Here is a 97,897-nt window from a genome sequence, read left to right as displayed (position 1 = left end):
CCCGCACCCAAAACCCAAACCCTCTCTCACCTCCCGCACCCAAAACCAAACCCTCTCTCACTTGTTTGAAGGGAGTAAGACTCACTTGTTTGAAGGGAGTAAGAGAGGGTTCGCTGGAAACGGCCGAAAGATGAGAGAGCGTCCACTGGAAAGGGCCGAAAGGTGAGAGAGGGTTCGCTGGAAACGGCCGAAAGGTGAGAGAGGGTTCGCCGGAAACGGCCGAAAGGTGAGAGAGGGTTCGCCGGAAACGGCCGAAAGGTGAGAGAGGATCCGGGCGGCGGATACGGGGAAGGGACCGGTTCAACAGAACCGGTCCCTTCCCGTTTGCTTACAAGGCCGCTAGGCCGCGGGCGTCATTAGCCGCGGCAGAGCTCGCCGTACTTGGTGCCGGCTTCCTGGAAGCCCGCTGTGGCCTCTTCAAGCTTTGCCTGGTGGGCTTCCTTCTCCGCAGCGTCCTGTGGCTCGTCCTTCGCCAGCTCGTCCAGGTACGCCAGGATTGAGGTGACAACCGGCTTCATGTCAGCGGATGCTACGTTCACGATGGGCCGGACCGCGTTGGCTGCCCGGTTCGCTGCAGTCTGGCCGGGGCCCTGCGGGAAGCTGGGTACCACGACGTTAATGCGGTCGCAGGTTTCCGCCGTGGTCAGCTGCTGCTGGGCGGAACAGGCAGATGCTGAGGCAATGAGCCCGGCAGCGATCAGGACAGTGGTGAGTTTCTTCATGATTCCCTCAGTGGTCGACGTCCCTTTGATTCTAATCAGAGCCTAGGCGAGGCCACGCATTAGGTCTGGCTTGCCCGCCATGGAGTCCGCCGTCAATTCCGTTACAGCGCCGGCGTCCGGGCTGGGGCCGTCCGTCGCGAACCAGTCGCTTCGAAGGCTGCGGCCAGCGTCAGCAGTGCCGTGTCGTCATAGGCGCGGCCAGCAAATGTCAGACCCACGGGCATGCCGATGTCCGCCATGGTTCCCATGGGCACGGTGACGGTGGGGATGCCCAGATGCCGTGGAACGAGGTTGCCGTTGGCCACCCACACTCCGTTACGCCATCCCAGATCTGCCGACGACGGGTTCACGTCCATGTCGGCAGGTCCCACATCGGCCGCCGCCGGGAACAGAACGGCGTCAAGTCCAAGCCGGTCCATCCACTCCTCCAGGTCAACGCGGCGGGTCTCTTCCAGACCGCGCACGCCGTCTTCCAGCAGGGGAATTTCAGTAAATTGGGAGACGCCGTATTCGCGGACATGCCGGGGATAGCCGGCGATATGGTCGTCGAATCCGGTGTAGCGGTCCTCGAGGGCGCCCTTCGGATGGGGGAAGATCGCTGCACCATCCACATCTGCAAGCCTGTTGAGGGCGGGATCGCCGTTGGCGCGCAGGAAGTCGTCCCACGCCCAGGCTGCGAGATCCTCGATTTCACGTTTGAGGTACTCAGGGCTGACCAGTCCGCGGGTGGCGATGGTGGGCGTTCCGGGACGGTCCCCTTCGTAGTTTGAGACCACGGGGAAATCCACCAGCACAACCTCAGCCCCGGCAGCCTCAAGGTCACGCCTGGCAGCCTCCCACAGCTCAATCACCGAAGCCCGAGTCTCGATACGCTGCCCGGTAGGCCCGCCAATGCCAGGCTTCGCGCTGGTGCCGGCACCCGGATCTGCGTTGATGTACATGCGCGGCACTCCGAAGCGCTTGCCCCGCAAAGCCAACCGTCCGCCGTCGAGCGTTTCCGGTGCCAACGCCACATAGGACTCCGGCCGGACCTCGGAGGACTTTGGAAGCGGAATCCAGGGCTGCGCGCGCCAGAAATCGCCGCGTGTCTCGGCGTCGTCGGCCACGATGACATCCAGCAGTTCCAGCATGTCCGCCATGGTGCGGGTGTGCGGCACCACCACGTCCATGGTGGGAACCAGCGGCCAATTGCCGCGCACCGAGATGACGCCGCGCGAGGGCGTGTACGCACACAGAGCATTGTTCGACGCCGGTGCGCGGCCACTTGACCACGTCTCCTCACCAAGGCCGAAGGCCCCGAAGCTGGCCGCAGTTGCGGTGCCGGAACCGTTGGACGATCCGGAACCAAACGCTGCGGTCAGAAAGTCTGCGTTGTAGGGGCTTTCGGCGCGTCCGTAAACGCCACGCTGCATACCGCCGTTGGCCATGGGCGGCATGTTGGTGAGGCCAATCAGCACCGCACCGGCGTCCCGGAGGCGCTCGATGGTGAAGGCATCGCGCTGTGCCACCAGGTTCTCGAAAGCCGGCGAACCGGCCGCGGCGGTGAGACCCTTGGCCAAGTAGCTGTCCTTGGCCGTGTACGGAATGCCGTCCAGCGGACCCCTTGCCGCGCCCTGTGCCCGTCGTTCGTCCGACGCCCGGGCATCCGCCAAAGCGTCGGGATTCATGACCACCACGGCGTTGAGCTTGGTGCCGTTGCGGTCGTAGGCCTCGATCCGATCCAAGTAGGCCTGGGTGAGCTCCACGCTGGTCACCTCCCCGGCGTGCAGAGCCTCACGCAGACGATCGATGGAGGCCTCAACGACGTCGAAACGAGCCATTACGCTGCACCCCTGGCGAGCTGCGCTCCGCTGAGGCGCGGCTGCTGCTGGGTGATGCAGTGGATACCGCCGCCACGTGCCAGGATGGGGCGCGCATCCACGGTGACCACGCGGCGGCCAGGGTAAGCCTCGGCAAGGATCTCTGCGGCCAGCGAGTCAGCCCGTTCTTCGCCGTAGCCACAGGCGATGACGCCGCCGTTGACCACCAAGTGGTTGACGTAGCTCCAGTCCACAAAACCGTCCTCGTCGCGCAGCGTTTCCGGTGCGGGCAGCGGCACAATCTCAAACGGCTTGCCCGCAGCGTCGGTCTGCGTTTCCAGGAATTCCTGGAGCGTGCGGCTGACCTCATGGTCCGGGTGCTCAGGGTTGGTCTGGGAGTGCAACAGGATACGGCCGGGGGTTGGAAGGGTGGCCACCATGTCGATGTGGCCGCGCGTGCCCAGGTCCTCGTAGTCGCGGGTCAGCCCGCGGGGTACCCAAATGATTTTGGTGGCGCCGATAGTGCGGGCCAGCTCAGCTTCAACAGCTGCCTTGTTTGCGTAGGGGTTCCGGCCCGGATCCAGCTGCACCGTTTCGGTGACCAGCACTGTACCTTCGCCGTCCACGTGGATGGCGCCGCCCTCGTTGACCAGCAGTGAGCTGACCAGTTCGGCACCGGACTGTTCTGCGACGAAGCGGGCCATCCCGGCGCTCTTCTGCCACTCGGACCACGCCGGGGCACCCCATCCGTTGAAGATCCAGTCCACGGCACCGAGCACGCCGGGACGTTCGCCGTCCACCACAAAGGTGGGTCCGACGTCGCGCATCCAGAACTCATCCAAAGGCGCCTCAACCTGTTCGATGCCGCTGCCCAGCATGCGGGCGGCGCGCTGGCGCTCGCTGGGGTCCACCACCATGGTGACCGGTTCGAACTCGGCTACCGCATGGGCGACGGCGGTCCAGGCCGCGTAGGCCTCTTCGGCGGAGGCGGCGTCGTCGCCGAGCGTCAGGCCGGGGCGGGGAAACGCCATCCAGGTGCGCTCATGCGGTGCGGTTTCGGCCGGCATTCTCCAAGCCATGGGTGACTCCTTCGTCGTCAGTGCAATCCTCTTGTTGATCGCACGATCAACAATGCTGAAAAGGTAATCTAGACTGGTCCTTGATGTCAAGCACTCCACAGAAGCGCGCTGTCCGGAAGTCGCCGGCAGAACGCGCCGCAGAAATCACCGAAGCCGCCCGCGAGATCGCACTCGAGGCCGGGCTCACCGCTCTTACGCTGCGCAATGTTGCCGCCCGCGTGGGGGTCGCCTCGGGTCTGGTGGCGCACTATCAGCCCAATATGGACGCGCTGGTCTCCAGCACATTCGCCACCATCGTGGCCGCGGAAACACAGGAAGTGGCAGGCTTGCTGAGCCAGCGTCCCGGACCGTCTGAGCGACTTGGCCTTTTGGTGGATACCCTCCTGGACAACAGCCGGCTCGACGTTACGGCCATCTGGGTGGAAGCCTGGACGCTGGGACGCCGCAACGAACCCCTGGCCGCCTCGGTGCGCGAACAAATGGACGCCTGGCAGAAGGTCTTCCAAAGTGTCGTTGAGGACGGCAACGCCACGGGAGCTTTCAACGTTTCCGATTCCGCCGCCGTCGCATGGCAGATCCTGGGCATGGTGGACGGCCTGAACGCGCAGGCCTTGGTCCGCTGGGACGGCGTCAACGACCGCGGCACACACCTTGCCCGCGCCGTCGAGGGAATGGTGGGGGCAGCCCCCGGATCGCTGGTTGCCGGCCCCGGTTCTTAGCCTGCCCTAGGCTGGAGACCATGGCGATCATTCACAAGGCAACCCTGTCCCCGTCCAAACTCGAACTCATCGCTGACTACCTCCCGAAGCAGCCCTGGTTCATCCAGGATGGCGCGCCGGAGCTCATCGGTGCCTACCGCTTTGACGATCCCGCCGGCGAGGTGGGGCTCGAAACACATGTGGTCGCAGCCGGCGAGCGCATCTACCAAGTCCCGCTCAGCTACCGCGGCTACGAGCTGGCCGGTGCCGAAGAATGGCTCATCGGTACCATGGACCACTCGGTCCTCGGCAAGCGCTGGGTGTACGACGCCTGCGCGGATCCCATCTACATCAAGGCCCTGGCCGCCGCCATCCTCACCGGTCAGGAGGAGGCCCCGCAGTTCGTGGATGGCGAGCCGGAGCCGCGGCCCAGCACGGTCACGGTGAAGGGCAGTGGAAAGCTCGACGGCGACCTCCCCGCCCTGAGTGCCTCGGCGCCGGTATCGGGAAGCGGCGTGACAATCATTGACGCCGGAGGGCTCCGGTTGAAAGTAGCCCGCGTTGTGGACGTAGCGGCGGATGCTTCCGCCAACACGGCCGCGGCCCCGGAACTCCACACGGAGCTGACCTTGAACGGAACGTGGGCCGGGCTGGAAAAGCCGGTGGAGTTGGCGGCCGTGGTCCGGGACTGATTCTTGGCGCGGCGGGAACACTTGTTGGCCGCAGGGACTCCGGGCGTAGGCTGGCACACAGGGCCATCTACTCTGTGAGGGTGCACCATGAACAAAGCACAAAGCATCATTCCCGCCGCGCAGGACCTTGCCCGCGAGTGGGTGACACACGCGGCAGAGGGCACATCGGCACAGGCAGACGCCGTGGTGAAGTGGGCGTTGGCACGGATCAACCATGCCGACGTCCCGTCTGTGGTTCAGGGCGTGATACTCACCCTGACCGGCAACAAGAAAGCTGCCAAGGAAGCGCAGCGCACCGCTGCGCGGGCTGTTAAGAGGGCCACATCGGCACTGAACCGAAACTCCCCGCAACGCCCATCACGGGTTGGCGCGTTGTTCATCGCTTTGGCCGCTGCCGCTCTGGGCGCGGGCGCTGTTCTCGCTTGGCGGATGATGGTTCCCCCGGGCGAGCCGGAACCGGCCAAGCAGCCGGAGATGCATCTGCCGCCAGTCCCCCCGGTTCCGTAGCTACAGCCGGGCGCTCATCAGGTGCCGGGGCCGCTAAAGCTGCCTTGCCCGCTAAGGCGACGGTTCGCCGTCGTGCCTTTGAATACGTCTCCTCAGCGATCTCCCGGCCAGAAGCCAATAAGCCCCTGAACTGGCCAGCAGGAACCCCACCACGCCCAGAACCACCAGCTGCGTGATAATTCCGGCGATCACCATGACGAAGCCGGCCAGTACAGCCAGGCTTCCAAGGATTGTTCGGGCCATGGCCCCGCGTGGGCGGCCCGACGTCAGCCGAAAGGCAAGCTCAGGATCCGCTGCAGCGAGATCCCGTTCCAGCTCTTCCAAGCTCCTGCGTTCTTCATCCGACAACGACACCGGAATTCCTCACCACACGAGCAGTCGGTGCTCAATCCACCAGCACGTGCGCTGCATGCCGTGCCATGCCTTCATTATCTGCCCGTCAGGGTCTGCTGGCCACTGGTTCCGGCGGTAATGCTCCTACTCCGTGTGGCTGGCCGGGGCGGTTTCGTTCAGCATCCGCAAGGCGTTGAGTGTCCGCGGGTATCCGATGTATGGCAGCAGGGTGGTGAGGACCTCGAGCATCCTCGCACGGTCATTTCCGACGTTGAGATTGCCCTGGATATGACCCTTCACTTGGGGTTCGCAGCCGCCCAACGAAACCAGCATCGAGAGGGTGAGCAGCTCACGAGTGGGTACGTCGATGCCCCCGCGGGTGAGGTAGTCGCCAAAGCAGTTGCCGGCGAGGTAGTCCTGGAAGTGCATTTCGTCGTTGGCTGCGGCGGCGCGCATGGCGTCCACCTTGGCGGTACCCGCGATGAATTTCTGGACTGCGAGGCCCTTCTCTGCGCGGTCTGCCGGTGTAGTGCCGGACTGCCCTTGGAGGGGAAGTTGTACGCCGTGTTCGGTCAGGACCTCGTTGCTTGCGTGCAGGAAGTCGGAAACCTTGGCCATGCCAACATATGGCACGGCCTGGTAAAGGACTTCCTTGACCTGGACGGGAGTCACCCCAACGGTGAGGGCCGCCGTGAGCATGGTGCGGTACTCTCCCAGTGCCTGGCACGCGATGAGTGATGCGAGCTGGACCATAACCCGGGTTCCGGTATCGAGGTTTCCGTAGCGAAGGGTCTCGTCAAAAGCGAAGTTGTTAAAAATCTCCACTAGTTCGGGATCCGTGACAGCGAGTGCTGGCGGCTGTCCCGGGAAAAGTTCCTCGTGGTTCTTGCTGGCGGTTTGGGTGGGTGCCAAGGTGTCTCCTTTGATGACGTGGATTAGTTGTGGGTCCGGCGAATGAAAACGCTCGCAACCGCAGTCGCCAGCAGGAGCAATGCCGCGATCAGCAGACTCGTCTGCAGCCCTGGAACGAACCCTGCGGGGCCCGCCAACAGCGCGCCGAAAACTGCCACGCCCACGGCTCCACCGAGTTGCCGGAAAGTATTGAAGACCGCGCTGGCCGTCCCGGCGCGATGAGCTGGAACGCTGTCCAGGACGTGGGCCGTGATGGGAGGCATAGCCAGTGCACCGCCCACGCCGATCGGCACCAACAGCAGTGTGACGGCCAGGAGTGAGCCCAAGGGTGCTGCCAGGAGCATGCCCAGCAAACCTGCCACCATGAGCAACTGGCCAAGGACGGCCGGAACCCTCGGGCCGAACCGGGCAGCCATCCTGCCTGCCACCACATTGCTGACTGCGATGAGGACGGACGCCGGGAGGAACGCCAGGCCGGCCAGCAGTGGGGACAGGCCGAGGTGCTGCTGGAGGAAGAGGCTCATGACAAAGACCATTCCGTACCAGCCAACCATGAAGCTGAATCCCACCGAGAGGGCGATACGTAGCCCGGCCGAACGGAACAGGTCCAGGGGCATCATGGGGTTGCGGACCCGGGCCTGGGTCAGAAGGAAGACGGTGATGGCCACGGCGGCTGCGCCCAAGGACAGCAACACTTGAGGCTCCCCGAAGCCGAGAACCCCGCCCTCGATCAGCCCGAAGATGAGCGCGCCCACGCCAATGAGTGCTGCCACCTGCCCCCACCAGTCGAAGGGTGCGGGCCGGACCGGCGAGGCAGGGACTTTGCCCAGCAACGCAACGGCCACCGCCCCAACGGGAACGTTGATGAGGAAAACCAGCCGCCAGTCAATGGTCGTCAGCAGGCCACCCAGGGTTGGCCCTGCCGCAGCGGCCACGGCTCCACCCAACGCCCACAGGCCTATTGCCCTGGAGCGCAGCAGCGCGTCCGGGAAAGCTTCCCGGATCAAAGCCATCGACGGCGGCAACATCAGTGACGCTGCGGCACCCTGCACGAACCTGGAGAAGATCAGAACCCAAAGGACGGGAGCGAACGCGCAGGCAGCCGATGCCAGGACAAACAGCACCAGACCGAGGGTGAAGGCACGCTTGGCCCCGATCCTATCTGACAGGTTGCCGGCAAAGAGCAATAAGGACGCGAACATCAGTGTGTAGCCGTCCACGATCCACTGCTGGCCTGCCGTGCCGCCACCCAGCTGGGCGCCGATGCTGGCCAGAGCAACGTTGACGATCAGGGCATCCAGTGTGATCACAAAGAAGCCGAGAGTGGACACGGCGAGGGCCACCCGGCTTGTCGATCCTGGAGCCGGGCTGGCCATCTGAGTCGGGGGGATGTGGGTAGAGGTCACTTATCAATGACACCCGTGTTTGGAACCACGTGGGAGAGTCCCTTGTTACAGGGTCCGGCAGTACCTCCCTCGTGTGGCCTGGCCCGGTGACTTACCCAAGGGTGCTAAGCCTGCTTAGGATGGACAGACAGCGCCCTTGAGCGCCGACCCGCACGGACACCTGAACGCCCACCGGAAAGATGAATTCCCATGGCAAAGAGAACAGCAAAAAAGACTGCCCTGCCGAAGTCGACAGCCGCGGGGCGGGGACCTGGACGAACGCTGTGGCTGATCGCTGCAGGACTCGTCGCTGGGGTGGCCGGCGGGGTTTTCGCTTTCCGTATGCTGGTTCCAAAGGCCACGACGCCGGAGACCTCGCCTACCGGGCAGCCCGGGGAGATCCTGGTCCGTGAGGAACCCGTGGAGATTTCCACGAGGATGCGGCCGGGCGAATGGACTGAGGAGTCCTTGCAGGAGCACGTGGAAAACTATCGGCAGCAAATCCGGGCCATGGGAGCTCCCGATTCCCAGATCGTCACCAACGTCGAGCGGACCGAACAGGGTGCCGCCCGCGTGGTGGTCAGCTGGGATCGAAGCCGGGCGTAGATCCGGGAATTAACGCGCGTCCCCCGACCTCGGACGCCACACCACAACAGCCTGGGACCTTGCCCTGGGCCGTTGCCCGCGGGCCAAGCTGACGACGTCGCCGGCCGCGCCTGCCGCGAAGATGCGGGTGTCCACCGGTGTGCGACGGCGGGTTAGTTCTTCAGTCAGCTCAGCCACGCGGTACTGCAACGCGGCTACCTGGTTTTCGAGGTCGAGGATGCGTTTGATGCCCTCGAGGGAGACGCCGGACTGCGAGAGACGCTGGACTTCCCGCAGTCTGTTGACGTCATTTTGCGAATATCGGCGGGACTTGCCCGGTGCGCGGCTGGGCGAGACGATGCCCAGGCGATCGTACTGGCGCAACGTCTGCGGATGCATGTCGGCAAGCTCCGCGGCAACGGAGATGACAAAGATCGGCTGATTGACGTCGATGCCCATGACCGCCTCCTTACAACCGGGCCTTCGCGGCCAGATCGTGACGCGGGTTGGCGTCAGTGGTGGCAGCAGCAAACGCCTTCACGGCTTCTTCGGCTTCCTTGTTCAGGTTCTGGGGGACCGCGACGTCGATAGTCACCAACAGGTCGCCGGTGGCCTTGGACGTCTTCACGCCCCGGCCCTTGACCCGGAGGGTTCGGCCAGCCGGAGTTCCTGCCGGGACGCGCACCTTGACGGTGTCCCCGTCGAGCGTCGGAACGTCGATGGTGGCACCCAGCGCCGCTTCAGCGAACGTGACCGGCACGTGGATGCGGATGTTGTCGCCGTCGCGGTGGAAAAATTCGTGCGGCTTCACACTCACCGTGATGATGAGGTCGCCATTGCCGGCCGGGCCCACGTTGCCCTTGCCGCGCTGCCGGACTTTCTGCCCGTCCTTGATACCGGCCGGAATCTTGACGTCGATCACGTTGCCGTTGCTCTCGCGCAGGCTCACAGTGGTGCCCTTGATGGAACCGGCAAACGAGATGGACGTCGTCGCAGTGCGGTCTGAGCCCTTCTGTGGTGCCCGCTGGAACCCGGTTTGGTTACCGCCGCCGAAGCCGCCGCCAAACAGGTCCGCGAACTCCGGAGGAATTCCCCCGCCGCCCGCAGGCTGACGAGCACCAGGCCCGCCACCAAACAAGCCACCAAACAGGTCCTCAAACCCGCCATTGGCACCAGCACCACCACGTCCAGCTCCGGCACCCGGAGCGAACCGGGCACCACCCATGGCACGGATGGCGTCGTACTGCTGCCGGTCCTCAGGACTCGACAACACCGAGTAAGCCTCGGAAATGTCCTTGAACTTCTTCTCCGCAGCAGCATCCCCGGCATTGGTATCCGGGTGGTACTGCCGGGCTAGCTTGCGGTAAGCCTTCTTAATATCCGCGTCGGACGCGTCCTTGGCGATACCAAGGATCGCGTAAAAATCCTTTTCAACCCAGTCCTGGCTGGCCAAGAGCGTTTCCTTTCAAGTCAATAAAAAACGTGCGGCTGCAGTCATCGCGCCTCTGGCGAGCTTACAACCGACGCGGAACCGGATATGGGGCGGCGGTGTGGAGGGCACCGCCCCATATCCGGTGAAGCGTCTGCTAGTTACGCCGGAACCGCGACGATCACCTGGGCTGCACGCAGGACCCGCTCACCTGAGCGGTATCCGGAGCGCAGCACCTGGCTGACCGTGTCAACCTCGATGTCTTCGCCGGGCTGCTGGATGAGTGCTTCGTGGATGGTGGGGTCGAATTCGACACCGGTATCCGCGATGCGTTCCAGTCCGTACGTTTTCAGCGCATTCTCCAGCTTGGTGGCGATGGCGGCGAAGGGGCCGTCTTCGAGGTCACCGTGCTGGCGGGCGGCGTCGACGTCGTCCAGCACCGGGAGCAGGGAGTTGAGGACGCCAATGACGGCCATCTCCCCTGCTACGGCACGGTCGCGTTCCACGCGCTTGCGGTAGTTGACGTACTCAGCCTGAAGGCGAAGGAGGTCGTTGCGGAGCTCCGCTGCCTGGGCTTCAGCCGCGGCACCGGAGGCTACCGATTCCTCAGCCGGCACCTCTACCCCGTTGAGGATTTCCTCAGCTTGGGAGAGGGCGTCGCCGTCTGTGGGAGCGGCGTTGCCTTCGGTGGGAGCCGCAGCTTCGCTATCGGGGTGACGGGCCGCACCGGTCTCCGGGTCAACCTTGCGGTTGTCCCGGATAACGGGCTTGCGCGGCTCGTTGCCTTCAGAGTGCTCTGCTTCGTTGCCGTGGTGAGGCATGGCTACTTCTTCGCTTCGTCTTCGTCGATGATTTCGGCGTCGACGATGTCTTCGTCGTCGGCAGCCTTTTCACCGGCGGGAGCGCCTTCTGCACCGGCACCCGGAGCATCAGCTGCGGCGGCCTGCGAGTAGATGGCTTCGCCGAGCTTCGTCTGGGAGGCCTGGAGCTTCTCGAACGCAGTCTTTACAGCGGCGTCGTCGGTGCCTTCCAGCGCGGACTTGAGGGCGTCGACGTCGGCCTTGACCTCGGTCTTGACTTCCTCGGGCAGCTTGTCGTCGTTGTCGGCGATCAGCTTGTCCACGGAGTAGGCCAGCTGCTCGGCGGAGTTACGGGTGTCCGTAGCTTCGCGGCGGGCCTTGTCCTCTGCAGCGTGTTCTTCGGCTTCACGGACCATGCGGTCGATGTCGTCCTTGGACAGCGCCGTGCCACCGGTGATGGTCATGGACTGTTCCGTACCGGTGCCCTTGTCCTTGGCGGACACGTGGACGATGCCGTTGGCGTCGATGTCGAAGGTGACCTCAACCTGCGGAACGCCGCGGGGTGCCGGAGCGATGCCGGTCAGTTCGAACGTGCCCAGCGGCTTGTTGTCGCGGGTGAATTCACGCTCGCCCTGGAAGACCTGGATGGCCACGGACGGCTGGTTGTCGTCAGCGGTGGTGAAGGTCTCGGAGCGCTTGGTGGGGATAGCGGTGTTGCGCTCGATGAGGTGCGTCATGACGCCACCCTTGGTTTCGATACCGAGGGACAGCGGGGTGACGTCGATGAGGAGAACGTCCTTGCGCTCACCCTTCAGGACACCGGCCTGGAGTGCGGCACCAACGGCCACAACCTCGTCCGGGTTGACGCCCTTGTTGGGCTCCTTGCCGCCAGCGAGTTCCTTGACCAGCTCGGAGACAGCGGGCATACGGGTGGAGCCACCGACGAGGACGATGTGGTCGATGTCGGAAACCTTGATGCCGGCTTCAGCGATGACGTCCTGGAACGGCTTCTTGGTGCGGTCCAGCAGGTCCTTGGTGAGGTCCTGGAACTTGGCACGGGTCAGCTGCTCGTCCAGGTGAACCGGGCCGTCGGGGGTGACGGACAGGTACTGGAGGGAGATGTTGGTGCTGGTGGAGGAGGACAATTCCTTCTTGGCCTGCTCTGCAGCTTCGCGGAGACGCTGGAGGGCGATCTTGTCCTTGGAGAGGTCGATGCCCTTGACCTTGAGCTGGCTCAGGAGCCACTCGACAACACGGTTGTCCCAGTCGTCGCCACCGAGGCGGTTGTCACCGGCGGTTGCGCGGACCTGGATGGTGGAGAAGTTGTCTTCGTCCTTGCCAACCTCGAGGAGGGAGACGTCGAAGGTTCCGCCACCGAGGTCGAAGACCAGGATGAGTTCGTCTTCCTTGCCCTTGTCCAGGCCGTAGGCCAGTGCGGCCGCGGTGGGCTCGTTGACAATGCGGAGGACGTTGAGGCCTGCGATTTCGCCGGCTTCCTTGGTGGACTGGCGCTCGGCGTCGTTGAAGTAGGCCGGAACGGTGATCACAGCGTCGGTGACCTTTTCGCCCAAGTAGCTCTCGGCGTCGTTCTTGAGCTTCATGAGGATACGCGCGGAGATTTCCTGCGGCGTGTACTTCTTGTCATCGATGGCGACGTTCCAGTCGGTGCCCATGTGGCGCTTGACGGAAGCGATGGTGCGATCGATGTTGTTGACGGCCTGGCGCTTGGCGATTTCGCCAACCAGGACTTCGCCGGACTTGGAGAACGCAACGACGGACGGCGTGGTGCGGCCGCCTTCTGCGTTGGCGATAACGGTGGGCTCGCCACCTTCGAGAACAGAGACCACGGAGTTGGTGGTTCCGAGGTCGATACCTACTGCACGTGACATATCTTGTTTTCCTTTCAATGGCCGATGTTGGAGATCGCGCCTGGCAACGGTCCGCTGGGCGGTTGACGTGCTGGGAGCCTGCTCAACAATCGGCTAGTTGAGCGTTCTGCACTCAACTGTACTCAGCCTCCGAATTAAGTCAATCCAAAGTTGAGTCAAGTACGCTCAACTCTGCTTTAAGTGCCCAGGAAAGCCCCGGAATCACGCGGCTGAGGGGCTGGTTTCGCCCACGGTGAACTGGCAAACTGGCGCGATGGAGTTCGCTGGATACCTGCCGCCGGATGAGTTCTGGGCGATGAATGACCGCATGGATGAGGAGGTTCGCAGTGGCGCGCATCGGTTCCCACTGTTCTCCATGGAAGACCAGGAAGGCCCTGTGATGCTGGGATCCTGGCAATTGGACGGCAGCGAGGGCTCGGTGTCCCACGGCGACGGTTTTTCGCAGGCGGGCCCACTGGTGGAGGTGATCACCACCCCCCAAGACCCGCGCGGGCTTGCCAGGAACCGGTGGCGTGCTTCAGCGGGAATCCCCCACACCCTGGAAGAGCTTCAACGCCAGGACGCAGCCTTTGACGCCCTCATCGCCGAGCGGCTCACTATCACCGTTGACGGCACGCCCACGGATGTAACGCTTTGGCGCGGACTGAACTCATGGCTTGCGGCCGGCACATTCGGCGGCTTCGGCATCGTGATCAACGCCCAACGCAACCCGCCTCCACCGGAAGCCCTGCGCCTGAGCCGGGTGTCCGACGTCGAGCCCTTGCTTCAGGCGCGGCGCGCGGCCCTCAAAGCGATACGCGGCGAAGCCTAGGCAGCTCAGCGGCGTCAGCGTCAAGGGGCTCGGGCTTGTACACCCACGCCACCAGCACCACGGAGATAATCATCAGCAGGAACCAGGCCAAAAGCTTGTCGATGGAGACCGCCTGCCACCCGTTCAGCTGGTTGGGATACAGCCACGCACGGGACCACGTACCGATGTTCTCCGCGAACCAGATGAACAGCGCCACCAGCAGGAACGACACCAGAATGGGCATCTTGAAGCGACGCCGGAACACCCGGAAGTGCATCACGCACCGTCCGTAGACAAGCACGACGGCGGCCAGCAGCACCCAGCGCGCGTCGAAGATGTAGTGGTGCGAGAAGAAATTCACGTAGATCGCAGCCGCTACAAGGGCGGTGATCCAACGCCGCGGGTACCGGTCGAAGCGGAGATCGAACAGCCGGAACACCCGCACCATGTAGGACCCCACGGCCGCATACATGAAGCCGCTGAACAGTGGAACCGCCCCGATCCGGAGGAAGCCCTCGGCCTCGTATGCCCAAGATCCGACGTCCGTCTTGAATAACTCCATCACTGTCCCCACCACGTGGAAGAGCAGGATGACCCGCAGCTCCCGCAGCGTTTCCAGCCTGAAAGAGATCATCAGAATCTGGATGACGATGGCGGCGATGGTCAGGAAGTCGTTCCGGGCCAGTGCGGCGTTGTCCGGATACCAGAGGCGCGCAGCGATGATCACGGCAAGCAACGCCGCACCGAACACACAAGCCCACGCCTGCTTCAGCCCGAACACCACAAACTCGGTCAGCCCGGCCCGCAGTCGACCCCCACGGGCATTGTCCAGATACCGGTGCGCCAGATCGTCGATGTATTGCTCAACCGACGTGGAGTTACGCATGGGGAACCTTGGGTTCCACAACAAGGTGTCCCAGGTAGTAGTCGCGGGGCCAATGCCGGACCCGCTGCGGAAGGCGAGGGTAGACGCGACCCACCAGCCGCATGGTCCGCTCGAAGCGCCGCGCCTGGCTTTCGCCCCACGTGAAGCCGAATCCCTCACGGAGGTGATCGGGCAACAGCCCGGCCGTAAGGAATCGTGCCAGCGGCATGGCCAGGCGCAGCAGCCGCGGTCCGCCGGCGGGATGGAGCAGGTCCCGGGCCACCTTGAGCGCTTTGTCGTCCGGATACAGTCCGCGCACGTGGGACTCCCAGTACGTTTCAAAGGCGATCCGATCCGCCGGCCACTTGTCCGCGGGAAGCTGCAGTGCGGTCCCTATACGCGCATACTCGCGATAGATGCGATCGGCCGCCTCGTCGTCGAGCGTTCCATGGACGTGCTGGTAGACCGTTACAGCGGTGTCATAGAGGGTGGCCACCACCCAGAGTTGGGACTCCGCGTCGAAGGCACTGTATCCAGTGGAAGCCCCGTCCGGTCCGCGACGAACGGGCGCGTGGGCACGGTTGACGGCGCGGCGAACGGCCTTCAGTTGCTCCTCCGATCCGTAGACCACCGCGTACACGTACGTCATGGTCGCGCGGAGGCGATCCATGGGCCGCTCGGCGAAATTACTGTGCTCGGCCACGCCATGACCCACTTTGGGGTCGGCGATCTGAAGGAGGATTGCGCGGCCCGCACCAGCGAGGAGGACACCCTCCGCACCAATATCAGCCAGTCCACGAACCATCTGAATACTGTAGCGCCCTAGCCTTGGAGCCCCACGACGCCCTGGAGAACGCTCAACTGATGCTCAAAAAGTTCGTCGCGGGCAGCGAAGGTATCAGCGCCGTACTGCCCGAAAACCTCAAAACTGATGGCCCCGAACACCGACGTCCACACCAGGACACCCCGCGCCAATGACGTGTCCGGTGCCGCGAGATTCATCTCGGCGCGAATGGTCGCCAAGTCTGCGCCCAGCCCTTCCGGAATTACGACGGCGGGAGTCACCTCAGCGGCCAAGGCACCTGCACGGTAGGCGGCATCGAAGATCCCGACGAGGCGGACGATGACGCGCGTGCCGGGGACGGTGGTGCGCTCCCCCGGCGCCTGATACCCGGGCACTGGGCTGCCAAAGAGCAAGGCGTAGCTGGCGGGTTCGCGGACGGCCCATGACCGGACGGCATTGCCAAGGGCCCTGAACTGCCCGGAGAAGTCATCCTCCGGGACGGCATCTACCGCAGCATCCACTGCGTCACCGAGCTCGTTGTACGCATCGATGAGCAGGAGAGTGAGAAGCTCGTCGCGGTTCTCGACGTAGCGATACACGGCCGAAGATACGACGCCTAGATCCCGCGCAACGGCGCGCAGGGAAAGAGCCGCTGCGCCATGAAGCGCCAGATGCTCGCGACCCAGGCGGATGATGTCAGCGATGGTCTGCGTGCGCGCCCGTTCCCGCGGGGTCGGGGGCTTCGCCTTGGTCTTGGCTTGGGTCTTGGCTGCGTTGGATTCAGCTGACGTCATGTTCTTAGCATGCCACAACAGAGAGCGCTGCAAACAAACAAGAGCACCGCTCTTGACTTTAATTCATTCGACGGGCATTCTGACTTCAGAGAGCACTGCTCTTGTTTTGAAAGTTCCCACCGAACCGAGAGAAGGCACAGCATGTACGTCGTTACAGGAGCAGGACCCGTCGGTTACACAATTGCCGAACAACTGGCCGAGCAAGGTCACCAAGTACGCGTTTTGACGCGCTCCGGCAGCGGCCCGGAGAACCCCCTGGTGGAGCGGATGCGGGTAGATGTCTCCGATCCCCTACGGCTCGCCGAAGCGATGGCAGGTGCCACAGCGGTCTTCCACTGCATCCACGGCTCGGCCTACCGGGCAGCATCATGGGCCGCAGAACTCCCCCGGGCCGAGCAAGTGGTGATGGACGCCGCGGCAGCCGCGGGCGCCGTCGTCGTCTTCCCCGAAAGTCTCTACTCGTACAGTGAACCTGACCGGGTCATGACCGAAGCAGGTCCCCGGACAGCCACCGGCGGGAAGCGCGGCATCCGGACCGCGCTGCTCGCAGCACGGCAGGCGCATGCGGCCAACACCGTCAGCGTTGTTGCCGGCGACTTCTTTGGGCCCCGCGTGAAGATGGCACATGCCGGGGAGCGCATGGTGACGCCCATCCTGGCCGGCAAGGCAGTGCAATTCATCGGGTCAACAAACCAGCCACACTCCTTCACGTACGTCCCGGACCTGGCCGCCGCCATGATCGCAGCAGCACAGCAACCCGAACTATGGAACACCGTGCTGCATGCTCCTACCGGCCCGGCCGTCACACAGCGGGACATGGCCTTAGCCCACGCGGAGGCCGCCGGCGCTGCTGCACCCAAGGTGAGCGCCGTGCCCGGATGGGTGTTGCGAGTGGCGGGCATTTTCTCCACCGATATGCGCGAGCTGGCCGAACTGCTATACCAGTTTGAGCGCCCGTTCGTGATGGATTCCTCGCAGAGCCAGAAGCTCCTGGGCCTCGAGCCGACTCCCTTGGCGGAAGCTGCTGAAGCAACCATGACGTGGTGGCGCAGCGCCGTCCCACAGAACACGTAGGTGCGGAAGGCTAGAGGCCGTCGTCGTAATTCCAGTGCTCCTGCCAGCGCCAATCGATGGGTTCGCTGAGGCGCTGGTAGCGGATGTCGGTGGACAGGCGCATGGTGCCGTTGGGGTCGGTGTTGTCCAGGGCCGCGTGGACAACATGCGCCGAGTGGACCACCACGTCACCAACCTCGTAATCGGTCACGAGCCACCGGGCGTCGCGCTCGTCCGCCAACCCGGGGAGATCCGCAGTGATGGAAGCGGCAGGCACCTTCAGCGTTCCCTCACGTTCCTGGGCCATCACCCAGTGGTGGCTGCCCTCAAGGTACGCCAGGCCGCCCCGCTCGCGAGGGCAATCACCCAACGGAATCCACATGGAGAGCACACGATCGCTGCCTTCGCGGAGATAAACCAGATCGTAGTGAGCCTGGGTGGCCGTTCCAATACCGTTGTCACCGGGCTTGGTATGGCGGATGATTTTCCGCCGGTGCAGATGGACGTCATCTTCGAGGAACCAGGCGAACCAGTCGGCAATCCCCTCTGCAGTGCACAGTGCTTGATACTCCGGCCCGGGAACAATGTGGTCGAACAGGCCCCGGCGCAACGCAGCACGATCCACGTCACCGGGCGCCGCAATTCCCTCGCGAGGGTCAGTCCCATCCGCGTACACGTTGGCTCCGCTCAACGAGTCAAAGTAGAACTCCCTGAAATCCAGCAACTGTTCCGGGTCCAACTGACCCTTCAAGTAGAGGTACCCGTCCCTGCGGAGCCTGGCCCACAGCGCTTCACGGTCCAATCGATCGGAAGGGGGCACCGGTTCCAGCTCGGCGAGGCGGGATTCCGATTCATCCAGGACGTAGCCATTCGAAGTCAACATAGTCCCCACCTTGTCAGTGGTGGGCGGCCACGTGAATGGACTCCGATTCCTGAAAACTTGGACTTTTGTGCGGCTTCTCTTGCGGCTTGTCTTGCGCCCCTGGCCGGGGCAGCATAGGCCCATGGACGATTGGTCTACATACCGGCATCCGGCGTCTCCCCTAAGGGATCTTGGCCTGGCATGCCTGGGTGCCGGTGAGCAAAGTGGGATGTTGCCGTCCTTTGCCGGACGAACCCTCAGCAGCCACGCCATAGTGCTGGTGAGCGAAGGATCCGGACATTTCACTGTGGGCGGCAGGCGTTTCACGGTCCGGGCTCCTGCGATCATTCGGCTCTTTCCAGGGGTAAGCCACGGGTACGGACCAGGGCCGATGGGATGGAAAGAGCATTGGCTGTTGTTTACCGGACCTACGGCAAGAGCGCTTGAGGAGTTAGGGTGCTTCGTGAGGAGCCAGCCTCTTGTGCAGCTTGATGGCTCCTCGGAGATCGGCCTGGAGGAGTCTCTTGGACTTTTTGTGGCCCTTCGCGAAGCTCTCCTAACAGGTGGACCGCAAGGAGATCTGGACGCTTCCGTTCTCTGCCAGCGGGTACTGATCCAGACGGGCACGCAGCCCAGTCCTGGTGCCATCGACGCCCGTGAAAAAGACACCAGGCTACTCTCCGCACTTCGCGAAGCGGCAAACCTACCGTTGACGTTGTCCCAGTTGGCCGCCTCGCTCAAGGTCCCGGTTCCTGAACTCCGGCATGCGGTGCAGAGCGCTACCGGTGTTGGCCCCAAGGAGCTCATCATTCAACTCCGGATGCAGCGCGCCCAGTCGCTGCTGGCTGACACGGACCTTCCGGTTCAAAGGATCGCGTCCCTCACCGGCTATGACGATCCCGCTTACTTCAGCCGGCTCTTCACCAAGAAGACCCGCTCCTCGCCAAGCCAGTTCCGCCGGGAACACCAGCGTGCAGAGCGGGCGGAGCAGCACACGTGGGATGTCTGAAAATGTTCGAATCATGGATTTTCTGAGGGTCCACTGAAACGCTGGGTGGAGTGCACAGGACGTCTCCGGAGCGTCCCCCAACAGCACGAATACCACTCTTGGAAACACCCCACGGGACACTCAATGAGGAGACCTTCCATGTCCACTTTCGCCATCAATCGTCGTCAATTGCTGCAGACCGGGGGCATCGGCGGACTCGCCGTAGCACTGTCGGCAATGTCCTCCGGCACCGCCCAAGCTGCGCCAGCCAGGACGACCACAGGCGCCCCGCAGATCACCGACCTCGGACCCGCCGTCGTTCAGTTTTCCCTCATGAGTTCGCTGCTGGTGGGCGACACCGTCTACATCGGGTCCCGCAACCTGAACCCCGTACGGGTCATTGGATACCACCTCCCTACAGGCACCATCACGTCACGGACAGACCTCGGCTCGGGGTACAGCATCCAGGCTCTGGCCGCCGACTCCACCGGCCGGTATCTGTACGCAGGTGTGCTGCGCGATGGAATCGACGGGAAGCCGAACCTTTATCGCTGGGACCTCAGCACGCCAACCCAACCGGCCGTTGGTGTGGGCGAGACCGGAGACCGCGACATCCGGGCCCTGGCCGTGGCCCCTGACGGAAAGGTCTACGTTGCCGGCGGAGGGCTAACCACCAATGCACCCTCCTTGTGGGAATACGATCCCGCCACGAATGCCATGACCAGCTGGGGCATACCGGACCCCGGAGCCACCATTGCCCAAGCTGTGGCCGCCACTGCCAGCCACGTGTATTTCGGCACGGGCAGCACGCTGGGAGGCGGCAACGGATCAAGTCCCGGCCGCCTGTTCGCCTTCGATCGGACCACCAGGACGTCCACCAACATCCTCCCGGCAGAAGTAGCAACCGGCGTCTCGGTCACTTCCCTCAGCGTCCTGAACGGGCAGCTCGGAGTGGGGGTCAAGGGCCCCGGTAAGTCCGTGCTGATCAACCTTGCCAACCACGCCCAGTACACCATCATCCCCAAGACCGGTGTGATGTTCAGGCAGCTGGGCAACGACGTCTTCTTCGTCAAGGAACCGGGCGTCTGGTCCTACAACATGGTCACCAAGAAGATCACCCAAATCCTCACGGAGGATGTGGGCGCCATGTGGGGCCTGGATGTCTACGGCAGCAAGGCGCTCACAGTGTCTTCCTATGACGTTATTGAGATCGATCCCGTGGCGAAGACCGCCGTCAAGCATGACCTCCAACAAGCCGGGGCTCCGGGCGGACCCCAGCTATGCATGGGCCTCGCAGCCGGAGCGGGCCACGTCTACGTAGGCGGCACCGGAACCATTGCCCGGCACCAACTGGCCACGGACCAGGTGTCCTATCTCCGGGCAACAGGCGAGGCCAAGGACGCTGTGGTCGTAGGCGGTGTCCTCTACACGGGCCAGTACAACTCGCGAGGAATCTACGCCTACGATCCCGCCACCGGGCAACTGCCCTACCAAGTGGCCGCGTTGCCCGCCGGGCAGAACCGCCCCTTGGATGTCTGCTGGGACGCAGTCAACGGGCTGGTCATTGCCGGAGCCCAGAACGACACAGGAGGTGGCGGCTGCTTCGCCGCCTACAAGCCTTCCACCACGCAGGCCATCACCAAGGTCAACCCGATCGATGCCCTCCAAATGGTCCGTGCCGTGGCTACCAAGGACGGAGTCGCTTACCTGGGTGGCGACAACATCTACGCCACCGGTCCCCGCAGCACCGTGGTGGCGTGGGACCCCGTGGCAAACCAGGAGTTGTGGCGTCTGGATCCGGGGCAGCCGCAGGGCATTGCGGCGATGGCGATCCATGGCAAATTCCTTTACGGCATGTCCCGCAAGGCTGCCGGTCTGTTCGTGATCGATCTGGATACCCGGCAGGTGGTTCATCGGGGTGACCTGAGCGCGGTGTGCACGGACTTCGGAGCTCTTCAGGTCAGCCGCGGGATTGTCTACGGCGTCTCCGACACCACGGTGTTCCGCATAGATCCGATCACTTTCGCCGTCTCTGTTGTTGTGGCTGACATCAACGGCGGCTGGTACAGCGGACCACACATCACGGCGGATGAGGACGGCTTGCTGTATACGCTGCGCGGCCCGAACCTTGTCCGGATTGACGATCAGCAGGCCATGCAAACCATGCGGCGTTAGCCCCAGGTCAGTAGCAGTAGATGCCGTTCCGAACCCTCAAAACGGCATCTACTGCTACCCAGTTGGGCTTGCTGTGAACAAGCCACCCAGCACCGAGCACGCAGCACCTCGGGCCAGCGCTACAGGATCGGCAACGGCTGCATCAAATGACGGAGGCGGGGTGTTCGCGTGGAGGTACTGACCCAAAAACGCGCGCTTGGTCTGCTCGGCAAACGTTCCCAGATTAGCTTCGGGGGCGAAACCCACCACCACCTGCTCGGGCCCGAGGACCTTGGCGGCGTTCGCCATGCCAATCCCCAGATGCAAGGCGGCGTCGGCGATCAGGCCGGAATCGACGTCGGGGTCTATTTGCCGGTTCTGGCCGTTCCGCTCCAGTTCCTGCTGCATGCCCCACAGGCTGCCGCGGGTTTCACAGCAATCTTCGGCTCCGCAGTGGCAGGGCCTGGCCGGTCCGGGTCCGGTGATCGCACGCGAATGGGCGAAGCCGCCCGCCGCGCCGTTGAAGCCGCGCTGGATGCGGCCTTCAATCACGACGGCGGCCCCCAAGCTGGTGCCGACGCTGAAGATGAGCATTTCGCGACCCTTGAAAACGTCGTCGAACAGCAGACCGCGTGCGTAGGCGTTGACGAAACTGTCCACAACTACGGCTTGGCCCACAGCCTCTTCAAGAAGCATTTGGAATGTGATGTCAGTCCAGCCCATCGCCCCGCTATGCCGCACCAGACCGCCGGCCTGATCCACCACGCCGGAAACGGCTGCGCCCACCCCGATCAGCCTGGACTCCATCTGGCCGGCCGCAGATCGAACAGCCCGGGCAGCGGCCGCTGCCGCCTCGCCAGGCCCGGTGGACGCCAACGGCTCGCTGTGCGTTGCTACCACGTCACCGCGCAAATCAACCACGACGGCGTGTGCCTCCGTGGCGGAAAGCCTCACCCCAGCCGCGAAGACGCCTTCGCGCCCCAGCTCAAGAAGACGCGCCGGACGTCCACCCGTGCTGGGCGCAATCTCGGTTTCCACCAGCAGCCCGGAGTGGACCAGCTTGCCGGTGATCCCTGTGACGCTGGCTGCGCTCAATCCGGTTTGGACCGTGATTTTGGCGCGGGAGACCGGTGCCTGAGTGCGGACGACGTCCAGCACCAGTGCCTCGTTGATCTCGCGGATCAGGGCCTTGCTGCCTGCGCGTGGCTTCATAGCTGGTGGCTCCTGTTGTTGCGTCGCAAGGGATCTCCCCCATTCTGGCATCCGCGGTCCGGATGTCTTCACACTGTCCATTGTACTTACTTTAGTCATTGACAAAAGATATTGAAACTGGCAATCTCGGTCCCATGAACATCAACAAAGGCGTTGCATCACCCTCCTCGCCCCCTACAGCACTCCGGCTGCGGATCCTGCTGAGCATCCCGGACGCCGAACGGGCAGCGTTCATCACTCCCGAAACCCGCACTGCCCTCAGCGAGCTGGGCGACATCACTGAAATCGCCCCCGCCGAACTCCAGTCCTTGGATGCTTTCGCGGCCGCTGCCCCAGATAAGGATGTGTTCATCACCGCCTGGGGCTTCCCCCGTCTCGACGCCGAGCACTTGGCAGCGGCGCCGAACCTCAAATGCGTCGTCCATGCAGCGTCTTCGCTGCACGCCCTGGTCAGCGACGCCTTCTGGGCCAGCGGCATCCCCATCTCCCAAGCGGGCGCAGCCATGGCACCGGCCGTCGCGGAACTATCACTGACGTTCACGCTGAATCTGCTGCGCCGTGTGCACCTGCTCGATCACAGCCTCCGGACCGGTGCCACTTGGGACGACGCCCGCAATGTCAACAGGGCCCGCGAAATCTCTGGCGCCCGCATCGGCATAGTTGGAGCGTCCAGGACAGGACGCCGCTACATCGACGCCTGCCAGGCACTCGGCGCCAAGGTGTCCGTCTACGACCCCTACATTCCCGCGGGAGATCCTCTCGCGGCCCACTCAGCAAGCCTGCACGATCTGATGGCTGGCAGCGATGTGGTGGCTATCCATGCTCCGGCCACCCCGGAAACCGAGGGTCTCATCGGCGCTGCCGAACTTGCCCTGCTTCCGGATGGGGCCGCATTGGTGAACACTGCCCGCTCCACCATCGTGGACATGGAAGCCCTCTACAAAGAGGTCCACTCGGGCCGGATTGATGCAGCGCTGGACGTCTTCAACCAAGAGCCCCTGCCCACGGACAACCCCTGGCGTTCGCTGCCAAACGTGCTCCTCACGCCCCACCTCGGAGGGGCCACCGTGGACTCCCGACGCCGGGCCGGCGGCATTGTGGTTGACGAACTCCGCCGCTACATCAGCGGCGAACCCCTGGAACACGCCCTCACCCGCACCGACCTCGAACGAATGGGCTGAAAATGCGCAACATTCTCCTGATCCATTGCCACGATCTGGGCCGCTTCCTGGGCACCTATGGAGTGGAGACCGTCTCCACACCCAACCTGGACGCCCTGGCCGATGAATCCACCCTCTTCGAACAGGCCTTCGCAACGGCCCCGCACTGCAGCCCTGCCCGCGCCTCACTGTTCACCGGGACGTATCCGCAGAGCAACGGCGTCCTGGGCCTCACCCACGAGCCGTTTGGCTGGGACCTGAACGAGCCCTCCCAGCACATCGCCTACAGGTTGAAGTCGGCCGGCTATCAGACCGAGCTGGTTGGTGTGCACCATGAATCCCGGGTTCTGGCCGACGACGTGGTGGCCAGCAGGCTTGGTTTCGACCGCGCCCGTACGGGAGGTGCGCGGGACGTCGTCGTGCATCGCGCCACTGACGCACTGCGGCGGATGTCCGGCAGCGACCGTCCCTTTTACCTGCAGGTGGGCTTCACGGAGCCGCACCGCGTGCCGTCCGAACGGGACCGCCCAGGCGTCATGGGGTTCCTGGCCGACGGCGTGAACCCGGACGTCTCCCGGGGGCACACAGTCCCGGCTCATCTGGTTGACAACGACGGCGCCCGCGAGGAAATCGCCGAACTGCAGGGCGCTGTGAAGCACATGGACGAAGGTGTGGGCAGCATTCTCGCGGAACTCGATTCGTTGGGCCTCCGAGACCAGACACTGGTGCTGTTCACCACCGATCACGGCCTTGCGCTGCCCCGCGCCAAATGCACCCTGTACGACGCCGGACTGGGCGTTGCGCTGATGCTTCGCCACCCCGGCAACGCGGCATGGTCCGGGAGACGCGTGACGGACATCGTCAGCCACGTGGACGTCCTGCCCACCTTGCTGGAGCTTGCCGGACTGCCCCTCCCGGAAGGCCTCGCCGGTGCCAGCCTGCGTCCGGCCGTCGAAGCAGGCGAGGCTCCGCGAAGCCACTGTTTCAGCCAGTTGAGTTACCACACGTATTACGACCCCAAACGATCAGTGCGGACATCCACGCGCAAGCTGATCGTCAACTTCTCCAACGCACCACGCGCCATGGATCCCACCCAATCCTGGATTCACCGCAGCCTGCCGGCAGACCTTGGCGGCCCAACCATCGGCACCAGTCCGGCCCTGGAACTCTACGACCTCACCGTGGATCCAGAGGAACTGGACAACATCGCCGGCCACCCGGAGCAGTCGGAAATCCTCAGGGATCTATCCGCCACCCTCTTCGACTGGATGCGGGAATGCGGCGATCCCCTCCTTACCGCCCCCGTAGCAGCCAGCCGCCACAAGCTCGCCCTCGACGCGATCCACGAAGCCACCCTCACCCGAAAGTAGTCACCATGTTTACTCGAAAAATGCGCACCACCACTTTGGCCACAGCCGTCGTCGTTACCGCGGCTTTGACGCTCACCGCTTGCGGTTCGGCCGGTTCGTCAACGTCCGACGGCGGCCAGGCCACCGGCAAGGTGACGCTCTGGATGTACCCCGTCATCAAGGACGAGACCGCCAGCAAGAAGTTCTGGCAGGACACTGAGGCAAGCTTCGAGACGGCCAACCCCGGAATCGACCTGACCATCGAGCTCCAGACGTTCGACAAGCGGGACGCCCAGATCTCGGCGGCACTTGCCGCAGGCTCGGGACCCGACGTCGTACTTATTACGCCAGACCAAGCAGCCACGTACCGTAACGTCCGCGGGCTCCTGCCAGTAGATAAGGCTGTTGAGCAGGACAAGGACAGCTTCTACCCCGGCACGCTGGAGGCCGCGACGTTCGACGACGAAGTATTTGGCGTTCCGCTGTTCCAGAACATCAACACCACCGCTTACAACACCAAGATCTTCGCGGACGCAGGAGTGCCGCTGCCCAAGACCTGGGATGACCTGCGCAGCGCGGCGCCGGTTCTGGCGAAGAAGGGCGTCGCCGTGATGGACTACGCCGGAAGCCCCGAGCAGACGCTCAACCTGTCCTTCTATCCGCTGCTGTGGCAGGCCGGCGGAACGGTTTTCACCGATGATGCCAAGGACATCGCGTTCGATTCCGAGGCCGGTGTTTCGGCACTCCAGTTGCTGATCGACTTGAAGAAGCTCGGCGGGCTACCCGCGGACGCGACCACCGATGGCCCCAAGGTTGAAGGTGCTCCGATCGCCACCGGCAAGGCCGCGATGCGGGCCACCACGTCGTTGCCGGAATTGAAGCAGATGCGCGCCGCACTCGGAGCCGAAAACGTTGCACTGGGCGCTCCGTTGCAGGGCAAGGTCCAGGCGACCTACGGCAACCCTGGTTTGCTGGCACTGACCTCCATCAACAAGAAGGAAAACCGGGAAGCCGCCTACAAGGTGATGAGCTACTTGAGCTCGGCCGAGTCCCAGAAGGCCCTCAATGCCGCCGCGGGAAACCTCCCCACCCGGACCGACGCCGCGGCATTGGGCACGGACCCGGACTCCCTGGCCATGGCAGAAGCTTTGAAGACCGCCAACCCCGGCGAATCGTCACCTGTTGCACGCCAAGTCATGGGTGCCCTCGCGCCCAACATCCAGGCCGCCCTCCGCGGTGATGTCACCGCCAAGGAAGCCCTTGACCGTGCAGCCACGGAAGCCCGCGGCATCCTGCAGCGCTCGGCATCCTAAGCCCGGCCCCACCACCGATTGGTCACCCCATGTCCATAAACACCCGTACCAGAAACCCGCTGGCCGGCCGACATCCCGAGTTGACGGCCCCCCAGTTCAAACCCTTCGGGGCCAAGAAAGCCCGTAGCGGCGAGGCGCTGGCCGGCATCCTGTTCGTCCTTCCCACGCTGATCATTTTTGGCCTCTTCAAATTCCTCCCCATCTTTGGGGCCGGAGCCATGAGCCTGACCGAGTACAGCCTCAACGGTGACTTCGAATTCCTGGGCGCAGATAATTACGTGCGCCTGGCCGAGGACCCCAACTTCTGGCAAAGCCTGCGCGTGACATTCCTGTACGTGGCGATCTTTGTTCCGTTCATCATCGCCGTGTCACTGGCCGGGGCCGTCCTCCTGGACAAACTGGTCCGGTTCACGGGCACCTTCCGGGCGCTGCTGTTCATTCCGTACCTCAGCTCGTTCGTGATGGCCGGGATCATTTGGACCTGGATCTTCTCCACAGACGGTCCGCTCAATGCTGCACTGGGCAGCCTGGGCATGGGGCCCATTCCCTTCACGTCAGGCCCTCAACTGCTGGTCCTCTTGTCCCTGGCCGTGGTGTCAGTGTGGAAAGGCTTCGGCTACTCCATGTTGATCTTCCTGGCCGGCCTCAAAGCCCAGCCCGCTGAAGTCCATGAAGCCGCCCGCATTGACGGGGCCGGTGCGTGGAAATCGTTCTGGTACGTGACGTTGCCGCTACTGAAACCCGTGGTGTTCTTCGTCCTGGTCATCGAGACGATCGTGGGGTTCCAGGTCTTCGACACCATCTACGTGATGACCGGAGGCGGACCCGCCCGGGCCAGCCACAGCCTCATCTACTTCCTGTTCGATGAAGGCTTCAAGTTCTTCGACTTCGGCTACGCATCGGCCATCGGCGTGGTGCTGTTCGTCATTGTGCTCATCCTCTCGCTCATCCAGCAGCGCTTCTTCGAAGGTAAGGACTCCAAGTGACTGCCACCGTTTCAACTCCAGCTGGACGTCACCCCGCCGGACGTCCCGCCCAAGGCCCCGCCGGGCACAGCCCAAGGCGCAATACCGAGAAGCGCCGCCAGCGCACCCTGACGTGGGTGTTGGCAGTAATCTCGCTCTTCACTGTTGCACCCCTCATTGCCGTGGCAGTGCTGGCGCTCTCCCCCGCCGACGCCCCCACCCTGCCGTACGCGCTGCCGTCGTCGCTGACATTGGACAACATTGTCCGCATCTTCAACGTGGGCGAGTTCCCACTCTGGCTCTGGAACTCGTTCCTGTACTCGGCTGTGTCCGTGGTGGTTGTGTTGCTCACGGCATCCATGGCCGCCTACGCACTGGCCCGCAAGAGGTTCCCGGGACGCAACGCGCTGCTGTGGGCCATCATCGCCACCATGATGGTGCCCGTCCAAGCCACCCTGATCCCCACGTTCATCCTTATCTCCAAAATGGGCGGGGTGAACACCCTCTGGGGGCTGATCCTGCCCACGCTGGCCAACGCCCAGGCGATCTTCCTCATCCGGCAGTTCGTTCGGGACATGCCCGAGGAACTCTTCGATGCCGCCCGCATCGACGGTGCCGGCGAGTGGCGGACGTTCTGGCAGATCGTCCTCCCCTTGATCCGCCCCGTCCTGGCAACACTCGCAATCTTCGTCTTCCTGTGGCACTGGAATGATCTCCTGTGGCCCTTGGTGGTGGGCCAGTCGGACGCAGCCAGGACGCTCACGGTGGGCTTGGCAACGTTGAACACCGAGACCGCCTCCACGTCCAACGTCATGGCAGCCACTCTGGTCAGCTTCATACCGTGCCTGGTGATCTTCGCCCTCCTGCAAAAGCACATCGTCGCCAGCATCACGCACAGCGGGGTCAAGGGATGACGTCTGCCGAGCCCATCCGCTTTGGGCTCATCGGTGTCGACTCCCCGCACGCGCCCTCCTTTACGCGCCTCTTCGGCAACGGTGTGGACGGGGCGGTCCCCGGCGGCACGGTGACGCACGCTTGGAAGGGGGAACCGGCGTCGGACTTTCCGCTGAGCCTCCGCGTCGACGCCTTCGCGGACGAGGTCTGCAGACTTGGGGTCACCCTGTGCGACTCCCCGGAAGCCGTGGCCGAGGCATGCGATGCGCTCTTGATCGTGGCCTCGGATGCACGGACCCACCCGGAGTACTTCAGGCGGGTTGCCCGGTACGGAAAGCCCATTTACGTCGACACCCGTTTTGCGCCGTCCCTAGCTGAAGCGCGGAGCATGCTGGCTTTGGCCGAGGCCTCGGGTTCGTTGGTCCTGGCGGGTTCGCCGAAGCGCTTTGCGCGCGAATTCCGAGCGGCTCTTGGGGCTGCCGACGCGCACCGGGTATCGCTCACTGGACCGCTACCCACTCAGCCTGGCCATCCCGGCTTCTCGTGGTACGGGGTGCATTTGGTGGACCTCGCCGTCGCGTCGCTGGGTTCGGTCGCCACCCGCTCCGGAAAAGTGACGGTCGACGCCGGGCGGCCAGGACCTGCTGCAGGCCAGGTTGCCGTGACGGTCGACTGGGGCGACGGCCGGGTGGCGATCATGAGCGGCGAAGCTGAATGGAACCCGTACACCCGGGGCCGGATTGAAACCACCGAGGGTCTGGCCACTTTCTCGATCGAAGCCGGGCCCCCGATGCTGGTGGGCCTCCTTGAGGACATTGTGGAATCGTGCCGCAGCGGCAGGCCCAATGTGCCGCTGCCCGAAATCCTCAGCATCGTGGCCATCGTGGAAGCAAGCAACAAGAGCCTCGAAACGGGAGTCCCCGTGACAGTAGGCAGCTAGTTACGCACCCAAAAGTTAGGAAACCCATGGCAGAAATCATCATTGTCCGCGACCAGGCCGAGGCCGGCTCCCTCGCCGCTTCCATCATCATTGGAAAGGTCAGTTCGAACCCCACTACCGTGCTGGGCCTGGCGACGGGCTCCACCCCACTCTCCACTTATGCAGCGCTGGCGCGGGCCGTCCGTGACCATCGGATCGATGTTTCCGGCGTACGTGGCTTTGCCCTGGACGAGTACCTCGGGGTTCCTCCGCAGCACCCGGAAAGCTACCGCTCGGTCATCACCCGGGAAGTGGTTGAGCCGTTGGGATTGAATCCGGATCAGGTTTTCACCCCGCGCGGAACTGGCGCAGACATTGGCCAGGCCGGGGCAGAGTACGAAGCCTTGATTGCCGAGGCCGGTGGCGTCGACCTGCAGATTTTGGGCATCGGTTCCAACGGACACATCGCCTTCAACGAACCGGGCTCGTCGTTGGCTTCACCCACCCGAATCAAGGCCTTGACGGAGCAAACCCGCAGGGACAACGCCCGATTCTTCGGAAACCCTGACGAGGTTCCAACGCATTGCATCACCCAAGGCCTGGGGACCATCCTCCGTGCCAGGCACTTGGTCCTCCTGGCCTTTGGGGCGAACAAGGCCCATGCCGTTGCTGCAGCGTTGGAAGGACCTGTCTCCTCGGCCGTGCCTGGCTCGGTGGTTCAGCAGCATCCCCACGCCACGGTCATCATCGATGAAGAGGCCGCGTCCATGGTGGCGCACGCCGAGTATTACCGGCATGCCTGGCGATCGGCGCAAGAGCTGAATGCAGTAGGTTTTTAGCGGGGGCAAACGCACCCCGTATTCCAAAAAGGGGACCGTACATGGGGCAAGACACTCACACTTCAGGCTGGAAAGCATTCTGGAACCAGGGCGGGTGGTGGCGGTCCATTCTTTTGGTGGTGGTCTACATGGCCTTCTACTTGGGCGCCGGCCTGCTGATCGGTTCGATCGCGGGAGACCAGATCGTGGCCGAGGACATCTTCCGCACGCCTCAGAGTGTGTTCTTCGGTATCACGTTCCCGCTGATTGTTGGCAGCGTGGTACTGCTGGCTTTCCTGTCCTCCACAGGCTGGCTCAGGCCACTCTTCGCGCCGCAGCCCATCAAGGGGAAGTGGTGGATGTGGGTGGCTCCGTTCTTCTTGGTGGTTGCTATTGTCCTTCGATTCCTGGGCATCGATTACGGCAGTTATGAAGCCTCGGTGGTGGTGGTCACCATCCTCACTGGCTTGTTGATCGGCTTCGCCGAAGAGGTGCTGACGCGTGGAATCGTAGTGAAAATGCTGCGGGACTCAGGGAAGTCCGAGTGGGTCGTCATGGTTCTTTCTTCGCTGATCTTTGCCCTCCTGCACGCAGCCAACGCCCTTTCCGGGCAACCGATCGTCACAGTCCTGGTGACTGTCGGGTTCACCTTCGGGTTCGGGATCTGCATGTACCTGACCCTGCGCGTCACCGGCAACCTGATCTGGCCGATCATCCTTCACGCACTGTACGATCCCACCCTGTTCCTCGCCACAGGTGGGATTGACCAGGCAGCCGCCGGTCCGCAGAGCACCTTCCTGTTGCTTGCCGGACCGGCCAACATGATTTACATCCTGATCGCTTTGGTCGCGTTGATTGTGGTTCGAGGAAGGGTGCAGCGCGCGCGTTTGTCCGAACCTGTCTTGAGCTAGTTCCACATAACAGAAGCGTTCGACGGCTGGTTGCCACCCGCCGTCGAACGCTTCCTTTGCGCTTGCAGTACTTGGTGCGCTGTTACGCCTGGCTGATGTCGATCCCTGTCACCGGAGCGCCCGCTTTCTCGTAGACAAGCGCAACGGCGCCTTTCGAGAAGCCCTGCGGTGGCTGCGCCAAGCGAAAGGCTGCGGGCACGCCGGCTCCGTCGGGGAACAGGCGCTTACCCGAGCCAAACGTCAGTGGGTAGAGGTAGAGGTTCAGCCTGTCCACGAGGTCGGCTTCGAGCAATGACCTGGCGAGGTCGCCGCTGCCGATCACGTGGATGTCCTGGAATCTCTCCCTCAGTGCGGCCACCTCCGCCACCTCGGCCAACGCTGTGGTTCCTTCCCATCCCGGGTCTGTCAGGGTCCTCGACACCACGAACTTTGGCAAGGCGTTGAACGTATCGGCAATGTGGTCACTCTGGTTGGGCCAGAACCCGGCGAAGATGTCATAGGTCCTGCGGCCCAGCAGCAGCGCGTCCATCCGGTCGATTCCCGCGACGATCGCCTCGCCGCTCTCCTGGTCCGAGTACGCCGCCTGCCATCCTCCGAACTCGAAGCCGCCCGAGGTGTCCTCGTCGGGACCACCTGGCGCCTGATACACGCCGTCGAGGGTGATGAAAAGGTCAACGGAGAGAATTCCCATGGTGTGTTCCTTTGGTGAGTGTCCGGGCATGCTCTTGGATGCGCGCCATCCTAGTCCGGCCACGGTGCTGGCGGGAGGGTCGCGCGGTACTCCGGGTGGGGCTATTCTGGCGCGCATGGCCCAGGCAAGCTCACCAGCACGTGCGTGGATCGGGACGGTTCTCTTCTTGTTCCTGGCACCCGGCGTCGTCGCGGGATTTGTTCCGTGGCTCATCTCCGGCTGGCGTTGGTTTGACTGGGGCTCAGCGTGGATTGTGATGTTCTTTGCGTGGAGCGCCATCGCTGCTGGGGTGGCCTTCCTCCTACACGCTTTCGCGTTGTTTGCTCTGCACCACGGAACGCCCGCTCCTGTGGCTCCCACTGAAACGCTGGTGGTGACGGGCGCCTACCGCTTTGTACGCAATCCGATGTACCTCGCGGTGCTGAGCATCATTCTGGGCCAGGCGCTGCTATTCGGAAGTTGGCGGCTGGTGATCTATGCAGTGATTGTCCTCGCCGCGGTGTTCGCGTTTGTGAAGGGCTACGAGGAACCAACCCTCACCGAGACCTACGGCGAGCAATACCTGAACTACCAACGCAATGTCCCGGGGTGGTGGCCGCGGTTCACGCCGTGGCGGGGGTAATCGCACTCGTTGCCGTACCGCCTAAGTGGGCTCGGCCTGTCCCTCGTCAGGTTCTGCCCATTCGAGCGCAGCGACCAGGTGCCCTTCGTTGGGCAGGGCTTGCTGTTCGGAGGCCGGGAGCTTGTCGTATGTATAGGCGGCGACTGCCATGGGTGAGGTTGACCGCCCGAGGCTGTACCTGACGCTGCGGTCGTTCTTAGTGCCGCAGATCAGGATGCCAATCGTTTCGTTGTGATGCTCCCGGCGAAGCATGTCATCCACAAGGGCAACGTAAAAGTTCAGCTTGCCGGCGTACTCAGGCTGGAACTTTCCTGTCTTGAGCTCGATAACCAACGTGGTGTAAGAAGGGCGTTGCCGTGCCACCGAGTGTTCCGTCAATGCCCTCTCAGTCTTGGCTATCAGAGTCAGCTACAGTTCCCTGCTCAAGCGCGGCGGTAATTGCTTCAGGAGACGGCAAAGCTGCCCTTTCTTCCGGAGGAAGGGAATCGTAAGTGTATGAACTCACGGCGACTGGCTGGGATGACCCGTCCAGTGCGTACCGCACTGTCGGCTCATGCTTGGAGCCGCAAACCAGAATTCCAACCGTGGGAGCCATTCCTGGGAACTTCACCAAGTCGTTGACCGCAGCCACGTAGAAATTCAACTGCCCAAGATGTTCGGGCCTGAATTTGCCTGACTTCAGCTCCACGACCACAAAGCGGTTGGTGGGCACGTGAACTAGGAGAAGGTCGATGTAAAAGTCCTCGCCATGGGCATCGAGATGGAACTGCCGACCATAAAAGGCAAAACCCCTGCCGAACTCGGCGAGCGTCTGAGACATCCGCTGGGTCATCGCCTCCTCCATGGCCAGCTCCTCGACTTCCTTGGTCAGTCCCAGGAAATCGAAGACCAATGGATCCTTGACAACACTGCGCGCCAGAGCCGCTCCATCTTCGGAAAGCCGTTCTTTAAGGTTGTTCGGCGCTGCACCGGCTCTGCGGTGTAGTCCAGTCGTGATCTGGTGCTCGAGGACTTCAAGCCTCCAGTTGAGCTCGCGTGCTTGTTCCGCATACCAGTTGCGGATCGCCGAGTCCTTCAGTTTGAGCAGTTCAATGATGTGGCCCCAAGGCAGTCCGCCAACCCGTGCCCGGTCGGTAGGGTCAGACAGGTTCCAAGCCGCTGCAAACGCTCGCATGTAAAAGAGATTGGAACGAGAGAAGCCGCGCATGTGAGGAAAGGCGGCTTTGAGGTCCACTGCCAGCCGCTGCAAAATCTTGGTACCCCACGGCTGAGCTGCCTGCCGTTCCAGGATCGTCGAGCCGATCTCCCAGTACATCTGAACCATGGCGTTGCTCGCGGCCTGCTGCGCGCGACTTTGCACCGAGCTGACGAGCCCCTTCAAGGACACGAGCATACTGGCATATCCGCTGGGCAGTTCAGGTTCAATTTGAGGCACGCCCCTACGTTAGGCGCTGGGTCTGACAGGATACTCCGGGCCGATTGCCCTCGATTAGTCCAAAGGTCTTTGGACTAATCGGAATCACGAACCTGCGCACCGCCATCTTTCCAATAGTCCAAAGAACTTTGGACTATTGGATTCCCCCTACTCCACGTCCTCCCCCGGCACGGTGGACTCCCGGATGATCAGTTTCGGGGCCAGGCTCACGCGGCGGAGGGCCGGCGAAACCGCAGATCCGGTCTTTCCGGCAAGACGTTCCATGCACATGGCGACGGCGGCGTGGCCTACGTCCCGCTTCGGCGGGGCGATGGAGGTCAGGGGCACGGGGGCGAGGTCCGCCACCTCGTCGTCGTAGGCCACGATCGCCAGGTCCTCCGGGACGTCCAGCCCTGATTCCTCGGCGAGGTTAATCAACGTGATGGCTTCCTCGTCCGGGAGCACCAGGGCCGCGTGCGTCTCAGTGCGACGGCAGTCTCTGAGGAATTTCGCGAACTCTTTTTGGTTGTTGCCTGCGCCCACCACTGAACGAACGTATTCCATGATGGGCGCATCAGTTTCGAGCCCCAGCTTGGCTACCATGCGCTCGTGGCTTTCACGGAGCCACGGCGCTGTGGGGCTGGTGGCGATGGCAAGCCCTATCCTGCGGTGGCCCAAGGATGCGAGGTGCTCAAGGGCAAGCTCGGCACCATAGCTGTGATCGGACATCACGGATTCGAACACGCGGCTTGAACGTTCCACGAGCACTACGGGGATTCGCAGCCAGGACAGCAGCTCGAATGTTGGAGATCCGGGTTCAAGGGATCCGGCGGTTGCCAACAGTATCCCGTCCACGGAGTTGGCCACCATGCGTTGGAGCTGCCGGTGCTCGTCCTCCGCGGAGTAGTTGCTGACCCCCAGAATCAGCCGGGCGTTCAATTCCCTGGCGGCTGATTCCGCGCCGCGGATGACCTCCGGAAAGTAGTAGCCCGTGGTCGGGACAATGAGGCCCAGGGTCGCGAGCGGCTGGCGGGATCTCCTGTGAACGGTGTCGCCTGGCCGTTCGGAGGGGACGGGAACGGCGCCGCCGTGGACCCGGCGCAGCAGCCCTTGGGCAGCAAGCTGTGTCAGGTCCCGGCGGATGGTCATGGTGGACAGTCCGGTCTTCTCCGCGAACCCATTGACGGTCAGGGATCCCCGCATTTCAAGCTCGCGCAGAATCTTCTCGTGGCGTTCGCCGCTAAGCATGCCCACCCTCTCCGGAGTCCAGATGTTCAAACAAGCATAGGTGACCGTATGCACGTGCGTTGCGGGGCCCGCTCTGCGCGGTAAATACTCGCCAGAGAGCGCAAAACGGGCCCCGCAACGCCGGGCACCTACCGCCGGGGGTGGTCGTTGATCCGCACGAGGTTCCGGCCCCGCATGGTGTAGAGGTAGCCGTCCTCATCGTTGTTAATGTGCGAGCCGCTGTACCAAGCGCCGTCGATGTCGGCCACCACGGTGGCAACCTCGAAGGTCTTCGGGTCGAAGCGGAAGACGTGGGTGTTGGAAACGCCATACACCGCGCCGCGGTTGGTCACCAGGGCTGCGAAGCCGTAGCTCACCGAGGTGATATCGGCTTGGTGCACGAGCTTGCGCTTGGGAAGGTCTATAACGAACACAGTGCCCTTGCGGGACACACCATAGAGGTACTTTCCCTGCACTGCCAGGGCACTGACTCCGGAATTCTGTCCGGGATCGATCCTCCACAGTTCCTTGCCCTTCACTGGGTCGAAGGCAACCACGGTCCCCGCCCCGCCAACGTCCGGAAGGCCGCCGCCCAAGTAGGCCACGCCGTCGCGGCTTGCAACGGCACGAACCAACTGGGTCTCATCCACCGGGTTCACGAAGAAGCCCTTCTTGCCGGTGCGCGGGTCATAGGTCCACAGCGAACCTCCGCCCTCGGTGTCCGCTTGAGTGACTACCAGGACAAGCTTGTTGCTTTCGTCCCAGCAGACGTCCAGGGGCCGGTTTTGCTCCTTGGGAAAGTCGGCCACCTGCGTGATCGGCTTTCCGTTCCGGGGGTCGTAGCTCCAGATGCCCTGACCGCTGTACTGGCCTGTATAAAGGGCACCATCCACAACGATCGCGTCCTTCGCCTCACCCGGAGCGCTCATGTTCGTGACGTGGCCATCCTTCAGCGAGCGGCGTGCAATGACGCCGTTGCCTCCCACATAGACATAACCTGCGCCTGCCGCGATCCCCATCACCGATTGAGGATCAGAGGGTGCGCCAGCTTCGCCGAGGTCGGTGGTCTTGGTGGCGCCGCTTACGGGGTCGATCTCCGCGATGAAGCCATAACCAGAGGTGACCAGCAACTTGCCATCCCTGGAATCGACGCCCCAGACTTCCCCGAGGGAGGGGCCCTCAAACGGCACGGCAGCGATCGTGTTCGATGCCAGCGAGTAGGCGAGAAGTCCGGTCTCGTTGGCGAAATAGACGTTGTCCCCCATCACCGCGAAACTCTTGGCCACCTTGCCTTCCGAGACCGTCAGCGCGTACGACGAGTGGTTGGCCAGGCTGAGAGCGGCCATCTTGGCGTTCTCCAACGATCCTGCGGAGCTGACCACAAGCTTGTCCCCCACCACTGCGAGGTCGCGGATGCTGGGATCTGGCAGGATTTCGGACGGAGTCACGTTGGTGAACTTCCGGGATGCTGTGTCGTAGGCGTAGAGGCAGGCCCGGCTGGCGCCGCTTCCGCCGTTGAGCGTGCTGCCCGCACCGAAGAACACCGTGGCGTCCGTCGCGGCTACGGCGCGGGCCAAGGTTGCTCCCGCGTCCGGGATGCCAAGGCTCGCTACCTGGCCTGTGGCGGGGTTGTATTCCCAGAGGGCCGGCGCGGTGCTGCTTCCGCCGCCAACTGCATAAAGCCTGCCATTGGGTGCGACGCTGATGTCCCGGACATCCCGGTCTCCGATGTAGCCGATCGCCGTAGCCTTGGTGCCGAGACTGTTGAGGTCCCAGCGGAACAGGTTCGGCAGTGTGCCGGTGGACTTCTGGAGGACACCGGCGTAGAGGTACCGGCCTGAAGGATCGGCGGCCAACGTCTGGATGGAGTGGCCGTTGCTGAGTTCGGTTTGGCCGATGACCTTGCCCGTGGGGACGTGGAAGGCAATGATCCGGACCGGCTCCAGGTTGCGGGAACCGATGTACAGAACATCGCCAACCAGCAGGCCGCTCATCAGGGAGAACTGTACGACGGCGGGACCCAGGTCCAGGATTTCCGTCGCCTTTGGCTTGGAGCCCAGAAGGGCGGACGCCGACGCCGGTTGGCCGGCTGCCAGCCCGATGGCCGCGGCGAGCGACGCTGCTCCGCCAACTTGTAGGACTGACCGTCTGCTGATGTTCGATTTCTCCATTGGAATCCCTGTTCTTAGGTAATGGCTTTTCAGTAGTCGCCGTTTCGGGTGTCCAGAATTCATAGCAGCGTGGAACTGACAGCGTCCAGCATTTCTGTTCGTTCAAACAGAACTGGCAGCGAAGTTGCACAGTAGAGTCCCCAAAGACCGTCGTTTTAGTCACGCGGCAATGTTTGAAAATGTTTGAAATCTTGTAGATGTTCGAAGCAGCGCGGTTACATGGATTCACCTCATGTGGCCCCAACCACACAAACCTTCTTCGCATCGCAAGTCTTCAAAGGAGAACACCATGAAGCGTCGTCATCTCTTTGCCGGAGTAGCTGGCTTGGCCGCCAGCACTCTGTTGCTGGCCGCCTGCGGTACTGGCCCCACCCCAGCGGCAGCGCCCACACCCACGGAAGATCCCTCAGGTTCCATCACCTTCTGGTCCTCGCTGGCAGGCATGGACAAAGTGGCTGAAGCGTTCAATGCCAGCCAGGACAAGATCAAAGTCAGCTTCGAAACCATCCCCAACGGCGCCAACGGTGGCTACGCAAAACTCTCCACCGCCATCACCGCAGGCAACGGCCCTGACGTAGCCACCATCGAATACCCGCAGCTGCCGCAGTTCGTCAGCAACAGCCAGGTGATCCCGCTCGATGGCCTGATCAACAAGGCCGAGACCGTGGACAAGCTCACGGACGAGACCAAGGCTCTGGTCCAGTTCGGTGAGAAAACCTACGCACTTCCGTACGACGCAGCCCCCATGCTCATGTGGTACCGCCAAGACATGCTGGCGAAGGCCGGCGTCGAGGTCCCCACAACCTGGGATGAATTCGAACAGGCCGGCAAAAAGCTCAAGGCCGTGGCGCCTGACTCTTATCTGGCCAGCTTCAACCCCAACGAGGTAGCGGCGAGCGCCGGATTGGCCTGGCAGGCAGGTGCCAAGTGGTTTGGGACCGAGGGTGACAGTTGGAAGGTGGGCGTCAATGACGAGGCCACGCAGAAGGTTGCCACTTACTGGCAGAAGCTGATCGACCAGAAGATCGTCAAGGTCACCCAGGCCTACAGCGACGAGTGGAGCCTGGACCTGGCCAACAGCACGGTGGTTGGCGTGCTGGGCGCCAACTGGAGCGCTACCGGTATCCAGAAGCGCACCGAAGCCAGCGGCCAAAAGGGCCAGTGGATCGCTGCAGAAATGCCAACATGGGGCAACGAGTCCGGAGCCTTCTATGGCGGATCCAGCTTCAACGTGACCAAGAGCAGCAAGAACCCGGCTGCGGCCGCCAAGTTCGTCGAGTTCCTCACCACCAACCAGGACGCCATCAAGGCCCGCGGCAACACCGGCTCCGCTTTCCTCGCCTTTCCGGGCCTGACACCGGTGGCACAGAAGGCGTATGACGCCAGCTACTTTGGCAACGACATCTACGAGGTCTTCACCAAGGCGTATGGCACCATCACCCCGGGCTGGCAGTGGGGTCCCAACTGGGACATCACCAACACTGCGCTCAAGGACGCCTACGGCAAGCTGACCACCGGCGGCACCATCCATGACGCCGTCGATACTGCGCAGGACGCCACCGTGGCAGGCCTGAAGCAAGCCGGCCTGGCCGTCAAAGAGTAGCTCCGCCACCGAATAGCCACACAGGCAGGGGGCCTCATGAGGAGGCCCCCTCCAAGCTAGGAGAATCCCATGGCCACCCAGGCCCTCACCACCACAGTGCGCCGCCGAGGCCGCGCACTGGCGGGAACCGGCGGAAGGACTGCCGCGCTGTTCCTGGTTCCCTTCTTCGCGGTCTTCGCGATCGCCATGATCGCACCGGTGATCTACTCCCTGGTGCTGAGTTTCCACTCGCAGCAAAAGTCCGGGCTGGGCTTCGGTGAAGCCAAGACGGTCTTCGTTGGACTTGAGAACTATGTGCAGGTCTTCCAGTCCGAGACGTTCGTTGAAGGCATCGCCCGCCTTGGCTTGTATTGCCTGATCTACATTCCCTGCATGGTGGGCGGCGCAGTGGCCTTTGCCCTCCTCCTGGACGCAACCGTTGCCAAGGCACGCAAACTTTTCCAGCTCCTGGTGTTCCTTCCCCACGCCGTCCCCGGCGTCATCGCCGCCCTCATTTGGGCGTACCTCTACACCCCTGGCATCAGTCCGCTGGTCCAAGCGCTCCAGGGTGGTGGGATCCAGATCAACTTCCTGGACTCACACATGGTCCTCCCGTCCATCGTGAACATCGGCGTCTGGGAGTGGACCGGTTACAACGTGATCATCCTGTTCACCGCTTTGCAGGCCGTTCCCCGGGAAATCCTGGAAGCAGCCCGCGTGGACGGTGCCGGAGAAATCCGCGCGGCCGTCAGCATCAAGTTTCCGCTGATCCTTCCGGCGTTGAGCGTCATCATGCTCTTCACCATCATCGGAACCCTGCAGCTGTTCACGGAACCATCCATCATCTCCAAGGCCACGGCATCAGTCACCAGCACATGGGTTCCCAACCTCTGGGCTTATGACGCGGCCTTCATCCGCCACAACCTCAACCAGGCCGCAGCTGCCTCCATCATCATCGCCGGACTTGCAGCAGTCCTGTCACTGGCCGTTACCCGCCTTAGCTCCAGGATGAACAAATCATGAGCGCCTCAACTCTCCCCCGCCCCCGCACCACCCCGGACACAGCAACTCCCCGCCGCACCGGATCCCGTTCCAACCGCACCGGACCCAGTTCCAACCGCGGCGGCGGCTTCGCCAGCAAGCTCACCGTCAACGGGCTCCTGATCATCGGCTCCGCCTACATGGTGGTCCCGGTACTGTGGCTGGTGTTCGCCTCCACCAAGAACGCTGCTGACCTGTACGGCACCAGCGCCTACGCCTTGGGGAACTTCTCCTTGTTTGAGAACATCGCCAATGTGGCCAAGCAGGACGGCGGCCTGTTCTTCCGCTGGCTGGGTAACTCCGTGATGTATGCCGGTGTTGGCGCCGTCCTGGGCAGCCTGATTTCGGTGATGGCCGGCTATGCATTCGACAAATTCCAGTTCCGCTGGAAGGACTCCTTGTTCGGTTTCGTCCTGGTGGGAGTCCTGATTCCCAACACGGCCACGGTGCTGCCCATGTACCTTCTGGCCTCCCTGGTGGGCATGACCAACACCATCTGGGCCGTCCTCATCCCGGTGTTGTGCAACCCCTTCGGCGTCTACCTGGCCAGGGTTTACTCCGCGAGCTACGTTCCGGCAGAAACCCTTGAAGCAGCACGCATGGACGGTGCAGGACCCATCCGGTCCTTCTTCTCCCTGGGCCTGCCCATGATGATGCCCGGCTACATCACCATCGCCCTGTTCCAGTTCGTAGGAGTATGGAACAACTTCATGCTCCCGCTGGTGATGCTCCAAGACCAGAAATTACTCCCCGTCAGCGTCGGCATCTCCATCTGGCAGGGATACTCCGTTCCGCAGCCCGAATTCACCCCCATGGTCATCACAGGCTCGCTCCTGTCCATCATTCCGTTGCTGGTGGCCTTCATCATGCTGCAGCGCTTCTGGAAATCCGGCCTCACTACAGGGAGCGTCAAATGACCACACCATCACTGAACGTCGCACTCGCCATGGGTCCCGGCGTCGTATCCCGTGTGTTTCCGCAACGCCGGCTGGACTCCTTGGCACCCGGGCTGAGGCTCCTCAGCCCGGACCCCATGGAAGATTTCACCTCGCCGCGTTCGCTGAAACTCCTTGCGGAGACGGACATCCTCCTCACAGGCTGGGGATGCCCGAAGCTGGACGCCGTTGCCCTGGCCGCGGCCCCGCGCTTGACCCACGTCCTCCACGCCGGAGGCTCGGTCAAGCATCACGTGGGCGAGGAGTGCTGGGAAAGGGGCATCCACGTCAGCACGGCCGCCGACGCCAACTCCATTCCGGTTGCCGAATACACGGTGGCCATGATCCTGCTGGCCAACAAGAGAGTCCTGCAGATCGCCCGCAAGCTCCACACAGAGAGGGTGGAAATCGAGCCGGACCAGGTGTTTCCGGACATGGGCAACTTCGGCAAGCGGGTGGGCATCATTGGCGCCTCAAGGATCGGCAAGCACGTCATCCGCCTCCTGAAGTCCTACGACGTGAAGGTCTTCGTCTCCGACCCCTTCCTGGACCAGGCCGCGGCGGCCGCGCTCGGCGTCGAACGTCTCAGTCTGGAAGAGCTGGTGGCCACGTGCGATGTGGTCAGCCTCCACGCGCCGTCGCTGCCGTCCACCTACAACCTGATCCACGAAGGGCTGGTTGGGAGCTTCAAGCCGGGCGCCACGTTCATCAACACGGCCCGGGGTGAACTGGTGGATCAGGACGCGTTGCTCCGGCGAATCGAACAAGGTGACCTGTATGCGGTCCTGGATGTCACCACGCCCTGGGTTCTCCCTGCGGACTCAGGCTTCTATACCCATCCACATGTGCTTCTCACGCCGCACCTGGCTGGTTCGTTGGGCATGGAACTGGAACGGATGGCTGTGAGCACCATCGAGGAAGCTGCGCGGATCTCACGGGGGGAACCACTCCTCCACAGGCTCCACGCGAAGGACCTGGCGTTCACCGCATAACGACGACGGCGGCGACTTAAAGCCCCCCGGCTGGCATACTCAATCCCATCCTTGGATCCGCTCAACAACGGGGGCATGAGTGCCACACGAGAACCACCACCCAGGAGCAGCCGTCCAGCAAAAGACGGCCTCAACGCAGGGACTGAGCACGGCTGAAGTTGCTGAGCGGGTGGCCGCGGGACAAACCAACGCGTTTGTCCAGGACACCAGCCGCAGCGTGTGGAGCATCGTCCGCGCCAACGTGCTCACCCTTTTCAACGGCATCATCCTTGCCTGCTTCATCGTCCTTTTCGCGATCGGACGCTGGCAGGACGCCCTGTTCGGCTTCAGCGCCATCGCGAACGCGGTCATCGGCAGCGTTCAGGAATACAGGGCGAAGCGGGCTCTGGACCGCCTGGCACTGCTGAACGCACCGCATGCCAGGGTGCTGCGTGAGGGTTCAGAGGCGGAGATTTCCCTGGACGATGTGGTGCTGGACGACACTCTGGTCCTGCGGGCAGGCGATCAAGTGCCCGCAGACGGACTGGTAGCCGGATCACGGGGCCTCCAAGTGGACGAGTCCATGCTGACCGGCGAATCCGATGCCGTTGAGAAGAGCGAGGGCGACCGCGTGCTCTCCGGATCCGTGGTGGTGGCCGGCGAAGGCACAGCAGTGGTGGACCGGGTGGGCGCAGATTCCTTTGCGAACTCGCTCGCTGCGGAAGCCAAGCGCTTTTCCCTGGTGGCCTCAGAACTTCGGTCCTCGATCGACCGGGTTCTGAAGTGGGTCACCTGGTTTGTGGGTCCGGTGGCGTTGTTGGTGTTGAACGCGCAGATGATCGCCCAAGGCGGGTGGGCTGAAGCTTCCGCCAGTGGAGCGTGGCGTGACGCAGCGACGGCAACCATCGCCTCCGTCGTCGCCATGGTCCCGCTGGGACTGGTGCTCATGACCAGCATTACCTTCGCCGTGGGGGCGGTGAAACTGGCCCGTCAGCAGGTGCTGGTCCAGGAATTGCCCGCTGTGGAAGGCCTGGCGCGGGTAGACATCATATGCCTCGACAAGACCGGCACCCTCACCCAAGGCGACATCGTATTCGACGCCGCCCATCCCCTCACGGTCCGGCCGGGGTGGGAGTCCGTGCTCGCCTGGTACGGCGTACAGAAGGACGCCAACGCCACAGCCCGCAGCCTCGCCGGACATTTCAATGAGCCGCCCACGGATCAACCGGCGGACCGCGTGCCGTTCTCCTCGGCCCGCAAATGGAGCGCGGTGGTCTTTGAGGATGGAATGTGGATCCTTGGCGGACCTGAGATGGTGTTCCCGGCACGGCACTCCACCGATCCTGTGCTTCAGCAGCTCTCCACCCAGGCCGCAGAATTGGCCACAACGGGCCGCCGCACGCTGGTCCTTGCCCACGGCACACCGACTGACGACGAAACCGTTCCGGCAGATGCTGTCCCCGTGGTGCTCCTGACGTTCAAGGAGAACATCCGTCCGGATGCTGCCGAGACACTCACCTACTTCGCCGCACAGGATGTGGATGTCCGGATCATTTCCGGTGACAACCCACAAACCGTGGCCGCGATCGCCCGCGAGGTCGGCCTGGATGCCCCGCACGGCTTTGATGCCCGCGAGTTGCCGGACGATGACCAGGAATTCGTGGAGGTCATCAACAACAACGTGGTCTTTGGCCGCGTGACACCTGATCAGAAAAAGCGGATTGTGGTGGCGTTGAAGGCTGCCGGCCGCACCGTGGCCATGACCGGAGACGGCGTGAACGATGCCCTGGCCATCAAGGAAGCGGACATCGGCGTGGCCATGAATTCGGGGGCGGCCGCTACCAAGGCGGTAGCCCGGCTTGTGCTTCTGGATGGCAAGTTCTCCCACCTGCCCAGCGTGGTGGCGGAGGGTCGCCAAGTCATTGCCAACATAGAACGCGTCTCCATGCTGTTCCTCACCAAAACCGCCTACGCCACATTCCTCGCCATTTCCTTCGGCATCCTCCTGCTGCCGTTCCCCTTCCTTCCGCGGCAACTGAGCGTGACCGACGGGCTCACCATCGGCATTCCCGCGTTCTTCCTTGCCTTGCTGCCCAATGCCCAGCGTTATATCCCGGGTTTCCTCCGGCGCTCACTCACGTTCGCCGTACCTGCGGGTGTTTCCGTGACGCTGGGGCTCGCCGCGTACGCCCGGCTCGCCGCGAACCTGCAGATACCGGAAGCCGAGATCAGGACCGGGTCCACACTGATTCTGGCGATCATCGGCATCTGGATCCTGGTGGTTCTCTCGCGCCCGGTCACCCGTTTCAAAGGGCTGGTCATCGGGGCCATGATGGTTGGTCTGGTGCTGGTCTATTCGGTGCCGATCGCCCGCGACTTCCTGCAGTTCACGGATCCGACGCTCCCCACGGCACTGCTGGTCCTTGGAACGTCGGTAGCCTGCATCGCGCTGATCGAGATCGTGCGCTTCGTTCACCGCCGCGTTGCCTACCGGGATGCCCAGGAAGCGCTACATCACCGGGTCTCGAAGTAGCGGCGTCCCCGCCCGACCCACAACGGCACCACCACAGCCACCGTGGCGATGGATTGTGAGATCACGGCGGACCAGTCTCCATCAGCGGCAATGATCAGGTCCAGCACGGCGAAGGCCAGGCCCAGCAGCATGACCGCTGTTGCGCCGCGACGGGCGGCCTCGCTTCCCCGTGCCACCCCTGATGCCAGCCCGATCACCAGCAGGCCAAACAGGATCATTCCTGCACCCAGCAAAGTGATGGGCAAAGCGATGCCACCGGACTGCGCTTCAGGGGTGTAACGCAGGAAAATCGTCAGGATCCCCAGAATGATTTGGGCGATGCCGCCGATGTACATCAGCACCACCGAGAACGTCACCACACCAGGCCGTTTAGGGCTCTCCCCCGTCGTCATGAACTGAGCATAGACGAGCCGTCCTCCCGGCCGGGACCGGTTCAGCCCGGGATAACAACTTTTGTCACACAGTTAACCGCAGATTCATACCGCTCTTGGTCCTGATCAACCCAGGCTTTCTAGCGTCGGGTGAATGGAAAACATCTCACGCAGGTCCCTCATCTCAGCCGGCCTCGGCGCCGGGCTCGTCGTCGCCTTGCCTGGCGCCGCCGTCGCCAGTCCCGCCGTCGCGGTTTCAACAGCGGACGACGCCGGCCTCCGCACCGATCCGTTCACGCTGGGCATCGCGTCGGGCGAACCATGGCCGGACGGCTTTGTCATCTGGACCAGACTGGCGGTGAACCCCGTGGCCGAAGACGGCTTGGGCAGCATGCCCTCCCGCAACGTCGCCGTCGCCTGGGAAGTGGCGGAAGACGCCGCGATGCGCCGGGTAGTAGCCCGCGGCGTCGAACAGGCCAGGATCGAAACCGCCCACTCAGTGCACGTCGAACTGAGAGGGCTCCGGCCTGGCCGTGAATACTTCTACCGTTTCCGTGCCGGACGGCACGTGAGCGAGGTTGGCCGCACGCTGACAAGCCCGGCCCGCGGCGAGACCCCCGCTGCCCTGGCAATGGCGTTCGCCAGCTGTGCCCAGTACGAACACGGCTACTTCACTGCCTACAAGCGACTGGCTGAGGATCATCCGGACCTGGTGCTGCACCTTGGCGACTACCTGTACGAGTACAAGAAGGACAGCTACGTGATTGGCGGCGGCAACCCCCGCGACCATGAAGGGCCGGAAACCGTGAGCCTCGCCGGCTACCGCCAACGGCATGCACAGTACAAGGCCGACGCCGATCTCCAGGCTGCGCACGCAATCGCACCATGGCTGGTGGTCTGGGATGACCACGAGGTGGACAACAACTGGGCTGACGAGGTCCCGGAGAACAGCGACGCGGGCCAGCTGAACGACACCACGGAGCACTTCCGCCAGCGCCGTGCGGCAGCGTTCCAGGCGTACTACGAGAACATGCCGCTGCGCCCGTCATCAATTCCCGCCGGCTTCGATATGAAGATCTACCGCACCATCCAATGGGGCCAACTGGCCAACTTCCACATGATGGACACCCGCCAGTACCGGGACGATCAGCTCGCAGGTGACGGCTGGCGGAAGAACGTCGCTGAGCGCCTGGACGAGAACCGAACCATCACCGGTGCCGAGCAGGAAAAGTGGCTGCTGGACGGCTTCAGGAACTCCACGCAGCGCTGGGACATCCTGGGCCAGCAGGTCTTCTTCGCCGAGCGGGACCGCGACAAAGCGCCGGAGATCGACGACGTCTCCATGGATGGCTGGGACGGCTACGCCGCTTCCCGCCGCCGCATCACCCAAGGCTGGGTGGACGCCAAGGTGCGCAACGCCGTCGTACTGACCGGCGACGTCCACCGCCACTGGGCCACCGACCTCAAGGTGGACTACAAGGACCCGGCTTCGGCTGTGGTCGGTTCGGAATTGGTGTGCTCGTCCATTACCTCCACCGGCGACGGCAATGGTTCCACTACTGACCCCACCATGGAGTGGAACCCGCACCTGAAGTTCTACAACGACAACCGCGGCTACGTGAACACGCGCATCACCAAGGACGCCATGACCGCAGACTTCCGGGTGCTGGACTACGTCACCACTCCGGGCGCCGCAGTCAGCACCAAGAAGTCGTTCACCATCAACGATCGCGTTCCGGGCCTCGCCTGATATCAGCCAAGCAGGTGACAGCAAGTGCTGGCACCTGCTTGGGTTGGCCGCCGTGGGATTATGCGCCGAGAATGAGCTCCGCCGCTTTCTCGCCGATCATGATGGACGGGGCGTTGGTGTTCCCGCTCGGCACGGACGGAATGATCGAGGCATCCGCCACCCGCAGACCTTCGATTCCCCGGACACGGAGCTGCGGATCCACCACGGAGAGGTCATCAACGCCCATCTTGCAGGTGCCGACTTGGTGGTGATAGGTCCCGGCTACCTGCCGCGCGAACTCGCGGAGCTGATCGCGGGACTGGACGCCGGGACCAGGCGTGAACTCGGACTTCCGGAACGGGGCGAAGGCCTCCTGCTGGCCGATCTCGCGGCACAGAACAATGGCGTCCACCAGCGCCTTGACGTCGTACTCGTCGGCCAGGATGTTCGGATCCACCAACGGCGCAGCGGCCGGATCCGCCGAGGACAGCCTCAGGGTGCCGCGCGACCGGGGCCGAACGATCCCGGGCGCAATGGTGTAGCCGTGTTCGGGCGCAGCCCCGCCATCTGTTGGGTACGGGAGGTGGAGGAAGAGTGGCTGCAGGTCCGGTGCTTCTTCATCCGTCTGGTTGCTGTGGGCGTAGAGCTGGCTTTCCAAGAGGTTGTGCCGGCCGGCCACCAGTGGCTCCTGTGCCTCGTAGATATTTCCCGCCAGCAAGTGATCGTGGAGGTTCTCGCCCACGCCAGGCAGGTCCACCACTGAGTCGATCCCTACGGACCGCAGCTGCGCGGCCGGACCGATGCCGGAGAGGAGCAGGATCTTCGGGGAGCCAATTGCACCGGCACTGATGATCACCTCCGCGCCGGCATCCGCGCGGAGCACCTCACCGTCACGGTGGTATTCGACGCCGGTGGCCCGCCCGCCGTCGACGACTATCCGGCTGACCAGCGCGTCCGTGGTGACCGTCAGGTTCGGGTGGTTCAGCACCGGCGCCACGAAGCTCTGCCAGGCACTGGCCCGTTTCCCGTCCTTGGTGGTGGTGTGGTTGAACCCGACGCCGGTCATCTGGATTCCGTTGAAGTCCTCCGTTTCCGTGTGGCCAAGCGCCTTGGCGGCGTCCACGAAAGCCTGGGCAGCAGGGTGCCGCCGGGCAATCCGTTCCACGTGGAGTGGCCCGCCCTTGCCATGGAAGTCGTTGGCACCGTCCTCATGGTCTTCGGACTTTTTGAACAACGGCAGGACCTCATTCCAGGACCAGCCCTCTGCTCCATTGGCGGCCCAGGAGTCGTAATCGTTTTTATGCCCGCGAATGTAGATCATGCCGTTGAGTGAGCTGCTGCCGCCCAGCACCCTGCCGCGCGGCCAATAGAGGCTCCGGTTGTGGGCATGCCTCTGGGGCGTAGTCATCACCGCCCAGTCGTTGGCGCCCGTCAACAGGAGCGGCCAACCCTGGGGGCTGTGGATATTGGGATCGGTGTCCACGGATCCGGCTTCGATGACGTGGACCGTGTGCCCCGCATCCAGAAGGCGACGCACAACAACGCTGCCTGCCGAGCCTGCACCGACCACTACATAATCCGAACGGTGGATGGGGTTTTCAGCCATGGGGTTCCTCCTTGAACGGGCATGAAAGTGTGCCTTCCCCAGCAGTCTGCCGCCCACCGCCGTCGGGATTCTTGACCCGGTGCGCACAGCACTGCGCACCATCCGCACGCTTGTGATGCGGATCACGGCAACACCGCCAGTCATGGGAGACTGGAGGAGCCGCCACCCAAGTCCCGCAGCGTCATTTCAAAGGAGAGCCGACGTGACCGGTGTCATCGCCAAACAGCCGCGCGAAGAGTTCAACACCACGGCCCTCGCCAGGACCGATCGTTTTGACGCGTGGAACCAGGCCGTCAACAACGCTTTCGTCCCGCTGTCCGTGGTGGCCAGGGACCCAGGAGATTTCAACGGCGGACTCATCAACCAGACAGTCGGACCGGTCTTCCTCAGCGCCGTGTCCGGAACAGCGAGCCATGTCAGCAGGGACCACCGCCAGATCGCGGCAAATGACCCAGGGCTGGTGAAACTGGGCCTCCAGCTGAGGGGCTACTCCGTGGTGGCCCAGGACGGACGCGAAGCTGCGCTGACACCAGGGGACTTCGCCATCTACGACACCACCCGACCCTACGACCTCTACTTCGACGACGCCTTCCGGATGATGGTGGTCATGTTCCCGCCGGAGGCCCTGCATCTGAACCGGAAAAGCATCGCCACTCTCACGGCGTCCAGGGTTTCCGGCCGCCAGGGCCTGGGCTCGCTGACCTCCGCCCTCCTCGGAGCAGTTGCCAAGCAACTCCACGAAGGGGCCGTGGCCGACGCCGCCACCGTTTCGGATGCCCTCATGAACCTGATCTCCGCCGTCTTCGCCGAGCGGGTGCCGCCGTCGTCGCCCCTGTCGCACGAACGGCTCGCGCTCATGGAGCGGATCGAAGCGTTCGTCGCGGGCCGCCTCGGCGACCCCGAGCTGACGGTCAGCGACATCGCGGCTGCGCACAACGTCTCGGTTCGCTACCTCCAAAAGCTGTTCGAAGAACGCCAGGACACCGTGAGTGCATGGCTGCGCCGGCAGCGGCTGGAGAAGTGCCGCACGGACCTGGTGGACCCACGGCTGCAGACGCGGCCAGTGTCCGCCGTCGGGATGCACTGGGGCTTCACCGACGCGTCGAGTTTCTCCCGGGCCTTCAAGACTGCCTTCGGATATTCACCGTCGGATTACCGCTACTCCTATCGCCCGCCCCAGCACTGACTCAATCGAATGGAGATACCCCTGAAACCCCAGTGACTACGGGCAACTGCGGGAGTAACCTATTCCCAGTTGCATTTATGGATCACTGTCCAGCTGGGGATTGCCGTGGGCTATGTGCGTTCGTCGCTGTATGACCTTCTTGGGGTACTTTCCGACGCCGTCGCTCCCCAGCGCGTAAGGTTCGACGACGGCTCGCCCACCGCCGGGGTTCCGCCACCCGACGCTCCGGTCACCGTCCACTCCGTCACGCTCAACCGTGTGGGAAGGTCCCGGCGTGACGGCCCCGTTTTGGACCTCGAACTCAGGGTTGCCGTGGAATGCCACGGGCCCGAACAACTCGACAATATGGAGCACCTATTGCTGGCCGTGGAGCGCCACAGCCAGTACTCCGTGGTGTCCACCGGCGAATTCCGCCCCGAGGAATACTCCGGCGCCATCCGGCAAGGGCTGGGGTTCCTGGTCCGCATTCCCGTGGCCCTTCGCTTCGAAGAGCCTTCCGGACCTCCCGTCCTTGAACCACTCATTGCCAAGACCGGCGTTGCCCGCCGCATCCACGGACGCTTGGTGGATGCCCACAACAAAGGCATCCCCGACGCCTATATCCACGCCCACTCCTCCGCCACAGCCGTTGTCAGCGATGCGACCGGCCACTTTGAGGTCCTGGCCTCGGCGGACGAACTCCAGCATTTTGCCGTGGCTGTACGCGGCACTGAACGGGAAGTTTCTGCCAGTACCAGCAGCCTCCCGGTCATCATTCGGTGGACCTAAGCACCCGCTGACGCGGGCAGGAAAGAGAGCGCAACATGGCGAACTATCAGGCGCCGGGCGTTTACGTTCAGGAAGTGCCCAGCGGCGCCCGCGCGATCGGGCAGGTCAACACCAGCATTGCAGGCTTCGTGGGCGTGGCCCCGGACCAGGACGCGCTGGTGGATGAGTTGCGGGTGCTGGACAACTGGACCCAATTCGTGGACCAATACGTCGGCAACGCGACAGCGGGAACACCGCTCTCCAACGCTGTGTACGGCTTCTTCTCCAACGGAGGGAGCCGTTGCTATGTGGTGAACATCGGCCCGAACGGCGCCCTCACCGGAACGGCGTCCAAGCCCACGGGACTCACGTTGTTCGAGGCCGTGGACGACCTCTCCATGGTGGCCGCACCCGGTTTCGCCACCGCCGAAGCCTACGCTGCGCTCCAGGCCCACGTGGAACATCCGCTGCGCCAGGACCGTATGGCGATCATGGACACGGTTGAGAAAGTGGACGACGTCGGGGCGCTTACCCGGGCGGCGACGTCGGAAGAAGACGACGACGAACAGGAGGACCTCGGCGCCCCTCAATCCCCCGGTGGATACACAGCCCTGTACTACCCGTGGATCGTGATGATCGATCCCGTGTCCGGCAAAAAGGTGACGCAACCGCCGTCGGGCCATATTGCCGGGGTGTGGGCGCGCGTTGACGCGACCCGCGGCGTCCACAAGGCGCCGGCAAACGAGCCCATCCAGGGTGCGATTGATCTGGTTCGGCGCGTGAGCCGTGGCGAGCAGGAGGTCCTGAACCCGGCAGGTGTTAACTGCATCCGCTATTTCCCGGGCGAGGGCATCCGGATTTGGGGTGCCCGGACCAAGGCACCCGAGGCCAGCGAATACCGCTACGTGAACGTGCGGCGGCTGACCAACATGATCAAGGAATCGGTGGCCGACGGGACGCGCTGGGTGGTGTTCGAACCCAATGACCACACGCTGTGGAAGTCGATCCGCCGCGACATCGGCGCTTTCCTCACCAACGTCTGGCGGGACGGCGCACTGCTGGGGACTACTCCTCAACAGGCGTTCTTCGTCAAATGCGATGAGGAAACCAACCCTCCCGAGGTCCGCGACGCCGGGCAAGTGGTCACCCTGATCGGGATAGCGCCAGTGAAACCCGCCGAGTTCGTGATCTTCAAACTCATGCAGTCTGCGGACAACACCAGTGAGACAGAGAGCGCAGGAGCCTGACATGACAACCCCAACGCCTGCCGCCCAGCCGGGCAATGTGGTGGACCCGTACCGGGCGTACAACTTCAAGCTCGTCATCCAAGGCGTGGTCCAGGGCCACTTCACCAAGGTGGAGGGCCTCGGCCTGAAAATCGGCCGCATCCTCTACCGCTCCGGCGGCGAAAACAGCACAGTGCGCGTGATCCCCGGCCAAGTGGAATATACGCCCGTCACTTTGAAGTACGGGCTCACCGATTCCACCGAAATGCTCCAGTGGTTGTTCAAAGCCGTGGACGGCACAGTGGAGCGACGCAACGTGTCCATCGCAATGCTCAACGACGCCGGATCCGTGGAAGTACGGCGCTGGAACCTCTTGGGGGCCTGGCCTTGCGATTGGTTCGGCGCACCCCTGGACGCCATGGGCAAGGACCTCGCCATCGAATCCCTCAGCATCGCGTACGACCGCCTGGAGCTCGACGATGCCCGCGCTCCCGTCGCCTGACCCCGGGTTTTCCTGGAGGCAGGCCGCTGCACGCCGACTGCGGGACGCGGCTGCCTGGTTGGATCGTGGGCCGCGTGGGACTTTCGAGTCTGTGGGGCCCGATTCCCCGGAAGGCACGACGCCGGTGCGCGCCTTCGACACCGACGACGCACCCGAGCATTGGGTCCGGTTACTCCGCGACGCCGGGCTGGCCCCGCCCGTTGCTGGGCCCGCTCTACGCCCTTGGCCCCGTCTTAGGCGCGCACAGCGGGCCCCACAACACACACCGGCCACGCCGGCCACCTCTGGCCCCTCCCCGGCCACCCCGTCCTCTGGCCCCTCCCCCAAACCTGCCCCCGCAGGCCGAGCCCTTCCCGCAGGCCGAGCCCTTCCCGTTGTGGGGCCCGCTCTGCGTGCTTGGGAGCGCTTGAGCGGCGCAAAGCAGGCCCCACAAGGTGCCCAACGCGTCCAGGTTTCTCAGCCCGGCCCATTCCTACACATCCCGAGCTCGCCCGAATCCTCCTCGCCAGATCCAGCTCAGCCTTCCGACACATACCCCTCTTCCGGGAACCGGCAATCCTCCGGCTCCCAGGAACCTGAAGCAGGTCCAGTTGTGGGGTCCGCTCTACGCCTCTGGACACGCTCCAAGGGCGCAGAACAGGCCCCGCAACACACCCCCATACCCGTTGTGAGGCCCAGTGAGCGCCCTTTGGCCCGTGCTTGGGGCGCAGAGAAGGCCCCGCAACGAGATCCTGTGCTGAAGCTTCGTCCGGCTCCGCCAAGTTCCCTTCCCCAGGCACCGTCCTTCGTTGCTGGGCCCACTCTGCGTGTTCCCGGGCCCACGAGGGGCGCAGAGCTGGCCCCGCAACGCGGTCCTCGCGAAGCACCACCCCTTGAGGGGCCCACTCTGCGTGCTTCCGGACCCTCGGAGGGCGCAGAGCTGGCCCCACAACACACCCCCCAACGCAATGAACCCCAACGCAATGAACCTCACCGCCACGAACCCGGGCCCCAAGGACACCCCAGCACTCCTAGCACTCCCAGCACTCCCAGCACAGTCGGGGTCCACACGCTCGCTCCGCCGCTCGCCGGGAAGTGGCCCGAGCTCACCCCGCGGCCCACACCCACACAGAGCCCGCAAGCAACAGCCACCGCGCTCACCAACGCCGTAAACCGCCAAGCCCGGCTCCACCAGGAACAGGCGGCGGTCTGACATGGAACGCGTCGCCTTCCTGATCGAGGACACCGGGGAACACCTCGGCTGCCTCCTCAACCCGGAAACCGTGGTGATGCAACGCTCGGCCGGTGTTGAGCCGCGGAGATCCGCGGGCGGCAAACTGAGCGGCAGCGGGCTGGCGGACGATCCGTTGCTCTTCACCGGTGGCGGCCACACAGAGTTGCGGCTGGATCTGTTGTTCGACGTCGACCTCGCGCCGGCGTCGCTCCATGTTCAGGATGTTCGCCAGATGACGCGGCCCATCTGGGCCCTGGCTGAAAACAGTGCCGAGGTGGAGCGTCAGCGCCGGCCGCCGTCGGTCAGGTTCGTGTGGGGCCGGGCCTGGAATGTGCCGGGGATCGTGACGGAGGTGGCGGAGCGCTTCGACCGTTTCGCACCGGACGGCTCACCGCTCAGATCGTGGATGCGCATGGTCTTTGTGAGGGTCGGCCAGGCCGCGGACCAGGAAGGCGGCGAAAACTACGAACTCGCGCAAAGACTCCCTGCCGTGGACCTGACGGCACCTCCTGTTGACACACTTCCGGTGGCAGGTGACGGCAGCACGGACAGGGACGCCTTGATGTCCGACGGCGGCGACTTCCTTCCAGAGGTCCCCCCGGCTGAGTTGGGGCGATTGTCCGTGGAAGCGTTCGGCACACCGTTGCTGTGGAAGCTGCTCCTGGAGTACAACAACATCGACGATCCCGCCCGCTTCAACGGACCGCTGGCCGTCCCGCCCATGGGCGAAACACCATGAGGCAAACACCATGAGGCAACTCCAGGGCCTCCCCGAACTCATCGTCACCCTCGGCAGGAGAAGACTGAGCACAGCGGAAACCGCGGCAATCGTCTCCGTCAATGTGCTCAGCTCATTGGCACGCCCGGCGCAGTGCTTGATCAGCTGGCGGCCTGGCCCCGGACGTACAGCCGCAGCCAGGGGCGGAGTGGATCCGGCCCCAGGGGACGCCCTCCGCGTGGAGCTCGGCGGACACCGGACGCCCCTGTTCGTGGGCGAAGTGACCGTGGTGGAGTACAACTACGGCTCGGACCTGGGCCAGGAAATCCGGGTCCGGGCCTACGATGCCCTGCACCGCCTCCGGAAACGCCAATTCACCCGGCTCCACGACGACGTGGACCTGTCCGGGCTGGCACGGAAACTCTGTGAAGGCACGGGGTTGGATGTGGTGGGCGGCGGCGATCGGCTGGGCCAGGTGTACCAGTGCGCCCGCACGGACCTGAGTCTCTTGGTGGAGCAGAGCGCTCGCGTTGGCGCCTACCCGGTGGTGCACGACGGCACCCTGAGGCTGACAGGGCTCGACGGCGAAGGCGAACCCTTGGAGCTCACACTGGGGGCATCCCTTCATTCCGCGGAAATCGAACTCAGCCAGGAACCCGCGTATGCGGGCGCCCAAACCAATGGCTGGCGCAGCGAGGACGCGTCCATCCATCACGCCGGGACCACCAACAGCAATGCCAAAGCCCAGGTCACAGCGGATCCGTCCCTGGCCAGCGTCGGTGCGGGCGGCGACCTGAGGAGGGACAACGAAATCCTCGAATCCACCGCGCTCGCCGACGCCCTGGCCAAGGCTGAGCTGGACACGAGAACTGCGGGCCAGGTCACTGGGGTCTTCGTCGCGGAAGGCACTCCGCGCCTGCGGGCAGGCGGCAGGGTCAGGATCAAGGGAGTGGCGCCCAGCATCGAGGGAACCTATCTGATCGCCAGCGCCGCCCATCGACTGGACGGGACCGGCTACGAAACCACCGTCACCACGCGGCCACCCAGCTCCGCCCCGGAGCGCCACCCGGACGTCTTCACCCTGGGGACCATCACCGATGTGGACGACCCCCAAGGCCGGGGCCGCGCCCAGGTGAGGCTCCCGGCGTACCCCGATCTGACAACCAACTGGGCACCGGTCCTGACAATGGGCGCAGGCACAGCCAAGGGATTGGTGGTTCCACCGGCTCCCGGGGACAACGTGCTGGTCCTCCTCCCGGCAACAGATCCCGCTCAGGCCATCATCCTGGGCGGCCTGTACGGCAGCGAACAACCTCCGGACAACGGCGTCAACACCCCTCGCGGGAGCCGCTACACCTTCCGCAGTGCTGACGGTCAACAGATCATGCTCGACGGCGGCGCCCGCACCGTCAGCTTCACGGACGGACACGGCTCGTCCGTGGAGCTCGGACCGGACAAGCTCCGCATCACCTCGGCCACGGATCTGGTCCTGGAGGCCCCGGGCAAGGCCATGAAGATCCGGGCCAAATCAGTGGACTTCGAGGAGGCATAGCCATGAAGATCCTGGTCCAGGAAGCAATCCTGCGATGCGGACACGACGGCAAAGTGGAAAACGTAGCCTCACAGCAATGGGTCCACATCAAGGAATCACCCATCCTGGTGGCCACTGATCCCCAAGGCCGGGACATCAGCATGTGCCCCCACATCGGCATCAACATCAAGCCGTGCAACAAGACCATGCCGGTGACCAAGGGCTACTCAACGTTCATCACCATCGGCGGCAAGGCCGTATGCCTGGACACGGTGGAGGGCTTCACTGACGGCACTCCCCCGGGTGCCGTGAAGTACACCGTCCGCCGTCCCGGCCAAACAATGGTGGGGTCAACGGCATGATCAAGGCACAGCCATGAGTACTCCGCGATATAAGTCGGTGGCGTTCATCCACCCGGACTTCGACTCCAGCGCCGGGGTTCCGGGGCTGAGGATCACGCCGGCGGGCAGACTCGCAACGGTGACGGACGCAGCCTCGGTGCGCCAGGCCTTGCTCCTCCTGCTCAGCACCAGGCCCGGCGAGCGCGTGAACCGCCCCACGTATGGCTGCCACTTGTTCCGCTTGGCGTTCGCTCCTGCCGACGACACCACCGCCGGCCTCGCCATCCACTACGTGGCGAGGGCCGTGGAGCAGTGGGAGCGCCGCATTACTGTCTTGTCCTTGGACGCGTCCCGTTCCCCCGAGGATCCGGAAGTCCTGGAGGTCCGGCTGCGGTACCGCGTCCGCACCACGCAGCTTGAAGATGAGATCGCCATAGCCCTGCCCGTGGAATCCGGAGGTGCAGCATGAGCCTTCCCGTGCCCAACCTGGACGACCGCAGCTTCGCGGACCTGGTGGCAGGCGCCCGTGAACGTATCCAACAGCTCGCTCCAGAGTGGACCGACCTCTCAGTGCACGATCCCGGCGTCACCATCATTGAGGCCTTCGCCTACCTCACCGACACCCTCATGTACCGGCTTAACCGTGTGCCGGACAAGCTCTATGCCGTCTATCTGAATCTGCTGGGCACGTCCCTCTACCCGCCCAGCACGGCCGAAACCATGCTGGAATTCAGTCGAGCCTCGGCAGCAGGCACAACAACAGCCCGGGAAATCCGTATCCCCCGCGGCACCCAGGTCAGTTGCCCGCCCGGCGTTCCGGGTCAGCCCCAGCCCGTATTCACGACGACGGCGGCAGCCACGTTGGAGTCCGGCATGACCAGCGTGCTGGTCCCGGCAGCTGATGTCACCTTGTACGACGCCGTACTGATCGGTACTGGTACCGGCCGCCCCGGCCAGAGCCTGGTGATCCCCAACGCACCGATCGTTTCCGGCGCAGGCCTGGCAGTCGCCGTCGAGGTTCCGGCAGGGACGCGGCTCAGCAGCGGTGAGGCGGTGTTGGTGGACGGGAAGCGGTTCCGGTATTGCCAGGAGGTGGAGGCGTTTGCCGACGCGAGGCCCGGCGAGGTGCCGGTTCGGATCGACCGGAGTGCCGGCGTCGCAATGTTCGCTTGGTGGGACGAAGAGTCCACAGGGCGGACGGACCAAAGCCAGGTGCCGGCCCCTGGCGCTGAGGTCCGCGCGTGGTTCCGCAGTGGCGGCGGTGCCGGCGGCAACGTCGGGGCGGGACAGCTGACGGTGCTGCGCTCGCCTGTCCCGGGGGCCAAGGTCACGAATCCGGAGCCCGCTACCGGGGGACGTGACGGAGAGTCACTGGAGAACGCCCTCCGGCGTGCTCCTCAGGACTTCCAAGCCCGCGACCGCGCCGTGACCGTCCGCGACTACGAGGTCCTGGCCCGCCGCCACGGCGGGGTGGGCCGCGCGCGGGCGTTCACCCGCAAGGATCTGTGGGAGTTCGCGAAGCCGGGGGAAGTGGAGATTGTGCTGGTGCCGTTCGTCCCCGGAACCCGCACAGCCGCCCATCAGCCCCTCCGGGCAGCGGAACTTGCCGCCCAGTCAAGGGACGAAGTGCGGTTGGAGGTGGAAAAATACCTGCGCAGGCGGTCCACGGTGGGCGCCGATCCCGTGGTGCGCTGGGGTCTCTACAAACAAGTGGTGGTGGACGCCAGGATCGTTGTCCGTCCCGATGAGGATGCCGAGGCCGTGAAGGTCAGGATCGTGGGCCGGTTGTCCGAAGGGATCAGTCCGCTGAGCCCGGATTCATCGAGCTACGGATCGGGTTTCGGCAAGCCCCTCCGCGTGTCCAATCTGTATCGTGCCATGGAGGAAGCCGAGCCCGGCGTGCAGTACGTGGATCGCGTCCGGTTGGAAGTGGACAAGGTTCCGGACACCGACACCATGTCCTTGGTGCAGGCGGAGGGCCAGGACAGCACCTGGTTCGTGGCGCAGGACGGCATGCTGTTCCGCACCACCAACGCCGCCGACGGGTGGGAGGCGTGTGCAGAATTCGGGGACACGTCAGAGGGCGGCACGGACGAGGAAACCGTCCGCGCAATCGCACCGTTCCGTTCGCCGGCACCGGGCCGGGCGGGCCCCGAACGGCACCCTGGCATGGTGGCGGTCAGCACTGTCGCCGGAAACGGATCGCGGATCTACATCAGCGAGGACCTGGGGGAATCCTGGCGCAAGGCAGCTGAGCTGGGCTTCGTGGTGGCGGATTTGTGCTGGGTGGACCGTCAAGGCGAGCCGCTGCTGCTGCTTGCCGGCGAGCGCGGGCTCTACGAACTTCCGGTCAGCCGGGGTGCCATCCCTGTGCAAAATGTGGTGGACACTTCCCAGCCGGATCGCGGCTTCTACGCCGTGGATGCCCTGGTGGATGTCCGTGGGAGGACCGGCGTGGTGGTGGCCGCGGAGGCTTCGGCCGGCGTCTGGCTCTCCCCCGATGCGGGGACCGCCGGCAGCTTCAAACAGGTCAAGGCGGCCGGCGAGGACATCCGCTGCATGACAGTGCAGTACGACGGCGGCGCGAGCTACGTGTGGCTGGGCCGGGCCGTCCCGGAGGGCACCGGTACGGGATGCCTGCGGCTCAAGATCGACGAACTGGGACGCACGGATTTCGATGAGTCCTTCATGAATGCCTGGGAGCAGTTCAGCGCGGGCTGGACCGGTGGCAGTTGTTGGGGTGTGCACGTCATGGGCAGCGCCGCATATGCGGCCACACAAAGCGGAGGGGTCCTCCGTTTGCAGCTGGGCCAGGCATCGGCGCAGTGGAGCGTACCGGATGTGAACTGCAATCTGCCGTTGCGGGACAGGACGCGGTTTGAGCCCGTCCGCGGGGTATCAGGGGCCGTCCTTCCTGATGGAGGAGCTGTGGTCCTCGCGGCAGGTCCCCGGGGGATCTATCGCAGCAGGGACGATGCCCTGACGTGGGAAAGCTGCACGCGACGGATAGTGGACGATGTTGTGACGCTTCCCGATACCTGGCTGTTCTGCTCGGGTGACCACAGGATCGAGGTGGTCCACGGCAATGGTTGAGCCATCACGCCCGCCGGAGTCCATGCTGCTCAAGGTCCTGCCCGAAGTATTCCAGGTGGCGGCGGACACCAGCGCCCCCATGCAGGCACTGCTTGCCGTGGCTGAGGACATGCATCAGCCCGTCCGGCGGGTCTTGGACCGTCTCCATACCGTCCCGGACCCTGGGCGGGCACCGTCGTCGTTGGTTCCTTTCCTGAGCCGCTGGGTGGATCTGGATTGGCTGACCCTGCCCGGCGCGGAAGGTGCGGCCGGAGGTTCCGGCACTCTGCCGATCGCCCGCCAGCGGGACCTGATTGCCGCTGCTGCCCAGCTCTCGGCGCGGCGGGGAACAGTAGACGGGCTCACGCGTTTCCTGCACCTGGCCACGGGAGTTCCGGGTTTCGACGTCGAGTCCGTGCCGGGCGCGTTCCACATCAAAGTCACGGTCCCGGCGGAAGCGGCCGGGCAGGTGGAGCTGGTGCGGCGGATCGTCAAAGGCGTGAAGCCCGCGCACGTCACGGACCAGGTCCTGGTGCGCGCCGATGAATAAGGTGCGCGCCCATGAATAAGGAGAACCGGACACCCATCCTGGTGGTGATCGCCTGTGGGGTGATCGCGCTCCTGGTGCTGGTGTTTGGGGTCAGTTGCGGCGGTGGGAACAACGACGCCGCTGCGGACTGGCAGGGCGGGTTCGCCGACGCCGGCAAGGGCGCCAGGCTGACCGCCGCGGATCTCTCAATATCGGACGGTTCCTGTTCTGCCTCGGACACCCAGCTGGTGGTGACGGGGGCGTGCGTTGTGGACGTCAAGGAATTCGGCGGCGGGCTGTTCTCCTTCGGCCCGCCCACCAAACGCGCCCGGCTCGCTCCGCAGCAGCCCGTCACCGTGTCCCTGTTCATCCAGGGAACCCGGGCGGAACAGGACTCCGGCCCCGGGAAAACGGTGGACGTCACCTTCGGGACCTCGGGCGGACAGCTGGGCATCACGTGCCGGGTCATTGGACCCTGCGTGCTCCAGCTCCAGGAAGCCGGAGGCTGAGATGCATCGAACCACCCCGGATACGCGTGCCCACTTCTGCGTCGTAGGCCATCTACGCGTCAGCGGTTCCACAACGGCCCATCCCACCGCCATCCCAGGAGTTGCGCCATGACCACCATCACCATGACCTTGAGCTCCCCCGACGTTGTCCTCAAAGACGGCAAGGGCTCACTCACCGCGTCCGTTACCAACGGCTCCACGGATCCAGAACGCGTGGTGCTCGGCGCGTTTCCTGGGCAGGTGACCACTCCGCCGTCGAAAACTTACACCACCATCCCCAACCCGCTGCGGACCATCGCTGCCGGGGCCACCGAACAATACGTCGTCACCTTCGATACCGCTGGTGCGTCGGCAGGCAGCTACCCGGTGAAGCTGATCGCCTACTCCGCCGATGACGCACCGGAGGACTACGCGGACCAAGCCCACGTGGTGATGCTGACGGTGCCAGCCGCGGAGGCACCTAAACCGCCGGCGCCTTTTCCGTGGCTGTGGGTGATCATCGGCGGGGTGGTGCTGCTGGCCGTGGTCGGGTTGATTCTGTTCTTCATTTTCAAAGACGCCAACGTGCCGGATGTGAAGACCAAACCGCAGGCGGAAGCCGTCAAGATCATTGAAGACGCCGGATTCAAGGCCGCAACCACAGAGACGGAAAGCACCTCCACAGCAGGAACCGTAGTGAACCAGAACCCCGCAGGCGGCGACAAAGTGGGCCGCGGAAGTACCGTGAACCTGGAAATAGCCGTACCGGTGCGGCCTACCGTCCCGAACGTGCTGGGCCAACGAATCGAGGACGCACGGGCGGCGTTCCAGGCGGCCAAACTGCAACTGGACTTCACGCAGGGTTCCCAGTGCTTCTCCTCAGCGTTTGAACCCCTCTTCCGCCCCTGCATTGTGGTGGGCGTGAATCCTGACGTCGGCAGCAAGGTCAACGAGAATGCGCTGGTCCTGGTGCGGACTGAGCCACGGCTGAGCCCCATCTTCGACCCCCTGCCAAACATTTGCATGACCAACCCGCAGGCGTGCGTGCTGAGGTTGCAACGGTGAGACGTGTTTGCCCGCCGTGGGCGGTGACGTGAAAAGATCAACCATGCGTCCGATGCAGCACTCCAGCAAACTCCAGAACGTCCGCTATGAACTCCGCGGTCCCATCCTTCAGGCTGCCAAGGCCATGGAGGCCGAGGGGCACCGGATCCTCAAGATGAACCTCGGGGACACCGCGCCGTTCGGGCTGGAAGCGCCGGAGTCCGTGGTGGTGGACATGATCCACCACCTCCGTGGTGCGCAGGGATACAGCGATTCAAAGGGCATCTTCTCCGCCCGCACGGCCATCTCGCAGTACTACCAAACGCGCGGACTGATGACCATCGGCGTCGAGGATGTCTTCATCGGCAACGGCGTCAGCGAGCTCATTTCCATGACCCTGCAGGCCTTCATGGAGAACGGCGACGAAATCCTCATCCCGGCTCCGGACTACCCGCTCTGGACTGCCGCCGTGACCCTCACAGGTGGCCAAGCCGTGCACTACCTGTGTGATGAGGACCAGAATTGGTGGCCGGACATGGCCGACGTCGAAGCGAAGATCACGCCCCGCACCAAGGGCATCGTGATCATCAACCCGAACAACCCCACCGGCGCCGTGTACCCGCGGCACATCCTGGAGCAGTTCGCCTCCCTGGCCCGGAAGCATGACCTGGTGCTGTTCTCAGATGAGATTTACGAGAAGATCCGGTACGTCGATGCACCCCACATCCACACCGCCGCAGTGGCCGAGGACGTGTGTGTTCTGACATTCAGCGGCCTGTCCAAGGCGTACCGCATGCCCGGATACCGGGCTGGTTGGGTGGCTGTCACCGGCCCCCTGACCGCAACCGCCGCCTACCGGGAGTCCCTGGAATTGCTGGCCTCGCTGCGGTTGTGCGCCAATGTTCCAGCCCAGCATGCCATCCAAACCTGCCTCGGCGGATACCAGAGCATCGAGGCCCTTATCCGGCCCGGCGGCCGGTTGCGCGAGCAACGGGACCTGGCATGGAAACTGTTGACGGCCATCCCGGGCGTCAGCTGCGTACCCGCTGCGGGCGCCATGTACCTGTTCCCCCGGTTGGACCCGGAAATCTATCCCATCGCCTCGGATGAGAAGTTCGTCCTGCAACTACTCCAGGAACAGAAGATCCTGGTGTCCCACGGAACGGCCTTCAACTGGCCCACGCCGGACCACTTCCGCTTTGTGATCCTGCCTGCCGTGGGAGACATCGAAGAGGCAGTCCGCCGCATTTCCACTTATCTTGCTGCGTACAGGAACCGTCCCGCAGATGCACCCTAAGGTGTCACACTTTCGGCGTCGGACCCGACATCCCTGATGTAAGGCTCCATCACCGAAGGGAAACATCATGCCCCGCATCAACATCGGCCGCAGCAACAAGCTCGGCTACGCCGCCGTCATCGGGCTGGAAGGCTACGCCCGCAAGTCCGTGGACCCGGACTTGTACGAGCTCATCAAGCTTCGCGCATCCATCCTCAACGGGTGTGGTTTCTGCGTGGATATGCACGCAACGGACGGCGCAAAGCGTGGGATTCCGGCCCGAAAACTGCATGCCGTGGCCGCCTGGCAGCATTCGAAGGTCTTCTTCGATGCCCGCGAACAGGCCGTTCTGGCTCTGACGGACGCCGTGACGCAGCTGGGCCCGGAGACAGTCACCGACGACATTTGGAACGCGGCGGCCACGCACTTCGACGACAGCCAGATGGGTGGCCTGATCCTGGCCATCTCCACCATCAACGTCTGGAACCGGATTGCCGTGAGCACGCAGATGGAGCCACCGGTGGATGAGAAGAACCCGGTGGTCTGAAAGGTAGCGTGGATGGCATGACTCTTGGGGTGTCGGCCACGGTGGCGTGGCAGAGCGAACGCAACCGGCTTCTGGGGATTGCGTACCGGATGCTGGGCGACTTTGGCCATGCGGAGGACGTCGTCTCCGAGGTTGCGATCGACGCCGTGCGGCAGGAGCGTCAGGCGGAGGTCACGGTGGATTCGTGGCCGGCCTGGCTGACCACCGTGTGCGTGCGCCGTTCCGTGGATCGCGTGCGCCAGCTCGCAGCCGTGCGGGAGGAGTACACGGGCCCGTGGCTGCCCGAACCGGTGGATACTTCCAGTCTTCCGGAGGAGACGGTGGCCAACAGGGAGCTCTTGTCCTTGACGTTGCTGCACCTCGCCGAGCAACTGGCTCCCGAGGCAAGGGCCGCGTTGGTGCTTCACCGTGCCTTCGGGATGTCCGCCCCGGAAATCGGCGACATCCTGGAAAAGACGCCTGCCGCCGTGCGCCAGCTGATTTCCCGAGCCGAACGCCGCCTGGAGATCGATCCCGAAGCGCCTGTTCCCCGCGCCAAGGACCGCGCTGCGTTGGAGAAACTGGTGAACGCCATTGAACAGGGCCAGATCCAGACAGTCGTAGCCATGCTCGATCGCGATGCCGTGCTGTGGGCCGATGGCGGCGGAACGGTCAAGAGCGCCATGAACCCGCTGTTCGGTGCCGTGAGGATCGCGCGCTTCTTTACGGGCATCCTCGGCAAGGCGGCCGTTTTCGATCCGATGCAGCCAGTCAGTGCCCACATCATTGAGGTCAACGGAGGAGCGGCCCTGGTGCTCAGGCATCACGGCCGCTCCGACATTATGGTGATCAACACCTGCCCGGACGGGAGCATCCGGGAGCTTCGTCAGCTGTCCAACCCGGACAAGCTGACGCGGCTTTCGCTTTGAGGCACCACGAAGTAGCGGGAAAGCTGCCCACTCGCCGGAAACTTCCGTACGAACTGGCAGGCTTCCCGCGAACCCGCGGCGCTGGAGGGTGATCTAGTCCCCCGCCGAGCCGCTCACCCGCAGTGCGTTGATGATCGCCGGGATGGACGCAATGAGCATGATCAGCGCCCACACCAGTGCCACCACCACGGTGATCAGCGCCCAAAACTGGTCCCCAATGGACACCAGCGGCCCGGGCAAGAAGCCGTGTATCAGCCCCAGGATCACTTGGAGGAGCACGGACACCACCAGCAGGACCACCAGGCCAGTGACTTTGAAGAACTTCGGCTGGCTCAGGATCAGCAGCACGGCGAAAACGATCTTGAGCACCAGCAGCAGGCCTAGGATCGCCGCAGCCTGTCCCTTGGGAAAGCTCCCCCACAGGGCCAGGTAAGCGATGGTCCCAAACGGCGCAGCCACGAACAGGCCGATCATCAGGAACAGCTTGGCGAGCGCCAGCATCGCCGTGAGGAACGCTGCAATGACCCAGAGCAGTGTCACGATCAGCGTCGCGAGCCCTTGGATCCGCCCGTACGTTCGCAGGTCCATGATGAGGCTGAGACCCAGCATCACCACGGTGAACAGCAGCAACCCGTCCAGGAACGCCAGGAATCCGATCCCGGCACCGGGCGGATCGGCATCCGCCCGCTGGGTCTTGAGGAACACGTCCAACGGCACACCCAGTTTGTCCGCCTCGGCCGCCGAAACGGGGTCGACGGCGGTCTGGCCCAGCAGGAGGGACATGCCCACCTCGGCCAGGACTACTACGGCGAAGACCACGAGTGCCGCGTAGAACAAGGGACGGCGTAGTGCATCCGGGTCAGGCCCGCTGCGGAACCCCTCACGAATGGACCACGCTGCGGCCATGGCTCAATTGTGGCACCGGGATCACAGAGCACAAGATGTCTGGTCGCTTCCAGCCCATCATTGGCTCCGCTCAACGCGGCCTGCCAGCAGTTGTTGGGCGTGACCGCGGCAAAGATGGGCCATTGCTGCGGAAGGTTTAGGTCAGGACGCCACAGCACCCCGACGCCGGAGCCGCGCCACCAGCGTGGCGGCGAGCAACGCCGTCGTGATCTCCAAGCCGATCACCAGCAACAGCCCAGCGGCGCCGGAAGTATCAACAGCGTTCGACGCCGGCCTGCCGCCGTGGGCGTGGCCGGCACCACCCGCTCCGAACAGCAGGACAGCATGCAGGGCCACCATGGCAAGGGCGGAGAGGGTCACTTGGTGGAGCGCCCCTACCCGGCTGTGGCGCCAGATGTGAACTGTGCAGGGGACGCAGACGGCCGCCAAGCCGATCATGAGGATCCCCAGCCAGGCGCTGTGGTGCCCCGAGGCCGCGAGCCAGAGGTGCACCAGGCATGAGACGGCAGTGAGCGCTGCGCAGATCCGGGGATGGAGGACAGGCCCGGCTGACCGGACCCGTCCCGCCGTCGTGGTCATTACGTGTCCCGGAGCGGTTCTAGTGGCAGTGCCCGGCGGGTTCACTGTGTTCACCGGCAGCGGCGCCGTGTTCACCGGCAGCGGCGCTGTGTTCACCGGCAGCGGCGCTGTGGCAGCTCGAACCCGAGGCATTGGCCGGCACATCCAGTACGGGGCTGCGGTCGAAGAAGCCTTCAGGGCGGAGCTTGAAGCCAACGGTGTCCACGGGCATGATCGGCCAGTCCTCCACACGCGGGAAGTGTGTCAGGCCGAAGGTGTGCCAGAGGACGATGTCCTGGCCGTCGATCTCGCGATCTTGGGCAACGTAGGCCGGCAGGCCGGCTCCGCCGGAGTGCTGGTTCACGAAGTCGCCCGTGGGGTAGCGCTCCTCGTCCGAGTAGCGGGTGACCCACACATCTTTGGTGGCGAAAGCGGCGCGCTTCGCGATGGACGACGCCGGGTCGGCCAGCAACGTGGGCTGGTTCTCGGAATGGAGTTTGTAGCCCACGGGCTCGCCCAGACGGTTCTTCGACTCCGGGTTGGAGATGATCCACGTCCTGCCCGCGCGGGCGTCTGCCTCACGGACTGCCTCCGACTCCTTGGTCAGGAGTGTGCGCTTGCGGGAGAACGCATTGCCGCGCTCGTTGCCTTCGCCCATGGCCTGGCGGACCACGTCTTCTTCCTCCACGCGGTTGGTGAAACCGTCAATGGCCATGTCCAGGCGGGCGCTGAACAGGTGCTGGTGGAAGGGCGCTCCGAGGCCCGGGGCGAGCTGGGAGATGTTGTCCGAGCCGCCTTCCGGGAACGCACTGGTGAACACGACGCCCGTGGCCTTGGCTTCGAATTCGATGGTGCCGTCCAGGTAGAGGTACCAGTAGAAGCCGTAGTCGTAGTTGCCGATGGTGGTGAAGAAGGAGATCACCAGGCGGCGGTTACGGCGGGTGTAATTGATGCCGGTCCAGAGGTCGGAGTGCTTGGACAGGATGCCCCAGTCTTCCTCGTGCATGCAGATGCCGTTGCGGATTTCGCGGGGGTTGCCGAAAGCGTCGCTGATGACCGGGCTGAGGTAAGTGATGTCACCCAGGCAGTCACAGCCCAGTTCCAGGGAGTTGGCGTATTGACCCACCAAGTATTCGCCGGTGTCGAAGTAGTTCTGCCAGGACCTGATGGGCGAAGGGTCACCGTACGGCACCACCATTTCGGCGATGGAGGCGCGGTTGATGATGGGCCTGAGCCGGTCGCCGTCCTGGAAGGCCAGGTTGTGGAGGACAACTCCTTCGCGGACGTCGAAGCCCACGTCCACGCTCCACTTTTCCCACTCGACGTGGTTGCCACCTGTGACGGTGAAGCTGGGGCCTTCCGGTTGTGTGATGCTGATGGGCTTCTGGGTGGTGCGGAGCGGGCCGGTCAGTTCAGGGTCCGTGTAGTTTCCGTGCTCTGCCGGGATGGGCATCACGCCCAGATCGATGACCTGGGTGACTTCCTTGTTGACCACATCCACATAGGCTACGAGTCCGTCCACGGGGTGGGCCCAGGCACTGTCTTCGGGGAAGTCCTGCACAAACGCGAGGCCACGAAGGATGCGCCGGCCCTTTTCGTCTTCATACTCGAAGACGCCGGCGGACAGTGGAGCAACGCGGACCTTCTCTACGTCCAGGTCCCGGGCCTCGAGCGCGGCGAGCCAGCGCTCATCGGTGGCGAGGAGTGTCTCCACAACCTCGAATTCTTCCTCCAGCACAGGGAGTTCACCGGAGACTTTGGTGTCCAGTTCTGTTGCGGAGAGGATCTCGCCGCGGGTCACCGAGACAAGGACGTCGGCGGGTGCGCCGCCGGAGATGTCGTGGAGGAAGACGCGGAAACGGCGGTCCTGCTCTGACTGGCCACGGGCTGGGTCCACCAGCCCCAAGTAGGCGATGCGTTTCTCGGCGCCAAGGTGGCCGGAGGCCTGCAGGATTCCCTGCACCTGGGAGATTTCGGCGCCCGTTGCCAGGGCGTACTGTGCTTCCTCAATGGCGGTGGCGTCGGTTGCTGTCTCAGTTGCTGTGGGCGTCATGGCTGCCTCTTGTCCGGGACCTATGATGGGTCAGGATTTATTTTCTATAGGTGTAGAGAATAACCAAAACGTAAGATGGGTCACAAGACCTGTCCGCCATTTATTTTTTCGGGAGCCCATCCAGTGCCAAAGATTGTGGACCACGATCAACGACGCCTCGAACTGGTGGACGCAACCTGGCGGATCATCGCGAAGCTTGGCATGGAGGGTGCCACCATGCGGGAAATTGCCGAGGAAGCCGGCTTCGCCAACGGCGCCCTCAAGCCCTACTTCCCCACCAAGGACCTGCTGCTCACGTCCGCGTTCGGGCACGTCTTCAACCGCACCAACCAGCGCATCGCCACGGTGACTGAGGGACTCTCAGGCGTCGCGGCCCTCCGCGCGTTCTGTGCTGAAGTCCTGCCGCTGGATGAGGAGCGTGTCAACGAGGCCCGGATCGTGATCCCGTTCTGGCAGAAGGCACTCAACGACGCTGACATGGCCGCCCTCCACAGCGAGTCCATGAGCCAGTGGCACACCACCATCACAGCTCATTGCGCAGCAGCGCGGACGGCCGGTGAGATCGCCACCCCCATCGGGGACGCCGCCGTCGCCGATCACCTGCTGAACATGATGCTCGGTGCGCAGATCGTTGTGGCGTTGTCCCCCGCCGAGCATTTCTCGCAGGACCTCGCGGGGCAGCTGGATAACTACCTCGCGCTGCTGGCTGGCTAGCTAACTCGTGGCGCCCGACGCCACCACGCCCACGCCCAACCCGGCGATCACGCCGCTGCTGACACGCTCGACGGCGGTGCTCACCTTGGGACGCTTAAGCCACCGCATCGCTTTGAACGCGACGACGGCGATCATCGAGAGATACGCGAAGGCAATGACAGCTACAACCACGCCCAGAATCAAGGACGTGCCCATGGTGTCCCCACCATGCGGGATGAACTGGGGAACCACGGCCAGGTAAAAAAGTCCCACCTTGGGGTTGAGCAGCGTGGACAGTGCGCCTGCGCCCAACGCGGAGAGCCGACTGTACGGGAGAGGCGCCTCCGCGACAGAGCCGTCCGCACCCGCTTTGGCTGCCTTGCGCGACTTGATGAACGACGAAACGCCCAAGTACAGCAAGTAGAGACCGCCTGCGATCTTGACCCAGCGGAACAATTCCGCGGACTGCTCCAGGATGGCCGCCAATCCGACGCCCACCAGAGCTGCCCACATAATCGCGCCCGCCGCGGAACCTGCCGCGGCAGCAATCCCGGCACTGGGCCGGTTGAGGGCGATGCGCAAAACCAGGAAGGTGTCCGGGCCGGGCGTTACGGACAGGACCAGGCACAGGCCTGCGAAGGCAGCTAGGGAAGCAAGAGTCACAAGGTCGATTATCAGGCAGGACGCCCGGAACCGAAAGCGTTCGCTTCCCGTCAAGGGCTGTTCGTTCAACGACAAGGCCGTCAGGGGTGACCCCGACCACACTGGAAACATCGCCGCGTGCCTCACTGGCCGCCAAGACTTACTACCCGAGCGGAGTACCAATGGAGACTTACGACGCCCTGCTGGCCTCGATCACACCAGCCAACGGCCAGAACAGCCGCACCATCCTCGATCCCGCCACGGGCGAGGCTGTGGGCCAAGCACCCGTTCACACCGTCGAGGAACTCGAAGCCGCCATCGCAGCTGCCACTGCCGCCCAGCCAGCGTGGGCTGCCTTGGGCCACGACGCCAGGTCCGCCGCGCTGATGAAGGCCGCCGACGCCGTCGAACGTTCCGCGGAAGAACTCGCCCAACTCCTCTCCCGCGAGCAGGGCAAGCCGCTGAACGGCCCCAACGCCCGCTTCGAAGTGGGCGCCTGCGCCGCTTGGCTCCGCGCCACCGCCGCCACACCGCTGGATCCTGAAACCGTGGTGGACGACGGCGAAACGCGAGCCGAACTGCACTACCGGCCCATCGGCGTCGTGGGTGCCATCGGTCCCTGGAACTGGCCCATGATGATCACCGTCTGGCAGATCGCGCCGGCATTGCGCATGGGCAACGCCGTGGTGGTCAAGCCCTCCGAATACACCCCGCTGTCCGTCCTGGCACTGGCTGCGATCATCAATGAAGAGTTGCCCGAAGGCCTGCTGTCCGTAGTCTCCGGTGGCCGCGACGTCGGCGAGGCACTGGCCTCCCACGACGCGATCGGCAAGGTCATGTTCACCGGTTCCACCGCCACGGGCAAGGCGATCATTCGCTCCTCGGCGGACACCGTCAAGCGGCTCACCCTTGAACTCGGCGGGAACGACGCCGGCATCGTGTTGCCGGACTCAGACCCCAAGGCAATTGCCGAGGGCCTGTTCTGGGGCGCTTTCATCAACACCGGCCAGACCTGCGCCGCCCTCAAGCGCCTGTACGTCCACGAGTCCCAGTACGAGGCCGTGATCTCCGAACTGACTGCCGTCGCTGCAGCCATGCCCATGGGCAACGGACTGGATGAGAACAACGTGCTGGGCCCGCTGCAGAACCGCCAGCAGTACGACATCGTGGCCCGGCTTGTTGAAGCTGCCCGCGACTCCGGCGCCCGGATCCTGATCGGTGGCAACCCCGACGCCGAAGCGCCCGGCAACTTCTACCCCACCACCCTGGTGGCCGACATCGACAACGACAACCCGTTGGTGGCCGAGGAACAGTTCGGCCCGGCGCTGCCCATCATCAAATACAGCACCGTTGACGAGGCAGTGGCCAAGGCAAACGCGCTCGACGTCGGATTGGGCGCCTCAGTTTGGTCCTCCGACCTGAGTGCCGCGCGCGAAGTCGCCTCCCGCATCCAGGCCGGAACAGTATGGATCAACAAGCACGGCGCCGTGGATCCACGCATCCCGTTCGGCGGCGCCAAGCAATCAGGCTACGGCCTCGAGTTCGGCGCCGAAGGCCTCAAGGCTTTGGGCGTCCCGCAGATCATCAACGGCTAAACCACTGTTGCGCCTTCCCAACTGACTGGCATTAGTGGTTGCTATGACTCCTCATTCCAACCACTAATGTCAGTCAGTTGGGCTGTTCGGGCGTGTGGCGAGCGCTATCGCGAGGATGATCAGGCCAGCTCCGGCGACGGCAAGGTAGTCAAGGGAGGTGTGGAACCTGGCTACGATGGCGGCGCCGACGGCCAGGACTCCCGTCCCGGCCAGGAGGGGTCGCCGCGCGCTGGCCGCCCACGCGATGACCGCGATGCCGAAGTACGGGCTGTAGTTGAAACCCAGAGCCAGGTCAGCGAAGAAGAACCCCACGGCTACAAAGCACATGAGTCCGGCAGCGCTGGTCCTGTGCGCCAATTGCCGGGAATAGACGTAGACAGTCAGGGCCGACAGCAGGCTCAACCCATGCACCGCAATCTGCCAGGGCAACGGCACTTGCCCGAGGTCTCCCATTGCGCCTGAAAGCAGGACTGCCCAGGCAAAGGTTGCCAGCGCCATCACTGTGCCTGCAAACCTTGAAATTCTGTGCTCATTGAAAGCCGTCGCGTGCTCTCGGTGCACGTTAACAGTGGTCATCGTCGGTCCCCCATCCTTGTCCTGAACCTAGAGAAGGCGGCTCCCGCTTGTCCAGTCACAGGATGGACGCGGTTGGGTCACTGGGGGCTGCGCGTGTAAGCATGAGCACCATGTCCCAGAAGATTGCGTACCAAGGTGAGCCGGGAGCCAATTCGGATCTCGCGTGCAAGGAAATGTTCCCCGATCTCGAAAGCGTTCCCTGCGCGAGCTTTGAGGACGCGTTTGAACTCGTCTCCACCGGCGAGGTCGATCTGGCTATGATTCCCATCGAGAACTCCATCGCCGGACGAGTGGCCGACATCCACGTCCTGCTTCCCCAATCCAAATTGCAGATCGTCGGAGAATACTTCCTGCCGATCCGATTCGACCTCCTGGGAATCCCGGGCAGCACCATCGAGGGCGCCACAGAGGTCCACAGCCACATCCACGCGCTGGGTCAGTGCCGCCGGATCATCCGAGAAGCCGGCCTCAAGCCTGTCATCGCCGGTGATACCGCAGGCTCTGCCCGTGAAGTCAGGGACTGGAACGATCCCCGGAAGCTATCCCTCGCCCCGCCGCTTGCCGCCCAACTGTACGGACTGGAGGTCCTGGCCTCCGGCGTCGAAGATGACCCCACCAACACCACGCGCTTCGTTGTCCTGGCCCGTGAACGTGAGCTTCCCACGAAGGAAGAACTTCCGGGTCCCGCGATCACCAGCTTCGTCTTCCGGGTCCGCAACGTCCCGTCCGCCCTCTACAAGGCCCTCGGGGGTTTTGCGACCAACGGGCTCAACATGACCAGGTTGGAGAGCTACATGGTGGGCGACGAGTTTGCCGCCACGATGTTCCTTTCCGACGTCGAAGGCCACCCTGAAGACGCACGACTCCGCCGAGCACTGGAGGAGCTGGAGTTCTTCACCACCGAGGTGCGGGTCCTCGGCGTTTACGCCGCAGATGGGTATCGCGAGCGGAACACCGTCAGCGCCTGACGTTTCAGTCTCCCGCCACCTGCGGTGCGTCTCTGAGTACAGGATTGCGTGAATACATCCAAATCTGTACTTTGGTCATATGGAGACACTCACCCATGCGCCAGTGTTGGCCCGCTTTGGCTACGCCGTCTCAGACCCCACCCGCGCGCAAGTTCTGCTTGCCCTCGCTGAGTCGCCGTCGTACCCGTCTGACTTGGCAGACTCTGTTGGGGTGTCGCGTCAAAGCATGTCCAATCATCTGACCTGCCTGCGCGGTTGTGGTTTGGTGGTTGCCATTCCTGACGGTCGGCGGACGCGTTATGAATTGGCCGACGCCCGATTGGGCCACGCGATCAAAGACCTGCTGGGGGTGGTGTTGGCCGTGGATCCTGCCTGCTGCGCGCCGGACGGGACCTGCCTGGCATGAACACCCCCTTGCTCTTACTGACAGCGGATCGCCGGCTCGTCCTCATGCGTCGCATCCGGCTGTTCGCCGCCGCGACCATCACCTACAACGTCGTCGAAGCGGTCGCAGCACTCTGGGCTGGTGGCGTTGCGGACTCTTCAGCACTGATTGGTTTTGGGCTGGACTCTGTTGTGGAAGTCGCTTCCGCGGTGGCCTTGTCCTGGCAGTTCTCCGCCAAGGATCCCGAACGTCGCGAACACCTGACACTGCGCATCATCGCGATCTCGTTCTTCGCACTGGCAGCGTTCGTCACTGTGGATGCAGTCCGATCACTCACTGGTGGCGGCGAGGCCCAGCAGTCCACTCCCGGCATTGTGATAGCGGCTTTGAGCCTTGCGATCATGCCGGCCCTGTCCTACTTCCAACGCCGGGCGGGCAGGGAACTTGGCTCCAAAACCGCAGTGGCGGACTCCAAGCAGACACTGCTCTGCACGTACCTCTCCGGCGTGCTGTTGCTCGGCCTGATACTGAACAGCACTCTGGGGTGGTGGTGGGCCGATGCCGGCGCTGCACTGGTGATCGCCGCCATCGCCGTCCGTGAAGGCGTGAACGCCTGGCGAGGCGACGTTTGCTGCACAGTGCCCAGCGCGGGTACCCCGCACCATGCAGTTGCGGCAGATGACTGCTGCCAGCACTAAAACAAACACCCCGTCGATTCGACGCAGCCACCCACCGCTACCAGGAAAGTAATCAGCCCCGATGACACAAGCACCACCACGCCCCCAGCCCGTCGACACCGCAAAGAAAGTACGCACCATCGTGTGGATCCTGATCGCGGCGGTTGTTGCAGCGGGGGCCATCTGGTTCGCGATTTTCACGGCTACAAAACCAGCTCCCAGCTCCGCTGCGCCGGCGGGCGGAGCACAGTTGGTCCGCGAAGACAGTCACCGGATCACCACCCCCACCACGGAAAAGGCGCAGCTGGTGGAGTTCCTCGACTTCGAATGCGAGTCCTGCCGCGCCGCTTACCCGTTAGTGGAGGATCTGAAGAAGGAATACGGGGACCGGATCACGTTTGTCCAGCGCTACTTCCCCCTCCCCGGACACAGAAACTCCGGAACTGCCGCGCTGGCCGTTGAAGCCGCGGCGCAACAGGGCAAATACGAGGCGATGGTGGCCAAGTTGTTTGATACACAGCCTCAGTGGGGCGAAAAGTCAGACTCCCAGGCAGCAACCTTCCGAATTTACGCACAGGAACTCGGCCTGGACATGGCGCAATATGATGCAAGCGTCGCGGACGAAAAAACCCAGGCACGAATCCGGAAAGACGCCACTGACGGCAACGCACTTGGCGTCACCGGCACCCCGACGTTCTTCCTCGATGGCAAGAAACTCACCTTAAACACAGAGGAACAATTCCGCCAGCTGCTGGACGAAGCCGCCAAATAGGGGCTTCTCCGGGCTGGTGGATCAAGACTGGCCGGATAGCGTCAGGGTAATAAGCACGATGTTCAGTCCGACGATCAACGTGGCGCTGGTCCAGCCAGCGACTTTCAATGCCGTGGAATCCGCGTGAATACCCATCACGTCCCGCTTGCCGGTAAGACGGATCAGCGGGATCAAGGCGAAGGGGATGCCGAAGCTCAGAAGCACCTGGCTCAGGACCAAAGCCAGGGTCGGCTCGATGCCCGCACCCAGGATGATCAAGGCCGGAATGAGCGTGATAACCCGGCGCATCAGCAGCGGGATGCGGACTTTTAGCAGCCCACCCATGATGGTGGCTCCGGCGTAGCAGCCTACCGAGGTTGAGGCCAGGCCGGAGGCAAGCAAACCGATGGCGAAGATGACACCTATGGCCGGACCCAGCGCCGACGTCACTGCTGCGTGTGCGCCCGCGATCGTGTCCGTTCCCTCGATGCCCCGCAGGCTGGAGGCGGCAAGCAACAGCATCGAAATATTCACCACGCCGGCCAACAACAGGGCGCCCGCGACGTCCAAGCGTGTTGCTCGGATCAGCCGGGTCCGAACGGCAGGGTCCTCCGAAAAACCGTGACGATCACGGGCCAAGGCGGAATGGAGGTATATCGCATGGGGCATCACGGTAGCCCCAAGCATGCTCGCAGCCAGCAGGACAGTGTCCGTACCCTCGAAGCGGGGCACCAAACCTGCCAAGGCACTTCCAGCATCCGGCGGGTTAACGAACAACCCCGACACAAATCCGATGGCAATGACGCCCAGGAGCACAAGGATCGCGTACTCGAAGGACCGCTGCCCGCGTTGTGACTGCAGGGCCAGGAGCAACATGGACGCCACGCCAATGATGACTCCCCCGGCAAGCAGCGGAAGCCCGAAAAGCAGGTTCAGTGCCACAGCACCACCAATGACCTCGGCCATGTCCGTGGCGCCCGCAACGATCTCAGCCTGCGCCCAGTAGAGGCGCCGCCGCTTAGTGCCCAGCCGCTTCCCCAGAATTTCCGGGAGGCTCATTCCCGTGGCCAGGCCCAATTTGGCCGATTGATACTGCACAAGAACAGCCATGGCATTGGCCACCACCAGCACCCAGACAAGCAGATACCCGTAATTGGCACCGGCAGTGAGGTTCGCCGCTACGTTGCCCGGATCTACATAGGCAATGGCGGCTACGAATGCCGGGCCCAGCAGAAGGAGCCGGGACCACGCCTTGCGGGGCGCACGACGGGTTTCGAGTGTTGGCGCAGCCATGGTCATCCTCATCATCGGGGCATTCTGCTATGAGGATAGCGGAAAGTTAGGCATGCCGAAAACTACTCTTTAGGTGCACCGACCGTTCAAGATAGGTTCGGGCGCGCGCAGGCCTTAGCCTGAACGGCCATGTGTCAATCCCGTGGGAATACCGATCAGCACCGGCTCGGGAGTTGCGCAGCACCCCTCCGCCGCCTCCACCAGCCCAGGTACTTCACAGCTGGAGACGGCGTCGACTGAGCACACACCTGTTTCGGGGAGCTCAAGGTGAACGGCGTCTGCCGCCGCGTAGTCCCTCGCGAGTGCCGCAGTGACTGACCGGACCTGTTCATAGCCCGTTGCCAGCAAAAAGGTAGGCGCGCGCCCGTACGACTTCATGCCAACGATGTAGAAGTCCTTTTCCGGATGGGCGAGCACTTTGGCACCATGGGGTGGGACGGTGCCGCAAGAATGGAACTCGGGGTCAATGAGCGGACCGAGTTCTGCCGGAGCTTCGACGGCGGGGTCCAGATCAAGGCGGAGCTCGCTGAACATGGTGAGATCAGGGCGGAAGCCCGTACAAGGCACGACGACGTCCGTCACCAAGGTGCGCGCGTCGCCGGAAGTTACGGTGACGCCTCGCTCGGAGTCTGTCAGCTTGCTGATACCGAAACCCGTGTGCAGTTCTATCCGGCCTGCGTCCACTAGCCGGCGAAGCCTGGATCCGAGCTGTCCGCGTGCAGGCAGACCATCCGCATCACCGCCGCCGTAGACCTTGTCCGGAGAATCTCCCCGCACAGCCCACAGGATGCGCGTATCCGGTTCCTGTTTCGCAAGCTCCGAAAGACTGATCAATGTGTTGGCCGCAGAGTGCCCTGCTCCGACCACCAAGACGCGCCGGCCAGCGAAGGTAGCGCGGTCCCGCCCGGCAACGTCCGGCAACGGTGAGGAGATCCTGCGCGCTGCCTGTTCTTCTCCTATTGCCGGCAGACCGGACGTTCCCAGGGGATTTCGGGTGGACCACGTGCCGGAGGCGTCGATGACTGCTGACACCGTGTAATCGCGCAATTCCCCGGTAGATTGCTCAACGCGAACAATAAAGGGTGTTGTATCCCTGTGGCGCACATGGGTCTTATCCATGCCCTGACGGGTGACGGCCAGGACCCGGGCGTTCGTGTGGAGCCGGGAAGCGAGCTCCGGTGTTGCTGCCAAGGGAGCCAGATAGTGATTGATGATTTCCCCGCCGTAAGGCAAAGCCGTCAGCCGAGGCGACTCCCAGCCTGCCGGCGTGAGCAATCGGACTGCTGCGGCGTCGAGGTTGAAGCGCCACGGAGAGAACAACCGGATGTGGCGCCACTGCTCCATGGCGGCACCCGCGGTGGGGCCGGCTTCGAAGATCGTCGGCTCCAGTCCGCGTTCGAGCAGGTGGGCTGCTGCGGCTAATCCGATAGGGCCCGCGCCGATGATGGCCACGGGAAGGTTGTCATTCATGGTTACTCGTTCCTCCGCTGGGAAATTCCTGGAAGTAAGTGGGCAATTCTCAGAAGTGGGTGGGCTCTTCGACCAATGCGGTTGCAATGCTGTCTGCATCGTCCAAGGCAGCCAGATACCGCTCGGCGTCCAGGGCAGCCGAGCATCCTGTGCCCGCCGCTGTAATGGCCTGGCGGTAGCGGTGATCCACGGCGTCGCCGCACGCGAAGACACCGGAGAGGTTGGTCATAGTGGTTGGCGAGGCCACCTTGATATAGCCCTCGGCATCGAGGTCAATCTGGCCTTCAAGCAGTTCCGTTCGAGGCACATGACCGATTGCCACGAAGATTCCGGTTGCTGCCTGCTCCCGCGCTTCGCCGGTCCGGGTGTCCTTGAGCGTCACACCGGTGACCTTGGTGTCTCCGTGGATGGCCGTGATGGCAGAATTCCAAGCGAACGTGATCTTGGGATTGTCCTTGGCACGCTGGGCCATGATGCGGGAAGCGCGGAGCTCGCCCTTACGCACCACCACGGTGACGGACTTTCCGAATCGCGTCAGGAATGTCGCTTCCTCCATTGCGGAGTCTCCGCCGCCCACCACAATGATGTCCTGCTCGCGGAAGAAGAAGCCGTCGCAGGTGGCACACCAAGACACGCCATGCCCGCTAAGTTTCTTCTCTTCCGGCAGCCCGAGCTCCTTATAGGCGGAGCCCGTGGCGAGAATAACTGCAGGAGCCTCGTGAGTCTCGCCTGCTCCGGTGACCACCCGCTTGAAGTGACCTTTCAGATCAACCTCTGTGACGTCGTCGAACACTATGTGGGCACCGAATTTCTCGGCCTGTTCCTGGAGCCCGTCCATCAGCTCCGGGCCTTGTATCCCGCCGGGGAACCCGGGAAAGTTCTCCACTTCCGTGGTGTTCATGAGGGCGCCGCCGGCAGTAACTGAGCCGGCCAGAACCAACGGGTTCAACCCCGCGCGGGCTGCATAGATGGCCGCTGTGTAGCCGGCAGGGCCGGACCCGATGATGATGAGTTGTTCGTTGCTCATGGGACTCGCTCCTGGTGGTCGAATTATTTGGCAGCAGGGGTCAACGATGCGATCAGGTTCTCGATGCGTATTTTGATGTCGTCGCGAATGGGCCTGACAGCGTCAACTCCCTGTCCGGCGGGATCTTCAAGGACCCAGTCCTCGTAGCGCTTGCCGGGGAAGTAGGGGCATTCGTCACCGCAGCCCATGGTGATGACCACGTCCGATTCCTTGACGGCCTCTGTAGTGAGGACTTTGGGGATCTCGGCCGACATATCGATACCCACTTCAGCCATGGCTTCGACAGCAGCGGGATTGACCTTGTCCGCGGGCTGGGAGCCAGCAGACCGAACCTCGATGGCACCTTGGGAGAGAGTGGTAAGGAACGCAGCGGCCATCTGCGAGCGCCCTGCGTTGTGGACACAGACGAAAAGGACGGAAGGCTTCTTTACGGAATCGGTGGTCATGAATTTCCTCGAAGGTCAGGCAGCTATATGGGTGCGGGTGAAATAGCGCTTGCGTGCCCAGAGGGCTACATACACAAGTGCAACAAGGACGGGTACTTCAATCAAGGGTCCAACAACACCAGCCAAGGCCTGACCTGACGTGACACCGAAGGTTCCGATCGCTACAGCGATGGCAAGCTCGAAGTTGTTGCCCGCAGCGGTAAACGCCAAAGTCGTGGTCTTGGCGTACCCCAGATTCAGCAAGCGGCCAATGAACATTCCGGCACTGAAGACGACAACGAAGTAGACCAACAACGGCAAAGCGATGCGAAGGACGTCCATCGGCTTGGACATGATGGTCCCGCCTTGGAGCGCAAACAGGAGCGTGATGGTGAAAAGGAGTCCGTAGAGCGCCCAGGGACCAATCCTTGGCAGGAAGTTCTTCTCGTACCATTGGCGACCATTGGCTTTCTCACCGATGACGCGGGTGAGCAGGCCAGCGAGCAGCGGAATGCCCAGGAAGATCAGCACCGAGAGCGTTATGGCCCGGAAGGAGAAGTCGGCGGCCGTGGTGGGAAGTCCCAGGAGGGATGGGAGCCACTGGAGGTAGAACCAGCCCAAAGCCCCGAAGGCGATCACTTGGAAGACGGAATTGATGAACACCAGAACGGCGGCAGACTCACGGTCCCCACAGGCGAGGTCGTTCCAGATCATGACCATGGCGATGCAGCGGGCCAAGCCCACAATAATCAGTCCGGTCCTGTACTCCGGCAGGTCAGGGATGAACACCCAGGCAAGGGCGAACATGAAAGCCGGAGCCAGCACCCAATTGATGACCAAGGACGTAACCAGCAGCTTTCGATCAGCCAGCACACGGTTCGCTTGGTCGTACCGCACCTTGGCCAGGACCGGATACATCATCACCAGAAGGCCAATGGCGATAGGCAAGGAGACTTCGCCGATCTTCACGGCCTCCAGCGCGGTATTCAGGCCGGGAATCAAGCTGCCCAGCAGCAGACCCAGCGCCATTGCCGCGATGATCCACACCGGCAGGAACCGGTCCATGGCCGGGAGTTTCCCAGCGGCGTCATGGCTGGCGGCACTCCGCCGAGCCGGGGTTTGCGTTGGGGTGCTCACTGAACTCCAGACTGTGTTGTGGTGTTGAAAAAGCCCATACATTGATGAACTTCGATATGAGTATGTCCGGCTATATCGATGATTGTCAATGTGTGTGCATAATGGATCCATGAACTCCGCGGAAACACTTGAGCCGACAGCTGTGGACGCAGAAGTGTGCTGCGAGCCGTCAGGGCAACCATCACTCGATGACTACGAGGCACAGCTCAGGGCATCGGTGTTCAAAGCCTTGGCAGATCCCAACCGCCTGCGCCTGTTGTCCATCGTCAAGGGATCCGAAGGGGGCGAGGCATGCGTGTGCGATCTCACCCAGCCCCTGAACCTCGGGCAGCCGACGGTATCGCATCACCTGAGAATCCTGGTCGACGCCGGACTCCTCCACCGTGAGAAGCGCGGCACGTGGGCGTACTACTCATTGGTCCCTGGCGCCATAGAGCGAACCACCGGCCTTTTGGCGAGCTTGTGACCAGCCAGGCCGCAACCAGTTCACGCCCCAGTGACGCCAAAGGTGTCCGGATCCGGCCCATGACGACGCAGGACTGGCCCACCGTCAGGGAGATCTTCACCGCGGGGATCGAAACCGGACACGCTACTTTCGAAGCCGCCGCACCGGGCTGGGAGCACTTCGACTCCACCCGCCTCAAAGAGCACCGGTTGGTAGCTGAAAAGGAGGGCAGGGTGCTGGGCTGGACCGCGGTATCGCCGGTGTCCTCGCGTGCCGCCTACTCGGGCGTCGTGGAGCATTCCATCTACGTCGCGGGGGAAGCCCAGGGTCTCGGTGTCGGCAAGAGCCTTCTCCGGTCACTCATCGCCTCCACCGAGAATGCGGGTATTTGGACTATCCAAGCCAGCGTTTTTCCGGAGAATGCGGCCAGCCTCCGGCTCCATGAGGCAGAAGGATTCAGCGTCGTAGGCCACCGGAACCGCATCGCCCGCATGCCGCACGGGCCGCTCGCCGGACAGTGGAGGGATACTGTCCTGATTGAGCGCCGATCTCCCGCAGTGGACTGAGTCCCGAAATGACCACCCTGCCAGGCCCCGCCAGCTGGACCGCACCAGGCAAGGGCGTGTGGGCAAGGAATTTTCGGCTGGGTGAGTGGCTCCCGGACCCGATGACACCGCTGTTCGCAGACTGGCTCCTCCCCCGGATTGAGACCGGATTCCTCGACGGCATGGAGGAAGATGTTCGGGTGCGTGTGCCGTTCAGATACGGCGCAGTAAATGGTTGGTATTTCAATTCTCCGCCCATTCCCAAACCGAGGACCGTGGTGCCGCTGATACTTCGCAGCCGGGGTCGGCTGCCGTGGTTCCTGGTCAACGTCATTCTCAGAACCTCCAGCAACCCGGCCGCTGCCCACCGGACGGTTCTCCATGCGCTGGAGGTGAAGTGGCGGGAACAGTTACTGCCCACGTACCGGAACATCGTGAGCGACGCAGAGCGGGAAGTCGGGACGGCTTCGCCCGCCAGGCTTGTCGGATTGGTGGACGCCATCAGTCGGCAGGCCGGGATCCACCTATGGTCCCTGGCCGTTGTGGGCGGGTCTGCCTGGAAAATGGAATCTGCGCTGGCCGGCTTTTGGCGCAAGGAACTGGCCAGACCCCTCAGCGGGATCCCCGAAAGTCGACTCGGCCATCAAGTGCTCCTCCGGGGCTTGACTGGAACCCCCGCAGAACCGTGTCCACATGCCGTCTATTCCCTCGACTGGTACCACCCGATTGCCAGTGAGGTGGGAGGGGCCGGCCTAACAGTGGCCGAGGAGTCCGGGCCCGACGTGGCTTCAGCCCTGAATGAGCAACGGTCCCAGGCCGAAGCCGCAGCCCGCAGTGTGCTGTTTGACTCCCCGGGGACGCTGACGCGTTTCGACTCCCTCCTCACCATGACCCGGTATTACGCTGCCGTGCGGGAGGAACAAGCCCAGCATCTGAGCCTGGGGTGGCCGATCCTTCGCCGTTGCGCCCAAAGGCTGGGTGAGCACCTCGTCTCCACCGGTGCCATCGCAGATTCCCAGGACATCCACTTCCTCACCCTGGACGAGATGTTGGGCGGGGTCCACCACCAGGGACGGGACTACCGCGCACAGATTGACCATCGCCGCACCATCTGGCATGACCAACGGAGGTTGAATGCACCCCTGATCATTGGTGAGCCGGTGAGGTTTGGAGGCGAACCGGGACGGATCGGAAGCGACCCTGTGGCAAACGCTGTGGAGGCGGCCAGAACTTCTTTCGAGTATCCAGAGAACGCCATCATCGGCCATCCGGCCAGCACCGGGCGCGCCAGCGGCAAGGTGCGCGTGCTGGAAAGGCTGGAGGACGCAAGCAGCTTCCAAGCAGGCGAAATCCTGGTTGCCCGCTCCACCGCTCCGGCATGGACTCCGCTCTTCGCCAGGGCAGCCGCTGTGGTCACGGACGGCGGAACCCTCGCGGCACATGCCTCCATCGTTGCCCGCGAGTATGGAATCCCCGCGGTGGTGGGGACGCGCGACGCAACCCGACGCCTGCATACCGGTCAACACGTGACCGTGGATGGTGGCGCGGGCTACGTCGACACAGGCACCCCGCAGGGCTGAGGATTACCGCCCCACCGAGGCCTCTTCCTCCTCGCGCGGCGCCACCGGGGCCGCAGAGGACCCACGCCCCAGCTTGCTCGGCCACCAGATTTTGCTTCCGATGTCATACGCCAGCGCAGGTACCAGCAGCGAGCGCACCAGCACGGTGTCCAGAAGCACACCGAATGCCACAATGAACGCGAGCTGGACCAGGAACATGATGGGAATGACGCCCAGGGCTGCGAACGTGGCGGCAAGAACCACGCCGGCGGAGGTGATGACGCCGCCGGTGACAGCCAATCCGCGCAGGATCCCTGGCCGCGTTCCATGCTTCAGCGACTCTTCACGAACCCGGCTCATCAGGAAGATGTTGTAGTCCACGCCCAAGGCCACCAGGAACACGAAACCGAACAGGGGCACAGTGGCATCCGCGCCGGAGAATCCGAAGACCCCGTTGAACACCCATGCGGAGACACCCATCGCCGCCCCGTAGGACAGGACCACGGACAGCACCAGCAGCACCGGTGCCACCACTGAGCGCAGCAGGAGCATCAGGATGAAGAGAATCACCACCAGCACAATGGGGATGATCACCACCAAGTCGCGTTGTGCGGTGGTGTTCGTGTCCAGCGCGGTCGCCGTCACTCCACCAACCAACGCCCCGGAATCCACGTCGCGTACAGCCAGCCGTAAGGACTTCACCGCTTCCTCGGCCTCAATCGAGTCCGCCGCAGAATTCAGGGTGGCATTGATGAGCACCTTGCCATCGCGTACGGCCGGCTCAGCGGGAGTTCCTGGAGCACCCGTGATGGGCACATTGCCTTCAGCCAACAGGTAGGCGTCCCCTACGCCGTCGGCAGTTTTGACCTTGTCCAGAACCTGCTGCGCGGCACCTTGGGAGGCGACCACGACGGCGGGGCTGCCGCTGCCGGCATCGAAGTGGCGCGCCAACGCGTCCTGGCCGTCCACGGCGTCGGATTGGGAGAGGATGACGTCCGTTTGCGGGACGCCGTTGGCTTTCAACTGCAGGACTCCGGCGGATGCCACCAGAAGCAGCAGGACAGACGCTACCCAGACAACGCGCGGCCGCTTGGATACCAGAGTCCCGATGCCGCGCCACAGACCCTTTTGCCCTTCAAGTCCGGTGACAAGCTCGGGTTCGCGTTCGTCGTCGGGCAGCAGCTTGGGCCGGAATGGCCAGAAGGCTGCACGGCCCAGCAGCGCCATGAGCGCGGGCAAGAGCGTGAGGGCCGCGAAGAGGGAGCAGAGGATACCGGCCGCAGCCACAGGGCCCAGCGCCTTGTTGGAGTTCAGGTCGGAGAACAGCAGGCAGAGCAGCGCGATGATGACCGTCGCGCCCGAGGCGAGGATCGGCTCGAATGAGGCTTTCCACGCCGTCATGGCGGCCTGTGTGCGGTTGGTGGTGTGAGTGAGGGCCTCACGGAACCGCGCCACGTACAGCAGCGCATAGTCGGTGGCCGCGCCAATCACCAGGATGGACAGGATGCCCTGGCTTTGGCCGTTCAGCTGGATCCACCCCAACTTCGCCATCCCGAACACCAGCAGAATGGCCGCACACAGGGCGAAGACGGAGGTGAACAGCACCGCCAATGGCAGCACCACGGAGCGGTAGACCAGCAACAGGATCAGGAACACTGCGCCCAAGGCAACAAGCAACAGGATGCCGTCAATTCCGCCGAACGCATTGACCAGGTCCGCGGTCAGGCCTGCAGGGCCCGTCACGAAGGCGTTCATGCCGTCCGGAGCGCCTGGCTGGACGACGTCGCGCAGTTCCTGGACTTTCGCCCGCAACTCATCGGAGGACGCCATGGGAACGATGAACTGGACGGCCTTGCCGTCTTCGGATGGGATAGGCCCGACGACGGCGCTCCCCAGCTTGAGTGCCTCAATGTCGGCTTTCAGCTGGGCTGCTTCGCCCAGTTGTGCCGGGGTGAAGGCGGCATCGTTCTCCACAATCACCACGGCCGGAATCTCGTCGGAATCCCGGAACTTGGCCTGCCAGTCACCGGCTTCCGTTGCTTCGGCACCGGCGGGAAGGAAGGACGCTTGGTCGTTGGAGGAGACTTCGTCCAGGCGCCCGAACGTTGGGCCACCAATTCCTGCGATGCCCAGCCAGGTGATGACCAGCACCACGGGCACCAGCCAGCGCAGCCAGAACGGTACTTTCTGCGGGTTCATGAGTCCTTCTTCAGTGGGGAAGCGTGAGGTCTTTATTCCACCATAGATTATCTCTATCATGGAACTATTCCAAGAGTGAGTGGATACTGATGCCGGATTCCCCGGCTGCTGGGAGTAATATCCGGAAGGCAGTAAACACAAGACCACGCTGGCAGGAGGGCGGACATGTCGGACCCAACAGCCCCGCGACCTGACATCAGCGGCCCTCCATCCAGCCAGCCCGGATCCGGCCGCCCCCAGACTGCCGCTCCCCAGGAGCTGGTGCGGCTCCTCCAGGACTTCACGCTCGAAGCCAACCACTACGTGGACGCAGCCGGCGGCCGGAACGACATGCACCGCACGGACCTCAATGCCCTCGCGGTGATCATGCGCCATTCCGCTGCTGGCAGGGTGGTCACGCCGGGCGTCCTGCGCACCGAACTCCGGTTGAGCTCCCCCGCCACCACAGCTTTGGTTGACCGGCTGCATGCCTCCGGGCACGTGGTCCGCGAACGCCTGGGCACGGACCGTCGGCAGGTCCAGCTGCAGATGACACCCAAGGCATACCGCGACGGAAGTGCCATGTTCATGCCGCTCGCCATCCGCATGGGCCAGGCCATGGCCGCTTACAGCGCCGAGGAACTGGAGCTTGTCACACGGTTCATGACCGACATGGTGGAAGCCACCCTCGCCGCGCGTGAAGAAGCCTCACACAAGAGCGACTGACGGCGCTCCGCCTAAATCCACGTTCCAAGTTGTAGCGTTTCCCTATGAACGCGCAGCAGCCTGAAGATGTCTACACCCACGGACACCACGAGTCGGTTGTCCGGGCCCACGCCTCACGGACGGCCGAGAATTCGGCCGCGTTTGTCATACCTCATCTCACCCCCGGAATATCAGTCCTCGACGTCGGCTGCGGACCAGGCAGTATCACGTGCGACTTCGCGGGGATGGTTGCGCCCGGGCATGTGATCGGCTTGGACCGCTCGCCGGACATCGTTGCGCAGGCCACGGAGCTGGCCACCGAGCGTGGCGTGGACAATGTGTCCTTCCAAACCGGCAATATCTACGATCTTGACTTCGAAGACGAGTCCTTCGACCTTGTTCACGCCCACCAGGTCCTGCAACACCTCACCGACCCCGTGGCTGCACTGCGTGAGATGCGCCGCGTGGCCAAGCCCGGTGCCATCGTGGCTGTGCGTGACGCAGATTTCCACGGCATGAGCTGGTACCCCGAGGTCCCGGAACTCGATGACTGGATGGAGCTCTACCAGAAGATCGCGCGCCGCAACGGAGCAGAACCCGACGCCGGCCGCCGCCTGGTCTCCTGGGCCCAGCAGGCAGGATTTACCCAGGTGGCTCCCACCAGCAGCAACTGGCTCTACGCCACCGCCCAGCAACGTGCGTGGCAGTCCAGGGTGTGGAGCGAGCGGGTGTTGCACTCCGCCTTCGCCGAGCAGGCGTTGGAGTACGGCTTCGCCAACGAGGCCGACCTCGCCCGTATAGCCGCCGGCTGGCACCGTTGGGGAGCCACCGATGACGGCTTCTTCCTCATTCCCAACGGCGAGGTGATCGCCCGGGCCTGAGGTCTTCAAAGAGGGGCCTGAACTTTTCAAAGAAAGTTTGCCCCACCATGTAGAAATGCCAGCCGCAGTTCCGACCCATGAGTGAAAGCACCCACAAAGGGCGCTCCTCATAAGGAGTTTGAGATGAAATACATGATCATGATGTTCGGATCGGCCGAGGGCATGATGGAGACCGCAGACCCCGCATGGATCCAGGAAATGATTGGGTTCATGATCCAAATCGACAAGGACCTCACTGAGTCCGGCGAGATGGTGTTCAATGCGGGCCTGGCCGACGGCAGCACCGCCAAGCTGGTCAAGCAGACCCCGGACGGCGTCATCACCACTGACGGCCCCTTCGCCGAATCCAAGGAGTCCCTGGTGGGTTACTGGGTGGTGGACGTGGCCAGTGAGGAACGCGCCGTGGAGATTTGTTCAAGCATCGTGAAGTACGCGCAGGTGGTTGAGCTCCGCGCCGTCCAGGAAGCTCCACCGGAGGTTTAGCTGGATTCGTCGCCTACCGCACGTTTAGAGGACCTGCTGCGCACCTTGGCGCCGCAGGTCCTCGGCGTGCTGGCGCGCAATCACGGCCAATTCGATGCGTGCGAGGATGCCGTCCAGGAAGCCCTCCTCGAAGCTTCCCAACGGTGGCCAACCGCGTTGCCGGACAACCCACGAGCATGGCTGCTGGCCGTCGCCAACCGCCGCTTGGTGGATTTTTATCGAAGCGAAAGCGCACGACGAGCACGGGAGGAACGTGTTGCGTCAACAGACTTTCAGTACAGCTCCGTTTCAGAAGCGGACGACACCCTCACCCTGATGTTCCTGTGCTGCCATCCTGCGCTCTCCGCGCCATCACAACTCGCGTTAACGCTCCGGGCAGTTGGAGGACTCACGACGGCGGAAATTGCCTCCGCCTTCCTGGTCCCCGAAGCCACCATGGGACAGCGCATCAGCCGCGCCAAACAAGGGATCCAGAAAGCAGGAGCCACGTTCAGCATGCCGCCGGCTTCCGAGCGGAAGGCGAGGCTCGGCGTCGTACTTCACGTCCTGTACCTGATCTTCAACGAAGGCTATGCCGCGAGCTCGGGGCCGTCGCTGCAGCGTGAGGAGCTCACCACCGAAGCCATCCGGCTGGCGCGCCTGTTGGTGGCCGCTGCGCCACGCGAGCTGGAGGCCACCGGGCTGCTGTCGTTGATGCTGCTCACGGATTCCCGCCGTTCCGCCCGGGCGCTGGCGGACGGAATGCCGGTGCCGCTGGCGGATCAGGACCGGAGTTTGTGGAACAGGGAGCAGATCTCGGAGGGTATCGGGCTGCTGTCCTCCGTCCTCGGGCGGGGTGCCGCCGGGCCGTATCAACTTCAGGCGGCCATCGCTGCCGTGCATGCGGAAGCGCCGTCTGCTGCCCAGACCGACTGGCCGCAGATCCTGGCCCTCTACACGGTCCTTGAGGCCGTGGCTCCCAGTCCTGTGGTCACGCTGAATCGCGCGGTTGCCGTGGCCATGGTGCACGGGCCCGCTGCGGGGCTTGAGTTGTTGGCCGGGCTTGATTCTGCACTCGGGAAATCGCATCGTCTGGACGCTGTGCGTGGGCACCTTCATGAAATGGCGGGCTCCTTGGTGGAGGCGCGCGCCGCCTACCTCGCCGCCGCCAAAAAGACAGGAAGCTTGCAGGAGCGGCGGTACTTGATGGGTAAAGTGGCGGGGCTCGACGAGCTGGGGTCTTCCTGACCTTCTTTCCTCGCTACCCGTCAAAAGTCAACAGATATGGATCCATTGGCAGGACTAGTGGGTCCAAAGAAGGTCACAGCCCCTTGCTGCCTCAATAATGTCGGCGCCTCGTCTTAGGTTTGCTCCTAATAGAAAACCGATGATCTCGTCAGACGAAGGTCTTTGAGGCAACACCGAAGGAGCGGGAAATGTCATCCCTTGATTCTCAAATTCTCTGGACCATCGCCACAATTTTTGTAATCCTGGCTGCAACGGCCGGCCTTCTTGGGTTTACGGTGGCGTTCGTCCGGAACGTCTTCCTTAGTTCGCCTACAGCGAGCGACCCATGGCGGTTCTACCCAAAGTTGAAATTGCGGTGGGCCAAATCTGTGAGAGGCTCCCTGCCGAGAATCGTTCGAGATCAACGCGAACTCATTCTGGATCTGAAAACCAACACTTCCACAGCCGCAGGACTCGCCGCTTGGGGCTTTGGAGCTCTCACCTTCTTCGTCCCGGCGCTTATGCTCTTTTGGAAATTTGAAGCAATTCGAACATGGATAGTTTTCATTTACTGCGTAGTTTTGGCTGTAGGCTTTGGCGCATTTTGTACTTTTCTCACCTTCCATATACCCCAACGACTGTCTCCGAAACGGCGTCTGTTGGACGCCGGACTGCGCCTAGCCCACCAAGCCCGCGTGCATTCGCCTCGCTCGTCGGCCAAGGATCGACGAAGCATCTCGTCGTCCGGCCGGGTATTCCTCGACTCAGCTCGACAACTGGGTATTCCTGAAGGCGATCGCAGTCTTCGGAGAATTTCCCGTCATCTTGCAGTGGGGAAACCCAGAAGCTATTCGAAAATCAACCGCCAAGTCGCGGAAAGCGCCGAGAGACTTATCCGGCAGGTATATGAGGGAGAGTTTGAAGACATCTCGAGCCCCAGGGCAGGTGCTCTCCTCTCGGCCGAGATTCGGCGCAGAATGGCTGCCCTCTCCTCCCTTCCAGTAGTTGTCGTGATAGTCGGCGCGGTCGTGGGCTGGATGCTGACAAACGTGAAATTGAACCCTTGAACGAACGACCACGGGTGGGCACCCCGGAACACCTACCCATATAGTCGAACCCATGGAACAGCGCATACTTGGCAAGACCGGCCGATCCGTCTCCACCGTGGGGCTGGGCACCTGGCAACTCGGAGCGGACTGGGGTGACGTCACCGAAGAGGACGCCGTTGCCGTGCTGGAAGCCTCGGTCCAGGCGGGCGTGAATTTCTTCGATACCGCCGATGTTTACGGTGATGGACGCAGTGAGGAAATCATCGGCCGCTTCCTCCGCGCCAACCCGGATCTGGACGTCACAGTAGCCACCAAAATGGGGCGCCGCGTGGACCAGATTCCCGAAAATTACGCCCTCCGGAACTTCCGCGCCTGGACAGACCGTTCCCGGCGAAACCTGCAGCAGGACACCCTGGACCTGGTGCAACTGCACTGCCCACCCACTGCCGTTTACAGCAACTCCGAGGTCTACGATGCCTTGGATACCTTGGTCAGCGAAGGGGCCATCCGCAACTATGGCGTCAGCGTCGAGCGCACGGACGAGGCACTGGAAGCCATCAAACGCGGAAACACCGCCTCCGTGCAGATCATCCTCAACGCTTTCCGCCTCAAGCCCCTCGACGAGGTGCTGCCAGCCGCCAAGGAAGCCGGCGTGGGCATCATTGCCCGCGTGCCACTGGCCTCCGGGTTGCTGTCCGGCAAGTACACGGCAGACACAGAATTTCCCGCCGACGACCACCGGAATTACAACCGCGACGGCGCCTCCTTCGATGTCGGCGAAACCTTCTCCGGCGTCGACTTCGCCACCGGCGTCAAGGCCGCCCAGGAGTTCAGCGGATTAGTTCCCGACGGCGTCACCACCGTTCAGGCGGCCCTCGCCTGGGTCATCGCTCAAGACGGCGTCACAGCGGTCATCCCCGGCGCCCGTTCGGCCGAGCAGGCACGGGCCAACGCCGAAGCCGGAGATCTGCAGGTGGTAGGGGCTGGTTTGGCTGATGGAGTTCGGGACATCTACGACCGCTACTTCCGCGAAGCGATTCACCCGCGCTGGTAGCCTGCGGGCCGCCGTCGGGCGTTCTGTTTGTTGCGGGCGTTACCAGCCGCTGCGGGTCGGCGTGTGTCCCTTGCGGGCTTCCTCGGGCATGGACATCTCTGCACGCAGGCCGAGGAGCCTGATGGGGCGGTCCGGTTCGATCTTCGCTGTAAGATCCAAAGCCTGCGCCAGGACTTCCTCGCGGTCGAATGACTCGGGGATCTTCCTTGCGTAGGTTTTGGTGAAGAACGGCTTGTAACGGACCTTGAGCGTCAGCCCAATCACCGGCCGGCCCTCGGCCGCCACGTCCTCGAGGACGCGGGCGGTCAACTCCTTGATGGCGTCGCTGATCTGGGCGGGTTCTGTCAGGTCCTGCTGAAAGGTTGTTTCGCGGCCATGTGCCCGGGCCACCCACGGAGTGTCATCCACCTCGCTGGAACCTTCCCCGCGTCCCAACTGTGCGTACCAAGGCCCCATCTTGGGCCCAAACTCCGGCACCAGTTCCTGCGGGTCGATTGCTGCAAGCTCTGCCACCGTGGTGATGTGGTGCTTCGCCAAACGTTGCGACACTTTTGGTCCCACGCCCCACAATTCCTTGGTGGGCTTGTCACCCATAACCTCCAGCCAGTTCGCTTTGGTCAGCCGAAAGGTGCCTGCAGGTTTGCCGAAATCCGTCGCGTTCTTGGCGCGGACCAGCGTGTCGCCGATGCCTACGCTGCAATGCAACTGGGTCTGCTCCAGGACAGCAGCTTGGATCTGCCGGGCGTAGGCTTCCGGGTCCTCAGTCTCCACACCCACAAAAGCTTCATCCCAGCCGAGGACCTGCACCGTGGCCCCGGGCTGCGCGCGAAGGGTGGCCATCACGACGTCCGAGGCCGCAAGGTAGGCCTCCTGATCGACGGGCAGGATGATGGCGTCGGGCACTTTCCGGGCAGCGATCCTCAAGGGCATGCCCGAACCAACCCCGAAAGCCCTTGCCTCATAGGAGGCGGTGGACACCACGGCACGCTCGGTGGGATCTCCCCTGCCACCCACAATGATCGGCTTACCTGCAAGCTCAGGCCGCCGAAGTACCTCGACAGCGGCAATGAACTGGTCCAGATCAACGTGCAGCACCCACGGGATTCCGCTCACGGCACCAGTTTGCCTTACGGCGTTGGACTTGGCTGTACCTTCCCCACTTTCTTTGATCCGGGCTGCCGCCAAAAACAACCAGTTCCGGGTGCATTCCGGTTTCTCGCCGCCAAAGAGGGTGGTGGAGGAACGCGTCCTGAGCATCCGTCTGACCGACATAAGCTGAGGTGTGCAGTTTTCACTTTGGCTGGCCCTGGTTGGTGCCGGCACCCTGATCAGTTTCACTCCCGGCGCCGGCGCCATCTTCACCATGAGCAACTCGCTCAATTCCGGATTCCGGCGCTCTATCTGGGGCATCCTCGGCCAACAGGTGGCCCTGGTCATCCATATCGTGATCGTTGCCCTCGGCGTGGGCGTACTGGTGTCCAACTCGCCGGTGATCTTCAACGTGATCCGCTATGCGGGTGCCGCGTATTTGGTCTACCTGGGCATCCGGCAGTTCCTGCACAAGCCGGACTTGGACAAAGAAGAGGTTGCGGACAAAAAGAACGAGTCCGCCCTGTCCATGTTCCAACGCGGTATCTGGGTGAACCTGCTGAACCCCAAGGCAATCGTCTTCTTCCTCGCGTTCATGCCCCAGTTCATCAGGCCGGACCAGCCGCTGCTCCAGCAATATGCGGTACTGACGGCCACCGTGCTGTTCATCGATATCATGGTGATGTGGTTCTTCTTCGCCTTGGCTGCACGGTCTTTCCAACGGTTTACCCACGACCAGCGCGGCCAAACCATCCTGAACCGCATCTTTGGCTGCCTGTTCGTCCTCGTGGGCATCCTGCTCGCAGTCATTCACTAGCCCCAGCAGCGCAGCAGCAAGACGCGGCTGCTACCGTCGAGTCATGCAAGCGGATTGGATAGAGCACCGACGCGCGGACGACGGTGAGCACGTGGGTTGGATGCAGCCCGTAGATGACGGATTCGTCGCCATTGACATGCTCGGACGCCCACGCACCGATGTTGTGGACTGGTTGAGCGCCGAAGAGACTCTGGATGAACTCGGCCTGAGGTACCTCGCCGACCCCCACGAATTACTGCTCGACGACGGCGCGTGGCTGCGGGTGCGGATCGCGGAAGTAACGCCAACGGTGGTGCGGGTGAAGAAGGAAGACTGGGGCGACATGACCGCGCCCCAGATCTACTTCACGGTGCCGAACCCAGTCTCGGAAGCGCAGCTCCGCCCACTATCCCGCTAAATCAGCGTTGCTACGCCGTAGATCCCCGCACCACCAGTGAGCTTTCCAGCGTCACATGTGGTTCCTCCAGCGGCAGGCCTTCCATGAGTCCCCGCAACTGCTCCCCCGCCTTGCGTCCCAGCGGGGTGGCGGGAAGGTGCACCGATGTGAGGCTGGGATTGCTCGTGGCCGAGTAGGGCAGGTCGTCGAAGCCGGCCACGGCAAGCTCTTCAGGGATCCGAACACCTTCAACGCGCGCTTCCTGCAGCACGCCGTAAGCGTGTGTATCGGTGCCGCAGACGACGGCGGTCACGCCCTCGCGCTGCCAGCCCGGCCAGGCGTCGGCGAACGCGGCGGCGGCAGCACCGACGTCGATGGATGTGCTGATGATGTGCCCGTCGGCGACAGAGAGTCCGCAGCGGGAGGCCTCCTCCAGGAAGGCTTCCCGGCGCAGCTGGAATGTGGCGGTCCCGGTTACGCCGTCCACATATGCGGCATGCTTGTGCCCGGAAGCTGCAAGGTGTCGGGCCAGCTCGCGGGCACCCTGGGCGACATCCAGATTCACGGAGGGCGCATAGGACTCGAGGCCTGGCGCGTCCAGCAGGACCAGGGGTCCGGCCGCTGAGAGATCTTCCAGGAACTCCGCACTGGGGGCACCGACCAGCAGGCCTGCGGGCCGGAGGGCCAGAAGTTTGCGGACGTCGTCCGCCTGCGGTGACTCACCGGCGTCGGTCACCGAGAGCAACAGCTGATACTCAGCACCCAAGGACTCCCGCACTCCTGCGATCACGTTGGCGAAGAACGGGTTGGAAACATCCGGCGTCACCAGAATGACGATGGAGCTGACCCCGCGGGCCAGCGAACTGCCGATGCTGTCCACCACATAGCCCAGCTCGGAAATGGCTGTGCGGACCCGGGAGATGTTGTCCTCGGAGACACGCCCTTGCGTTTTGCCGTTGGCCACCAAGGACACCGTCGCTGTGGAAACGCCGGCACGTGCGGCCACCATCGCGGCGGTCACGCGTGGAGAGCGGGGCGCGCGGGCATGGCGCCGATCCAGGGATTCCATGCATCGATCGTAGCGTTGTTGCACCGTGCTGACCTGCGGGAAGGCATCAAGCGCTTGACGTATTCATCGGATGAGCAACGTTAAGCGTTTGACGTAACCTGCAAAGCAGTGCCAGAATTCCCCTGAATGCTTAGCGCCCTGCCCCGGGCAAGTACCTGGCAGGCCCCAATGACGTGGAGAGAAACGTGGAACCCAACACCATGACACCGGCACGCAAGAAGATCATTCTTGACTGCGACCCTGGCCATGACGACGCAGTGGCATTGCTGCTTGCTCACGGCAACCCGGACATCGAGCTGCTCGCAGTGACCACCGTGGTGGGCAACCAGACCCTGGAAAAAGTCACCCGTAATGCCCTCTCCGTCGCCACCATTGCGGGCATCACGGGCGTCCCCTTCGCGGCAGGCTGCGATCGCCCTTTGGTCCGCACCATCGAAACGGCCCCCAGCATCCACGGTGATTCCGGCATGGACGGCCCGGAGCAGCCCGAGTCCGCCATCGAGCTGGACCCGCGCCACGCCGTCGACCTCATCATTGACACCGTCATGGCTCATGAGCCGGGCACGGTCACTCTGGTCCCCACTGCCGGCCTCACCAACATCGCCATGGCTGCCCGCAAAGAGCCCCGCATTGTGGAGCGCGTCAAGGAAGTTGTCCTCATGGGTGGTGGTTACCACGTGGGCAACTGGAGTGCCGTGGCGGAGTTCAACATCATCATCGACCCCGAAGCTGCGCACATCGTCTTCAACGAAAAGTGGCCCGTGGTGATGGTGGGACTGGACCTCACGCACCAGGCACTGGCCACTGATGAAGTCGTCCGGAAAATAGCCGAAATCGGCACCAAGCCGGCCAAGTTCGTCCTGGAGCTGATGGAGTTCTTCAAGAAGACCTACAAGGACGCCCAGGGCTTCGACTTCCCGCCGGTCCACGATCCTTGCGCGGTCGCCTACGTCATCGACCCCACTGTCATGACCACCCGCAAAGTCCCCGTGGACATTGAGCTGCAGGGCAAACTCACCCTCGGCATGACCGTGGCTGACTTCCGCGCGCCCGCGCCGGACGACTGCCACACCTCCGTGGCTGTGGATTTGGACCACAAGAAGTTCTGGGATCTTGTCACCGATGCGATCGTCAGGATCGGCGAACCAACGCACGACGACGGCGCTGCCGCCACCGCTGTTGCTGAGGCCGAAGTCAGTGCCACAGCAGAAGCCATCCTGGCAGGAGAGGCCAAGTAATGTCAGCCCCCGCAGAAACCAAGTCCTCCCGCGGCAACGTCACCGCACTCATGGTGGCCCTGCTGGCAGCCTGCGTGGCCTTCCAGCTCAACGCCTCCATGCTCAGCCCGGCCCTGGTCACCATGGGCAACGAACTCAACACGGATCAAGCCACCATCGGCCTGTCCCAAACCTGGTTCTTCACGGCGGCGGCCCTGTTCTCCCTCTTCCTGCCCCGCCTGAGCGACATCATCGGCCGCAAGAAGATCCTCGTCGGCATGATGCTCCTCATGGCTGTCGGCTCCGTCATCGCAGCCATGGCCCCTGATGTCACGTGGCTGTTTGTAGGCCGCATCATCCAGGGCGTCAGCGGCCCCACGGTGCCGCTCTGCCTGATCATGCTCCGCTCCGCGGTCAGCAACCCGCGTAAGTACGGCACCCTCATGGGCCTCATCACGGCCGTCAACGGTGGCGTTGCCGGCGTCGACTCCTTTGTTGGCGGTTACTTCGCTGAGAACTTCGGCTTCCGCAGCATCTTCTGGCTCATGGTGGCACTGGCCCTCGTAGCAACTGTGCTGATCGCTGTCCTGGCCGGCGAGAGCAAACCTGCCGCCGGCACCACCATGGACTGGTTGGGCGTGTTCTTCATCGTGATCGCCGTGGGCGCCCTGCTGACGGCCCTGAACGAGGGCTCCAAGCTGGCCACTGCCTTCGACGCCGGTACGTTGACCCTCGCGATAGCACTCACGGTGGTTGCCGCCGTCGCGTTCTTTGCGTTCTGGACTGTAGAGAAGCGCGCAAAGCAGCCCATGGTGGAAACCGTGCACCTGCGTCAGCGCTCCACCTGGGCACCGCTGCTGACCACCACCCTCACCATGACCGGCATCTTCGCGGTTATCAACGGCATCGTCCCGGCCTACGTTCAGGCCGCCGATCCGGGCTTCGGCGTTGGCCCCACGGAAATGTCCCTCATCATCCTCACCCCGTATGCCCTTCTCGGCTGGCTTTTCGGCCCCATCAGCGGCCGCCTTGCACCGGTGCTCGGCTACACGAAAGTCCTGCGCATCGGTCTGGTGGGCAGCCTCGTGGCCTTGGCCATCATTGCGTTCTTCGGCCTCAGCAACCTGCCCATGATGATTGTGGGAACGGCCTTGCTGGGCATCATGTACGCCGGTACCGTCAACATCATGCTGAACGGACTCGGCGTGGTTCTCTCGCCGCAGGGAAACCCGGGCTTCCTCCCGGGCATGAACGCGGGCGCCTTCAACCTTGGCGCGGGGCTGAGCTTCCTGGTTCTGCCTGCCGTGCTGGTGGCCACCGCTTCGCTGAATGACGCCAAGGCCTCCTACCTGACCGTAGTAGTGGTGGGCCTGGCCATCACGTTCGCGGCGTTCGCGGCCTCGCTCCTGATTCCGAAGCCGGTCGACGCCGAGGTGACCGACAACGAAAAGGTGACCGCATGACCAGCGCACCCAAGGCGGGAATCGTCGTCGTCGGCTCCCTGAACGCAGACCTCACCATCTACTGCGACCGCCTCCCCCAACCCGGCGAGACGGTCCACGGCAACGGGTTCGCCGTGAATCCAGGCGGCAAGAGCGCCAATCAGGCGGTGGCCGCGAGCAAGCTTGGCGGTCAAGTCAGCCTGATCGGCGCCGTGGGCGATGACCCCAACGGCACCATGCTCCTGGACTCGACGGCCAGTGCGGGTGTGAACGTTTCCCGCGTCCGACGCTCCGATGCAGCCACCGGCGTCGCAGTCATTTCGGTGGACGCCAGTGGTGAGAACAGCATCATCATCTCGGCCGGCGCCAACGGCACGCTCAGGCCTGCGGACGTTACGCCCGACGCCTTCCAGGATGCGGCCGTGGTCTGCCTCTGCCTGGAGGTGGAGACCGATACCGTGATTGCCGCCGCCCAAGCAGGGCACGACGCCGGTGCGACCGTTCTGCTGAACCTCTCGCCTTACGCTGAGGTGCCGGAGCTTTTGGCTGGCCTGAGCGATGTGTTGCTGGTGAACGCGCACGAGGCCTCGCTGTTCCTGGGCTCGGAAGCAGACGTGCCAGATGCCGACGCAGAGGCCGAGGCATGGGAACCTGTCCGGAGCCAGTTCGCGGACCGGGGTTTGCAGCGTGTATTGGTGACCCTCGGCGCGCAAGGTTCTGTGGTGCTCGATTCCTTGGCACGCGGCGCCGAGGATCAGATCACGCGCATTGCCCCAACCCGGGTTTCAGCCGTTGACACCACGGGAGCCGGCGATGCTTTCACTGGTGCTGTGGCTGCGCGGCTTGCCGCCGGCGAATCCCTTGCCGACGCCGCCGCGTTTGCCTCGGTAGCCGCCGCATTGGCTGCCACAAAGAAGGGCACGCAGGCCGCGTACCCAACCATCGCAGACGTCGAGAAGCTGCGGGACGCTTAGTCCCAGCGCTGCACCCAACGGGGTCGCAGATCAGGCCGTTCTGAGCGTTGAGAACGGCCTGATCTGCGGCCTGCCTGGGTTAAGCGGACTTGCGGGCTGCGCGTTGGGCGGCGCGCTCCACGGCCTTGCGGCTCAGGGCGCCGTGGCCGGCGAACAGACGGGGAACAACGAAGTACACAGCTGTGGGAACCACGAACGCCGTCAGGACAAGCGCGCGAAGGACGGGGTGCCACGGCTCCATGATCGGGCCAAGAAGCATCATGCCGAGGGACACGAGCGGGAAGATGGCGAGCCAGGTGATCAGGGCCCTCATATGAACGGAGGGCGCCTTGGGACGGGCAGGCGCCGCAGTGGTGGGCTCGGCGGTGATTTCAGATGTGGCTTGGGTAGTCATGGCATTCTCCAACCAGATAGTTGCAATTGGCTTGGATTCACCATAACCGCGGCCGCAAACAATTACAACTACTTAGTTGGAAACTGCTAATATGACCCTATGGCGTGGGACACAGAGCGAACCAAGGGACTGCTGCTTGAGGCGGCCACCTCCGAGTTTTGCGCGCGTGGACTGGCCGGCGCCCGCATTGATCGCATTGCCGCTGAGGCAGGAGTCAACAAGGAGCGGATCTACCAATATTTCGGCAATAAGAACGCGCTCTTTGACGCCGTGATCGTTGCAGCACTCAGCACCCTCATGGACGAGGTTCCCATTGAGGGCAACGGTCCCGAAGCCATGGCGGACTACGCCGGCAGGCTCTTCGACCATCACCAAACGGACGCCACAGCACCACGCCTCCTGTTCTGGGAAGGGCTGGAACGGGGCACCGATGTTGTGGGCCTGCCCAAGCGGATGGCCAACTGCGCATCGAAGGTCAACAGCACCATCGCAGCCCTGCCCGGCATCTCCAGGGAAGACGCCGGAGACCTGCTCATCACCATCGTGAGCCTCTGCGACGCTGCTCCCGTACTGCCCGCCCTCGACGGACTCATGGCAGGCGGCGGTCCGGATCGCGCCGAAAGGCGACGCGCCGCCGTCGTACGTACCGTTTACCTGGCCGCCGCGGCACTGGCCGCCGAAGCCAAAGCCCCGGCGGCCACCGCATAACTTCCTACTGGGCGCCGGCCTGGTCGAACTCCGAGCGCGCGGCCAGGGATTTCTGCGCCTGGATCTGCTTGGCCAGCATGAGCTGCGCTTCATCACGGATCAAGGTGGGATCGCTCGACGGCGGCACCAGACCTTCCGCTGCGATCTGGGCACGCGCATCGTCATCCACGGCAAAGCCCCATTTGAGGAAGAAGTCACTCAGATCGGCTTTCGCGGCTTTGCTCGCCCAGACCACAAAGTTACGCAGCCTGTAGACCTCATCCCAGTAGTCACCCTTCGGCGGGCGCTGCTCCCGGATGATCTTGTGCAATGTTGGCCAGAAATTCTTGAAGCCCAGGCGGAGCTGCTCGAACATCACCAGTCGCTCCATGCCGTCGAACGTAGTCCCGTACACCACCCCGTCGCTGCCAATCATGGGCACGGCTGATTCCCACGGCGTCAGGCCGGTGGTTCCATCCGGAACGTGGAGCCGGGGTTGTTGGCCGTACTTCTTCGCGAAGCTGGCGTTTACGGCAAGGGAGTAGACGTTCACCGTGACCTCAGTGAGCGAGGTGGGCTTGTAGGTCACCTGTTGATGCTGGTGCCCTAGCTCGTGATAGATACCCCAGCCCCGCATCCGGAGCCCCTCCACCGTCAAGAGCCGATCCTGGATGGGAGGCGGGAACGAGGTATGGCCGTGTGTGGCGTAAGCCCCAACGTTGGCGATCGCCGACGGATACCCCACCAGGTGATACGGATGGGCCTGACGTGCATGAAGGGGGCTGGAACCGTCGTAGCCACTGGTCACATCCTCGATGGAGATCAGATCCTCGAAGGTGGACATCAGCTCAGAGTGGCTCTCGGATCGATACCGCAGCGCCGATGCACGCTCCACGGTGACGGTGGCATGTGCACTGACCAGCTCCACGAACGGAGTTGGACGCTCATCGAGTTGCCGCTGGAATTCCAGTTCACTGGTGCGGCCGTAGACGAAGTAGGGCATCGGCTGCGCGGCGGCATCCAGTGTTGCGCTGGCATAGCCGCCGACTCCGGGCACTTTGTAGTAGATCACGCCACCTCCGGCGTCGGTGATGACGTTCTTCCCCTTCTTCAGGGGATACTCCCGGGGCTTCTTGAACTCCGGGCGGCCATCTGCGTCAGGGGCGCCAACCACGAGCACGGCCTCCGGTGCCGTCAACGCCTTCACCGTCACCGTCAGGGGCGTGCCAGCGGGCAGGTAGAAGCCGGTGGATTGGAGGTTGGTGGTGCACAGCGAGATCTGGAGCCTGTCTTCCTCGGCGCCGTGGGAATCCGGCATCGCAGTGACGATTTGGCTGCGCGATTGGCTGGGCCGGGTGTCCGCCATGGCGGGTGCCGCAGCCCACGGCACCATCATCCCGCCGGCAACAACCGCCATGGCCCCCAAGGCGCCGCGCCTGCTGATGGCATTCGCCCCGAGGGGAGCTGGCCCGGAGTTTCTGGTTTTACGGGAATCAGGGACATGACTATGGCTTTCACTCATGGAACATCCTTATTGTCCGGGCCAGCCACTATGACCGGCCTCACGGGTTAAAATGAAAGCGCTTACTATCGTATTAAGCAATAGTTAGCTGCTTTAAAAGCAAAATTTCCAGGCACCAGAAACCAAATAGAAAGCGTTTACTACGCACACTCCACACTATGTGACAG

General features: G+C 63.5%; 96 protein-coding genes and 1 pseudogene. 60 read left to right on the top strand and 37 right to left on the bottom strand.

The window, feature by feature from the left end; all coding sequences use genetic code 11:
• Positions 1 to 356 precede the first annotated feature (356 nt).
• From BLW08_RS09820 to BLW08_RS09810, 3 genes are all read right to left on the bottom strand, one after another.
• Positions 357 to 722 (bottom strand): hypothetical protein, encoded by a 366-nt coding sequence (locus BLW08_RS09820; RefSeq protein WP_090823064.1) that lies wholly within the window; start codon positions 720 to 722, stop codon positions 357 to 359.
• A gap of 101 nt (positions 723 to 823) precedes the next feature.
• Positions 824 to 2,542, bottom strand: coding sequence for an amidase (locus BLW08_RS09815; RefSeq protein ID WP_091324770.1), 1,719 nt, complete (start codon positions 2,540 to 2,542; stop codon positions 824 to 826).
• Complete coding sequence (locus BLW08_RS09810) at positions 2,542 to 3,600, bottom strand: agmatine deiminase family protein (RefSeq protein WP_091324769.1); 1,059 nt, start codon at positions 3,598 to 3,600, stop codon at positions 2,542 to 2,544. The genes BLW08_RS09815 and BLW08_RS09810 overlap by 1 nt, the downstream gene beginning before the upstream one ends.
• An 83-nt stretch (positions 3,601 to 3,683) precedes the next feature.
• Between BLW08_RS09810 and BLW08_RS09805 the strand changes: the two genes are divergently transcribed.
• From BLW08_RS09805 to BLW08_RS09795, 3 genes are all read left to right on the top strand, one after another.
• Complete coding sequence (locus BLW08_RS09805; protein WP_091324768.1) at positions 3,684 to 4,319, top strand: TetR/AcrR family transcriptional regulator; 636 nt, start codon at positions 3,684 to 3,686, stop codon at positions 4,317 to 4,319.
• Positions 4,320 to 4,339: 20 nt separating this feature from the next.
• On the top strand, positions 4,340 to 4,990 hold the full coding sequence (locus BLW08_RS09800; RefSeq protein WP_091324767.1) for a CG0192-related protein: 651 nt from the start codon (positions 4,340 to 4,342) through the stop codon (positions 4,988 to 4,990).
• Positions 4,991 to 5,077: 87 nt separating this feature from the next.
• Positions 5,078 to 5,497 carry a hypothetical protein gene (locus BLW08_RS09795; RefSeq protein WP_091324765.1) on the top strand — a complete coding sequence of 140 codons (420 nt, stop codon included), beginning with the start codon at positions 5,078 to 5,080 and terminating at the stop codon, positions 5,495 to 5,497.
• Positions 5,498 to 5,548: 51 nt separating this feature from the next.
• Here the strand turns inward: BLW08_RS09795 and BLW08_RS09790 are convergent, their stop codons facing one another.
• From BLW08_RS09790 to BLW08_RS09780, 3 genes are all read right to left on the bottom strand, one after another.
• The gene (locus tag BLW08_RS09790) at positions 5,549 to 5,851 is read right to left on the bottom strand and encodes a DUF3040 domain-containing protein (RefSeq protein WP_091324764.1); all 303 of its coding nucleotides are present in this window, start codon (positions 5,849 to 5,851) and stop codon (positions 5,549 to 5,551) included.
• Positions 5,852 to 5,974: 123 nt separating this feature from the next.
• Positions 5,975 to 6,742 (bottom strand): carboxymuconolactone decarboxylase family protein, encoded by a 768-nt coding sequence (locus tag BLW08_RS09785; RefSeq protein WP_091324763.1) that lies wholly within the window; start codon positions 6,740 to 6,742, stop codon positions 5,975 to 5,977.
• A 23-nt stretch (positions 6,743 to 6,765) separates the two neighbouring features.
• Positions 6,766 to 8,085, bottom strand: coding sequence for an MFS transporter (locus BLW08_RS09780; RefSeq protein WP_254779805.1), 1,320 nt, complete (start codon positions 8,083 to 8,085; stop codon positions 6,766 to 6,768).
• A 252-nt stretch (positions 8,086 to 8,337) separates the two neighbouring features.
• On the opposite strand from BLW08_RS09780, the gene BLW08_RS09775 reads away from it, so the two are divergent.
• A complete protein-coding gene (locus BLW08_RS09775; RefSeq protein WP_254779804.1) occupies positions 8,338 to 8,733 on the top strand; it encodes a hypothetical protein in 396 nt (131 codons plus the stop codon).
• A 9-nt stretch (positions 8,734 to 8,742) separates the two neighbouring features.
• Here BLW08_RS09775 and BLW08_RS09770 read toward each other — a convergent pair whose 3' ends face one another.
• The 4 genes from BLW08_RS09770 to dnaK form a co-directional block, all read right to left on the bottom strand.
• On the bottom strand, positions 8,743 to 9,171 hold the full coding sequence (locus tag BLW08_RS09770; RefSeq protein ID WP_091324760.1) for a heat shock protein transcriptional repressor HspR: 429 nt from the start codon (positions 9,169 to 9,171) through the stop codon (positions 8,743 to 8,745).
• A gap of 10 nt (positions 9,172 to 9,181) precedes the next feature.
• Entirely contained in the window at positions 9,182 to 10,165 is a 984-nt protein-coding gene (locus BLW08_RS09765) for a DnaJ C-terminal domain-containing protein (protein ID WP_090823005.1), read from the bottom strand.
• A 137-nt stretch (positions 10,166 to 10,302) separates the two neighbouring features.
• Complete coding sequence (locus tag BLW08_RS09760; RefSeq protein WP_062068218.1) at positions 10,303 to 10,962, bottom strand: nucleotide exchange factor GrpE; 660 nt, start codon at positions 10,960 to 10,962, stop codon at positions 10,303 to 10,305.
• Positions 10,963 to 10,964: 2 nt separating this feature from the next.
• Entirely contained in the window at positions 10,965 to 12,830 is a 1,866-nt protein-coding gene (dnaK, locus tag BLW08_RS09755; RefSeq protein WP_090823003.1) for a molecular chaperone DnaK, read from the bottom strand.
• A 253-nt stretch (positions 12,831 to 13,083) separates the two neighbouring features.
• On the opposite strand from dnaK, the gene BLW08_RS09750 reads away from it, so the two are divergent.
• Complete coding sequence (locus BLW08_RS09750) at positions 13,084 to 13,641, top strand: hypothetical protein (protein WP_091324758.1); 558 nt, start codon at positions 13,084 to 13,086, stop codon at positions 13,639 to 13,641.
• Here the strand turns inward: BLW08_RS09750 and BLW08_RS09745 are convergent.
• From BLW08_RS09745 to BLW08_RS09735, 3 genes are read right to left on the bottom strand one after another with little or no spacing between them, the layout of a single operon-like run.
• A complete protein-coding gene (locus BLW08_RS09745; protein ID WP_091324757.1) occupies positions 13,616 to 14,506 on the bottom strand; it encodes a DUF817 domain-containing protein in 891 nt (296 codons plus the stop codon). The two genes, BLW08_RS09750 and BLW08_RS09745, sit on opposite strands and share 26 nt — an antisense overlap.
• Complete coding sequence (locus BLW08_RS09740) at positions 14,499 to 15,290, bottom strand: oxygenase MpaB family protein (RefSeq protein WP_091324755.1); 792 nt, start codon at positions 15,288 to 15,290, stop codon at positions 14,499 to 14,501. Before BLW08_RS09740 ends, BLW08_RS09745 begins: the two co-directional genes overlap by 8 nt.
• Before the next feature lie 17 nt (positions 15,291 to 15,307).
• Complete coding sequence (locus BLW08_RS09735; RefSeq protein ID WP_091324754.1) at positions 15,308 to 16,063, bottom strand: TetR/AcrR family transcriptional regulator; 756 nt, start codon at positions 16,061 to 16,063, stop codon at positions 15,308 to 15,310.
• Between the two features lie 141 nt (positions 16,064 to 16,204).
• Between BLW08_RS09735 and BLW08_RS09730 the strand changes: the two genes are divergently transcribed.
• The gene (locus BLW08_RS09730; protein WP_091324752.1) at positions 16,205 to 17,137 is read left to right on the top strand and encodes an NAD-dependent epimerase/dehydratase family protein; all 933 of its coding nucleotides are present in this window, start codon (positions 16,205 to 16,207) and stop codon (positions 17,135 to 17,137) included.
• A gap of 10 nt (positions 17,138 to 17,147) precedes the next feature.
• Here the strand turns inward: BLW08_RS09730 and BLW08_RS09725 are convergent, their stop codons facing one another.
• On the bottom strand, positions 17,148 to 17,999 hold the full coding sequence (locus BLW08_RS09725; protein WP_091324751.1) for a phytanoyl-CoA dioxygenase family protein: 852 nt from the start codon (positions 17,997 to 17,999) through the stop codon (positions 17,148 to 17,150).
• 121 nt (positions 18,000 to 18,120) lie between these two features.
• Here BLW08_RS09725 and BLW08_RS24120 point away from each other — a divergent pair.
• The 3 genes and pseudogenes from BLW08_RS24120 to BLW08_RS09715 all read left to right on the top strand — a co-directional run.
• Positions 18,121 to 18,411, top strand: a pseudogene (locus tag BLW08_RS24120) (AraC family ligand binding domain-containing protein); the annotation flags it as partial.
• A 30-nt stretch (positions 18,412 to 18,441) separates the two neighbouring features.
• Positions 18,442 to 18,987: a helix-turn-helix transcriptional regulator gene (locus BLW08_RS24115; RefSeq protein WP_254779826.1), complete on the top strand. Its 546-nt coding sequence runs from the start codon at positions 18,442 to 18,444 to the stop codon at positions 18,985 to 18,987.
• A 138-nt stretch (positions 18,988 to 19,125) separates the two neighbouring features.
• Positions 19,126 to 21,141 (top strand): Kelch repeat-containing protein, encoded by a 2,016-nt coding sequence (locus BLW08_RS09715; RefSeq protein WP_091324748.1) that lies wholly within the window; start codon positions 19,126 to 19,128, stop codon positions 21,139 to 21,141.
• Between the two features lie 54 nt (positions 21,142 to 21,195).
• Here BLW08_RS09715 and BLW08_RS09710 read toward each other — a convergent pair whose 3' ends face one another.
• Positions 21,196 to 22,332 (bottom strand): ROK family protein, encoded by a 1,137-nt coding sequence (locus BLW08_RS09710; RefSeq protein ID WP_091324746.1) that lies wholly within the window; start codon positions 22,330 to 22,332, stop codon positions 21,196 to 21,198.
• A 134-nt stretch (positions 22,333 to 22,466) separates the two neighbouring features.
• On the opposite strand from BLW08_RS09710, the gene BLW08_RS09705 reads away from it, so the two are divergent.
• From BLW08_RS09705 to BLW08_RS09670, 8 genes are read left to right on the top strand one after another with little or no spacing between them, the layout of a single operon-like run.
• Positions 22,467 to 23,513 (top strand): hydroxyacid dehydrogenase, encoded by a 1,047-nt coding sequence (locus BLW08_RS09705; protein WP_091324745.1) that lies wholly within the window; start codon positions 22,467 to 22,469, stop codon positions 23,511 to 23,513.
• A gap of 2 nt (positions 23,514 to 23,515) precedes the next feature.
• Positions 23,516 to 24,862, top strand: a complete 1,347-nt coding sequence (locus tag BLW08_RS09700) for a sulfatase family protein (protein WP_091324742.1) — start codon at positions 23,516 to 23,518, stop codon at positions 24,860 to 24,862.
• A gap of 20 nt (positions 24,863 to 24,882) precedes the next feature.
• Positions 24,883 to 26,154, top strand: a complete 1,272-nt coding sequence (locus BLW08_RS09695) for a sugar ABC transporter substrate-binding protein (protein WP_091324740.1) — start codon at positions 24,883 to 24,885, stop codon at positions 26,152 to 26,154.
• A 29-nt stretch (positions 26,155 to 26,183) separates the two neighbouring features.
• Positions 26,184 to 27,140 (top strand): carbohydrate ABC transporter permease, encoded by a 957-nt coding sequence (locus BLW08_RS09690; RefSeq protein WP_091324738.1) that lies wholly within the window; start codon positions 26,184 to 26,186, stop codon positions 27,138 to 27,140.
• Positions 27,137 to 28,033 (top strand): carbohydrate ABC transporter permease, encoded by an 897-nt coding sequence (locus BLW08_RS09685; RefSeq protein WP_254779803.1) that lies wholly within the window; start codon positions 27,137 to 27,139, stop codon positions 28,031 to 28,033. The genes BLW08_RS09690 and BLW08_RS09685 overlap by 4 nt, the downstream gene beginning before the upstream one ends.
• On the top strand, positions 28,030 to 28,953 hold the full coding sequence (locus BLW08_RS09680; protein ID WP_091324736.1) for a Gfo/Idh/MocA family protein: 924 nt from the start codon (positions 28,030 to 28,032) through the stop codon (positions 28,951 to 28,953). The genes BLW08_RS09685 and BLW08_RS09680 overlap by 4 nt, the downstream gene beginning before the upstream one ends.
• A gap of 26 nt (positions 28,954 to 28,979) precedes the next feature.
• A complete protein-coding gene (nagB, locus tag BLW08_RS09675) occupies positions 28,980 to 29,771 on the top strand; it encodes a glucosamine-6-phosphate deaminase (RefSeq protein WP_091324734.1) in 792 nt (263 codons plus the stop codon).
• A 41-nt stretch (positions 29,772 to 29,812) separates the two neighbouring features.
• Positions 29,813 to 30,661: a CPBP family intramembrane glutamic endopeptidase gene (locus tag BLW08_RS09670; protein WP_091324732.1), complete on the top strand. Its 849-nt coding sequence runs from the start codon at positions 29,813 to 29,815 to the stop codon at positions 30,659 to 30,661.
• Positions 30,662 to 30,743: 82 nt separating this feature from the next.
• On the opposite strand, the gene BLW08_RS09665 is transcribed toward BLW08_RS09670, so the two are convergent.
• Positions 30,744 to 31,352 (bottom strand): dihydrofolate reductase family protein, encoded by a 609-nt coding sequence (locus BLW08_RS09665; protein WP_091324731.1) that lies wholly within the window; start codon positions 31,350 to 31,352, stop codon positions 30,744 to 30,746.
• A gap of 115 nt (positions 31,353 to 31,467) precedes the next feature.
• On the opposite strand from BLW08_RS09665, the gene BLW08_RS09660 reads away from it, so the two are divergent.
• Complete coding sequence (locus tag BLW08_RS09660; RefSeq protein WP_091324729.1) at positions 31,468 to 31,974, top strand: methyltransferase family protein; 507 nt, start codon at positions 31,468 to 31,470, stop codon at positions 31,972 to 31,974.
• Between the two features lie 21 nt (positions 31,975 to 31,995).
• Here the strand turns inward: BLW08_RS09660 and BLW08_RS09655 are convergent, their stop codons facing one another.
• From BLW08_RS09655 to BLW08_RS09640, 4 genes are all read right to left on the bottom strand, one after another.
• Positions 31,996 to 32,352 carry a PDDEXK nuclease domain-containing protein gene (locus BLW08_RS09655; protein WP_254779802.1) on the bottom strand — a complete coding sequence of 119 codons (357 nt, stop codon included), beginning with the start codon at positions 32,350 to 32,352 and terminating at the stop codon, positions 31,996 to 31,998.
• Between the two features lie 7 nt (positions 32,353 to 32,359).
• Positions 32,360 to 33,409, bottom strand: coding sequence for a PDDEXK nuclease domain-containing protein (locus tag BLW08_RS09650; protein WP_175538636.1), 1,050 nt, complete (start codon positions 33,407 to 33,409; stop codon positions 32,360 to 32,362).
• Positions 33,410 to 33,556: 147 nt separating this feature from the next.
• Positions 33,557 to 34,666: a substrate-binding domain-containing protein gene (locus BLW08_RS09645; protein ID WP_091324726.1), complete on the bottom strand. Its 1,110-nt coding sequence runs from the start codon at positions 34,664 to 34,666 to the stop codon at positions 33,557 to 33,559.
• A gap of 98 nt (positions 34,667 to 34,764) precedes the next feature.
• On the bottom strand, positions 34,765 to 36,786 hold the full coding sequence (locus BLW08_RS09640) for an outer membrane protein assembly factor BamB family protein (RefSeq protein ID WP_091324724.1): 2,022 nt from the start codon (positions 36,784 to 36,786) through the stop codon (positions 34,765 to 34,767).
• Positions 36,787 to 37,075: 289 nt separating this feature from the next.
• Here BLW08_RS09640 and BLW08_RS09635 point away from each other — a divergent pair, with 289 nt between their 5' ends.
• From BLW08_RS09635 to BLW08_RS09615, 5 genes are all read left to right on the top strand, one after another.
• The gene (locus BLW08_RS09635; RefSeq protein ID WP_091324722.1) at positions 37,076 to 38,389 is read left to right on the top strand and encodes an ABC transporter substrate-binding protein; all 1,314 of its coding nucleotides are present in this window, start codon (positions 37,076 to 37,078) and stop codon (positions 38,387 to 38,389) included.
• A gap of 69 nt (positions 38,390 to 38,458) precedes the next feature.
• Positions 38,459 to 39,391, top strand: a complete 933-nt coding sequence (locus tag BLW08_RS09630; RefSeq protein WP_091324721.1) for a carbohydrate ABC transporter permease — start codon at positions 38,459 to 38,461, stop codon at positions 39,389 to 39,391.
• The gene (locus BLW08_RS09625; RefSeq protein WP_091324719.1) at positions 39,388 to 40,326 is read left to right on the top strand and encodes a carbohydrate ABC transporter permease; all 939 of its coding nucleotides are present in this window, start codon (positions 39,388 to 39,390) and stop codon (positions 40,324 to 40,326) included. Before BLW08_RS09630 ends, BLW08_RS09625 begins: the two co-directional genes overlap by 4 nt.
• On the top strand, positions 40,323 to 41,336 hold the full coding sequence (locus BLW08_RS09620; RefSeq protein WP_091324718.1) for a hydroxyacid dehydrogenase: 1,014 nt from the start codon (positions 40,323 to 40,325) through the stop codon (positions 41,334 to 41,336). The genes BLW08_RS09625 and BLW08_RS09620 overlap by 4 nt, the downstream gene beginning before the upstream one ends.
• Positions 41,337 to 41,415: 79 nt before the next feature.
• On the top strand, positions 41,416 to 43,848 hold the full coding sequence (locus tag BLW08_RS09615) for an HAD-IC family P-type ATPase (RefSeq protein ID WP_091324716.1): 2,433 nt from the start codon (positions 41,416 to 41,418) through the stop codon (positions 43,846 to 43,848).
• Here the strand turns inward: BLW08_RS09615 and BLW08_RS09610 are convergent.
• Positions 43,830 to 44,240, bottom strand: coding sequence for a hypothetical protein (locus BLW08_RS09610; RefSeq protein WP_254779801.1), 411 nt, complete (start codon positions 44,238 to 44,240; stop codon positions 43,830 to 43,832). The genes BLW08_RS09615 and BLW08_RS09610 overlap by 19 nt on opposite strands.
• 133 nt (positions 44,241 to 44,373) lie before the next feature.
• On the opposite strand from BLW08_RS09610, the gene BLW08_RS09605 reads away from it, so the two are divergent.
• Positions 44,374 to 45,969, top strand: coding sequence for an alkaline phosphatase D family protein (locus BLW08_RS09605; RefSeq protein WP_091324714.1), 1,596 nt, complete (start codon positions 44,374 to 44,376; stop codon positions 45,967 to 45,969).
• 58 nt (positions 45,970 to 46,027) lie between these two features.
• Here the strand turns inward: BLW08_RS09605 and BLW08_RS09600 are convergent, their stop codons facing one another.
• Positions 46,028 to 47,554, bottom strand: a complete 1,527-nt coding sequence (locus tag BLW08_RS09600; protein ID WP_091324713.1) for a GMC family oxidoreductase — start codon at positions 47,552 to 47,554, stop codon at positions 46,028 to 46,030.
• A 202-nt stretch (positions 47,555 to 47,756) separates the two neighbouring features.
• On the opposite strand from BLW08_RS09600, the gene BLW08_RS09595 reads away from it, so the two are divergent.
• From BLW08_RS09595 to BLW08_RS09520, 15 genes are all read left to right on the top strand, one after another.
• Positions 47,757 to 48,740 carry an AraC-like ligand-binding domain-containing protein gene (locus tag BLW08_RS09595; RefSeq protein WP_217639223.1) on the top strand — a complete coding sequence of 328 codons (984 nt, stop codon included), beginning with the start codon at positions 47,757 to 47,759 and terminating at the stop codon, positions 48,738 to 48,740.
• 69 nt (positions 48,741 to 48,809) lie between these two features.
• Positions 48,810 to 49,508: a hypothetical protein gene (locus BLW08_RS09590; RefSeq protein ID WP_254779800.1), complete on the top strand. Its 699-nt coding sequence runs from the start codon at positions 48,810 to 48,812 to the stop codon at positions 49,506 to 49,508.
• Between the two features lie 35 nt (positions 49,509 to 49,543).
• Positions 49,544 to 50,734 carry a phage tail sheath family protein gene (locus BLW08_RS09585; protein WP_091324711.1) on the top strand — a complete coding sequence of 397 codons (1,191 nt, stop codon included), beginning with the start codon at positions 49,544 to 49,546 and terminating at the stop codon, positions 50,732 to 50,734.
• Position 50,735: 1 nt separating this feature from the next.
• Positions 50,736 to 51,215, top strand: a complete 480-nt coding sequence (locus tag BLW08_RS09580) for a phage tail protein (RefSeq protein WP_091324709.1) — start codon at positions 50,736 to 50,738, stop codon at positions 51,213 to 51,215.
• Between the two features lie 1,193 nt (positions 51,216 to 52,408).
• On the top strand, positions 52,409 to 53,167 hold the full coding sequence (locus tag BLW08_RS09570) for a CIS tube protein (protein ID WP_090822944.1): 759 nt from the start codon (positions 52,409 to 52,411) through the stop codon (positions 53,165 to 53,167).
• A 10-nt stretch (positions 53,168 to 53,177) separates the two neighbouring features.
• Positions 53,178 to 54,698 carry a phage baseplate assembly protein V gene (locus BLW08_RS09565; RefSeq protein ID WP_091324705.1) on the top strand — a complete coding sequence of 507 codons (1,521 nt, stop codon included), beginning with the start codon at positions 53,178 to 53,180 and terminating at the stop codon, positions 54,696 to 54,698.
• Positions 54,699 to 54,700: 2 nt separating this feature from the next.
• Entirely contained in the window at positions 54,701 to 55,039 is a 339-nt protein-coding gene (locus tag BLW08_RS09560; protein ID WP_091324703.1) for a hypothetical protein, read from the top strand.
• A gap of 13 nt (positions 55,040 to 55,052) precedes the next feature.
• Positions 55,053 to 55,487 carry a GPW/gp25 family protein gene (locus tag BLW08_RS09555; RefSeq protein ID WP_091324701.1) on the top strand — a complete coding sequence of 145 codons (435 nt, stop codon included), beginning with the start codon at positions 55,053 to 55,055 and terminating at the stop codon, positions 55,485 to 55,487.
• Entirely contained in the window at positions 55,484 to 58,111 is a 2,628-nt protein-coding gene (locus BLW08_RS09550) for a baseplate J/gp47 family protein (protein ID WP_091324699.1), read from the top strand. Before BLW08_RS09555 ends, BLW08_RS09550 begins: the two co-directional genes overlap by 4 nt.
• Positions 58,104 to 58,640 (top strand): phage tail protein, encoded by a 537-nt coding sequence (locus BLW08_RS09545; protein WP_091324697.1) that lies wholly within the window; start codon positions 58,104 to 58,106, stop codon positions 58,638 to 58,640. Before BLW08_RS09550 ends, BLW08_RS09545 begins: the two co-directional genes overlap by 8 nt.
• 11 nt (positions 58,641 to 58,651) lie before the next feature.
• A complete protein-coding gene (locus BLW08_RS09540) occupies positions 58,652 to 59,128 on the top strand; it encodes a hypothetical protein (protein ID WP_091324695.1) in 477 nt (158 codons plus the stop codon).
• A gap of 108 nt (positions 59,129 to 59,236) precedes the next feature.
• A complete protein-coding gene (locus BLW08_RS09535; protein WP_091324693.1) occupies positions 59,237 to 60,172 on the top strand; it encodes a PASTA domain-containing protein in 936 nt (311 codons plus the stop codon).
• 43 nt (positions 60,173 to 60,215) lie between these two features.
• On the top strand, positions 60,216 to 61,448 hold the full coding sequence (locus BLW08_RS09530) for a pyridoxal phosphate-dependent aminotransferase (protein WP_090822927.1): 1,233 nt from the start codon (positions 60,216 to 60,218) through the stop codon (positions 61,446 to 61,448).
• 67 nt (positions 61,449 to 61,515) lie between these two features.
• Entirely contained in the window at positions 61,516 to 61,974 is a 459-nt protein-coding gene (locus tag BLW08_RS09525) for a carboxymuconolactone decarboxylase family protein (RefSeq protein ID WP_091324691.1), read from the top strand.
• 17 nt (positions 61,975 to 61,991) lie between these two features.
• Entirely contained in the window at positions 61,992 to 62,882 is an 891-nt protein-coding gene (locus BLW08_RS09520) for a sigma-70 family RNA polymerase sigma factor (protein ID WP_090822923.1), read from the top strand.
• A gap of 93 nt (positions 62,883 to 62,975) precedes the next feature.
• Here BLW08_RS09520 and BLW08_RS09515 read toward each other — a convergent pair whose 3' ends face one another.
• The 3 genes from BLW08_RS09515 to BLW08_RS09505 form a co-directional block, all read right to left on the bottom strand.
• A complete protein-coding gene (locus BLW08_RS09515) occupies positions 62,976 to 63,788 on the bottom strand; it encodes a hypothetical protein (RefSeq protein WP_090822921.1) in 813 nt (270 codons plus the stop codon).
• A gap of 141 nt (positions 63,789 to 63,929) precedes the next feature.
• Positions 63,930 to 64,367, bottom strand: coding sequence for a hypothetical protein (locus BLW08_RS09510; protein ID WP_090822919.1), 438 nt, complete (start codon positions 64,365 to 64,367; stop codon positions 63,930 to 63,932).
• Between the two features lie 19 nt (positions 64,368 to 64,386).
• Positions 64,387 to 66,399, bottom strand: a complete 2,013-nt coding sequence (locus tag BLW08_RS09505; RefSeq protein ID WP_091324689.1) for a primary-amine oxidase — start codon at positions 66,397 to 66,399, stop codon at positions 64,387 to 64,389.
• A 123-nt stretch (positions 66,400 to 66,522) separates the two neighbouring features.
• Here BLW08_RS09505 and BLW08_RS09500 point away from each other — a divergent pair, with 123 nt between their 5' ends.
• Positions 66,523 to 67,113 (top strand): TetR/AcrR family transcriptional regulator, encoded by a 591-nt coding sequence (locus tag BLW08_RS09500; protein ID WP_091324688.1) that lies wholly within the window; start codon positions 66,523 to 66,525, stop codon positions 67,111 to 67,113.
• Here the strand turns inward: BLW08_RS09500 and BLW08_RS09495 are convergent, their stop codons facing one another.
• On the bottom strand, positions 67,114 to 67,755 hold the full coding sequence (locus BLW08_RS09495; RefSeq protein WP_091325069.1) for a LysE family translocator: 642 nt from the start codon (positions 67,753 to 67,755) through the stop codon (positions 67,114 to 67,116).
• Positions 67,756 to 67,916: 161 nt separating this feature from the next.
• On the opposite strand from BLW08_RS09495, the gene BLW08_RS09490 reads away from it, so the two are divergent.
• Positions 67,917 to 69,329: an aldehyde dehydrogenase family protein gene (locus BLW08_RS09490; protein ID WP_091324686.1), complete on the top strand. Its 1,413-nt coding sequence runs from the start codon at positions 67,917 to 67,919 to the stop codon at positions 69,327 to 69,329.
• Positions 69,330 to 69,398: 69 nt separating this feature from the next.
• Here BLW08_RS09490 and BLW08_RS09485 read toward each other — a convergent pair whose 3' ends face one another.
• Complete coding sequence (locus BLW08_RS09485; protein ID WP_139244869.1) at positions 69,399 to 69,905, bottom strand: hypothetical protein; 507 nt, start codon at positions 69,903 to 69,905, stop codon at positions 69,399 to 69,401.
• Positions 69,906 to 70,015: 110 nt separating this feature from the next.
• Here BLW08_RS09485 and BLW08_RS09480 point away from each other — a divergent pair, with 110 nt between their 5' ends.
• The 4 genes from BLW08_RS09480 (at position 70,016) to BLW08_RS09465 (ending at position 72,707) form a co-directional block, all read left to right on the top strand.
• A complete protein-coding gene (locus BLW08_RS09480; protein ID WP_090822909.1) occupies positions 70,016 to 70,873 on the top strand; it encodes a prephenate dehydratase in 858 nt (285 codons plus the stop codon).
• Between the two features lie 79 nt (positions 70,874 to 70,952).
• Entirely contained in the window at positions 70,953 to 71,279 is a 327-nt protein-coding gene (locus BLW08_RS09475) for an ArsR/SmtB family transcription factor (RefSeq protein ID WP_090822907.1), read from the top strand.
• The gene (locus tag BLW08_RS09470) at positions 71,276 to 71,956 is read left to right on the top strand and encodes a cation diffusion facilitator family transporter (RefSeq protein WP_091324682.1); all 681 of its coding nucleotides are present in this window, start codon (positions 71,276 to 71,278) and stop codon (positions 71,954 to 71,956) included. The genes BLW08_RS09475 and BLW08_RS09470 overlap by 4 nt, the downstream gene beginning before the upstream one ends.
• A gap of 61 nt (positions 71,957 to 72,017) precedes the next feature.
• Positions 72,018 to 72,707: a DsbA family protein gene (locus tag BLW08_RS09465; protein ID WP_091324681.1), complete on the top strand. Its 690-nt coding sequence runs from the start codon at positions 72,018 to 72,020 to the stop codon at positions 72,705 to 72,707.
• A 21-nt stretch (positions 72,708 to 72,728) separates the two neighbouring features.
• Here the strand turns inward: BLW08_RS09465 and BLW08_RS09460 are convergent, their stop codons facing one another.
• The 5 genes from BLW08_RS09460 to arsB all read right to left on the bottom strand — a co-directional run bounded on the left by BLW08_RS09460 (position 72,729) and on the right by arsB (position 77,966).
• Positions 72,729 to 73,979, bottom strand: coding sequence for an Nramp family divalent metal transporter (locus BLW08_RS09460; protein ID WP_091325068.1), 1,251 nt, complete (start codon positions 73,977 to 73,979; stop codon positions 72,729 to 72,731).
• A 114-nt stretch (positions 73,980 to 74,093) separates the two neighbouring features.
• Positions 74,094 to 75,449: an FAD-dependent oxidoreductase gene (locus tag BLW08_RS09455; RefSeq protein ID WP_091324679.1), complete on the bottom strand. Its 1,356-nt coding sequence runs from the start codon at positions 75,447 to 75,449 to the stop codon at positions 74,094 to 74,096.
• Between the two features lie 49 nt (positions 75,450 to 75,498).
• A complete protein-coding gene (gene trxB / locus BLW08_RS09450) occupies positions 75,499 to 76,476 on the bottom strand; it encodes a thioredoxin-disulfide reductase (protein ID WP_091324677.1) in 978 nt (325 codons plus the stop codon).
• Positions 76,477 to 76,499: 23 nt separating this feature from the next.
• On the bottom strand, positions 76,500 to 76,922 hold the full coding sequence (locus tag BLW08_RS09445) for an arsenate reductase ArsC (protein WP_090822897.1): 423 nt from the start codon (positions 76,920 to 76,922) through the stop codon (positions 76,500 to 76,502).
• Between the two features lie 15 nt (positions 76,923 to 76,937).
• Positions 76,938 to 77,966 (bottom strand): ACR3 family arsenite efflux transporter, encoded by a 1,029-nt coding sequence (arsB, locus tag BLW08_RS09440; protein WP_091324676.1) that lies wholly within the window; start codon positions 77,964 to 77,966, stop codon positions 76,938 to 76,940.
• A gap of 181 nt (positions 77,967 to 78,147) precedes the next feature.
• Here arsB and BLW08_RS09435 point away from each other — a divergent pair, with 181 nt between their 5' ends.
• From BLW08_RS09435 to BLW08_RS09425, 3 genes are read left to right on the top strand one after another with little or no spacing between them, the layout of a single operon-like run.
• The gene (locus tag BLW08_RS09435) at positions 78,148 to 78,504 is read left to right on the top strand and encodes an ArsR/SmtB family transcription factor (RefSeq protein ID WP_091324674.1); all 357 of its coding nucleotides are present in this window, start codon (positions 78,148 to 78,150) and stop codon (positions 78,502 to 78,504) included.
• A gap of 59 nt (positions 78,505 to 78,563) precedes the next feature.
• On the top strand, positions 78,564 to 79,049 hold the full coding sequence (locus BLW08_RS09430) for a GNAT family N-acetyltransferase (protein ID WP_091325067.1): 486 nt from the start codon (positions 78,564 to 78,566) through the stop codon (positions 79,047 to 79,049).
• A gap of 8 nt (positions 79,050 to 79,057) precedes the next feature.
• Complete coding sequence (locus tag BLW08_RS09425; RefSeq protein ID WP_091324672.1) at positions 79,058 to 80,608, top strand: PEP-utilizing enzyme; 1,551 nt, start codon at positions 79,058 to 79,060, stop codon at positions 80,606 to 80,608.
• 3 nt (positions 80,609 to 80,611) lie between these two features.
• Here BLW08_RS09425 and BLW08_RS09420 read toward each other — a convergent pair whose 3' ends face one another.
• Complete coding sequence (locus tag BLW08_RS09420; protein ID WP_091324670.1) at positions 80,612 to 82,786, bottom strand: MMPL family transporter; 2,175 nt, start codon at positions 82,784 to 82,786, stop codon at positions 80,612 to 80,614.
• 165 nt (positions 82,787 to 82,951) lie between these two features.
• Here BLW08_RS09420 and BLW08_RS09415 point away from each other — a divergent pair, with 165 nt between their 5' ends.
• The 6 genes from BLW08_RS09415 (at position 82,952) to BLW08_RS09390 (ending at position 88,143) form a co-directional block, all read left to right on the top strand.
• A complete protein-coding gene (locus BLW08_RS09415) occupies positions 82,952 to 83,491 on the top strand; it encodes a MarR family winged helix-turn-helix transcriptional regulator (RefSeq protein WP_090822887.1) in 540 nt (179 codons plus the stop codon).
• 44 nt (positions 83,492 to 83,535) lie between these two features.
• Entirely contained in the window at positions 83,536 to 84,351 is an 816-nt protein-coding gene (locus tag BLW08_RS09410; RefSeq protein ID WP_091324668.1) for a methyltransferase domain-containing protein, read from the top strand.
• Between the two features lie 123 nt (positions 84,352 to 84,474).
• Positions 84,475 to 84,834, top strand: coding sequence for a YciI family protein (locus BLW08_RS09405; protein WP_026543372.1), 360 nt, complete (start codon positions 84,475 to 84,477; stop codon positions 84,832 to 84,834).
• On the top strand, positions 84,835 to 86,061 hold the full coding sequence (locus tag BLW08_RS09400) for an RNA polymerase sigma factor (protein ID WP_175538654.1): 1,227 nt from the start codon (positions 84,835 to 84,837) through the stop codon (positions 86,059 to 86,061). It begins immediately after the preceding gene.
• Positions 86,062 to 86,249: 188 nt separating this feature from the next.
• A complete protein-coding gene (locus tag BLW08_RS09395; RefSeq protein ID WP_091324665.1) occupies positions 86,250 to 87,107 on the top strand; it encodes a hypothetical protein in 858 nt (285 codons plus the stop codon).
• Between the two features lie 52 nt (positions 87,108 to 87,159).
• Positions 87,160 to 88,143, top strand: a complete 984-nt coding sequence (locus BLW08_RS09390; protein ID WP_090822883.1) for an aldo/keto reductase — start codon at positions 87,160 to 87,162, stop codon at positions 88,141 to 88,143.
• Between the two features lie 39 nt (positions 88,144 to 88,182).
• On the opposite strand, the gene BLW08_RS09385 is transcribed toward BLW08_RS09390, so the two are convergent.
• On the bottom strand, positions 88,183 to 89,238 hold the full coding sequence (locus tag BLW08_RS09385; RefSeq protein ID WP_091325066.1) for a DNA polymerase IV: 1,056 nt from the start codon (positions 89,236 to 89,238) through the stop codon (positions 88,183 to 88,185).
• 187 nt (positions 89,239 to 89,425) lie between these two features.
• On the opposite strand from BLW08_RS09385, the gene BLW08_RS09380 reads away from it, so the two are divergent.
• Together BLW08_RS09380 and BLW08_RS09375 are read left to right on the top strand one after the other, a co-directional pair.
• Positions 89,426 to 90,049, top strand: coding sequence for a LysE family transporter (locus BLW08_RS09380; RefSeq protein WP_024818313.1), 624 nt, complete (start codon positions 89,426 to 89,428; stop codon positions 90,047 to 90,049).
• 43 nt (positions 90,050 to 90,092) lie between these two features.
• Entirely contained in the window at positions 90,093 to 90,446 is a 354-nt protein-coding gene (locus BLW08_RS09375; RefSeq protein WP_091324663.1) for a hypothetical protein, read from the top strand.
• Positions 90,447 to 90,456: 10 nt separating this feature from the next.
• Here BLW08_RS09375 and BLW08_RS09370 read toward each other — a convergent pair whose 3' ends face one another.
• Positions 90,457 to 91,494, bottom strand: a complete 1,038-nt coding sequence (locus BLW08_RS09370) for a LacI family DNA-binding transcriptional regulator (protein WP_091324662.1) — start codon at positions 91,492 to 91,494, stop codon at positions 90,457 to 90,459.
• Positions 91,495 to 91,694: 200 nt separating this feature from the next.
• Between BLW08_RS09370 and BLW08_RS09365 the strand changes: the two genes are divergently transcribed.
• Genes BLW08_RS09365 through BLW08_RS09355 form a run of 3 tightly spaced genes read left to right on the top strand, consistent with a single transcriptional unit; the run spans position 91,695 to position 95,127 of the window.
• Positions 91,695 to 92,732 (top strand): uridine-preferring nucleoside hydrolase UriH, encoded by a 1,038-nt coding sequence (locus tag BLW08_RS09365; protein ID WP_091325065.1) that lies wholly within the window; start codon positions 91,695 to 91,697, stop codon positions 92,730 to 92,732.
• Positions 92,732 to 94,174: a uridine transporter UriT gene (locus BLW08_RS09360; protein ID WP_090822878.1), complete on the top strand. Its 1,443-nt coding sequence runs from the start codon at positions 92,732 to 92,734 to the stop codon at positions 94,172 to 94,174. The genes BLW08_RS09365 and BLW08_RS09360 overlap by 1 nt, the downstream gene beginning before the upstream one ends.
• Entirely contained in the window at positions 94,171 to 95,127 is a 957-nt protein-coding gene (locus BLW08_RS09355) for a ribokinase (RefSeq protein WP_091324660.1), read from the top strand. The genes BLW08_RS09360 and BLW08_RS09355 overlap by 4 nt, the downstream gene beginning before the upstream one ends.
• 79 nt (positions 95,128 to 95,206) lie before the next feature.
• Here the strand turns inward: BLW08_RS09355 and BLW08_RS09350 are convergent, their stop codons facing one another.
• On the bottom strand, positions 95,207 to 95,521 hold the full coding sequence (locus BLW08_RS09350; protein ID WP_090822874.1) for a putative antibiotic biosynthesis monooxygenase: 315 nt from the start codon (positions 95,519 to 95,521) through the stop codon (positions 95,207 to 95,209).
• 99 nt (positions 95,522 to 95,620) lie between these two features.
• Here BLW08_RS09350 and BLW08_RS09345 point away from each other — a divergent pair, with 99 nt between their 5' ends.
• Positions 95,621 to 96,229, top strand: coding sequence for a TetR/AcrR family transcriptional regulator (locus BLW08_RS09345; RefSeq protein WP_090822872.1), 609 nt, complete (start codon positions 95,621 to 95,623; stop codon positions 96,227 to 96,229).
• 4 nt (positions 96,230 to 96,233) lie between these two features.
• Here BLW08_RS09345 and BLW08_RS09340 read toward each other — a convergent pair whose 3' ends face one another.
• Positions 96,234 to 97,730 (bottom strand): M60 family metallopeptidase, encoded by a 1,497-nt coding sequence (locus tag BLW08_RS09340; protein ID WP_091324658.1) that lies wholly within the window; start codon positions 97,728 to 97,730, stop codon positions 96,234 to 96,236.
• Between the last annotated feature and the right edge of the window lie 167 nt (positions 97,731 to 97,897).

It is taken from the genome of Arthrobacter sp. cf158 (assembly GCF_900106835.1).
Taxonomy (GTDB): Bacteria; Actinomycetota; Actinomycetes; order Actinomycetales; family Micrococcaceae; genus Arthrobacter.
This window is presented reverse-complemented; position numbering and strand designations above follow the sequence as displayed.

What these genes read in the sequence shown, in the direction of transcription:
- BLW08_RS09435 (WP_091324674.1), top strand. Translation starts at nt 78,148, where the DNA reads ATGAACTCCGCGGAAACACTTGAGCCGACAGCTGTGGACGCAGAAGTG.
- BLW08_RS09610 (WP_254779801.1), bottom strand. Translation starts at nt 44,240, where the DNA reads ATGACGACGGGGGAGAGCCCTAAACGGCCTGGTGTGGTGACGTTCTCG.
- nagB (WP_091324734.1), top strand. Translation starts at nt 28,980, where the DNA reads ATGGCAGAAATCATCATTGTCCGCGACCAGGCCGAGGCCGGCTCCCTC.
- BLW08_RS09750 (WP_091324758.1), top strand. Translation starts at nt 13,084, where the DNA reads ATGGAGTTCGCTGGATACCTGCCGCCGGATGAGTTCTGGGCGATGAAT.
- arsB (WP_091324676.1), bottom strand. Translation starts at nt 77,966, where the DNA reads ATGGACCGGTTCCTGCCGGTGTGGATCATCGCGGCAATGGCGCTGGGT.
- BLW08_RS09370 (WP_091324662.1), bottom strand. Translation starts at nt 91,494, where the DNA reads ATGGAATCCCTGGATCGGCGCCATGCCCGCGCGCCCCGCTCTCCACGC.
- BLW08_RS09730 (WP_091324752.1), top strand. Translation starts at nt 16,205, where the DNA reads ATGTACGTCGTTACAGGAGCAGGACCCGTCGGTTACACAATTGCCGAA.
- BLW08_RS09550 (WP_091324699.1), top strand. Translation starts at nt 55,484, where the DNA reads ATGAGCCTTCCCGTGCCCAACCTGGACGACCGCAGCTTCGCGGACCTG.
- BLW08_RS09355 (WP_091324660.1), top strand. Translation starts at nt 94,171, where the DNA reads ATGACCAGCGCACCCAAGGCGGGAATCGTCGTCGTCGGCTCCCTGAAC.
- BLW08_RS09410 (WP_091324668.1), top strand. Translation starts at nt 83,536, where the DNA reads ATGAACGCGCAGCAGCCTGAAGATGTCTACACCCACGGACACCACGAG.
- BLW08_RS09605 (WP_091324714.1), top strand. Translation starts at nt 44,374, where the DNA reads ATGGAAAACATCTCACGCAGGTCCCTCATCTCAGCCGGCCTCGGCGCC.
- BLW08_RS09735 (WP_091324754.1), bottom strand. Translation starts at nt 16,063, where the DNA reads ATGACGTCAGCTGAATCCAACGCAGCCAAGACCCAAGCCAAGACCAAG.
- BLW08_RS09360 (WP_090822878.1), top strand. Translation starts at nt 92,732, where the DNA reads ATGTCAGCCCCCGCAGAAACCAAGTCCTCCCGCGGCAACGTCACCGCA.
- BLW08_RS09425 (WP_091324672.1), top strand. Translation starts at nt 79,058, where the DNA reads ATGACCACCCTGCCAGGCCCCGCCAGCTGGACCGCACCAGGCAAGGGC.
- BLW08_RS09525 (WP_091324691.1), top strand. Translation starts at nt 61,516, where the DNA reads ATGCCCCGCATCAACATCGGCCGCAGCAACAAGCTCGGCTACGCCGCC.
- BLW08_RS09375 (WP_091324663.1), top strand. Translation starts at nt 90,093, where the DNA reads ATGCAAGCGGATTGGATAGAGCACCGACGCGCGGACGACGGTGAGCAC.
- BLW08_RS09625 (WP_091324719.1), top strand. Translation starts at nt 39,388, where the DNA reads ATGAGCGCCTCAACTCTCCCCCGCCCCCGCACCACCCCGGACACAGCA.
- BLW08_RS09445 (WP_090822897.1), bottom strand. Translation starts at nt 76,922, where the DNA reads ATGACCACCGATTCCGTAAAGAAGCCTTCCGTCCTTTTCGTCTGTGTC.
- BLW08_RS09640 (WP_091324724.1), bottom strand. Translation starts at nt 36,786, where the DNA reads ATGGAGAAATCGAACATCAGCAGACGGTCAGTCCTACAAGTTGGCGGA.
- BLW08_RS09520 (WP_090822923.1), top strand. Translation starts at nt 61,992, where the DNA reads ATGACTCTTGGGGTGTCGGCCACGGTGGCGTGGCAGAGCGAACGCAAC.
- BLW08_RS09405 (WP_026543372.1), top strand. Translation starts at nt 84,475, where the DNA reads ATGAAATACATGATCATGATGTTCGGATCGGCCGAGGGCATGATGGAG.
- BLW08_RS09795 (WP_091324765.1), top strand. Translation starts at nt 5,078, where the DNA reads ATGAACAAAGCACAAAGCATCATTCCCGCCGCGCAGGACCTTGCCCGC.
- BLW08_RS09710 (WP_091324746.1), bottom strand. Translation starts at nt 22,332, where the DNA reads ATGAAGCCACGCGCAGGCAGCAAGGCCCTGATCCGCGAGATCAACGAG.
- BLW08_RS09715 (WP_091324748.1), top strand. Translation starts at nt 19,126, where the DNA reads ATGTCCACTTTCGCCATCAATCGTCGTCAATTGCTGCAGACCGGGGGC.
- BLW08_RS09760 (WP_062068218.1), bottom strand. Translation starts at nt 10,962, where the DNA reads ATGCCTCACCACGGCAACGAAGCAGAGCACTCTGAAGGCAACGAGCCG.
- BLW08_RS09660 (WP_091324729.1), top strand. Translation starts at nt 31,468, where the DNA reads ATGGCCCAGGCAAGCTCACCAGCACGTGCGTGGATCGGGACGGTTCTC.
- dnaK (WP_090823003.1), bottom strand. Translation starts at nt 12,830, where the DNA reads ATGTCACGTGCAGTAGGTATCGACCTCGGAACCACCAACTCCGTGGTC.
- BLW08_RS09820 (WP_090823064.1), bottom strand. Translation starts at nt 722, where the DNA reads ATGAAGAAACTCACCACTGTCCTGATCGCTGCCGGGCTCATTGCCTCA.
- BLW08_RS09565 (WP_091324705.1), top strand. Translation starts at nt 53,178, where the DNA reads ATGAGGCAACTCCAGGGCCTCCCCGAACTCATCGTCACCCTCGGCAGG.
- BLW08_RS09415 (WP_090822887.1), top strand. Translation starts at nt 82,952, where the DNA reads ATGTCGGACCCAACAGCCCCGCGACCTGACATCAGCGGCCCTCCATCC.
- BLW08_RS09695 (WP_091324740.1), top strand. Translation starts at nt 24,883, where the DNA reads ATGCGCACCACCACTTTGGCCACAGCCGTCGTCGTTACCGCGGCTTTG.
- BLW08_RS09365 (WP_091325065.1), top strand. Translation starts at nt 91,695, where the DNA reads ATGACACCGGCACGCAAGAAGATCATTCTTGACTGCGACCCTGGCCAT.
- BLW08_RS09570 (WP_090822944.1), top strand. Translation starts at nt 52,409, where the DNA reads ATGGAACGCGTCGCCTTCCTGATCGAGGACACCGGGGAACACCTCGGC.
- BLW08_RS09340 (WP_091324658.1), bottom strand. Translation starts at nt 97,730, where the DNA reads ATGAGTGAAAGCCATAGTCATGTCCCTGATTCCCGTAAAACCAGAAAC.
- BLW08_RS09510 (WP_090822919.1), bottom strand. Translation starts at nt 64,367, where the DNA reads ATGACCACGACGGCGGGACGGGTCCGGTCAGCCGGGCCTGTCCTCCAT.
- BLW08_RS09630 (WP_091324721.1), top strand. Translation starts at nt 38,459, where the DNA reads ATGGCCACCCAGGCCCTCACCACCACAGTGCGCCGCCGAGGCCGCGCA.
- BLW08_RS09690 (WP_091324738.1), top strand. Translation starts at nt 26,184, where the DNA reads ATGTCCATAAACACCCGTACCAGAAACCCGCTGGCCGGCCGACATCCC.
- BLW08_RS09700 (WP_091324742.1), top strand. Translation starts at nt 23,516, where the DNA reads ATGCGCAACATTCTCCTGATCCATTGCCACGATCTGGGCCGCTTCCTG.
- BLW08_RS09770 (WP_091324760.1), bottom strand. Translation starts at nt 9,171, where the DNA reads ATGGGCATCGACGTCAATCAGCCGATCTTTGTCATCTCCGTTGCCGCG.
- BLW08_RS09485 (WP_139244869.1), bottom strand. Translation starts at nt 69,905, where the DNA reads ATGACCACTGTTAACGTGCACCGAGAGCACGCGACGGCTTTCAATGAG.
- BLW08_RS09665 (WP_091324731.1), bottom strand. Translation starts at nt 31,352, where the DNA reads ATGGGAATTCTCTCCGTTGACCTTTTCATCACCCTCGACGGCGTGTAT.
- BLW08_RS09680 (WP_091324736.1), top strand. Translation starts at nt 28,030, where the DNA reads ATGACGTCTGCCGAGCCCATCCGCTTTGGGCTCATCGGTGTCGACTCC.
- BLW08_RS09815 (WP_091324770.1), bottom strand. Translation starts at nt 2,542, where the DNA reads ATGGCTCGTTTCGACGTCGTTGAGGCCTCCATCGATCGTCTGCGTGAG.
- BLW08_RS09460 (WP_091325068.1), bottom strand. Translation starts at nt 73,979, where the DNA reads ATGGCTGCGCCAACACTCGAAACCCGTCGTGCGCCCCGCAAGGCGTGG.
- BLW08_RS09475 (WP_090822907.1), top strand. Translation starts at nt 70,953, where the DNA reads ATGGAGACACTCACCCATGCGCCAGTGTTGGCCCGCTTTGGCTACGCC.
- BLW08_RS09455 (WP_091324679.1), bottom strand. Translation starts at nt 75,449, where the DNA reads ATGAATGACAACCTTCCCGTGGCCATCATCGGCGCGGGCCCTATCGGA.
- BLW08_RS09480 (WP_090822909.1), top strand. Translation starts at nt 70,016, where the DNA reads ATGTCCCAGAAGATTGCGTACCAAGGTGAGCCGGGAGCCAATTCGGAT.
- BLW08_RS09600 (WP_091324713.1), bottom strand. Translation starts at nt 47,554, where the DNA reads ATGGCTGAAAACCCCATCCACCGTTCGGATTATGTAGTGGTCGGTGCA.
- BLW08_RS09740 (WP_091324755.1), bottom strand. Translation starts at nt 15,290, where the DNA reads ATGGTTCGTGGACTGGCTGATATTGGTGCGGAGGGTGTCCTCCTCGCT.
- BLW08_RS09670 (WP_091324732.1), top strand. Translation starts at nt 29,813, where the DNA reads ATGGGGCAAGACACTCACACTTCAGGCTGGAAAGCATTCTGGAACCAG.
- BLW08_RS09585 (WP_091324711.1), top strand. Translation starts at nt 49,544, where the DNA reads ATGGCGAACTATCAGGCGCCGGGCGTTTACGTTCAGGAAGTGCCCAGC.
- BLW08_RS09620 (WP_091324718.1), top strand. Translation starts at nt 40,323, where the DNA reads ATGACCACACCATCACTGAACGTCGCACTCGCCATGGGTCCCGGCGTC.
- BLW08_RS09515 (WP_090822921.1), bottom strand. Translation starts at nt 63,788, where the DNA reads ATGGCCGCAGCGTGGTCCATTCGTGAGGGGTTCCGCAGCGGGCCTGAC.
- BLW08_RS09805 (WP_091324768.1), top strand. Translation starts at nt 3,684, where the DNA reads ATGTCAAGCACTCCACAGAAGCGCGCTGTCCGGAAGTCGCCGGCAGAA.
- BLW08_RS09530 (WP_090822927.1), top strand. Translation starts at nt 60,216, where the DNA reads ATGCGTCCGATGCAGCACTCCAGCAAACTCCAGAACGTCCGCTATGAA.
- BLW08_RS09745 (WP_091324757.1), bottom strand. Translation starts at nt 14,506, where the DNA reads ATGCGTAACTCCACGTCGGTTGAGCAATACATCGACGATCTGGCGCAC.
- BLW08_RS09505 (WP_091324689.1), bottom strand. Translation starts at nt 66,399, where the DNA reads ATGACGCCCACAGCAACTGAGACAGCAACCGACGCCACCGCCATTGAG.
- BLW08_RS09705 (WP_091324745.1), top strand. Translation starts at nt 22,467, where the DNA reads ATGAACATCAACAAAGGCGTTGCATCACCCTCCTCGCCCCCTACAGCA.
- BLW08_RS09395 (WP_091324665.1), top strand. Translation starts at nt 86,250, where the DNA reads ATGTCATCCCTTGATTCTCAAATTCTCTGGACCATCGCCACAATTTTT.
- BLW08_RS09350 (WP_090822874.1), bottom strand. Translation starts at nt 95,521, where the DNA reads ATGACTACCCAAGCCACATCTGAAATCACCGCCGAGCCCACCACTGCG.
- BLW08_RS09555 (WP_091324701.1), top strand. Translation starts at nt 55,053, where the DNA reads ATGAGTACTCCGCGATATAAGTCGGTGGCGTTCATCCACCCGGACTTC.
- BLW08_RS09800 (WP_091324767.1), top strand. Translation starts at nt 4,340, where the DNA reads ATGGCGATCATTCACAAGGCAACCCTGTCCCCGTCCAAACTCGAACTC.
- trxB (WP_091324677.1), bottom strand. Translation starts at nt 76,476, where the DNA reads ATGAGCAACGAACAACTCATCATCATCGGGTCCGGCCCTGCCGGCTAC.
- BLW08_RS09725 (WP_091324751.1), bottom strand. Translation starts at nt 17,999, where the DNA reads ATGTTGACTTCGAATGGCTACGTCCTGGATGAATCGGAATCCCGCCTC.
- BLW08_RS09535 (WP_091324693.1), top strand. Translation starts at nt 59,237, where the DNA reads ATGACCACCATCACCATGACCTTGAGCTCCCCCGACGTTGTCCTCAAA.
- BLW08_RS09390 (WP_090822883.1), top strand. Translation starts at nt 87,160, where the DNA reads ATGGAACAGCGCATACTTGGCAAGACCGGCCGATCCGTCTCCACCGTG.
- BLW08_RS09470 (WP_091324682.1), top strand. Translation starts at nt 71,276, where the DNA reads ATGAACACCCCCTTGCTCTTACTGACAGCGGATCGCCGGCTCGTCCTC.
- BLW08_RS09560 (WP_091324703.1), top strand. Translation starts at nt 54,701, where the DNA reads ATGAAGATCCTGGTCCAGGAAGCAATCCTGCGATGCGGACACGACGGC.
- BLW08_RS09430 (WP_091325067.1), top strand. Translation starts at nt 78,564, where the DNA reads ATGACGACGCAGGACTGGCCCACCGTCAGGGAGATCTTCACCGCGGGG.
- BLW08_RS09810 (WP_091324769.1), bottom strand. Translation starts at nt 3,600, where the DNA reads ATGGCTTGGAGAATGCCGGCCGAAACCGCACCGCATGAGCGCACCTGG.
- BLW08_RS09540 (WP_091324695.1), top strand. Translation starts at nt 58,652, where the DNA reads ATGAATAAGGAGAACCGGACACCCATCCTGGTGGTGATCGCCTGTGGG.
- BLW08_RS09775 (WP_254779804.1), top strand. Translation starts at nt 8,338, where the DNA reads ATGGCAAAGAGAACAGCAAAAAAGACTGCCCTGCCGAAGTCGACAGCC.
- BLW08_RS09420 (WP_091324670.1), bottom strand. Translation starts at nt 82,786, where the DNA reads ATGAACCCGCAGAAAGTACCGTTCTGGCTGCGCTGGCTGGTGCCCGTG.
- BLW08_RS09465 (WP_091324681.1), top strand. Translation starts at nt 72,018, where the DNA reads ATGACACAAGCACCACCACGCCCCCAGCCCGTCGACACCGCAAAGAAA.
- BLW08_RS09490 (WP_091324686.1), top strand. Translation starts at nt 67,917, where the DNA reads ATGGAGACTTACGACGCCCTGCTGGCCTCGATCACACCAGCCAACGGC.
- BLW08_RS09545 (WP_091324697.1), top strand. Translation starts at nt 58,104, where the DNA reads ATGGTTGAGCCATCACGCCCGCCGGAGTCCATGCTGCTCAAGGTCCTG.
- BLW08_RS09580 (WP_091324709.1), top strand. Translation starts at nt 50,736, where the DNA reads ATGACAACCCCAACGCCTGCCGCCCAGCCGGGCAATGTGGTGGACCCG.
- BLW08_RS09635 (WP_091324722.1), top strand. Translation starts at nt 37,076, where the DNA reads ATGAAGCGTCGTCATCTCTTTGCCGGAGTAGCTGGCTTGGCCGCCAGC.
- BLW08_RS09345 (WP_090822872.1), top strand. Translation starts at nt 95,621, where the DNA reads ATGGCGTGGGACACAGAGCGAACCAAGGGACTGCTGCTTGAGGCGGCC.